Here is a 112,027-nt window from a genome sequence, read left to right as displayed (position 1 = left end):
GGCGGGCATGCCGGCCTGGTGCACGAGGCCGTCGCGCATCTCCTCCGGGGCGAGGTCGACGTACTGGATCCGCCGGCCGGTCAGCACCGTCAGCCGGGCGGCGAGGTCGGGGTGGGAGACGGCTTCCGGTCCGGTCAGCGTGTAGGTGCCGCCGGCGAGGTGGCGGCGGGTGAGGACGGCGGCCGCGACGTCACCGATGTCGCGGCAGTCGACGTAGTTGCAACGCGCGTCCCTCATCGCGCCGAGCACCACGCCCTGCGCCACGCTGGGCGCGAGGCGCAGCAGGTTCTGCATGAACGCGTAGGGGCGTAGGACGGTGCCGGTGAGACCGGAGGCGCGCAGGTGTTCCTCGACGGCATGGTGCCCGCGGGAGATCGCGACGGGCGAGTCGGGCTCGGCGGCGGGGGCGGAGACCTTGACGATGTGTCCGATGCCGCTGCGAGCGGCGATGTCGATGACCCGGGTTTCGAGTTCGACCTGCGCGGGGTTGTTGGCCATGGCGAGGAAGAGCTGGTCGGCGCCCTCGAAGGCGGTGCGCAGCGAGTCGGGGTCGGTGGCGTCGGCGTACTGGACCTCGACGGGCCGATCGTGCGGGCCGGCGGCGCCGGGGACCGGCCGCTGCGGGGCGCGGGTGAGCGCGCGGACGGGTACGTCGAGCGCCCGGAGGCTGTGGAGCAGGGCGGTTCCGGTGGTTCCGGTCGCTCCCATGACGACGATCATCGTGTGTCCTCAGTGCTTGGCGTCTTCCGGAGCGGCGGCTGCCGCCCGGTGGGTTCGGTCGGGCGTCCGGCACCCGTGGGGCCGGTGCTGGATCGGCTACGGCTGGTGCTTCGCGATGGTGCTGCGCCAGCGCAGGGTGACGATGGTGGTGGCGAGGACGGCGGAGACGGGCAGGTCGATGCGCAGCCGCAGCAGCCAGGGGGCCGCGTGCAGTGAGGTGTGGGCCGGCAGCCACTCGGCGGCGAACCATCCCACCCCCGCCGCCGCACCGGCGGCCGCGACGACGAGCAGCACGGTCAGGACGACGCGCGGCAGGGCGGTGGTCCAGCGTCGTGGCCGCCCACCGTGCCGCAGCCAGGCGCCGACCAGGAACGCCACCACGGCGGAGGTGCCGGCGATGGAGGTGCACGCCGCCCATGTCAGGTCCGCCTGACCGGTGATGACTCCTGCGCCGCCGGCCATCAGCGCGGGGGCGGCGTAGGCGGTCAGCACCTCGCGCCACAGCGTGAACGGCCGGGCGGCTGCCCGGCTCGGGGCGGTTCTGTCCTTCGTCGCGGGCATGTGGGCCTCTTCATCTCGTTCGAGTTCGGAAAGGCGAAAGGGGTCGGTTGGACGGCCGACGGGCCCGGTTCCAGGGCAATTGATTAGCCGCCTAATTACCGGTCCGTGAAAAGGGCTCCCATCCACGGGATGAGAGCCCGATGTGGCCTGCTGCGGTCGGATGTTGCCCGGCGCGGCCTGGGCGGCCTGGGCGGCCTGAGGTGGTCAGCTGGCGGTCAGTCGGGGTCAGTCAGCGGTCAGGGCCGAACTGCCGCGCACGACGCGGGCGAGCAGGTCCAGGAACACCGTGCGCTCCTCGACGGTGAGCCCTCCCACCATCGCCTCCAGCCGCCCGAAGTGTTCCGGCGCCATGTCGCGCAGGCGCTGCGCACCACGCGCGGTCAGGACCGCCACCGTGCCACGGCCGTCCTCGGTGGACGGGCGCCTGGCGATCAGGCCCTCGCGTTCGAGTCCGTCGAGCAGGCCGGTGACGGTGGCCCTGGAGACGTCGAGGTCGGCGGCCAGTTGGGAGGGGGACTTCTCTCCGCCGTGCCCCTCCAGGTCGGCGAGCAGCCGGTAGCGGCCCGTCGACAGCCCGAACCGGGCGAAGTGGGCCTCGGCCGCCCGGCCGACCCTCGCACCCGCGGAGATCAGTCGCACCGCGACCAGCACCGCCTGCGGATCCACCTCCAGGCCGTAGTGCCGTAGTTGCCAGCCGGCCTGCTCCAGTGTGGGCTGCTCGCCGTCGCCCCCGTCCCTCGCCATGCAGATAATATGGCAGCTAATCACTTGCGGCGTCAAGCGCCATCTGTCTATGCCATGAGGTCGTGCGATTCGGGCGGAGGCATGGCGAAGGTCCTAGACTCCGAAGCCGGTCGAACGTACGTCCGCGAGGAGGACCCGAAGCGCATGAGCGGCACCGTGGTGGCAGTCAGCAGCAATGCCGAGTACTCGTTCAGCAAGCCGAACCGGGAGGGCATCAGGCTGCTCGCCGGGCTCGGCGTGGAGGGCGACGTGCACGCCGGGGTGACGGTCAAGCACCGTTCACGTGTCGCCCAGGACCCGACCCGGCCCAACCTGCGTCAGGTGCACCTGATCCACCGGGAATTGCTCACCGAACTCGGCGAGTCCGGCTACGACGTGGCGCCCGGCGCGCTCGGCGAGAACATCACTACCGAGGGGGTGGACCTGCTCGGCCTGCCGGTCGGCGCGGTGCTGCGGATCGGCCCCGAGGCCCAGGTGGAGGTCACCGGCCTGCGCAACCCCTGCGCGCAGATCGACGCCTACCGCACGGGGCTGCTGAAGCAGGTCGTCGGGCGGGCGGCGGACGGGTCGGTCGTGCGCCGCGCCGGGATCATGGGCGTCGTCCGTACCGGCGGGCCGGTCCGGCCCGGCGACACCGTGACCGTCGAACTGCCGGAGGGGCCGCACCGGCCGCTGGACCGGGTCTGAGGGCCGGACCGGGCCTGGGGGCCGGATCGGACCTGAGGGCTGGATCGTCAGGTACACGGCATGGGTGCGGCGGTGAGGTGATATGACGGTCCGGCAGAACGCTTTCCCGTGCAGGCGAACGAAGGGTCGACTCCCATGTCAGGCAGCAGTGCCCTGATCGACAGCCGCTGGCTCCGCCGGTACCACCCCACGGAGGGCGCCGCGGCCCGCTTGGTCTGCTTCCCGCACGCCGGCGGCTCGGCCGGTTACTTCCACCCGGTGTCCGCCGCCGTCTCCTCGTACGCAGACGTGCTCTGCGTCCAGTACCCCGGCCGCCAGGACCGCCGCGCCGAACCCGGGATCACCTCGATCGCGGAGCTCGCCGACCGCCTCCACCAGGTGCTGCTGCCGTGCGCCGACCGGCCGTTGGTGTTCTTCGGGCACAGCATGGGCGCGGTGCTCGCCTTCGAGGTCGCGCGCCGCTTCGCCCGGGACGGTCTGGACGCCCCGAGCCACCTCTTCGTCTCCGGCCGCCGGGCGCCCTCGCTCCACCGCGACGAGCGGGTCCACCAGCTCTCCGACGAGGAACTGCTGGCCGAACTGCTGAAGCTCGGCGGCACCAGTGAAGAGCTGCTGGCGGACCGGGACTTGCAGGACATGATCCTGCCGCCGCTGCGCAGCGACTACACCGCGATCGAGACGTACCGCGGGGAGGCCGACGCCGTGCTCGACTGCCCGATCACCGCGCTGACCGGCGACGCCGACCCGCGGGTGACGGTCGAGGAGGTCCGCGCCTGGTCCCGCCACACCAGCGGACCGTTCGACCTGCGGGTGTTCCCCGGTGGGCACTTCTACCTGGCGGACCAGTCCCCGGCGGTGCTCGGCGTGATCACCGCCCAGCTCGTCGGAGCACCGACGGCGCGGTGACGGACACCGGTACCGGTACCGGTACCGGTACCGGCGCAGGACGCCTCCGGAGGGCTCGTGCCTCCGGAGGCGTCCTGCGCTGAGGGCCGGTGCCCGTTACGAGCGGACCGGACGGGTGACGGCTTCCCGGACGCAGCATGCGCGTTCGGGCCGCCGGCCGGTGGCTGGTGGCTTGGCGGCCGGTCAGCCGTCGAGGCGGCCGACCAGGTCGTAGCCGGCCTCATCGATGGCGGCGGCGACGTCCCCGTCGACGAGCGGCTTGGTGCTGTCGACGGTGACCCTGCCGGTGGTGAGGTCGACCGCGACCTCGGTGACGCCGTCGATCTTCTTCAGCTCGGCCGTCACCGAGGTGACGCAGTGGCCGCAGGTCATGCCCTGCACCTGGAAGGCCGCACGCTCGGTGGAGGCGGTGGTGGGGGTCTCGGCGGCGTCGGTGCCGCACGAGCCGCAGCAAGAGGAGGCCTCGGCAGCGGAGGACTCGACGGTGACGGTGGTCTCGCTCATGGTGTGCTCCTGTCGTCGGTGTGCGCGGCGCCTTTCCGGGTGGCCCGGCGGCTGCTTCGCTGAGAACATACCATACCCCCCTGGGGTAATGCGGAACTTTCCCAGTGACGCTCAAGTCCGGCATGTAGCACTGCTGTTGTACTCGACGTGCACGATGGCCGGCGCAGCCACCGCCCGCGTGCCCCTGGGCCGGCCGCCGTCCAGGACCGTCGCCCGCCCCCACCGCACGAGGTGAGCCCCCATGGCCCAGACCACCCGGAGCGGGCCGCGCGGCCCGCATGGCCCTCAGGGCCTGCGCGAACTCCTCGCGGCGGGCGAACGGACGTACTCCTTCGAGTTCTTCCCGGCCAAGGACGAGGCCGGCGAACGCGCCCTCTGGGCCGCGATCCGGCGGGTGGAGACGGTCGCGCCGACCGAGCTTGCTCATCGGCTCTGCCCGGGGGCCATCAACGCTGCGGGAAGAGGTCTTGGTGCCGGGGCGCCGGCGCGTTACGGTTCCGTGTATACCCCGGCCCCGTATAGGGTGGCACGCGCCGGGGACTGAGGAAGGCGGACCACCATGCACGCGATCCTGCACGCGCTGTCCATCACCGGATCGATGACCTGGGAAATCACCTGGGCCCTGATCCTGGGCTTCCTGCTCTCGGCCGTGGTGCAGGCGGTGGTCCGCAAGTCCACCGTGGTGCGGTTGCTCGGCGACGACCGCCCGCGCACCCTCGCCGTCGCCGCGGGTCTCGGCGCGGCGTCCTCCTCGTGCTCCTACGCGGCTGTCGCGTTGGCCCGCTCGCTGTTCCGAAAGGGCGCGGACTTCACCGCGGCGATGGCCTTCGAGATCGCTTCCACCAATCTGGTGGTCGAACTCGGCATCATCCTCGCCCTGTTGCTGGGCTGGCAGTTCACGGCCGCCGAGTTCGTCGGCGGACCGGTGATGATCCTGCTGCTCGCCCTGCTCTTCCGACGGTTGTTGGGCGACCGGTTGCTCCAGGAGGCGCGGGAGCAGGCGGAGTTCGGGCGGGCAGGCTCGATGGAGGGCCACGCGGCGATGGACATGTCGGTGGCGGGGGAGGGCTCCTTCGCCCGGCGCCTCGGGTCCGGCAGGGGCTTCACCTCGGTCTCGCACGTGTTCGTGATGGAGTGGGCGGCGATCCTGAAGGACCTGGTGATCGGCCTGCTCATCGCCGGCGCGATCGCGGCCTGGGTGCCCGATTCGTTCTGGCAGGCGTTCTTCTTCGCCGACCACCCGCTGGCGTCGAAGCTGTGGGGCCCCCTGGTCGGGCCGCTGGTGGCGATCGCATCGTTCGTCTGCTCGATCGGCAACGTGCCGCTGGCCGTGGTGTTGTGGAAGGGCGGCATCAGCTTCGGCGGTGTGGTCGCGTTCATCTTCGCGGACCTGCTGATCCTGCCGATCCTGAACATCTACCGGAAGTACTACGGCACCCGGATGGCGCTCTTCCTGCTGGGGACGTTCTACGCGGCGATGGTGCTGGCCGGGTACGCGGTGGAGTTCGTGTTCGGCGGCCTCGGCCTGATCCCCGAGCAGAGGGAGGCGGAGATCCCGATGGCCGGCGTGGAGTGGAACTACACGACGTGGCTCAACATCGTGTTCCTGCTGCTGGCGACGGCCCTGGTCGTCCGCTTCTTCCGTACGGACGGGGCCGCGATGCTGCGGATGATGGGCGGCAGCCCGGAATCCGGCGAGCACGCTGGCCACGTCCACCATTGAGCATCAAATGCGCTGCCCGCGTGGTCGGTTGGCGGTACCGGCCGCTGTTACTCCCGTAGGATCACCGGTCATGCCTGTCTATCCTCCGACCAGTCCGTACGACACTGGATTCTTCGACACCGGGGACGGCAACCGCATCTACTACGAACAGCTCGGCAGCCCCGAGGGAAAGCCTGCTCTGGGCGTCCACGGCGGCCCGGGAGCGGGCGCGCCGCAGCGGCCGTTACGGGCCTGGGATCCCGAGCGGTACCGCGTCATCCGCTTCGACCAGCGCAACTACGGTCGCAGCACCCCGCACGCCAGCGACCCGGCGGCGGACATGAGCCTGAACACCACGCAGCACCTGATCGACGACATGGAGCAGCTGCGCGAGCACCTCGGCATCGAGAAGTGGCTGCTGAACGGGGCCTCATGGGGTTCGACGCTCGCCCTGGCCTACGCACAGCAGCACCCGGAGCGGGTCACCGAGATCATCCTCCAGGCGGTGACGACGACCAACCGCTCCGAGATCGACTGGCTCTACCGGGGCGCCGGGCGGTTCCGCCCCGAGGCGTGGGACCGGTTCCGCGACGGTGCACCCGAGGACGAGCGGGACGGTGACCTGCTCGCGGCCTACGCGCGGCTGATGGAGGACCCCGACCGGGCGGTCCGGGAGAAGGCCGCGGCTGACTGGCTGGCGTGGGAGGACGCGGTCATCTCCAACGAGCCGCACACTCCGGCGGGTATGTACAGCGATCGGGAGGTCGACGCCCGGATCGCGTTCGTGCGGATCTGCGCCCACTACTTCAGTAACGGGGCCTGGCTGGAGGAGGACCAGTTGCTGCGCGACGCCCACAAGCTGGCCGGAATTCCGGGGGTGCTGGTCCACGGCCGGCACGACATGGGCTGCCCGCCGCAGACGGCGTGGGAGCTGGCGAAGGCCTGGCCGGGTGCGCGGCTCCACATTTCCGAGGACTCCGGCCACATCGGCAGCGAGAGCATGGTGCAGGTGGTGTGGAACGCCATCGAAGAGTTCAAGGACCGGTGAACCCGTGGGGGCAGGGCAGCTGAGTCGGGTTGGCTGACGGCGTGGGGGGGGGGGGGGGGGGGAGGCGCGAGGGGGGGGGGGAGGGGGGGGGGGGGGGGGGGGGGAGGGGGGGGGGGTGGGGCCCCCCCCCCCCCCCCCCCCCCCACGCAGGGGTGTTCAGGCGTTGGGGAGTTCGTCGGTTTTGATGGCGGTGATGAAGGCCGTCCAGGCGTCGGCGGGGAACGCGAGTGCCGGGCTGTGAGGGTCCTTCGAGTCGCGAACGGCCATGCCCCCAGTATTGGTGATGAGTCCGGTCTCTACACAGTCGTTCGCCTGTGCGCTGTAGCTGCTCTTGTACCAGCCACGAGCGGAGATCTCCGGCATGGTCATGTGCTCTCCCTCTTGTCTGATCTGTACTCACGATTCCGTTGCGATGGCGGTGATCATATCGAGCGACTGGGCCGGGTTCAGGGCCGAGGAGCGCAGGTAGTCGAAGACGAGCCCATAGCCAGCGAGTTCTGGTTCTTTCTCGAGGTAATGGCTACTCGTCAGAGTCTCTAGGAACACGGTCCCTGGAGTCGGCGAATCGGTGAACCCGAACATCACGAACGCACCGCATGCTCCGGCGAGAGCGCCGACGCTGAGTGGGATAACCTGCAAGGTGATGTTGGGTTGCTGCGCAGCCTCGACCAGGTAGTTCAGTTGGGCGCGCCGTACGTCGAGCCCGCCTACCGGGCAGCGGAGAGCTGGCTCCCAGATGATTGCCCAGAAGCGTGCGGCATCTGGCTTACCCAAGACGTCCTTGCGATCCATCCGCACCTTGACCAGTTGGTCGATACGTTCAGGGCGCACGGCGGCAGGATTCGCCCCAAGTAGAGCTCGGGCGTAGTCCTCCGTCTGCAAGAGGCCAGGCACGACCAAAGGTTGCCACGTCTGGATGTACCTGGCATGACCTTCCAGGTCGAGGAAGTCCGCATACTCAGGTGGAATCGTGTCACCGTAGTCGTGCCACCACCCGCGTTTCTTACTGTCTCGAGCGAGCGTTTCTAGGGTGTCCCTGTCGGACGGCTCCGTGACGCCGTAGAGGTCCAGCAGGACTCCGAGATCCAAGCGCCGGATCCCCACCGAGCCGGTCTCTATCCGGCTGATCTTTGCGCGGGAGCACCGGAGAGCGTCTGCGGCCTCTTCGGTGGTCTTGTCTGCCAGTTCTCGAAGCCTGCGAAGCTCCGAGCCCAACCGACGGCCGCGCACTGTCGGCCTTGGTCCGTCGCCCATGCTCGATCCTCTCTTGTCCTGCTCAGCATGCATTGTGACGGATCGTCGTGGCTACGGGCCGCGTTCTGCAAATTGCAGAGTTCACGTTGCGAGCAGCGTCAGCGTCAGTGCATGCTTACGAAGTGTGGTGAGCGTCACCACACAGCGTGATCCTGGCGGCTCATCGCTCGGGCACTCCTTTGCCCTCGACCGCCTCCGGATCGCGCCATTCCCACCACCCCGGAGGAGGCCCCGCCATGCCCGGAACGCTGGAGAAGCCGCCTGCCCCTGCGAGCGAGTACTCGTGGTGGCTGCCCAGGCACCACAAGTCCGCCGGGTTCGCCCGCCGGCTGCTCCGTACCTTCCTCGCCAAGCAGCCCGACGGCGAACGCTTCCTCTGCGCCGGCGAGTTGGTGCTCGGTGAGCTGGTCGCCAACGCCGTTCTCCATGCCAAGACCCCGCCGGGGCGGCTCATCCTCGTCCAGCTCTCTCTACACCCCGACGTGCTCCGCATCGAGGTGCATGACGCCGACGCCGAGCGGCCGGCCCTACCCCGCCCCGTCGCCCCGGACGACGAGTGCGGGCGCGGGCTCTGGCTCGTCTCGCAACTCGCCGCCGACTGGGGCTGCTGTCCGCGCGAGGGCGGCATCGGCAAGGTGATGTGGGCGCTGATCGGAGGGGGCGCGCGATGAGCACCGAACTCCCCTTCCCGGTGACCGTCGAGATCAAGGGCGTCACCAAGCGCGCCACCTTCTCGAAGCTCTCCGACGCCCTCGACGCCATCCGCGCCAGCCTCGCCCGACTGCCCTTGGACGACGACCAGGCCGGCTACCTCGCCGACCTCTTCTCCCAGGCCTCCGCCGCCCGGATCGCCCACCAGCTGGTCGAGTTCGGCGCGGTGCGCGCGATCGCCTTCATCGGCGTGGAGTCCGCCCACCCGATCCACCTGTGCGTGGCGGGGCCGGAGTGAACACCGAAGCCCTGCTCCGCTCGGTGCTCACCCGAGCCGCCCCGGCAGCCGCTCGGGTGAGCGGCGGTCGAGCAGGTGCCCCGGGCGATCCAGCGCGGATCGCCCGGCACTGCGCGGGGGCACCTCCCGAAGCCAGGTGAGCGGCACCTACACCCCGAGGCCCGAGGTGTGTGCCGCCGCCATATAAGCGGCACCCCGCCATCCGTAGCGTGTCGCGCAATGGACCCTCGGCGTAAGGGAGTGGGCGCGGTATGCGGAGAAGCGGACTCGGTAGGCGCAGAGGTCGGGGCATGCTGCTCACGGGCGTGCTACTGCTCATCGGCGTGGTCGTCCCATCAGTACCGGCGGCCGCAGCTGCGACGCCACCCAACCTGGCCCTGGAGGCGACCTACGGCAGCGTCGCCAACGGCTGGGACCACGTCGAGCGGTACCTCGACACCACCACCGGTTTCCACCAGGAGCAGTACCCGCCGGACGGCCGGGGCGACCAGGACGGTCAGCGGCTCACCTTCTTCGGCGGCGTCAAGCAGCCGTTCTCCGGCCGCTTCCTGCTCTACTCGGCCCCCGGCTGGAACTCCGGTGCACACCAGGTCCCGGTGCTGCTGGTGCACGGCGCGAACGACAATCCGGACCGGGCCTGGGCCGATCCCGGCGAGTCCGGCGGTTACGGCTGCGGCGCCGCCTCCTGCCCGAGCACCGGCCTGATGCAGTACCTGGCCGGCCGGGGCTACCGGGTCTTCGCGATCGGCTTCGCGCACAAGCAGGGCGACAACCTGATGCAGGCCCAGGAGGTCGGGGACGCCGTCGCGCTGATCCGGGCGAAGCTCGGCGTCCCGCAGGTGGACCTGGTGGGCTGGAGCAAGGGCGAGATGTCCACCCGGGCTTACGTCTCCTCCGTCAAGCCGGCCTGGGGCCGCCCGTACGCGGGCGACGTGCGCAAGTTGATCACCCTCGGCGGCCCGAACGGCGGCTACGACTACCCCTTCGCGCACGGCTGGGCGCACGACTTCTCGATCTGGCCCCAGTGCGGCGGCGCCGTCAACGCCCCCTCCCCCCACCTGCACATGACCTGCTACGGCACCTCCACCGCGCACCCGGAGTTCTCCTTCACCCCCACCGGCGGCTACGACGACTACCCCGGGCAGCGGCAGATGCTGGCCCGCTGGGACTCCGTCTTCGGCGTCGACCAGACCCAGCAGGACTGGTACACCACCTACTACGGCGGCCAGGGCTTCTACACCGACGGCGGCGGCATCCAGCCCGCGATCGACGCCGGCTCGTTGATCACCCCGCTGCACCGGGCCGGGGTGCCCGCCTCGGTCACGGCGTACCTCCTGGCCGGCGGCACCCCGAACATCGTCGGCATCTTCAACGAGGACCGTGGCCCCAGCGACGGCGTGGTGTTCGTGGCCAGCGCTCTGGACACCACCGGGTTCGCCACCGTGGGCGGCACCGCGCTGGTCGCCTCCGCCAACCACCTGGAACTCGGCTGGGACGGCGCGGCGAGCGCGCAGGTCGCCGGCTGGCTGAACTGAGGACGCGTCCGATGATCGTCGACCGGCTGATAGCCACCGACCGACTGACCGTGAACTGCGCCGAGATCGAGGGCCGCACCGGGGAGCCCGTGGTCCTGGTGCACGGCAACGTCTCCTCCGGCGTGTTCTGGCACTCGACCATGGCCGGACTCCCGACCCGCTACCGTCCGCTGGCGCCCGACCTGCGCGGCTTCGGCGGCACCGAGCCGCTGCCGGTGGACGCCACCCGGGGCCTGCGCGACCACACCGAGGACCTGCTCTCCTTCATCACGACGCTGGCCCTGGGCCCGGTGCACCTGGTCGGCTGGAGCATGGGCGGCGGGGTGGGTCTGCAACTGCTGCGGGACCGCCCCGAGTCGGTCCGCTCGCTGACTCTGGTCAACCCGGTCTCCCCGTACGGCTTCGGCGGCACTCACGGGGCCGACGGGCGGCTCAACTCGCCCGACGGGGCCGGCTCCGGCGCGGGCGGCGCGGCCGCCGAGTTCGTCCGGCTGCTGCGCGAGGGGGAGGTGGGCGCGGAGTCGCCGTTCGCGCCGCGCTCGGTGCTGGACAGCGCGTACGTCGGCGAACCGCTGCCCGAGCCGGACCGCTACCTGGCCGCGATGCTGACCACCCGGGTCGGGGACGACCACTACCCGGGCGACAGCCGGCCGAGCGATGCCTGGCCGGGCTTCGCGCCCGGCGGGCGGGGCGTGCTCAACTCGCTGGCGCCGAACCACTTCCGGATCGACGACCTCGACGTGGTCGAGCCGAAGCCGCCGGTCCTGTGGATCCGCGGGTCCGCCGACGTGATCGTTTCCGACACCTCGCTCTTCGACATGGCCCACCTGGGGGCCCTCGGCCTCGTCCCCGACTGGCCGGGAGCGGACGCGTGCCCGGCCCAGCCGATGGTGGCGCAGACCCGCGCCGTGCTGGACCGCTACGCCGCCGCGGGCGGGCGGGTGCGCGAGGTGGTGGTCGAAGGGGCCGGGCACAGCGTGCAGCTGGAGCGCCCGAAGGAGTTCCTGGCGGCGCTGGTGGAGGCGCTGGGCGGGGCGTGACCATAACGGGCGGTAGCCGCCCGCCCACGCGAAAGAGCCGGACGACCCCGGGGGATCGTCCGGCCCTTTCGCGTGGGCGCGTTCAGTGCTGGTGGCCGTCGGCCGGGCTGGTGGCGCTGCCGTCCTCCGTCGTGACGGTGAAGGCGGCGGTGTGCACGGTGCCCTGGTGCTGGAAGTCCAGGAAGAGGCGGTAGCCGCCCGGGCTGGGGGCGGTGGTGGTGAAGGCGATCTCCGGGCCCGGGGTGGTGGTGTCCGGGTGGACGTGGAGGTAGGCGAGGTCGCCGGCGCGGAGGGCGACGAGGTGGCCGTAGGCGCCCAGGTAGGGCTGGAGGTCGGTGACCGGCTTGCCGTCCTTTGCGACGGTGAGCGTGAGCCGGCCGCTGCGCCCGGGGGTGAGGCCGCCGCCGAGGGTGACGGTGTAGCCGTCGACGGTGACCGTCCGCCCGGTCTCGGGCAGTGGGGCGGGGTGTAGGTCTCCCGCGGCGTGGAGGTCGGCGCCGAGGGTGAGGCCCTCGGCGGCGCCGGCCGGGGTGAAGTCGGCGAAGACCCGGTACTCCCCGGCGGCGGGTACGGCGGTCGAGGCGCTCCAGGTGCCGTCGGCGGCCAGGGTCGGGTGCAGGTGCTGGAAGGTGGACAGGTCGCGCGGCGCGACGATCAGGTGGAGTTCCTTCTCGTGCTGCCGCTGGTAGGCGGTGACCGGCCGGCCGTCCGCGCCGAGTATGCGGAACCGCAGGTCGGTGGGGGAGCCGGCGGTGACGAAGGGGTTCTCGACGCTCAGGGTGTAGCCGCGTTCGGAGATCTGGAGGCCGCCGGGCACGGGGTCGGCGGCTCCGCCCCTCGTGTCGGGTGCGGGGTCGTGTCCGGCGTGCTGCTCGGGGGTCTGACCGGCGTCGTGCCCCGGGTGTCCGGCGCCGGCGGGGTTGGGCGAGGGCGCGGAGCCGGTGGCGTGGCCGACGCCGAGGGCGAGGCCGAAGACGGCGGCGAGCCCGGCGGTGAAGGCGGTGATGCGCACGGCGGTGTTCATGGCGGGGGCCCTCCTCAGGCGTTCGGACAGGAACGCAGTGAATACCGGGCGGGGGTATGTAGTCAAGCGAGTCGCGGACTTTTCACAATAGGGACCAGGGGTATCCGAAACGCTTGCGCGATGTACCCCCCGGGGGTATAACTGAGACATCACCGACGGCCGGTACGGCGACGGCGCGACGACTGCCACGAGGAGCAAGGATGACGACGCAGGCCCCCGCCTCCACGGAGGTGGAACTCTCGATCGGTGGAATGACGTGCGCCTCGTGCGCGGCCCGCATCGAGAAGAAGCTCAACCGGATGGACGGCGTCTCGGCCAGCGTCAACTACGCCACCGAGAAGGCCAAGATCACCTTCGAGAGCGGCGTCGAGGTGGCCGACCTGATCGCGACCGTCGAGGCCACCGGCTACACCGCCGCACCGCCCGAACCCCCGGTCACCGAGGGCGCCGAGGCCGGCCAGGGCGCCCGGCAGGCCGCGCCGGCCGACGAACTGGCCCCGCTGCGCCAGCGGCTGATCACCGCGCTGACCCTGGCCGTGCCGGTGATCGCGATGGCGATGGTCCCGGCGCTGCAGTTCGACGACTGGCAGTGGCTGTCCCTGACCCTCGCCGCGCCGGTCGTCACCTACGCCGCCTGGCCGTTCCACAAGGCCGCGTTCACCAACGCCCGGCACGGCGCCGCGACGATGGACACCCTGGTCTCGCTCGGTACCGGCGCCGCGTTCCTGTGGTCCCTGTGGGCGCTGTTCTTCGGCGACGCGGGCATGCCGGGCATGCGGCACGGCTTCGAGCTGACCATCGCCCGCAGCGACGGCGCGTCGGACATCTACCTGGAGGCCGCGGCCGGTGTCACCGCCTTCATCCTGGCCGGCCGCTATTTCGAGGCCCGCTCCAAGCGCACCGCGGGAGCCGCTCTCAAGGCGCTGCTGGAGCTGGGCGCCAAGGACGTGACGGTGCTGCGCGGCGGAGCCGAGGTGCGGATACCGATCGCCGAACTCGCCGTGGGCGACCGCTTCGTGGTGCGGCCCGGCGAGAAGATCGCCACCGACGGCACGGTGGTCGAGGGCGCCTCGGCGGTGGACGCGTCGATGCTGACCGGTGAGTCGGTGCCGGTCGAGGTCGGCGTCGGCGACGCCGTCACCGGCGCCACCGTCAACGCGGGCGGCCGGCTCGTCGTCGAGGCGACCAGGGTCGGCGCGGACACCCGGCTCGCCCGGATGGCCAAGCTGGTCGAGGAGGCCCAGAACGGCAAGGCCGCCGCCCAGCGGCTCGCGGACCGGATCTCCGCCGTCTTCGTCCCGATCGTGATCACCCTCGCGGTGGCCACCCTCGGCTACTGGCTGGGCACCGGCGAAGGCTGGACGGCCGCCTTCACCGCCGCCGTGGCCGTGCTGATCATCGCCTGCCCGTGCGCCCTGGGCCTGGCCACCCCGACCGCGCTGCTGGTCGGCACCGGCCGCGGCGCCCAGCTCGGTATCCTCATCAAGGGACCGGAGGTCCTGGAGTCCACCCGCAAGGTCGACACCATCGTCCTGGACAAGACCGGCACCGTCACCACCGGACAGATGACCCTGCTCGCCGTCCACACCGCCGACGGCGTCACCGAAGCCGAGGCACTGCGCCTGGCCGGCGCCCTGGAACACGCCTCCGAACACCCGATCGCCCGCGCGATCGCCACCGCCGCCGCCCAAGCCGGCGAACTGCCCGCCGTCGAGGGCTTCGCGAACGTGCCCGGCCTCGGCGTCCAGGGCACGGTGGACGGCCACGCGGTGGTGGCCGGGCGCGAGGCCCTGCTCGCCGACCGCGCGCAGTACCTGCCGGAGCGCCTGGCCGAGGCCAAGCGCACGGCGGAGTCCGCGGGCCGCACCGCGGTCGCGGTCGGCTGGGACGGCGCGGCCCGGGCCGTGCTGGAGGTCGCCGACGCGGTCAAGCCCACCAGTGCCGAGGCCATCGCCGCCCTGCGCGCCCTGGGCCTGACCCCGGTGCTGCTGACCGGCGACAACCGGGCGGTGGCCGACGCGGTCGCCGCCGAGGTCGGCATCGACCCGCAGCACGTGATCGCCGAGGTCCTGCCCGAGGACAAGGTGGCCACCGTCAAGCGGCTACAGGCCGAGGGCAAGGTCGTGGCGATGGTCGGCGACGGCGTCAACGACGCCGCCGCGCTCGCCCAGGCCGACCTGGGCCTGGCCATGGGCACCGGCACCGACGCCGCCATCGAGGCCGGCGACCTCACCCTCGTCCGCGGCGACCTCCGCTCGGCCGCCGACGCCATCCGGCTCTCCCGCAAGACGCTCCGAACCATCAAGAGCAACCTGTTCTGGGCCTTCGGCTACAACGTCGCCGCCCTGCCGCTGGCCGCCGCCGGGATGCTCAACCCGATGATCGCCGGGGCCGCGATGGCCTTCTCCTCGGTCTTCGTGGTGGGCAACAGCCTCCGGCTGCGCCGCTTCCGCTGACCAGCGCCGCCCCCGGACCGCCGGTCCGAGGCCCCGGAACCCGAACACCCAGGTTCCGGGGCCTCGGACGTGCAACGCCGTTGCTTCAGGCGGTCGCTGCGGTCGCCGTACTGCGGGCGGACTTCGGCTTCTTCGAGCCGTGCCGTCGACCGACCGCCCCCGCTACGTCCTACTTCTCCTCCGGCTCCCAGGCGCGGAGCAGGTCGAGCAGCCCGGCGTCCCCGTCCACGCGCAAGGACTCGGCCTGGATGCGGTCGTACAAGTAGAGGACCAACTCACTGGCCGTGCCATGGACGGAGGCGCCGGCTGCGTCCGAGGCCTCGCCGGTCGCTGCGGTGGGCGCGGGGATGCGGGTGGAGCGTGCGCCGTCGCCGTCGACCGTGAGGCGCCAGGAGCGGCCCTCGGCGGAGTGGAAGTCGAAGGCCGTGGGCTTGTGCGGCCAGGCACTCGGCGTTCCGCAGACGGTGAACAGGAACTCCTCCACACCGTCGAGTGCCACCTCGACCGGCAGCGGCTGCGCAGCGCCCCCGGCGAGCTGGGCGTCGTACGTGTGCACCGCGGTCTCCTGGGCCCGGTGCCGGGCGACACCGCCGGAGGTTTGCGGTGACTGCGACGCGGGCCACCACGTCCAGCAACCGCTCTCCGGGCCTGCCTCGCGCAGGGCGCTCAGCAGAAGCTGCGTCGACGCGGCCAGCCAGGCCAGCAGGACCTCACGCTCCCGCGGCACTTCCAGCGCCCCGCGCGCAGCGGTGGCCTCGGCCGGGGGAGCGTCGGCAGGCCCCGCGCCGACGATGGCGGCCCAGAAACGGTCTCCCCCACCCAGGTGCTTCACCAGATCGAACAGCGTCCACCCGGGGCAGGTCGGCACCTGTGCGTCGAGACTGGGCGCAGCGGCGACCGCGGCGCGGAAGGCGGTCGACCGTTCATCGATCAGTCGCAGCAGGTCAGGAAACTCAAGATTCTCTTCCACGCCGGATGTCTATCACCGTGCTCCGGTGATCGGACAGCGATTTTCACGGTGGCCGCCGGGACAGCCGGGGCAGCCGGACTGCCAGAACCGCCAGATCCGCCAGATCCGCCGGGGCCGTCAGGGTCGCAGGGTCGCCGCCGGGTTCACCGTCACCGCCCGTCCGGCAGTTCCACCGCCTGCCAGCGGTACGCCGCGTCCTCCTGCCACACCTGCAACTCGCCCTCCACCACTGCCGCCAGGCACAGCCGCCAGTCGTCCCCGACCGCCAGCGCGACCCGGGTGGCCGGGCGCAGCGTGGGCCGCCACCAGCGCGGACGCCGCGACGCACCGCCGGCCGGGAGCCGCAGCCGGACGCCGCCCGCGCCGGCCAGGGCGATGGTGGGCCCGCCGCGGTGGCCGGCCATGGCGATGCCGAGGGCGGGTTCGCCGTCGCCGACCTCCGTGCCCGCCCCGGGAGCGTCGACGGCGTGCAACTGCACCGAGCCGTCCGAGCGAAGGGTGGCGGCCTGCGGGCCGGCGGAGGTGCGGGCCAGCGCGCCGGCGCGCACGGCGCCGGGCGGGCCGAGCGGGACGGGCGGCCGGGTGGAGCCCGGCCGCCAGCCGAGCACGCGCTCGCGGTGTTCGATCAGCACCAGCCAGGCGCCGGGGCGTTCCTCCTCGGCGGCGAGCACCCGGTCGGCGGGGCAGCCGGTGTGCTCCTGGCCGGTGAGGGTGAGGCCGGGCGCCCAGCGGTAGGACCGCAGGGTGCCGCCGGCCGCCGTCCAGACCGTCAGCTCCCCGGTGGAGTTGACGGCTCCGGCGAGCCCGCTGACCCCGCGCGCCGCCTCCCACCAGCCGGTCGCGGTGCCGACCCAGAGGGTGCCGGTCCGGTCCTCGGCGCAGACCGTCAGCTCGCCCTGGCGACCGGCCCAGCCCGCCGCCAACTCCCGGACGACCCCGGGCCCCTGGCCGGAGGGCAGCCGAAGTCCGGTGCGGCCGGGGCCGGCCAGCGCGGTACCGTCGGCGCCGCCGGTGACCACCAGCGGCCGGCCGGCCCGGTCGGGGAGTACGGCCAGGCCCGCGGTGCGCGCCACCGGCCGGTGGGCGCGCAGCAGTTCGCGGCCGCGGGCCGCCCACGGGCCGAGCGGGGAGGGGCGGCGCTCGGGCTCGCGGGCGAGCGGTTCGCAGGCCCACCGGGCCAACTCCTCGCCGTAGCCGGCCGCGAGCAGCTCGGCGCGGGCCTGCTCGGCGGCGAGCCGGTGGTCGAGCCGGCCGTGGTCGGGCAGCAGCAGGGTGCGGGCCAGGGTGCCGACGGCGAACAGGTCCTTGGCGGTGGTGGGGAAGCCGCCGACCTGTTCGGCCTCGGGCGGGACGTGCCCGGGGGTGAAGACCGCGACGGTCAGGGTGTGGTCGAGCGGAGCGAGGAAGGTCAGATCGATCAGCTTGACCAGGCCCTGGCCGTCGACCAGGACGTTGGCGGGGGAGATGTCGCGGTGCACCCAGCGCTTGCGGTGCAGGTCGTCGACGATCCGGCAGAGCCGGGTCAGCACCTCGGCCACCGCCGGGTGCCCGCCGCGCTGGGCCCGGGCCCAGGTGTGCAGCGGCACGCCGTCGACCCAGGGCGATATCTGGTAGCCCAGCAGGCTGCCGGAGGGGGCCGTGCCCGGCCGGTGCGGGGAGGGCCCGAGCAGGAAGCTGGGCACCACCAGGTCGGTGATGCCGAGCCGGTGGGCGTTGTGTGACACGTCGTCCCAGCGTCCGAGCCAGCGGCGCACCTCGGAGGGGCCGCGCTCCAGCATGATCTTGGCGGCGACCAGCTCCTTGATCCCGTTGTGGCCGGTGCGCACGGCCCGCCACACCTCGGCCTCGCCGCCGCGGTGGTGGAACTCCAGTAGTTCGTACTGCTCGGGGTCGAACTCGGGCCCGAAGCGGAGCCCGGGCACCCAACGAGACTCGGACACTCGACCCCCGACGCTTGTCACCGCTGCTGATGCTGCTGATGCGCTGCCCAGGATAGTCCGGGTTCCTGTTCGTCCACCCTGAGGAGGGCCTATTCTGATGGGCGGCCGGAGCAACATCACGAAACAACGTCAAATCATGGTCGTACCGGGGAGGTTGATCATGACTCGGGCGTGTGTCGGACAACAGGGGGACGGTGCATGCTGCTGACCGCAGTGCTGCTGATCGTGGTGGCACTGGCCGCAGTGGCGGCCGTCGTACTGGGACGCAGGCGAACGGCCCTGGACGCCCCGGGCGTCGCCAAGGCCCTCGCCGCCGCCGCCGAGAAGCTCGCCGCCGGCCACGCCCCGCAGGCCCGCCGTCGCTACGCCCGGCTGGCCCGCCGACTCGCCACCGGGCCCGAGGAACTCCGCCCCCAGCGCGGCCTCGCCCTGCTCGGCCAGGCCGAGGCCACCATCCCCACCGGCGACCAACAGGCCACCCTCGCCCTCTACCGCGAGGCCTTCCCGCTGCTCGCCGACCCGGCCCGGCAGCTGCCCCGGTGGAGCCTGCGCCGCCTCGCCGACGAACGGATGCAGGCCCCCGACGGCGACCTCGGCCCGCTGCTCGCCCTCCTCCAGGCCACCGCCGCCGGCGCCGAGCCGGGGGAGGAGGCCGAAGCCGCCGCCCGCGCCCAGCACTGGCTGCAACAGCTGTGCCGGGAGGGCACCGCCGAACAGCGCGACCACGCCGCCGCCCGCGCCCTCGCCGCCCTGCCCGGCCGAGACTGGCCGGTGCTCGCCCGGGCCGCCCTGCTGCGCGCCACCGGCCGCGCCGCCGAGACCGAACCCCTGCTCGCCGCGGCCGCCCCCGGCGGCAGCGGCGAACTCTGGTTCCGCTGGGGAGCCCAGCTGTTCACCGAGCACCGCGACGAACCCGCCGTCGCCGCCTTCGACGAAGCGGTGGGGGGGGGGGGCGGGGGGGGGCTGGCCTTGGGGGGGGGGGGGGGGTGGGCGACCCAGCACAACCTCGTTTCTTGAACAGTCCCCAACAACCCCCTCCCCACACCCCCCCCCCCCCCCCCCCCCCCCCCCCCCCCCCCCCCCCCCCCCCCCCCCCCCCCCCCCCCCCCCCCCCCCCCCCCCCCCGCTGCGCACCGACAGCCTGCTGTTCCGCGGACTGGCCCGCCAACGACTCGGCGCCACCGATGCCGCCTGGGCCGACCTCGCGGCCGCCGCCGGGGAGACCCCGGGCGACCCGCGCCCGCGCTACGCCCTCGGCCGGCTCGCCCTGCTGCTCGGCGCCGACGACCAGGCCCGGGAACAGTTCACCGCCGCCCTGACCGTCCAACCCTCCTTCGCCCCCGCCCGGTTCGGCCTCGCCCTGATCCACGAACGGGCCGAGCGCCCGGCCGAGGCCGCCGCCGACTACCGGTCCGGCCTCGGCCAGGCCCCCGACTGGCGCCCCGCCCGCGTCCGACTCGGCGCCGCCCTGACCGCCGCCGGCCGGCCCGCCGAGGCCGAGCCCATCCTGCGCGCCGAGGCCGACACCGAACCCGGCTCCCGCTGGAGCCGGATCGCCGCCTTCCACCACGGTCTCGCCCTCGCCCGCACCGACGACCAGGCCGGCGCCCTCGCCCGCTGGGAGCCGTTGGACGACCCCGAACTGCACGGCCGCCAGGCCCTGGCCCGCGACCGGCTCGCCCGCACCCGACTGGCCGTCGACCCGGTCGCCGCCCGCGAACTCTGGCAGCGGGCCGCCGCCGAGCACCCCGCCGCCCCCGGCTACCGCGCCGCGCTGCGGGAGGCCGCCCTGCGAGAGGCCGCCCACCTGCTCGCCACCGGCCGGGACCAGCCCGAGACACGCGGGCGGGCCGCCGCCGCCCTCGCCCTCGCCGACACCCTGCCCGGCGCCCTCACCCGCCGGCAGTCCCGGCTGCGGGCCGCCCTCGCCCTCGCCGACGGCGCCCCCGAGCAGGTCACCGCGCTGCTCGACGCCACCGCCGGACAGCGCGACCGCTACCACCTGGCGGCGGTGGCGCTGCTCGCGGGCCGTCCCGTCCAGACCATCGCGCTGCTCGCCCCGCTCGACCCAGACCCGGCCGGGGACCCGGCACTCGCCCGGCTGCGCGCCCTGCTCGCCGAACGCGCCGGCAACTGGGCCACTGCCCTGGACTGGTACCGCCACTTCCTGACCTCGCCCGGTGCACCGCCGGCCCCGGCCGAACCCCTCGGTGACTGCGCCGTCTGCGCCCGCCCCGCCACCGGCGGTTGCGGCGGCTGCGGCCGCGAGGCCTGCACCGACCACCTGCACGCCCCCGCCGGTGTCGCCGCCCCCGCGCGCTGCGTCCGCTGCTCCGGCCCGGCCCTGCGCGCCGTCCTGGACTGCGCCCGCCGGGCCGGCACCCCCGAACAGGCCGAACCCGTCCTCGCCGCCTGGGCCGAGGCCCTCGGCGACAGCGCCGCCGCCGCGCCGCTGCGACTCGACCTCGCCCTGCTGCGCGCCGAACTCGGCCGCCTGGACGAGGCGTTGGCCGACCTCCCGGAGGACGCCGGCACCACCCGCTCCGCCGTCCTGGTCCGCCGGGCCGGCGCCGCCCTCGCCGCCGAACAGCCCGGACGCGCCGCCGCCGACCTGCGCCAGGCCCTCGCGCTCACGCCCGGCCACCCGCAGGCGGCCGGCGCGCTGGTGCTGCTCGGCGAACACGAGGCCCACCAGCACGCCGTCGAGGGCCGCCACCGCGAGGCCTACGGGGCGTACCGAGCCCTGCTGCTCAAGGACCCGGCCCACCCCCGGCTGCTGCACGCGCTCAGCCTCTGCGGCTACCGGCTCGCGGCCGGCGTCGGCAGCCCCGCCGCCGTCGACGGCCCTCCGGCCGGCAACCTCGGCGCAACCGCGGAGCCCGACGAGCAGGTCTGGGCCTGGACGCTCGGCTGCCTGGTCGCCGCCCTCCACCAGGAGGAGCTGTGGGCCGAGTCCGCGCGGATCACCGGCCGCCCGGTCGAACCGCAGCGGATGGCCACCGCCCGCACCGCGCTCACCGACCGCCTCCGGGAGGACCTGCGCGCCCTCGACCGTGCCGCCGGACGCAGCGGTGACGAGGTCACCGCCTGGACGCTGCGCCTCGGCATCGAAACCCACGCCGCCGACGCCCTCGCCCACGAGGACGTCCGGATCACCCTGCCCGGCCGACCCGCCCGCCGCCTCGCCGTCGGCCCCACCCTCGACCGGCTGCTCCGCGCCGAGCCCGAACTCGCCTCCTGGGGAGTCGCGTTCGACCAGGCCGTCCGGGCCTGGCGGCGCCCCGCCGGGCCCGACGCGCCCGCGCTCACCCGCGCCCTCGGCCTGTTCGGCGAGCTCGGCCCGCAGCGCTACCTGAACCTCCAGGGCCGTCAGGCCGCCGCCGTCGCCGCCCTGGACGCGGTGCCCGAGCACGAGCGCGGCGAGGGCTGGCAGGCGCTGCTCGGCGAGGCCCTGATCAGCCAGGCCCGCGAACACCACCGCCACCAGGACTGGCGCGAGGCCCTGGACTGCCTCACCCGCGCCCGGGCCGTCCCCGGCGCCGAACTGCCCGCCGACGCGGCCAGGATCGCCGCCGAGTCCGGCGTCCGGGCCGCCCGCGCCCTGCTCAAGAGCAGCGACGACGACCAGCCCGGAGCCGCCGCCCTGCTGGAGAGGGCCTACGCGCTGGCCCCGGACGACCGCGAGGTGCGCGGCGACCTCGGCGCCACCTACGCCCAGTGGGCCCGCAAGATCAACAACGAGGAGAAGGACTACGCGCGCGCCATCGACCTGCTGCAGAAGAGCCTCGACCTCGTCCCCGGCGACCCGACCGCCCGGCACTTCCTGAAGGCCGCCCTCGGCAACCGGGCCGGTGAACTCAGCCGGCCCGACGCCCCGGTCGCGGACCTGGAGGAGGCCGCCGGGATGTGGCGGCTGCTGATCGACCTCAGCGACGACCCGGACCACCGCCACGGCCTCGCCTTCGTGCAGCGCCGGCTGGCCCGCGCCGCCGCCTTCGCCGACGACCGCACCGGCGCCGTCGCCCACATGGCCGAGGCCCTGCGCGCCGACCCCGACTGGGACGGCGACGTCGCGGCCGAGGCCCCGCGCCGGGTCGCCGTGCTGCTCGCCAACCACGTCCTCGACAACATGGCGGACAGCCCGTTCACCGCCCAGGCCGCGATGCTGCAGAAGGCCAAGTCCTACGACGACTCGACCGACATCCGCCGACTGATGGTCAGCGTCTGGCGCGGCGAGGCGATCGGCCACTACGACGGGCGCCGCTACACCGAGGCGATCCGCCTGCTGGAGGAGGCGCTCGGACTCTCCCGCACCCCGGAGGACACCGCGAAGCTGCACGTCGAACTCGGCATCGTCTACAGCTCCTACGCCGTCGCCCGGGCCAACGCCCGCCAGTACCGGGACGCCCGGAACCTGGTCCGCCAGGCCGTCGAGCACAACCCGGGCGACGCCGAACTGCGTGCCCTCCAGGCGCGCATCAACATGCTGCGCTGATCGGCAACCGGGCAGCGGCCGGCGTCGTCGTAGTCCGTACGCCGGGCGGTCCTCGCCCGGCCGTCCGCCCCGTGAGCGGAGCCGAGTGAGTGGAACCGTGACCGCCCAGCCGTGACTGCCCAGCCGTGACCGCCCAGCCGCGACTGCCCGGCCGTGACTGCCGAGCCGTCAGCAGCCAGCCGTGAGTGTCCAGCCGTGAGGAGAGGGGCCGCCCGCCATGCCACTGCACGAACCGTCGCCGTACGAAGTCCTGGGCATCCCGCTCACGGCCGGGGTGCGCGAAATCAACCTCTCGGTCGGAAAGGCGCTGAAGGCGGGCCGGTTCACCCGTCAGCAGATCCAGGACGCCGCCGCGCTGCTGCGCAACCCGGACCGGCGGCTCGAAGTGGACCTCCAGCAGCCCCTCCCGCCGGAGCCCGTCGACCAGGCCGCCGAACTGCTCGCGCCCGCGCTCGCCGAACCCCTGCTGGTGATCGAGCGGCCGCCGCTGCCACCCGCCTCGGCCCTTCTCGCCCTGCACCGCGCCGAGTTGGCCGCCGACTTCGCCGAACCCCCGCCCGCCGGAACCGATCCCGAACCGCCCGTCCCCGCCCGCTACGCGGCCGACCTGTCCGTGCTGCCGCAGATCGAGGTCCCCGAATGACCGACGCACCGACCGCATCCCTGCTCGACGGCCACCAGCGGCTGGAAGTCCCGCCGGGCGTCGAGTCCGTCGACCTGGAGGCCAAGTTCGGCCAACTGCTCTTCCGTGCCTCACTGCTGGGCAGCAAACTGACGGAGCAGAAGCAGGCCGCCCGGGCCGAGCAGCGTGAACTGCTGGGCGTGCTGGTCGAGGTGGACGACGCACTCGCCGCGCTCGGCCTGGACCGCGAACTCGTGGCGCTCGGGCGCGGCGCGGGCATCGAGGCCACCCGCCGGCGGCTGCTCGGCCGGCTCGCCAAGGCCGGGGTGCGGCCGATGCGGCTGGAGGGCCTGGCGGCGGACCCGGCGCTGACCGAGATCGTCGGCACCGAGGTACGGCCCGGGGTCGCGCCGGAGACGGTGGTGCAGACGGTGGTGACCGGGTTCTTCTGGGAGCAGGAGGTGCTGCGGCGGGCCCAAGTGGTGGTCGCCGCACCGGAGTCGGCGCTGCCGACGGTCGAGGATCCCCGGCTCACGGCGCCCGCACCCGTGGAGCCCGAGCGGGAGGAGCCGACGGACGAAGGCCCGTCGAGCGAGGAGCCGTCGCGCGAGGAGCCGTCGCCGGACGAGCGGCCGGCCGAGGAGCCGCAGGCCGGGGAGCCCCAGCCCCTCGGAACCGCGGCCCGGCCGGTCCCGCCCCGGGTCCGTCGGCAGGCCAAGGCCGCGGGCAGGCAGGGCAAGCGCGGCAAGCACAAGAAGTAGCCAGGACCACGAGGGGCAAGAGGGGAACGACATGTACCGCACACTCGGCATCGACCTGGGCACCACCAACTCGGTGGTGGCCCACCTGCGCCGGGGCGAGCCGGAGATCATCTTCAACCGGCAGAACCAGGAGGCCACGCCCTCCGTGGTCGGCAGCGGCCGCAAGGGCGAGCTGCTGGTGGGCTCCACCGCGCGCAGCCGCACCGCCATCGACGGCGCCAACGTGATCCGCTCGGTCAAGCGCTTCATGGGCCGCAAGTTCAAGGACCCGCAGGTGCAGGCGGCCCTCAAGGAGGTCGACTACAAGGTCACCGCGGGCACCGACGGCGACGTCAACGTCTGGTTCAACGGCCGCTCCTACACCCCGATCGAGATCTCCGCGATCATCCTGCACCGGCTCAAGGAGGACGCCGAGCAGCGCCTCGGCGAACCGTTCCACCGGGCCGTCATCACCGTCCCCGCGTACTTCGGCGAGCGGCAGGTCGCGGCGACCCAGGAAGCGGGCCGAATGGCCGGCCTGCACGTCCTGCGGATCATCAACGAGCCGACCGCCGCCGCGCTCGCGTACGGGCTGGCCGGGGACGCGAGCGAGGAGGGCCGGACCGTCCTGGTCTACGACCTCGGCGGCGGCACCTTCGACATCTCCATCCTGCTGCTGGTGCCCGGCTCGGTCTCGGTGCTCGGCATCGAGGGCGACAACCTGCTCGGCGGCGACGACTTCGACCGCGCGATCGCCACCGCGCTGCTGGAGGACATCCGCGAGGAGTACGGCTCGGACTACCAGCCCGACCTGCGCGACCGCCCGAAGATCGCCTCCACCGCCGAGACCGTCAAGATCGAGCTGTCCAACCAGCAGTCCTCCGAGGTCATCCTGCCGGGCCTGGGCGCCGGACAGCTGGTGCTGGAGACGGAGTTCGAGCGCAGCCGCTTCGAGGAGCTGATCGAGGCCCAGATCGAGCGGACCATCGAGCTGACCCACAAGGCCATCATGCAAGCCAACCTGACCGTCGGGGACATCGACGAGGTCGTGCTGGTCGGCGGCTCGACGTCGATCCCGCTGGTCGCCCGGCGGCTCGGCGAGGTGTTCGGCAACCACCGGATCAAGCGCGGCGTCAACCCGATGCAGTGCGTGGCGCTCGGTGCGGCCGTGCAGTCCGCGCTGGTCGGCGAGGTCGAGTGCCCGGAATGCCGGGCCCCCGGGGACCTCTCCGCCTCCAACTGCGCCAACTGCGCCACCTCCCTGCTCGGCGGCGACCGGGTGTCCTGCCCGACCTGCCACATCCCGGTGGACGCCGCGGCCGCCGACTGCCCCAAGTGCGGTCAGGACACGGCCGGTTCGGCCACGTCGGGCGGTACGGCCATCCCGAGGCAGTCGCAGGCCGCCACCGTGGTGCGCAGCGACAACTGCCCGCGCTGCGGCACCCCCGCCGCCCCCGGCGTCACCGCCTGCGAACTGTGCGGCGAGGCGCTCAACTCGGCCGCCCCCGGGCAGACCAAGGTGGCCTCCACCGCCGCCGAGGACGTCGGTCTGCGCTGCGCCGCCTGCGCGACGGTCAACGCACCAGGCAGTGAAGTCTGCACGAACTGCGGTGAGTTGATGCAGGTCACCAACCCCTTCGACATCACCCCGAAGAACCTCGGCATCGAGCTGAACGACGGCCGGCTCGCCGTCATCATCCCCAAGAACACCAGCTACCCGACCAGTTCGCCGGTCAGTCGGGAGTTCGTGGTCTCCGGCAGCGGCCGCCAGCGGCTGGAGGTCGCGGTCTACGAGGGCGAGCACGAGATCGCCCAGCAGAACGAGCTGATCGGCCACCTCACCCTGCGGCTGCCCGAGGGGCTCGGCGGCCGTACGCCGGTGGAGGTGTCCTTCGGCCTGGACCGGGACCGCACCATCACCCTGTCGGTGCGGATCCAGGGTGGCGGGGAGAAGACCGTCAAGCTGGAGCGGGTCACCCTCGACCCCGAGCTGAAGGTGCAGGTCGAGGAGCAGCAGCGGCAGATCGAGTCCTTCACCGACCGCTGGGGCGGCGAGCTCACCGAGGCCGAGATGCGCGAGGCGCAGCGGCTGATGGACGCCCTGGACGACCTGGCGGCCGGGCAGACCCGCGGCCAGTCGGTGGACGAGGCGCTCGAGCGGGCGCAGCGCCAGCTGAAGGCCCAGCGCTGGGTGCGCGGCTCGGAGGCGTACCTGAGCCTGTTCATCCACTACTGCGAGAAGCACCTGGACCCGAGCGACCTCGACCGGCTGCGCTCGGTGGCCGCCGAGCTGCGGCTGCGCCGGGAGGCGGCGGACTGGGAGGGCGCGATGCGCGCGGCCCAGAAGGCGGACGAGCTGTGCGACTCGCTCGGCCACACCTTCCGGATGCTCACCATGTGCAACGTCTACGTCAACCAGAGCATGGTCTCGCCGGCGCTGGCCCAGCGGATCATGGCGGAGCTGCGGGGGCTGGACGAGGCGGTGGAGGCGCCCAACATGGAGGCGGTCAACACCCACATGTCGAACCTGCTGGCCCTGTACGCGCAGGCGCAGCGGGAGCTCGGCAGTGAGCCGGCCGCCGAGTCGCTCGGCCCGGTGCGCCCGGAGGAGGCCGGTCCGCGATGAGCCTCGTGACCCCCCTCGACGTGCTGTGCCCGCTGTGCAAGGTTCCGGCGGACCGGCAGGCGCTGGGCTGCCCGTCCTGCCGGGAGGACCTGTCCGCGCTGTTCCGCCTGCGTTACTCCGGTCGGATCGATTACAACCGGGCGCTGGACGCCCTGGCGGCCGGGGACAGTGCCCTCGCGCTCGGGTTGCTGCACCGTGCGGTGGCGGCCGAACCCGGGCTCGAACCCGCCCGGGAGCTGCTGGAATCACTGAGCGTAGTCGGAGCCGCCGGGCCCGCGCCGGACGCCGAGTGACGCGACACGCCCTCTGAGTGACCAATTCGGGCGCTCCCGGACTGCCGTCCAGTTCGATCGGTGCGAGTGTGATCGTCACACCGACTGTTCGCCACCCTCACAAGGAGTGACGCAATGCGTATTCGCACCACCCTCGCCGCCACCGCACTCGCCGCGGTGACGGTACTCGCCGGCGCCGGGACCGCCGCGGCCGGCGACGCCACCGCCAACGGCATCGCCGCCAACTCGCCGGGCATCCTGTCCGGCAACCTGATCCAGGTCCCGATCAACCTCGAGGCCAACGTCTGCGGCAACTCGATCGACGTGATCGGGCTCATCAACCCGGCCTTCGGCAACATCTGCATCAACGGGTGACAGCAGCACCGGGGCCGTCCGTCGCAGCCGGCGGACGGCCCCGGTGCCGTGTCCGTACCCCCGTTCGGGGGTGGCGGCGCGGGGCCGGGACCGCGACCATGGTCCCTGTCCCGCACCGCCGCACCCAGGAGCCAGCCCGTGCCGACCACCCCCGCCCCGCGCAGCTACGCCTCCGGCACCACGGACGTCCCGCTGCTCGGCGACACCATCGGGGAGAACCTCGACCGCGCGGTGCGCGCCTTCCCCGACCGCGACGCCCTGGTCGACCGCCCCACCGCCCGCCGCTGGACGTACGCCCAACTAGCCGCCGACGTGGACGCGCTGGCGATCGGCCTGCTGGAACTCGGCATCGCCAAGGGCGACCGGGTCGGCATCTGGGCACCCAACTGCGCCGAGTGGACGCTCACCCAGTACGCCACCGCCAAGCTCGGCGCGATCCTGGTCACCGTCAACCCGGCTTATCGGGCTCACGAGTTGGCGTACGTGCTGAACCAGGCCGGGATCCGGCTGCTGGTCGCGGCGGAACGCTTCAAGACCTCCGAGTACGCCGCAATGATCGCGGAAGTACGGCCCAACTGCCGGGAGTTGGAGCGGGTGGTGCTGCTCGGCAGCCCCGCGTGGGACGCCCTGCTGGCCGCCGGGCGGGCGGCCGACCCGGCCCTCCAAGCCCGGTTCGCCGAACGCCGGGGCGAGCTGTCCCCCGACGACCCGATCAACATCCAGTACACCTCGGGCACCACCGGCTTCCCCAAGGGCGCGACCCTCTCGCACCACAACATCCTCAACAACGGCTACTTCGTCGGCGAGCTGCTCGACTACACCGAACAGGACCGGATCTGCATCCCGGTGCCCTTCTACCACTGCTTCGGCATGGTGATGGGCAACCTCGCCGCCACCTCGCACGGCGCCTGCATGGTCATCCCCGCCCCCTCCTTCGAACCCGGCGCCACCCTGGCCGCCGTCGCCGCCGAACGCTGCACCTCGCTGTACGGCGTGCCGACCATGTTCATCGCCGAACTCGCCGACCCGGACTTCGCCCGCCACGACCTCAGCAGCCTGCGCACCGGCATCATGGCCGGCTCGCCCTGCCCCAGCGAGGTCATGAAGGAGGTCATCGACCGGATGGGCATGGCCGAGGTGTCCATCTGCTACGGCATGACCGAGACCTCGCCGGTCTCCGCCCAGACCCGCACCGACGATCCGGTCGAACGCCGGGTCGCCACGGTCGGCCGGGTCGGCCCGCACCTGGAGCTCAAGGTGGTCGACCCGGCCACCGGCCGCACCGTCCCGCGCGGCGAGCCCGGCGAGCTCTGCACCCGCGGCTACTCCGTCATGCTCGGCTACTGGAACGAGCCCGAGCGCACCGCCGAGGCCGTCGACGCCGCCCGCTGGATGCACACCGGGGACCTCGCGGTGATGGACGAGGACGGCTACCTGGCCATCACCGGGCGGATCAAGGACATGGTGATCCGCGGCGGGGAGAACCTCTACCCGCGCGAGATCGAGGAGTTCCTCCACACCCACCCGGACATCCTCGACGTCCAGGTGATCGGCGTCCCCGACCCCAAGTACGGCGAGGAGCTGATGGCCTGGATCCGCATGCGGGAGGGCGCCGAGGCGCTCACCGCCGAGGCCGTCCGCGCCTACTGCACCGGGCGGCTCGCCCACGTCAAGATCCCGCGCTACGTGCACGTGGTCGACGAGTTCCCGATGACCGTGACCGGCAAGATCCGCAAGGTCGAGATGCGCGAGATGGCCGTCGGCATCCTCGGCCTGTGACCGGCTGACGGCCGGCGGGGGGGGCGCCCCGCCGGCCGCCGGTGTTCAGTGAACTACCGCCCGCCCCAGGGCTGGTCGGTGGAGATGATCTCGCGGCCGAGCGGCGTCAGCGAGATCGGGATCATCTTGAGGTTGGCCCACCCGAACGGGATGCCGATGATCGACAGGAACAGCGGAATGCTGGTCACCAGGTGCGCGAGGGCCAGCCACCACCCCGCGAACACCAGCCAGATCACATTGCCGACACACGACGCGGCCCCGGCGTCCCGCCGCTCCACGGTCGTCCGCCCGAACGGCCACAGGATGAAGCCAGCAATTCGAAACGAGGCAATGCCAAATGGAATCGCGTTCGGGCGCTCAGCATGCCACAGTTTCGCCCTTCCGCTTCCGGCTGACGCTGCCACAGGCCTGACCAGCACCAACATGGGTGACCGACGAGGACTACTGCTCTCGTCGGCCACCCATGTTGGTGGCGGCTCAGTACCGCGCGCCCCACTCACGGTCGGTAGAGACCCGCTTGAATGACCCCACCCCGCGGTATCCCCACCTCCCGCCGCAGTCGAGCCAACGGCACCGTCTACCAGCGCAAGGGCGGCCGCTGGGAAGCCGCAGGCTACCTCCTCACCCCCGGCGACGCCTGCAAGCGAGTCCGCGTCTACGGCATGACCCGCAAGGAAGTACTCGCCAAGCTCACCAAGAAGACTGCCACCAACAAACCGCAGCGTTTCCGTGGTCTTTACACAGGGCAGTGTTGCCGTCTGCCTGACGTGCTGGCCGGAGAACGTCGCAGTTCACCAGCTCCGCTCGAACACGGACCATTCCAGGACGGCACCGATGTCGGCGGCCCGGCGAGAGCGCTGGCTACGCTGCTGGCCGGGGTAGTTCCGTCGGCCAGCAGGTGTGGGCCGGCTGCTGGGTCCGGGCAGACAATCCAGGTCGAACAGCGACAGCAGCAGCTCTTCGATCTCCCGGACGCTGTAGCTGGGCGGGACGGCCGGGACGTCGTCCGGGTTCGAGACGACCATCGAGACCGTCATGGCGTCCGCTGGCAGGAGAACGAGTAGTCAGGAGATCGTGTCCGCCTACACGGTGGGCGCCCAGGGGTGAAGGATCAGCTGGCCGCCCTTGAAGCGGCCGCACTGCCGCACGCCGCCGTCGACCTCCACGTCGAAGCCGACGTAGTCCTTGTCACTCACCAAGGCATGCTTGAGCCAGGACTCCATGCTGGGGAAGCGGCCGTAGAGGTGTTCCTAGGCTTCTTCCGGAGTGAGGGCGAAGGTGGTGCCGGGGGCGGCATCGAGGCAGCTGGACCACCCGGCTTGAATGTGCAGGGCGGGGCTCCGGAATGCTCGAAGCCCCGCCATGCGGGAGTCGCGTCAGTTTCCCCTTCGGGGCGGCTGACCGGTCACGGGGTTCGTTCGGCTTGGAGGGTCCAGCGGCTGTTGTCGAAGAGGCCGGGGCAGTCCCAGACGTCGAGGCGGGTGCCCTGTTCGGTGCGGGAGTTGTTCAGCTCGATGCAGCGGCCGGTGTTGGGGTCGCCACCGGTGATGGTGGTCTGGTTGATGATGCGGCCGTCCGGTCGTGCGGACCACTTCTGGGTGGGCCTTCCATCGCAAGTGGCGAGGGTGAGCTGGGTGCCGTTGGTGTTGGCGTCGGCGACGGTGGAGACGCAGTAGGAGCCGGCCCGGATGGTGCCGTCAGTGCTGAGGTTGAACCGCTGGTTTACGGTGTTCCAGCAGCTGCCGATGGCCAGTGGCGCACCGTCCCGGGGGCCTCCCCAGGCGTCCATGCATTGCCAGGAGACCAGGTTCGGGTGCAGTGAAACACTGGCGTCGGAGTAGCCGAGGAACTGCCAGTCGCTGAAGCCGTCGACCTTGTTCGTCGTGTTGGTGCTGCTCTTGGCCGGGAAGACGGTGATGGCATTGCTGGTGTTGATGGCCCAGAGGTCGGGGGAGCCGTCGTTGTTGAGGTCGGCGGCGCCGACCAGCGGCTGGGCCGCACTGGTCCAGTTGGCATCGGTCAGGATCGGTGTGCCGGCGTCCGGCTTGGTGAGGGCGGAGTAGTCGACGGTGCCGTCGGCGTTCCAGCCGAGGGCGTAGGCGTAGATATTGCCGTTGACGCGGTTGCGTGCCCAGAGCGTCGCCTGGTTCTTGGCAGTTTTGGTGACGGGATTGGTCGTGGGCCCGTTGGCCGCACCCGGGTTGATGAGTTCGAGGTCATTCCAGCTGCCTGAGGCGGTGGGGATGAGTGTTGCGCTGCCGAAGGCGTTTCCGGCGGGGTTGAAGACGTAGAGCTTGTCGTTCTCCAGGGTCATGACGGAGGTCTGGGTGGTGAAGACGGTCTTCGTCGGGTCGCCTGCCCTGGGTCCGACGGCTTCGCCCTTTGGGGTGCCGAAGGCGATCGCCTGGGAGACGTTGCTCCAGTCCTGGGCGTTGTAGTCGGTGCCGCAGGACGCATCGGTGCCGTAGGTCGTGCAAGCGGGTCGGTCAGGCGTCAAAGGGGGGAATGTGTCGAAGCGCCCGGTGCCGTCATTGGTCACCACGAACAGTGTGCGCTTCAGCGCGGGCACGGTGTCCTTGTTGTAGTGGACGATGAGCTGGTCGACCGGCTGGCCGACCGTGAGGGCGCCGTGGTGGCTGATCTGGAAATCTGCCCACGTCGTGCCGTATTCGCGGTTGCCGGGCGCGGCTGAGGCAGGAGCAGCCAGGGAACTCGTCGGGTCGGTGTTGCCGCCGATGATCCGCAGGTCGCCGTTCTTGTCGGCGAGGAGGATGTCCGGCTGCTGGTCGTTGGTGACGTCTCCGAACAGCGGCTGGGTGCCAGGCTTCCACGGAACGTAGAAGTTGTAGATGGCGGCCTGGCTGTAGTTGCCGGCGTTGTCCATGGCCCAGGCGTAGAGGGTGTTGGTGCCCCACCGGCGTGGCTGGTAGGTGTACGGCGTGCCCGGCGCCTGTGTGCCGTCCTGGCCGCACTTCCAGCCGACGACCGGGGTCGGGTCGGTGCTCACCCGCACGCAGGCAACACCGGAGGCCTGAAGGCCCGGACCGGGAGCGGGGTCATCGGCGTTGATGGTGAAGGTGCCCTGGTCGTTCATGTACTTGGCCGAGCTGGGGTTGGGGGTTCCCGACGGCGGGAAGTCGGTCGAACTGATGCTGACGCGAGGGTTGGTCTTGTCGACTCGGAAGTAGCACCACCCGGTCATGGGTGAAGTGAGGGTGTTGTCGGTGGCGCGGGCGGTCCAGCCGTACTGGTGGCCGTCCGACAGCGATCCCACGCTCACGGTCGGGCCGGGGTCGTTGTAGCTCCCGCCCCATGCTCCTGGAACCGCGCTGAAGTTGGGGTCGTTGTCGTCCCACATGTGGTAGCCGGTGTAGAGCGGCTGTCCGGCGGGGGAGTAGCTGTTGGCCGTGAGGTAGATCTCCTGGTTGTTGCCGACCCAGCCGGGGTTGTCCCAGGGGTGGGCGCCGCCGCTGGTGCACGCGGCCGTGGTGTTGTTGCCCGCGAACCCCGGGGTGGGCGTGGTGCGAGCCCACCAGACGGTCGGGGTGATGTCGTAGGTGGTGGTGATGTACGGGTTGTTGGCGATCTGGTGGCGGTACGTCTTGTCCCATTCGTTGCCCTGTGGGGCGATGGCGGCGGTCCACCAGGGCCACTGGCCGGCGATTGCCTGCTTCATGATGTCGGTCACGTCGATGGCCAGCGGGCCGGTGCCGGTGATCCACTGGCCGTTGACCGACGGGCAGTTCTCCATGACGATGCTGCCGTTGGTGCCGCAGGGCTGGTCGTTCCAGCTGGTGTGCTCGTAGATGGGCTTGGGAGCCGAGTACACCACCAGCGGAGTGTTCGTCCCCGGGCTGGACGCGCCGGTGACCTGGGCGTTGAGGGTGGAGCTGAAGATGGTCGGCGGGCTCTCGGCGCCACTGGGCTTGGTGTAGAGCGCCGGGTTGATGCCGAACTGGAAGTAGGCGCGCTGGCGGCCCTCACTGCCGCAGTCGAGGTTGGGGTCGCTGCTGTGGTAGCCGCAGTAGCCGGTGGCCAGATTGTTCTTCTTGTTGAAGTTCTCCGCCGTCTTGTAGTTCTCCTGGACCTCCACCGAGCCCTGGGTCGAGCTGGTGGCGGCGACCAGGGACGGGTCGAGGTACCACGGGCCGGTTCCGGAGCCGAGGGCTTGGGGATCGGGCGTCAGCTCGATCGCCCCTGCCGTGATGTTGCTGCCGATCCTGGCGACGTTCGCGCCGTCCCCGGGTGCCTCGGCTGTTGACGGGCTACCAGTCGCAGCTGGCGAGGGAGTTGTGTCGGAGGCCGGTGCCGCCGCAGAGAAGGACGCCGCCTTGGCGGAGGCGGGGGCGCTGGCCGGAGATGTTGAGGGGTTGGAGGAGTCCCACTGGAGTGGGGCGGGCGATCGGAAGCGCAGGCTGCCCTTGTCGTCCTTGACGTTGATACTGCCGTTGGCGTCGGAGGAGACGGTCAGCCCCTGGGAGGTGATCGGGAAGCGCAGGGTCTTCAGCGCCGGGTTGGCTGCCGCTTTCGCTGTCCGTACGACGATCACGTCGCGCCACCCGCCGACTGGCAGGGCGGTGACCTGGAGGTCGACGTCGGGCAGCACGTTCGTGTACGTGGCCGTGTCGCCGTTCAGAGCCGGCTTGGACAGTGAGAACGGGGCGCCGACGGACAGCTGCTTGCCATCGGTGGTCGCGAGGGTGGCCATCGGGCCGTTTCCGCCGCCGGACAGCGTCAGCGCCGTGCTTGCGACGGCGGGGCTGACGCTGCCGTCGGGGTTCTGGCGGAGAGTGGGGTCGAGGTCGGCCCAGCCGCTGTCCCGCTTCACGCGGACGGGCTGGGCGTTGGTCGTGGTCGTCAGCGTGCCGTCTGGGTTGGCGACGGTCTTGGTCGCCACGTCGGTAAGGGCGTCGATGACGACCGGCTTGCCTGTGGACTTCGCCTTGGCGATCGCGTCCAGCATTGCCTGCTGCAGGGGCGTGTGGGCCGGGGCGGGTGCGGACGGAACCAGTGGAGCAACTCCGCCGACCGGCCCGTGACTGGGTGCGGCCGGGGAATCGGCAGCCACTGCTGAAGGCGCGGCGAGCAGGCCCAGGCTCACCAGACAGCCCGTTCCGAGCGCGGTCATGCGGGTGACGCGCTTGCGTATCGATGGTGGCGGCGGCATGTTCGCAATTGTCTGTGTTGTGGTGGACATGGATCTTGTGTGCTCCCTCCCGGTCGGCAGACACTGCCGCGTATCTGCGTTCGGATGGGAACGATGTGGCCTGACCTGTAGATCGGTCAAACCCGTTACCGCCTTGCGTGGACATGTCCGTATACGCGCCAGATCTCAACATCAAGACTTAATAAACATCTCACACGCGGCGATCGAACGCTCTGGCGACGTGTCCGACCCTTCACTTATCGTCACATCAATCATGGCGCAGACGCGCCTATTTGACGTTCTGTCGATAACTCATGAGGAGGCGTGACGATGGTTTGGCCTGCCCGTAAGCGGGCTGGGAGACCAGCAGGAGGCCGATGGCGGTCGCCTGCCGTGGCGGCGATGGTCGCCCTGACGATGACCGGGGTGAGCGTGCCGCCGGCGATGGCGGTGACCTTCCCCGCCCAGAAGGGGAAGGTTTGGACTCCTCCGAACACACCGCTTGGTGACGGGACCACCTCGGTCAAGGGACACGACGTTCAGCCGGCGCCTCTCCCGGCGGCCAAGACCCCCGCCTGGACGCCCGAACCGGCGGCGCCGTTGACGACGGGCACAGCGACGGTGACCGTCGGGGCCGACAGCGCCGAGGCCGAGGCCGAGGCCGCGCGCAAGGCGACCGGAGGAGCATCGCCGGTGTCCGGCGGTGCAACCGGCACCAAGGCTGGAGCACTCGCCGTCCGCGTTGCACCCGGCGCCGGCAAGGCAGAAAGCGCGCACACGGTCACGCTTCAGGTGACCGGGCAGGACAAGGGCAAGGCCGCCGGAGTCACCGGCCCGCTCATCGCCCTGACCGATGCTGAGGCACCCGCCAGCAGCGGGGGACGCGCGGCGAGCGTCACCCTGGACCTGAAGGCGCTGCAGGCGGCGGGATGGTCCGACCGAGCCTCCCTTGTCGCTCTGCCGTCTTGTGCACTGACCACACCGGACCTGCCGGAGTGCCGGACCCAGACCCCTATGGCGGCGAAGGTCGACGGGCACGGGGAGATCACAGCGGATGTCACCCTGCCGCCCGCGGCAACTCCCCGACAGGGGCAGACGGGTGCCGTGAAGGCCTCCTTCACCACGACAGCAGCGCCCGCACAGACCGTGACCACCGCCAGTACCAGCAGCAGCACGGGATCACTCGTGCTCTCCGCGGCGCCCTCACCTTCCGGCGCACTGGGCACCTACACCGCTTCTCCCATGTCCCCGTCGTCGGCCTGGACCTCGGGCTCCAACGCTGGCAACTTCACCTACAGCTACCCGATCCAGGTGCCGCCCGCCCTCGGCAACGCGGCACCCGCTGTGGCGCTGAGCTACAACTCCGCGGACGTGGACGGCAAGACGTCCGCCACGAACGCGCAGCCCTCGTGGATCGGTGACGGCTGGGGCTACGAGCCTGGCTTCATCGAACGCTCCTACCGCGGCTGCGACAAGGCCGGCATCACCGGCTCCGCAGACCAGTGCTGGGGCGGACAGAACGCCACTCTCTCCCTCGCAGGCCACTCCGGCACGATCGTGCGCGATGACGCGACCGGGACCTGGCACCTCTCTAGCGACGACGGCACCAAGGTCGAGCAGCTCACCGGCGCCCCGAAGGCCGCGGGTGACATCGACTACCAGGGCATGGAGTACTGGCGGATCACCACGCCTGATGGCATCCAGTACTACTTCGGCCTCAACCACCTGCCGGGCGGCGACGGCAGCGACCCGGCCGCGAACTCGGTCCTGACCGTGCCGGTGTACTCGCCCAACAGCGGCGACCCCTGCTACAACGCCGGCAGCGGAAACAGCTCGTGGTGCCAGATGGCCTGGCGCTGGCAGCTCGACTACGTCGTCGACCCGCACGGCAACCTGACCACCTACAAGTACGCTGCCGAAGGCAACAAGTACAAGCGCGGCAACGCCCAGAGCAACGGCAACGGCGCCCTCACCGACTATCAGCGCTCTGGCTACCTCAAGGAGATCGCTTACGGCCAGCGCCTGGATGACCAGAAGGCGGCCAAGGGCGGCGCGAACCCGGCGGCCAGGGTCCTCTTCACCGTCGCCGAACGCTGCATACCTGACGCGTCCAACGACTGCTCCGAGGCCAAGCGAGCCGGTACCCCGAACGCGTGGCCGGATACGCCGGTTGACCAGATCTGCACCGACAGCACCTGCACCGTCTCCGCACCGACGTTCTTCACCACCAAGCGCCTGACCACGATCAGCACCCAGGCCCTGGTCAACAACGCCTACCGCACCGTTGACACCTGGAACCTCAACCAGGAGCTCGCCGACCCGGGCGATGGCACCAAGCGCCTCCTGCAGCTCGACTCCGTCCAGCACGTTCCGAGCAACGGCCAGGCGGAGATCAAGGATCTGCCCCCGGTGCAGTTCCAGTACAAGATGCGGGCCAACCGCATCGACGGCCTCGTCCCGGCATCGCCGATGTTCATGCGCCCGCGCATCCAGAGCATCACGACCGAGATGGGCGGCCGGATCAATGTCATCTACGCCGACCCCGAGTGTTCCCGGGTCAACAACCACATGCCGGCCTCCGAGGACGGCAACACGATGGCCTGCATGCCCGTCAAGTGGTACCTACCAGACCAGTCCTCCAAGGACCCGGTCAACGACTGGTTCGACAAGCCCCTCGTCAAGACCGTCGTCGAGCAGGACCTCGTCAGCACCCCTGCCATCTCCAAGATCACCGAGTACACCTACAACGGCGGGGCTGCCTGGCACCGAAACGACGCTGAGTTCACCGACCCCAAGACCCGCACCTGGGATGACTTCCGCGGCTACCAGTCGGTGACCACCACCACCGGCAACGCCGACCCCGGCGAAGCCCCCAAGACCCAGCAGAAGGTCACCTACCTGCGCGGCATGGACGGCGACTACCTCGCCGACGGCACGACCAAGCGCAGCGTCCAAGTTCCAAGCCCTCTCGGCGGCACCGTCATCGACAGCAACCAACTGAACGGCCGCGTCGTCGCCACCGAGACCTTCGACCAGGCCAGCGGCACAGTCACGGCGACATCCGGCAGTACTTACAACGGGCAGCAGAAGTCCGCGACCCACGCCCAGAGCGCCGGTGCGTCGCAGATCTTCGCTTGGTACGCGGACTCCGAAACCACCGCGATCACCAAGGCCAAGCTCGCCGACGGAACATGGCGGACGACCACGGGGGTCACGACCACTGAACCGGCCAACGGCAACCGTGTCATCAAGGTCGACGACAAGGGCGACGGCACCGCCGCAACCCCCGAGATCTGCACCACGACCAGCTACGCGGCCAGCGATAATCCGCAGCTGCTCACGCTCGTCTCGCAGAAGACCACCTTCCAGGGGGCATGCTCTGGCACTGCCATATCCACCAGCACGCTGTCCGCAGGCCGGACGATCTACGACGGCCGGTCCTTCGGCCACGCGGGCGTGACCGGCGAGCCGACCAGTTCCCAGACACTTGATCACTTCGACCAGTCCGGCAATCCCGTCTACGTGCAGATCGGTAGCGCGACCTTCGACGCCTACGGCCGAAGCCTGACGACGGCGACCACCGACGGCTCCATGTACGACGCCGCCGGCAAGCAGGTCAGCGGCCCGTCGGTCACGCCCGCAGTGACCAAGATCGCTTTCACGCCCACTTCCGGTGCGCTCCCGACCCAGGTGCAAACCACCGGGCCCAAGGGAGCGGGCTGGACCACGACGACCACGCAGGACCCGGCTCGCGGATCCGTGCTGACCAGCACCGACGTCAACGGCCGCGTCACCACCTCCCAGTACGACGCCCTCGGCCGCCTCACCGCCGTGTGGGCACCAGATCGCCCGACCACAGACCTGGCGAGCAAGAAGTTCACCTACGCCCTCAGAGGCACCGCAGGGCCGTCCACCGTCAAGACCGAATCCCTCAATGACGGAGCGAACACCTACTCGGCGAACATCGACCTCTACGACGGCCTGGGCCGCCCCAGGCAAACCCAGCGAACCAGCGACGCCCGCCCCAACGGGCGACTGATCACCGACACCGTCTACGACACACACGGCTGGGTCATCAAGACCTCCGCCCCGTACTACGAGAAGAGCTCGTTCCCCACCAACTCGATCTTCATGCCCGTGGCCGACGGACAGGTTCCGGGCCAAACCTGGAACACCTACGACGGCAACGGACGTGTCGTGCGTTCGGAGTTCCGCTCGAACGGCAACATCCAGTGGGCCACCACTACCGCCTACCCGGGGGCGGACCGCACCGATGTGACCCCACCCAACGGCGCAACGCCCACCTCAACCGTGACCGACGCCCGGGGCCGCACAACGGCCCGCTGGCAGTACCGCACGCCGACCGCCACGGGCAATATCGCCGACGCGGACGTCACCACGTACGCGTACACGCCCGCCGGTCAGACCGCCGGTCGCACCGACAGCAGCGGCAACACCTGGAACTACACCTACGACCTGCGCGGCCGACAGGTCTCCGTGTCCGACCCGGACACCGGCGTGACCCAGACCTCCTACGACGTCAACTCACGCATCGACCACACCACCGACGCCAAGGGCAGCACCCTCGCCTACACATACGACCTGCTCGGCCGAAAGACCGGCACGTACAACGGCAGCATCGCACCCGCGAACCAGCTTGCGTCCTGGACCTACGACACCCTCGTCAAGGGCCAACCCACATCCTCCACCCGATACGTCGGCGGCGCGAACGGCGCGGCCTACACCAAGGCCGTCACCGGCTACGACACCGCGTACCGGCCTCTCGGTACCTCCATCACGATTCCGTCCCAGGAGGGCGCCCTCGCCGGCACCTACACCACAACCAATTCCTACAGCTCGGTTCTCGGTGCTCTGACGAAGACCAACATCCCGGCCGCCGGCGGGCTTCCTGCCGAGTCGGTCACTTACGCCAACAGCAACACCGGACTCCTGTTCTCCGCTGCCAGCCTCGACCAGACCGTGGTCATGCAGGTCGACTACGACGCGCTCGCGCGCCCCATCCGCACGACGGCAGGTGACTACGGCACGCAGGTCGTCTCGACCCAGCAGTACGACTGGGCCACTGGGCGGGTCATCAACTCGTTCATCGACCGCCAGGTCGGAACCACTGCGGTCGACCAGACCAGCTACACCTACACCCCGTCCGGCCGCATCACGTCGGTCACCAACATCCAGGACGCCTCGGCAACCGACACCCAGTGCTTCACCTATGACCACCTCAACCGGCTGACGGGAGCCTGGACCGACACCGGCCCCGCCACCACGGTCGCCGACTGGACCGATTCCTCCGGCACCGTCCACGGAACCGGCAGCTCGACCAGCGTGCCCGGCATCGGCGGCTGCACCAACAAGGACGCCCCGGCAACCGTAAGCCCCAGCGGGCGCACCGTCGGCGGCCCCGAACCCTACTGGAACACTTACACCTACGACGCCACCGGCAACCGCATCGGATACGTCCAGCACGACATCACCGGCAACAGCCTCAACGACACCACTGCCACCCAGACCTTCGGAGCCGCCAAGACCACCAACACCCCCACCACCGCCCCCAACACCGGCGGAGGCACCGGCGGACCCCACGCCCTGCTCACCTCCACCACCACAGGCCGGGCAGGCACCAAGGCCGTCACCTATCAGTACGACGCCAAGGGCCGCACCACCTCCATCACCGACACCAGCGGCACCACCACCCTGACCTGGAACGGCGAGGACAAGCTCGATTCCCTCACCAAGACCGGCCAGTCCAGCGCCACCACCTACCTCTACGACGCCGACGGCAACCAGCTCATCCGGCGCAACCCCGGAAAGACCACGCTCAACCTGCCCACCGACGAGCTCACCCTCGACACCTCGGTTCCCAACGGCTCGCTGAGCAACGTCCGATCCATCGCCGCCCCCGGCGGCCTGACCTTCACCCGCGTCACCGCCGCCATCGGCGGAGGCACCGTCCTGATCCAGGCCGCCGACCCACATGGCACCAACGGCGTCCAGATCAACACCAACCTCAACCAGACCGTCACCCGCCGCCCCACCGACCCCTTCGGCAACCCCCGCGGCACCCAGCCCGACGCCTCCGCCTGGGCCGGCACCAAGGGCTTCGTCGGCGGCAGCAAGGACGACACCACCGGCCTCACCAACCTCGGCGCCCGCCAATACGACCCCGCCCGCGGACGCTTCATCAGCCCCGACCCCCTCCTCGACGAAGCCGACCCCCAACAGTGGAACGGCTACGCCTACAGCAACAACAACCCTGTCAACCTCAGCGACCCCAGCGGCCTTCGCCCCGACGGCGTCTGCGGAGGATTCGGAACCTGCGCCGACGACAAGGGCAACGTCACCAACGAAACGTTCAAACTCGAACGCGACGGATCCTGGACCGAGGCCTACTGGAACCACTGGAGCGGTACGAAGGACCACCCCAACTACGTCAGCAACCACATCTTCATCATCTACCGCGGCGGAACAGTCAAGGACAGCGTTCACGAGCTCTTTGACACGCTCCAGTACATCCCAGCGGTGAGCGCCGTCGGCGCTGTCGGGTCCGGCGTCATGGACGCCTATGACGGCAACTACCTGAGCGCCGCCCAGAACCTCGCCGGCCTCATCCCCGGCGAGCGCGTAGCCGCAAAGGCAGCAGGCCTCGCAGGAAAGGCAGAAAAGGCCACCAACGCAGCCGAGAAGGTCGAACAAGAAGCGAGCGCCACATCTAACGTGGCGTGTGATATCACCAGTCTTCTGGCAGGCGCCGCACACAGCTTCCCGCCGGGTACTCACGTCCTCCTGGCAGATGGCACATCTCAAGCCATCGAGACCATTCAGGCCGGCGACCGGGTCCAGGCGACGGACCCGATAACGGGGAAGACCGAGCCCAAACCCGTCACCCGCACGATCCGCACTCCGGACGACGAGCACTTCACCGACCTGACCCTGCAGACCGCCGACTCCACCAGCGCACCCGGAAAGTCGGAGAACCTCACCAGCACCCAGCATCACCCCTTCTGGGACGAAACCACCAAGCGCTGGACCAATGCCTCGGAACTCCACGCCGGGGATGAAGTCCGCACCGCAGACGGCCGAACCCTCACCGTCTTGATAGTGCGGAACTACGACACCAGCTCTCGGACCGCATACGACCTCACTGTCGCCGACCTCCACACGTACTATGTGCTCGCAGGGGCCACGCCGGTCCTCGTTCACAACGACAACTGTGGTGAGACCGTTGACTTCGCGCATGGGACAACCATTGAGTCAGCTCGCAACATTGCAGCAAGGGGCCTCGACTCGGGTGCCAATGTCGCGAATTCTGTCTATTCGAAGGCCCCTGGAAGTTTCTATGCCATTCGAGTTGACCAGGCAGATCGCGCGGCTGCAGTTGAAACGGCCGCCTATTGGGGAAGTCGACATGCGGCGAAAGGTGACGTGTGCGTGCTGATTTGCCGACTTCCAAAGTCTGTCGTACAAGACCTGGAAAGTAGGGGTCACTTGGTTAATCTAGAGAAGCCGACGCAGTCGATATTCTCGCCCGAGGCATTTGAGGCCATTAATCAACATGCCACCTGGCCGCACATTATTCCAGTGGGATAGATTGGATCGGCCAAATGAAGGAAGAAGGATACCCTGAAAGGGTTTCGACTAGTCGGATCCCCGACCCGCTCAAGGTGGGTGATTGGTTCTCCTTTAGCTGGGATGTGTCACTGTCCGAGTCTGTTGACCTCTCTAGGATGGGTCTCCCCGCCCCCGGTGCCGGATTTTCTGGAATCGCCGCCCTGGTGGGGGTCACCCCGGGAAATATTCGCCTTTCAGTTTTTGATAGGCAGCCCGTCATCTCACCAGGGGCTCTCATCTATGCATCCCAGATTGTCAACTGCCTGCGAGAAAATCTATCCTCGCCGGTGATGGTTGATGGCGAGCTGGATAACAGTCTTTTCCGGGTTTCGATGTGAGATCGACAACCAAATTTCCCTCGCGGGGAACCCTCTGGGACTGTGGTCGGAGAGTGGTTCGAACTCGAGCCCTGTCGGATATCGGAAGTTTCCCAGGGGTTGTTGCAGCGCAGGGCTAATTGATCAAGCTTTGACCGGTTATGCAGGCGCTCGGCTGGGGTTTCCCAGCCGAGCGTTTTGCGTGGGCGATGGTTGAGCTCGGCGGCGAAGTCATCGTGACAGGCCCCCGCCGGCGCTGTCGGGTCCGGCGTCATGGATCGATTCTACTCGCCTGGCGATAACCTCTCCGGTATCTAAAATCAGACTAGCGAAGAGGTTCAACTGCTCGAGGAGATCGAGCGTGTTCAATCATCTCTCGAGTGGATTGCTGATAGAATTGTCGATGAGTGAATTTCTCGGGAGATCCAGGGTTGGCTTAGCTTGCGATCCGAGCTCGAGATCTAAAGGATTGATTGAATAGGGGACAAAAGCGTTTCCCTGGCAGTCGGAAGCCTTCGCCAGAGCGAATCTGGCGAGGGCTTCCGGGTGTCTTGTCGGCAACGCTGACGGCAACGTCAGCGGACGGGTTCTGTACTTGGCAGGTTGCCGGTGCTCTCTGGGCCCCGGAGTGCGTTGCCGAGGGTGTCGATGGCTTGGCGCTGGAGAAAGTTCGTGAAAACGTTTCATGTTCGCGTCCGCGACTACTTTATGTACGCCAGCGTGATTGTCGTATCGCCCGTTACGGGCCTTGTGGTCGTTGTTCAGGATGACGGTTACATCGCCAAGGTGCGTGGTAGTGCTGTTATGGTGATGCAGACAGCCAGCGGCTGAAAATGCAGAAAGTATCATTGTCAAGACGCTTCCGCAGGCCTGACCAGCACGAACGCGGATGGCTGATGAGGAACTTAGCCTTCGTCGGCCATCCGCGTTGGTGGCGGCTCAGTACCGTGCGCCCCACTCGCGGTCGGTGGAGACGATCTCGCGGCCGAGCGGCATCAGCGAGATCGGGATCATCTTGAGGTTGGCCCAGCCAAACGGGATCCCGATGATCGACAGGAACAGCGGGATGCTGGTGATCAGGTGCCCGATCGCCAGCCACCACCCGGCGAAGACGAACCAGATCACGTTCCCGACGCAGGACGCCGTCCCGGCGTCCCGGCGCTCGACGGTGGTCCGCCCGAACGGCCACAGGATGAAGCCGGCGATCCTAAATGAGGCAACGCCAAAGGGGATGGTCACGATCAGTACGCAGCAGATGATTCCGGCGACCACGTAGCCAATTGCCATCCAAATTCCGCAGAACACCAGCCAGATGACATTGAGCACGAAATCGATGACCTTCATGGGCGGTACCTTCTCACGCGCGTCGGCTTCGGAGCTACGACCCCATGCCCGCCACCAGCCGTGTCCACCCCCCTAAGGGTAGTTCTTCAGGGGCCGCTCAGGGCTTCCCGGAGGATTCGGTGGTCGGGCCGCCGTGGGTGGACGGGGTTCAGGGGCGGGGGAGGTAGGCGAGGCCGTGGGCGCCGGGTTCGGCGAGTTTGGGGAGGGTGAGGCGGGAGACGGGGGTGAGGGTGTCGAGGTCGATGATGTCGACGGTGGAGGAGACGACGCTGGAGACGTAGGCGAGGCGGCCGTCGGGGGAGGAGGTGATGGTGAGGGGGAAGAGGCCGGTGTCGACGGAGCCCAGGTGTTGGTGGGTGTCGGCGGAGAAGACGGTGAGGCGGCCGGGGGCCTGCCCGCCGAGCGGGGACGCGGGGCCGGGGACGGAGCGGGTCTCGCCGGCCAGGAGCTTGCCGGTGGCGGTCAGGTGGACGGGGATCACCGCGTTCTCGGTGGGCAGGGTGGCGGTGACCGAGGTCGAGCGGGCGTCGATCACGCGGATGCCGGGTTCCGCGTCGGGCTTGGCGGCGAAGCCGAGGTAGGGGGCGGCCACGTAGGCGTGGATGTTGTCGGGGGAGACGGCCAGGCCCTCGCTGCCGGGGACCTCCACCTTGGCGGTCAGCACGCCGCGCTCCAGGTCCACGACGGAGACGAACGGCGCCTCCTTGTTGGTGGCGAAGCCGGTGCGGCCGTCCGGGGTGACGGCGAACCAGTGCGGGCCGGGGGCGTCGGTGTCGATCCGGCCGATCGGGCGGCGGGTCGCGGTGTCGATGACCACGACCCCGCCCGGGCGGTCCGCCGAGGCCTCGACGCTCACGTAGAGACGGCGGCGGGCGGTGTCCAGGGCCAGGCCGTGCGGGCCGTGCTCGGGCGCGAGGTCGATCACCTCGACGATCCGGCGGGTGTCGGCGTCGATGACGGTCAGTTCGGTGCGGTGGCCGCTGTGGGCGTTGTAGTAGCCGGAGCGGTACGCGGTGGTGCACCAGAGCAGGCGCTCGGTCGGGTCGAAGCACAACTCGTGCGGCTCGGCGGGGACTTCGAGGGTGTCGAGGAGTCGGTCGGTGGCGGCGTCGAAGAAGGAGACGGTCGCTCCGCTCTGGCTGACGGCGGCGAGGACGTCGCCGGCGAGGTGGGAACGGGGGTCGTTCGGCACGGGATGCTCCCTGGGTGCGGATTTCCTGGTGGACGGGTTCCACTCTCGGCGGCCCGGCTCGGCGGAACAATGCAAGGATGGGCACGGGATAGTTGCCGCATACGCAAAACTGCAGTTCAGGAGCCTTGGATGGACCTCAACCTGCTGCGGGTCCTGGACGCCCTGCTCCAGGAGAACAGCGTCACCCGCGCCGCCGAGCGGCTCGGCAGCTCGCCGGCGGCGGTGAGCCGGACGCTGGCCCGGCTGCGCCGCGCCGTCGGCGACCCGCTGCTGGTGCGGGCCGGGCAGGGCCTGGTGCCGACCCCGCGGGCGGTCGAACTGCGGGATGAGGTGGGCGCGTTGCTGCGCGGCGCCGAGAACGTGCTGCGGCCCGGGGCCGGATTCGACCCCGTCCACCTGGACCGGACCTTCACGGTGCAGACCAGTGACCTGGTGCTGGTCCGGGTGGCGGCCCCGCTGTCGGAGCGGGTCCGGGCGGAGGCGCCGGACGTCGACGTGGTGTTCCTGCCGGAGTCGCTGGAGGGCGGACCGGCGCTGCGCGAGGGACTGGTCGACGTCGAGGTGGGCGTGCTCGGGCAGTTGGACCCGGAGGTCCGTACCCGGGCGCTGGTGAGCGCGCCGGTGGTGGGCGTGGCACGCGAGGGCCATCCGCTGTTCGAGGGGCGGATCACCGCCCGGCGCTTCGCGGCCGCCGACCACATCGGGGTCTCCCGGCGGGGCAAGCGGCTCGGCCCGATCGACACCGCGCTGGCCGAGCGCGGGCTGCGGCGCCGGGTGGCGGTGGTGGTGCCCAGCCACACCAGCGGGTTGCTGCTGGCCCGGGACAGCGACCTGATCTCGCTCTGCCTCGCGGACTGGCTGCCGGACACCCTCGCGGTGCTCGGGCTGCGCACCTTCCCGGTCCCGCTCGGACTCGCCCCCCTGGAGCTGGGAATGGCCTGGCACCCGCGCCACTCGGCGGATCCGGGCCACCGGTGGTTCCGCGAGCACCTGGCGGCGGCCGTCCGGCAGGCGCGGCGGCCGGCCAGCACCCGGTGACCGGCACCATGACCGTTCCCGGGCGCCGGGCGTCACGCCGTTCCACCTCTTGAGACGCCGGGTGCGGGGAATCTCACCCCGCCCCGGCGCCGGGCCCGTCGTCCCGGGCCACCGGCTCCGACCTGCGGTTCCATGACGTTTTCTTAACGCGGGCCGGTGACGCGTCCTTAACGGCGGTCGCATAGCCTGGCGCACTGCCGTCGCCCGACGGCGCTTTTACGGGGTCTTCAAACAAGAGGTGCAAGGTGACTTCGTCGGGTTCGACGGACACGGCGACGGAGGATCCGTCGTCGGCGCGAATACGGCTCCGCAGCTGGCTGCTCGAGGACATGTCCCCGGAGAAGGCAGCCGGGAAGGCCGCCGAGAAGGCAGCCGGGAAGGCCGACGCCGCGCAGGTGCAGCAGGACGGTGTCGAGCCGGGGGACCCCGCCGGGCACGCCGAGCACGGCGCTCACGCGGGCCAGCGCTGGTGGCGCGTGATGTGCCTGACCGGCCTGGACTACTTCTCCACGCTCGGTTACCAGCCGGGCATCGCCGCCCTGGCCGCGGGCGTGCTGTCGCCGATCGCGACGATCGTGCTGGTCGTGGTCACCCTGCTGGGCGCGCTGCCGGTCTACCGGCGGGTCGCCCAGGAGAGCCCCCACGGTGAGGGCTCGATCGCGATGCTGGAGCGACTGCTGTCGTTCTGGAAGGGCAAGCTGTTCGTCCTCGCGCTGCTCGGCTTCGCGGCGACGGACTTCCTGATCACCATCACGCTGTCCGCCGCGGACGCGAGCGCGCACCTGGTGGAGAACCCGCACCTGACCAGCGTGCTCGGCGGCAAGCAGGTGCTGATCACGCTGATCCTGGTCGCGCTGCTCGGCGCGGTCTTCCTCAAGGGCTTCAGCGAGGCGATCGGCCTGGCCGTCGTCCTGGTCGGCGTGTACCTGACGCTCAACGTGGTCGTGGTGGCCGTCGGCCTGTGGAAGATCATCGAGGCGCCGCACGTGGTCACCGACTGGACGGACGCGCTGACCGCCCAGCACGGCAACCCGATCCTCATGGTCGGCGTGGCCCTGGTGACCTTCCCCAAGCTCGCGCTCGGCCTGTCCGGCTTCGAGACCGGCGTCGCCGTGATGCCGCACATCGAGGGCCGGTCCGGCGACACCGATGCCGCCCCGGCCGGCCGGATCCGCGGCGCCCGCAAGCTGCTCACCACCTCCGCCGTGATCATGAGCTGCTTCCTGATCGCCACCAGCTTCATCACCACGCTGCTCATCCCGGCCGACCAGTTCAAGCCCGGCGGCGACGCCAACGGCCGCGCGCTGGCCTACCTGGCGCACCAGTACCTGGGCGGCGCCTTCGGCAGCGTCTACGACCTCTCCACCATCGCGATCCTGTGGTTCGCCGGCGCCTCCGCCATGGCGGGCATGCTCAACCTGCTGCCCCGCTACCTGCCGAGGTACGGCATGGCCCCGCACTGGGCACGCGCCGTGCGGCCGATGGTGATGGTGCTGACCCTGATCGGCTTCCTGGTCACCTGGCTGTTCGACGCCGACGTCGACGCCCAGGGCGGCGCGTACGCGACCGGGGTGCTGGTGCTGATCAGCTCGGCGGCCATCGCGGTGACCATCGCGGCGTACAAGAAGCGCGAGCGCGGCTGGACCATCGGCTTCGCCGCGATCGCGGCGATCTTCCTCTACACCACCGTGCTGAACTGCATGGAGCGCCCGGACGGTCTGAAGATCGGCGCCTGCTTCATCGCCGGCATCATCCTGGTCTCGCTGCTCTCCCGCCTGCGCCGCGCCTTCGAGCTGCGCGTCACCAGCGTGGCGCTGGACGACGTGGCGGAACGTTTCATCCGCGACTACGCCCACCGCCCGCTGCGGCTGATCGCCAACGAGCCGAGCCACCGCGACGTCGCCGAGTACCGCGACAAGATCCGCCAGATCCGCGCCGACAACGACATCCCCGGCGAGGACGACCTGGTCTTCGTCGAGGTCACCGTCCGCGACGCCTCCGACTTCGAGGCCGAGCTGACCGTGCGCGGCGAGGTGCTGCACGGCCGCTACCGGGTGCTCACCCTGGAGAGCTCCAGCATCCCCAACGCGATCGCCGCACTGGCGCTCACCGTCCGGGACCGCACCGGGCAGCAGCCGCACCTCTACTTCGAGTGGACCGAGGGCAACCCCTTCGCCCAGTTCCTGCGGTTCTTCCTGTTCGGCCAGGGCGAGGTCGCGCCCGTCACCCGCGAGGTGCTGCGCGAGGCGGAGCCGGACCGCAGCCGGCGCCCGCGCGTCCACGTCGGCTGACGGCGCGGCTGATCACGTCGGCCTTGACCCCGCCGACGGCACCGCCACGGCCCGTCCGGTCCTCCACGACCGGGCGGGCCGTCGCCGTGCCCGTAGGCCCGCCTGGAGTTCCGGGTGATCGACGGCACGCCGGACACCGCGAGAAAGGGCCGAGCCCGCCCGCTGACCGGCACCGACCGCTTCCTGCCGGTGCGCTCCAGCGCGGACCGGATCATGACCTGCTTCCTGGAGTCCGTGGACGAGGACACCGTGCTGGTGCACGACCTGATCCACACCCGCGGCGGGGACGGCTGGACCCAGCAGGTCAGCAGCTACCCCAAGCTCCGGCTGGCCGTCCAGTGGGTGGAGGAGCAGGTGCGCGCGGCAGGGCTGGAGGTCGCCCACAGCGAGACCGGCCCGCGGGGACTGCACGTGCTGGCGGCGGTCCGGCCGTAGGACCGCGAGGCACGTGGCGCCGCCCACGCCGGGAGGGGAGGCGTGGGCGGCGGGTCGGTGCGGCAGGGCAGCTGCCGCGGCGCGGTCAGGACGGCAGCTGCAGCGCCAGGCCGGGCTGGATGAGGTCCGGGTCCTCGCCGACCGCGGAGCGGTTGAGCGCGTAGAGGGCGGGCCAGCCGCCCGGGACGCGCAGCGCGGCGGCCAGCCCGTCCAGGGTGTCGCCGTCCCGGACGGTCACCCGGCCGTCCCCGGTGAGGGCCGGCGCGGCGGCCGAGGCGGCGGGCGGCGGCAGGACGGCGTCGCGCCCGTGGCCGCGGGTGGTCTCGCGGCCACGGCCGGCGTCGTGGTCACGACCGGCCTCGTGGCCGTGGCCGCCGAGGGCGCGCGCGCCGCAGACCGGCCAGGGGGCGAGGCCGCGCCGGTCGGCCAGGTGCTGGGCGACGGCGATCTGGTCCTCACGACTGGCGAGGTCGGCGCGCGGCGCGCGGGCGAGGCCGCCGTTCTCGCGCCAGGTGGGCTGGTCGAACTGGAGGCCGCCGTAGTAGCCGTTGCCGGTGTTGACGTGCCAGTCGCCGCTGCTCTCGCAGGACGCCACGCGGTCCCAGTCGTACGTCGCGCCCTTCGCGCCGTCCGACCTCCCGCCGGGATCGGTCCCGGTGTCGGCGCCCGGCGGAGCGGCGTGGGCCGCGGGGGCGGCGACGGCCACGGCGAGGGCGCAGAGCGCGGTGGGGACGAGGCGGCGAAGACGGGCGGTGGAAGGCATGGGCGGCTCTCAAGTCCGGGGACAGGGCTTGCGCCGTCCGGAGACGGCGCTCTTCCACCGACCCACACCGGACGGGGCGCTCCGCCGCCGACACGACCGGGAGGTCACCCGACCGGCCGCCCGGTACCACCCTGCCGGCCCGCGGCCATCCGGCCGTACCCCCTGCCCGGGGCCGCCCCTACAGTGGCCGGAACACCTCTCGAAGAAGGGCACGAAGAACGATGGCGATCGATCAGGGCACTGCGCGTGCGGAGTTGGGCGTGATCGGCGGCTCGGGGCTGTACGCGCTGCTGGACGAGGTCACCGAGGTGCGGGTCGACACGCCGTACGGGCCGCCCAGCGACGCGCTGTTCCTGGGCGAGGTGGCCGGGCGGCGGGTCGCCTTCCTGCCCCGGCACGGCCGCGGCCACCGGCTGCCCCCGCACCGGATCAACTACCGGGCCAACCTGTGGGCGCTGCACTCGCTCGGCGTGCGGCAGGTGCTCGGGCCGTGCGCGGTGGGCGGCCTGCGGCCGGAGTACGGGCCCGGGACGCTGCTCGTGCCGGACCAGTTCCTGGACCGCACCTCGGGCCGGGCTCAGACCTACTACGACGGGCAGCCGCTGCCCGACGGCACGGTGCCCGAGGTGGTGCACGTGTCGATGGCCGACCCGTACTGCCCGGCCGGCCGGCGGTCCGCTCTCGAGGCCGCGCGCGAGGCGGCCTGGGAGCCGGTGGACGGCGGCACGCTGGTGGTGATCGAGGGCCCGCGCTTCTCCACCCGCGCCGAGTCCCGCTGGTTCGCCGCCAACGGCTGGTCGGTGGTCGGCATGACCGGCCACCCGGAGGCCGTCCTCGCCCGTGAACTCGGGCTGTGCTACAGCTCCTTGGCGCTGGTCACCGACCACGACGCCGGGGTGGAGAGCGGGGACGGGGTGACCCACGCGGAGGTGCTGGAGGTCTTCGCGGACAACGTGGACCGGCTGCGCACCGTGCTGTTCAAGGCACTGGAGCGGATGCCCGCCGAACGGGACTGCGTCTGCTCCCACGCCCTGGACGGCCTCGCCACCGGGCTGCCGGGCGTCCCCGGGAGCTGACGGCCCTTCCCTCACCGATGTCGGACCGGTGGACAACTGCCGTGCGCCGCAGGCGCGCAGGAAGTCGGCAGGAGCGACTTCCTGCGCACCGGCAGGACGTGCTCGCGCCGGTCGCGGACCGGCGGTCCGGCGCTCTGCCGGTGGCGGATCTGCGGCGGGCAGAGACGGCGCATCCGGGGCCCGTCCGGGGGTGAGAGTGGAGTCGACGGCATCTTCGCCTCGACGAGGAGAACCAGATGATTCCATTCGACGCGCCCCGCGCGGAGCAGGGCGACACCCCGGCCAGCGCCTTCGACGACCACCTCGCGGCCCAGCTGCTCGCGCAGCGGATCGTGCTGTTGGGGACGCAGGTCGACGACGTGTCGGCGAACCGGGTGTGCGCGCAGCTGCTGCTGCTGTCGGCCGAGGACCCGCGCAGCGACATCAGCCTGTACATCAACAGCCCCGGCGGGTCGGTCACGGCCGGTCTCGCCATCTACGACACGATGCGGCTCATCCCGAACGACGTCTCGACCCTGGCCATGGGGTTCGCGGCGAGCATGGGCCAGTTCCTCCTCACCGTGGGGGCACCCGGCAAGCGGTTCGCGCTGCCGAACGCGCGGATCATGATGCACCAGCCCTCGGCGGGCATCGGCGGCACCGCCGCGGACATCGAGATCCAGGCGGAGAACCTGCAGTTCACCAAGCGGGCCATCGAACGGATCACCGCCGAGCACACCGGGCAGAGCGAGGAGACGATCGCGCGGGACGGCGACCGGGACCGCTGGTTCACGGCCGAACAGGCCAGGGAGTACGGGATGGTGGACCGGGTGGTGGAGTCGGTCGCCGACATCCGCCCGGCCTCCTCGCGCCGACGGATGGGGCTGTGACATGGGGTCGTACACGGTTCCGTACGTCGTCGAGCGGACGGCCAAGGGCGAGCGGTCCTACGACGTCTTCAGCCGGCTGCTGAACGAGCGGATCGTCTTCCTCGGCACCGAGATCGATGACGGGGTCGCCAACGTGGTCATCGCCCAGCTCCTGCACCTGGAGTCGGAGAGCCCGGAGCGGGAGATCTCGATCTACCTCAACTCACCCGGTGGGTCGTTCACTTCGCTGATGGCCATCTACGACACGATGACCTTCGTGCAGTCGCCGATCTCGACGTTCTGCGTCGGCCAGGCGGCGTCCACGGCGGCGGTGCTGCTGGCCGGCGGTGATCCCGGGCGGCGGTTCGTGCTCGAGCACGCGCGGGTGCTGCTCGGCCAGCCGGCCAGCGGCGGCCGGCGGGGGACGGTCTCGGACCTCAGCCTCGCGGCCAAGGAGATGGTCCGCATCCGCTCCCAGGTCGAGGAGGTGCTGTCCCGGCACACCCAGCGCGACGTGGCGACGCTGCGCGCGGACATGGACCGGGACAAGGTGCTCACCGCCGAGGAGGCCGTCGCCTACGGGCTGGCCGACGAGGTGCTGAGCCGGCGCGCCGCGTTCGGCTGACCGAGCCGGTGGGCCGGTACGACGGGGGTGTACCGGCCCACCCACCCGCTTGCTCGGCGGGCCCGTTCAGGCGGCCAGGCAGAGCCCGTTGGACTGCGCCGACGGCGCCGTACGGCCGTGCGCCGGGCGGCGGCGGGTGTGCCGGACCAACTCGTCGTGGGCGAGCGAGAGCAGGTCGCCGAGGCCGAACCCGAGGGCCTTGGCGGCGGCCGCGAGCACCTCGGAGGACGCCTCCTTGCGCCCGCGCTCCAGCTCCGACAGGTACGGCATCGAGATCCGCGCGACCTCCGCGACGTCCTTCAACGTGCGTTCCTGGGCGAGCCGTTCGCGCCGCAGCACATCGCCGACGAGGTCACGCCACAGGGGTTCCTTCGGCGCGGGTGGCTCGGGGGTCGCGGACGGTCGCTGCCGGGTGCCGTTCGCCCCGCCGGAGGCGGGCGGCGAGGTCTGCGGGCGCAGCGGGATGACGCGGGCTTCGTTCGACGCAGGTGTGTTCACCCCTTCAGCCTAGGGATCCGGGGCGCCGGGGGAAGGGAACGGCGTTCTGCCCTGGGTGAAGCCGGTCGGGAGAAGGGGCAGCGGCCGTTCTCCCGACCGGTCAGGCCGGGAGGGTCGGCTGGTCCGGCTTGTCAGGCCCGGCCGGTGTGGCCGGTGAGGCCGGCGGTGCCGGCGGGGTGGGCGGGCCCGGGGCGCAGTGGTGGAGCGTCACGCCCCTGCGCCACCGCACGCCGCCCGGCAGATCGAACTGCCCCTGACGGCTCGCCACCGGGATCTTCTCCACGGCCAGTGTCGCCTTGGCCTTGCAGTAGCCCGCCCGCACCGCCACCACCCGGCCCCCGCGTACGACGGCCACGATCCCGTCGAGGTCGAACACCACCTCGATGTCCACCGCGAGGGTGCCCACCGAAACACCGTCGACCAGCACGTTCACCGTGGGGTGGTGGACCGACTTGACCCGGTGCTCCAGCAGTGCGACGACCTCCTCGCTGCCCGGGGCCGCGCAGGTTTCCCGAGCGGCCGCCGCGAGTCCCGCGTGAGTGCGCCAGCCGCCGGCCACCAGGTCGATCATGTCCAGCCCCAGGAACCCGTGGACGACACTCGCCGCCTGCTGCAGCGCGGTCCGGTAGAGGGCCTTGTTCAGGCCGCTCAGGGCGGTGATCGCGTCCTGTCGGCGGAGCGCGTTGGCGAGCGGTTCCACAGCGCCCAGGAACGTCCCCAGGCTGTACGGGTCATCCGTCGCGACCATCGTCATCGCGCACCTCCTCGATGCTCTGCTCGCCCTTGTCCGGGCGCGGCTCCAGCCGGACGCTGCGCCCGGGCTCGGCGGGGTCTCCCCGCTCGGTCAGTTCCACCCGGGCCGGGCCCCACGAGCCGGCTTCGGCCGTCACGGTTCCCGACCTGGCCGCGACCTTGCCCGGCTTGGCCGCCGCCGGGCCCTGCTCGGCCGTCACCGCACCCGACGCGTCGCCCGTCCGCAGGACGCGGCGCAGTCCGAGCGTCGCCAGTGCGACCGCCAGGAGCGCGCCGAGGATGATCCAGGGCAGGCTGTTCGGCTTCGACGGGAGCTGTCGGGCGACCACGACCGGGACCGTCTCGGCCACCGTGTGGGTGTCCGCGCACTCCACGGTGACCCGGTGGGGGCCCGTGGGCGCGTTCGGCGGGACGGTGGCGGTCGCCTGGAACGCCCCTGACGCGTCGATGTCGAGCGGGCGCGTCCTGGGCCCGTCGTCCCAGGAGAGCACCACCTGGCGCGGCCCCCCGGTCGTCGGGCAGGAGTCCGGTCGGCCGGAGATGCGCAGGCCGGTGCCGGGCGTCGCGGTCATGGTGTGGACCGGTGACGGCGGGATCGGCGTCGGGGTGGGGGTGGTCGGCCGGGGAGCGGCCTTGACGCGGAGGCGGGTGTCGGCCGTGACCCGCGGTTCCGACGCGCAGGACGCCCGGACGACGTGGTCACCGTCGGTCGCGTTCGGGGGCACGGTGAGGCGGATGGTGACGTACCCGTCGGCGTCGGGCTTGCTCCGGTCGGGAAGTGGGGTCGCGTCCCACGTGAGGGCGACGCTGTCGTTCGGGGGGCAGGCGAAGCCGGTTCCGGACAGGCTCGCGGCGGACCCGGCAGCCACCGGGGACGGATCCGCCGTCAGAGTGGCCGGCGTGACGGTGAACGTGGCCTCCGCAACGGCGGGGCTGGGGCCCGTGCACGTCGCCCGGACGGTGTGCGGGCCGTTTCCGGCCCCGTCAGGGACCGCGAAGGTGACGGTCGTCGGCTGGTCGCCGTCGGGCTGGACGGTCGCGAGGTCCGTGGCCGGGTCGTCCCAGGTCAGCTGGACCGAGGCGGGGACGGGGAGCTTGCCGGCCGTCCGGCAGCCGCCGAAGCCGGACAGCGTCGCCTGGACCGTCCCGTCCCGAGGCCCGTAGGCCGGTTTCAGGGAGACGGCGGGTTCCGCTGCGGCGCTCCCCGTCGGCGAGGAAGGCGAGGAAGGCGTGGACGAGGGCGACGGCGAGGGCGGCGGCGTGACGGTCGGCGAGGGGCTCGCGGCCGTGGCGAGCGCGCCCGTGCTGAGGACGGTGAGTGCGGCGAGGAGTGTGGCAAGGCCACCCGGTAATGCCCTCACCAGCGACTCCGTTCTTTGGGCGCCTTGCTCGGGCCCATTCTGGCCACCGACCAGTTCGTGTGCATCCCGTGGCGGCGCAGGCCCGGGGGCGGGAGAGGCCGGGGGCGGGAGAGGCCGGGTGCGGGGAGGCGGCGTCCGACGAGGGGAGCGGTGTTCAGGCCGCCGCGGGCAGTGCCGTCGCCGCTCGGGCCTGGTCGTAGCGGTGGAGGACCAGGCGGGCGACGGCCGGGTGGGGGGCGAGGGGAGGGGTGGTCCAGGTCGCGGGGGTGGTGGCCGCACGGCGGGCGAAGAAGCCGGGGGAGAGGAGGTAGCCGGCGAGGGCGACCCGGGGGTGGCCGGCGGCTCGGAGGGCGGTGACCGCCTGGTGGGGGGTGGGGCCGGCGGCGGACAGGTGGGCGGGGGTGACCGGGCGGTCGAGGCGGGTGGCCAGGAGTCGGGCCATCCGGGCGGTGTCGGCTACGGCGGTGGGGTCGGAGGAGCCGGCGCCGGCCAGGACCACGGGCGCGTCCACCGGGGCGCCGGACTCGGTGAGGCGGTCGGCGAGGGCTTCGGCGAGCAGCGGGTGGGGGCCGAGGGCGGGGGCGAGGTGGGTGGTCGGGAGGCCGGCGGTGGCCAGGGCCCGGGGCAGGTCGACCCGGAGGTGGTAGCCGGTGCCGAGGAGGAGCGGGACCACGACCGGCCGCCGACCGGGGAGTCGGGCGAGTCGGGCGAGGGCCTGATCGAGCGAAGGCCGCGCGAGGTCCAGGAAGCAGCACCGGACGGTCAGTTCGGGCCGCAGGGCGCGAACGACCCCGAGCAGCGCGCGGATCGAGGCGGCGGCCGCCCGGTCGCGGCTGCCGTGGGCGACGGCGAGCAGCGTCGGCGGCATCAGCCGGCCGCCAGCCGGTAGCCGCGCTTGGGGACGGTGCGGATCAGCGCCGCGTGCGGCCCGAGTGCCACCCGCAGCCGTCCGACCGCGGCCTCCACCGCGTGCTCGTCGGCCGTGGCGTCCGGCCAGGCGGCGCGCAGCAGGTCGGCCCGGCTGAGCACCCGGCCGGGCCGTTCGGCGAGGGCCCGGAGCACCGCGGCGCCGCGCGGGCTGAGCCAGTGACTCTCGCCGTCGACCAGCGCGGCGTTCCCCTGCAGCGTCAACAGGCCGCCGGGGAGCAGGACGACGCGGCGGGCGCGTTCGGGCAGGGTGTCCGCGAGCAGCCGGACGAGCGCGCCGAGCCGGCCGCGGTCGGGGTGGACGGCGGGCAGGCCGAGGTCGGTGAGCGGCCGGGCGCAGAGAGTGCCGACGCAGACCGGCAGGACGTCCGCGCGCAGCGCGTCGAGCAGCGCCTCGTACCGGCCTTCGGCCTCCGCCGCGGCGAGCAGTGCGGTGATGGCGGGCGCGCTGGTGAAGGTGAGGGCGTGCACCTGGCGGCGGACGGTCTGGTCGAGGAGCCGGCGCACCGCGCCCGGGTCCTCCGGGGGTGCCCAGCGGTAGACCGGTACCGAGATCACCTCGGCGCCGCGTTCGCGCAGCGCCGCCGCGAAGGCGTCCAGGCGGACGCCGTGCTCCTGGACGGCGATCCGGCGCCCGGCCAGCGGGCGGGCGAGCAGCCAGGTGAGCAGTTCGTCGGTGGCCTCGGTGTCGGGGGAGTAGCCCTCGTCCAGGCCGCTGGCCCGGACGGCGCCGGTGGCCTTGGGGCCGCGGCTGAGCACCACGGCGCCCCGGCAGGCCTCGGCGAGCGCGACGCCGCGGCCCCAGCCCTCGGCCGCGCTCATCCAGCCGCGCCAGCCGACCCCGGTGGTGGCCACCACGTAGTCGAGCGGGGCGGCCAGGCAGCGGTCGGTGGCCTCGCGCAGGGCGAGGTCGTCGGCGAGCGGCAGGATGCGCAGCACCGGGGCCTCGACCACGTGCGCGCCGCGCCGGGTGAGCAGGGCGGTGAGCTCCTCGCGGCGGCGCGCGGCGGTGACCCCGACGGTGAAGCCGGTGAGGGGCCCCGGCTGGGGGAGGGTTGCCATGCCGGTCAGCCTGCGGTGCGCGTGTTACGGGGCCATTGCCCGCCCGTCACCCGCCGGTAAGCGAAAGTGCCGCTGCGGTTACGGCGGATGTCCGGGCGCGCACCCCGGTGGCCGTGGGCCGTGAGCGAGGCGTACCGCGGCCGCAACACCGGTGACCCGGCGCCGAAACAGCGAGCGGCGACCTTTCTGGACATGACGCTGACCAGCCCCGAGGCCACCACGGCCACCGAGGCCACCGAGGCCGCCACGGCCACCGCGGCCGCCACCGACACCCACTGCCCGTACTGCTCGCTGCAGTGCGGCATGCGGCTGTCCACGGGCGCCGGGCGGCCGGCCGAGGTGCTGGAGCGCCCGGACTTCCCGGTGAACCGGGGTGCGCTGTGCGGCAAGGGCCGCTCGGCGACGGCACTGCTGGACCGGGCCGCCCGGCTGACCGGCCCGCTGCTGCGCGACCGGCCGGGCGCCCCGCTGCGCTCCGCGAGCTGGCCGGAGGCGCTGGACCGGGTGGCCGCGGGGCTGGCCGGGACGCGCGCCGAGCACGGGCCGGACGCGGTGGGCGTGTTCGGCGGCGGCGGGCTGACCAACGAGAAGGCGTACCTACTGGGCAAGTTCGCCCGGGTGGTGCTGGGCACCGCCAACATCGACTACAACGGCCGGTTCTGCATGTCCTCGGCGGCGGCCGCGCACCGCAGGGCGTTCGGCCTGGACCGCGGGCTGCCGTTCCCGCTCGAGGACATCCCGCACACCGGCTGTCTGATCCTGGTCGGCGGCAACCCGGCCGAGACGATGCCGCCGGCCCTGCGCTACTTCCGCGAACTGCGGGAGAACGGCGGCCGGCTGATCGTGGTCGACCCGCGCCGCACCCGCACCGCCGAACTGGCCGATCTGCACCTGCGGGTCCGCCCCGGCGGTGACCTCGCGCTCGCCCTCGGCCTGCTCCACCTGGTGATCGCGGACGGCCTGCTGGACCGCGCGTTCATCGACCGGCGCACCAGCGGCTTCGAGCGGGCCCGCGCGTCGGCGATGGCCCACTGGCCCGACCGGGTGGAGCGGATCACCGGCGTGCCCGCCCACCGGCTCCGCGAGGCGGCCCGGATGTTCGGCGAGGCCCCCACCGGCATGGTGCTCACCGCCCGCGGGCCCGAGCAGCAGAGCAAGGGCACGGACACCGTCGGCGCCTGGATCAACCTCTGCCTGGCCACCGGCAACGCGGGCCGCCCGTACAGCGGTTACGGCTGCCTGACCGGCCAGGGCAACGGCCAGGGCGGGCGAGAGCACGGCCAGAAGGCCGACCAGCTGCCCGGCTACCGCTCGATCGAGGACCCGGCGGCCCGGGAGCACGTCGCCGCCGTCTGGGGCGTCGACCCGGCCGGGCTGCCCGGCCCCGGCACCTCCGCGTACGAGCTGCTGGACGGCCTCGGCCGGCCGGGCGGCGTCCGGGCGCTGCTGCTGGCCGGCTCCAACCCGGCGGTGTCCGCGCCGAATGCCGGGCACGTCACCGAGCGGCTGCGCGCACTGGACCTGCTGGTCGTCGCCGACGTGGTGCTCTCCGAGACGGCCCGGCTCGCCGACGTCGTCCTGCCGGTCACCCAGTGGGCCGAGGAGGACGGCACCACCACCAACCTGGAGGGCCGGGTGATCCTGCGCCGCCGCGCCCTGGACCCGCCCGAGGGGGTGCGCAGCGAGCTGTGGCTGCTGCGCGAACTCGCCGCCCGGCTGGGCGTCGCGGACGGCTTCCCGGTCGAGGCCGAGCAGGCCTTCGCCGAGCTGCGGCGCGCCTCGGCCGGCGGCGACGCCGACTACGCGGGCATCAGCTACCAGCGGATCGCCGCCGAGGACGGGGTGTTCTGGCCCTGCCCAGCGCCGGACCACCCGGGCACCCCGCGGCTGTTCCTGGACCGCTTCGCCACCCCGGACGGCCGGGCCCGCTTCGCCGAGGTCACCCACCGCCCGGCCGGCGAGGAGCCGTGCGCGGAGTACCCGCTGTACCTGACCACCGGCCGGGTGCTCGCCCAGTACCAGAGCGGCGCGCAGACCCGCCGGGTCGCCGAGCTCAACGCGGCCGCCCCCGGCCCGTTCGTCGAACTGCACCCGCGGCTGGCCGAGCGGCTGGGGATCACGGACGGCGAGCCGGTCGCGGTCACCAGCCGGCGCGGCCGGGCCGTCGCCCCGGCGCGGGTCACCGACGCGATCCGGCCGGACACCGTCTTCATGCCCTTCCACTGGGCGGGCGCCGGCCGGGCCAACAGCCTCACCAACCCGGCGCTCGACCCGGTCTCCCGGATGCCGGAGTTCAAGCTCTGCGCGGTGCGGGTCGAACGCGTGGGCCCGGAGGCCGCCGGATGAACCCGAGGATCGCCGTGGTCGGCGGCGGCATGGCGGCCGCCCGCTTCGCCGAGCGCTACGGCGCGCTCGGCGGGCCCGGCACCGTCACCGTGTACGGCGCCGAGCCGCGCGCCCCGTACAACCGGGTGCTGCTCGCCGACGTGCTGACCGGGCGCTACGACGCCGAGTCGATCGCGCTGCCGCTCGGCGGGGCGCTGGCCCGGCCGGGCTGCGAGGTGGTGGCGCTCGACACCGTCGGACGCACCCTGCGGCTGGCCGACGGCACCGTGGAGCCCTGGGACGAGCTGGTGCTGGCCACCGGCGCCAACCCGGTGCTGCCGCCGGTGCGCGGGCTGCGCCGCGCCGACGGGTACGGCCTGGCCGAGGGCGTCCACACCCTGCGCACCCTGGAGGACTGCGCCCGGCTGGCCGAGGACGCCGTCGGCGCGAAGCGGGCCGTGGTGATCGGCGGCGGGGTGCTCGGGGTGAGCGCCGCTCGGGCGCTGGCCGCGCTCGGCGTGCGCACCGAGATCGTGCACCAGGCGCCGCATCTGATCGAGCGTCAACTCGACGCGGAGGCGGCTGCGGTGCTGCGGGAGCGGCTGCGGATTCTCGGTGTGGAGTGCTACACCGGCAACCGCGCCCGGGCCGTGCACGGCGGCGAGCAGGTCGGCGCGGTGGAGCTGGCCGGCGGCTACCGGCTGGACTGCGACCTGGTGGTCCTCGCCTGCGGCACCCGCCCGCGCACCGCGCTCGCCCACACCGCCGGACTGCCGGTCCACACCGGCATCCCGGTGGACGACCGGCTGGCCGTGGCCCCGCACGTCTCCGCGATCGGTGACTGCGCCGAACACCGCGGCACCGTCCACGGCCTGGCCGGCCCCGCCTGGGAACAGGCCGACGTCCTGGCCCGCCGCCTCTCCGGCGCCGAGCCCGACGCCCGCTACCCCGGCACCGGCCCGCGCGCCCGGCTCAGCACCGGCGACCTGGAGTACGCGGCCTTCGGCACCGTTGACGAGACCCTCGACCCGGGGCTCGACGTGCTCCGGCTCACCGACGCCACCCGCGGCAGCTACAAGAAGCTCGTCCTGCGCGGCGACCGCCTGGTCGGCGCGATCCTGCTCGGCGACCTGGCCACCGTGGACGCGCTGGCCGGCGCCTTCGCCGACGGCGGCGCGCTCGCCGGCCACCCCCTGTACCTGATCACCGGAGGACCTGCCATGACTGGAGAAGCGCGATGACCCTTGACGACCGCACTGTCCGGGGCGACGGCGGGGGCCCCGGCACCGCCCGTGACCTCGTCCTGGTCGGCCACGGCATGGTCGGCCAGCGCTTCCTGGAGGCCTGGACCGAGCAGCCCGCCGCCCGCGGCCGGCGGGTCACCGTGCTCGCCGAGGAGCCCCGGCCCGCCTATGACCGGGTCCACCTCAGCTCGCTCTTCGACGGCCGCACCCCGGATGACCTCGCGCTCTGCCGGCCCGGCTTCCTCGCCGAGCACGGCATCGACCTGCGCCTGGGCGACCCGGCCACCGCGATCGACCGGGCCGCTCGGACCGTCACCACCCGCTCCGGCGCCGAAGTCCGCTACGACGTCCTGGTGCTGGCCACCGGCTCGGTGCCCTTCGTGCCGCCCGTACCCGGCACGGACGCGCCCGGCTGCCACGTCTACCGCACCATCGAGGACGTCGACGCCATCCGCGCCGGAGCCGCCGGCGCCGCCACCGGTGTGGTGGTCGGCGGCGGACTGCTCGGCCTGGAGGCGGCCGGCGCCCTGCGGGCCGGCGGTCTGGCCACCCACGTGGTGGAGTTCGCACCCCGGCTGATGGCCGTCCAGGTGGACGAGGGCGGCGGCGCCGCGCTGCGCCGCAGGATCGAGGACCTGGGCGTCACCGTCCACACCGGCGTCGGCGCCGCCGGCGTGCTCACCGGCCCGGACGGCCGGGTCCGCGGCCTCGCCCTCTCCGACGGCCGGGAGCTGGCCGCCGACCTGGTGGTCTTCTCCGCCGGGGTGCGGGCCCGCGACCAGCTGGCCCGGGACTGCGGACTGCCGGTCGGCCCGCGCGGCGGCGTTGTGGTCGACGCGCACTGCCGCACCGAGGACCCGGCCGTCCTCGCCATCGGCGAGTGCGCTCAGGCCGTCGACGGCCGGGTCTACGGCCTGGTCGCCCCCGGCTACCAGATGGCCGAGACGGCGGCCCGCGCCATCGCGGAGCGCGCGGGGCAGGCCGCCGGCCCCGTAGGCGAGGGCTTCACCGGCGCCGACACCTCCACCAAGCTCAAGCTGCTCGGCGTCGACGTCGCCAGCTTCGGTGACCCGCACGGCAGCACCGAGGGCGCGCTCGACGTGCTGTACAGCGACAGCCGCAGCAGCGTCCACCGCAAGCTGGTGATCGGCCCCGACGGCGCGCTGCTCGGCGGCGTCCTGGTCGGCGACACCGAGGGCTACGGCGCCCTGCGGGCCCTCGCCGTGGCCGGCAAGCCGCTCACCGTCGCCCCCGAACAGCTGGTGCTGCCCGCCGGGTTCGGCTCCGCCGGGCCGGTCGCGCTGCCCGACGACGCGGTGCTCTGCTCCTGCCACAACGTCACCCAGGGCGCCGTCCGGGCCGCCGTCCGCGAGCAGGGCGCCGACAGCGTCGCCGCCGTCAAGAAGTGCACCCGGGCCGGCACCGGCTGCGGCAGCTGCCTCAAGCAGCTGGGCACCGTCGTCACCGAGGAGCTGGCGGCCGCCGGGGTCGCCACCGGCCAGGGCCTGTGCGAGCACTTCGCCCACACCCGCGCCGAGTTGTACGAGATCGTCCGGGTGGCCGGGCTGACCAGCTTCTCCGAACTGCTCGCCGGACACGGCAGCGGCGAGGGCTGCGAGATCTGCAAGCCGACCGTCGCCTCGATCCTGGCCAGCCTCGGCAACGGCCACATCCTGGACGGCGAACAGGCCGCCCTCCAGGACTCCAACGACCACTTCCTGGCCAACCTCCAGCGCAACGGCTCCTACTCGGTCGTCCCCCGGGTGCCCGGCGGCGAGATCACCCCCGAGGGCCTGATCGCGATCGGCGAGATCGCCCGCGACCACGGCCTCTACACCAAGATCACCGGCGGCCAGCGGATCGACATGTTCGGCGCCACCGTCGACCAACTCCCGGTCATCTGGCGCAAACTGGTCGACGCCGGCTTCGAGTCCGGGCACGCCTACGGCAAGTCGCTGCGCACCGTGAAGTCCTGCGTCGGCGAGACCTGGTGCCGTTACGGCGTCCAGGACTCCACCGCCCTGGCCATCGAACTGGAGCTGCGCTACCGGGGGTTGCGCTCCCCGCACAAACTCAAGGCCGCCGTCTCCGGCTGCGCCCGCGAGTGCGCGGAGGCCCGGGGCAAGGACTTCGGCATCATCGCCACCTCGGCCGGCTGGAGCCTCTACGTCGGCGGCAACGGCGGCACGGCCCCCCGGCACGCCGACCTGCTCGCCGCCGACCTCGACCGCGAGACGCTGATCCGCACCATCGACCGCTACCTGATGTTCTACATCCGCACTGCCGACCGGCTGGAGCGCACCTCGGTCTGGCTGGAGCGACTGGAGGGCGGCCTCGACCACCTGCGCGCCGTGGTGCTCGACGACTCGCTCGGCATCGCCGCCGAGTTGGACGACCTGATGGCACGCCACATCACCGGCTACCGCGACGAGTGGGCCGAGACCCTGGCCGACCCCGAGCGGCTGCGGCGCTTCTCCTCCTTCGTCAACGCCCCCGGAACCCCCGACCCCGCCGTGACCTTCGTCCCCGAACGCGGCCAGATCCGCCCCGCCCGCCCCGGCGAGGCCGGCCGCCCCCTCAACGCCCCGGTGCTGGTCGCCGGGGCCCGACTGGAGGTGCTCACCCCGTGACCGTACAGATCCACGACGGGACCCGCTGGCGGACCGTCTGCTCCCTGGCCGACCTCCAACCCGGCCGCGGCGTCGCGGTGCTGCTGCCCGACGCCGGACAGGTCGCCCTCTTCCGCGACCGCGCCGGGGAGCTGTACGCCGTCGACAACCTCGACCCGTTCAGCGGCGCCCCCGTCCTCTCCCGCGGCCTGATCGGCAGCCACGGCGAGCGGCCGACCCTCATCTCGCCGATGTACAAGCAGGTGTACGACCTCACCGACGGACGCTGCCTGGACGAGGACACCGCCCCCGACGGCGCCCCCGCCGTGCTGCGGCGCTGGCCGGTGCGGGCCCTCGACGGGGAGGTGGCGGCATGAGCGTCGCCGTCGAGGCCGGACCGCCCGCCCGACTGGCCGATTGGGACCCGGAGGACGAGGGGTTCTGGGCCCGCACCGGCGCCCGGATCGCCCGGCGCAACCTGGCCTTCTCCGTCCTCTCCGAACACATCGGCTTCTCGGTGTGGAGCCTGTGGTCGGTGCTGGTGCTCTTCCTCGGGCCCGAGTACCACCTCGACCCCGCGGGGAAGTTCACCCTCACCGCCCTGCCGACCGCGCTCGGCGCGCTGCTGCGGCTGCCGTACACCTTCGCGGTGGCCCGCTTCGGCGGCCGCAACTGGACGGTGATCAGCGCGCTGCTGCTGCTGGTGCCCACCGCGCTGGCGGCCGTGGTGCTGGAGCCCGGGGTCCCGTACGGGACGCTGCTCGCGGTGGCCTGCGTGGCCGGGGTCGGCGGCGGCAACTTCGCCTCCTCGATGGCGAACATCAACGCCTTCTACCCGCACCGGCTCAAGGGCTGGGCGCTCGGCGTCAACGCGGGCGGCGGCAACCTCGGCGTCCCGGCCGTCCAACTGCTCGGACTGCTGGTGCTGGCCACCGCCGGTGCCGCCCACCCCCGGCTGCTGCCGCTGCTCTACCTGCCGCTGATCGTGCTGGCGGCGGCCGGGGCCTGGTGGAGGATGGACAACCTGCCGGTGTCCACCGCGCGTTCGGGCCAGGGGCGGGCGCTGCGCGAGGTGGCACGTGACCCGTACGGCTGGGCGGTCTCCACCCTCTACATCGGGACGTTCGGCTCCTTCATCGGCTTCGGCTTCGCGTTCGGGCAGGTGCTGCAGGTGCAGTTCCACGAGCGCTTCGACACCCCGGCCAAGGCCGCCGCGCTCACCTTCCTCGGGCCGCTGCTCGGCTCGCTGCTGCGGCCGGTCGGCGGCCGGCTCGCCGACCGGTACGGCGGCGCGCGGGTGACGCTGGCGACCTTCACGGCCATGGCGGCCGGCACGGCGGTGGTGCTGGCGGCCTCCCGGGCGGGCTCGCTGCCGCTGTTCCTGGCCGGGTTCATCGCGCTGTTCGTGCTCAGCGGGCTCGGCAACGGCTCGACGTACAAGATGATCCCGGCCCACTACCAGGCGGTCGCCCGTGCGGCCGTCGCGGCCGGAGCCGACCCGGCGGCCGCCGAGGCCGACTCCCGGCGGCGGGCCGGGGCCCTGATCGGGCTCGCCGGGGCGGTCGGCGCCTTCGGCGGGGTGCTGGTGAACCTGGCGTTCCGGCAGTCCTTCCAGGCCAGCCACAACGGCGACGCCGCGTACCTGGGGTTCCTCGTGGCGTACCTGTTCTGCTCGGTGCTGACCTGGGCGGTGTGGCTCCGGCGGCGGTGAGCGGCCCTGGGGGCTCAGGGTGTGGGGCGGCGTCGGCGCCGGGGCCCGGGTCGGCGAACGTTGACCGCCTCCGCCCGGTCCCGGCGGGGCCCGACGCGGCGCCCGGTCAGTGGTGCTGGTCGAGGCCCGGTGTGCGGGCGGCGTCGACCAGGAGATGGACGGCGTCGAGCGGGATGTCGAGCCGGCGGGCGATCCACGGAGCCGGGCGGCCGGCCTTGGCGAGCGTCCAGGCCGAGTACAACTGATTGAGCTGGGGCGCGTGTTCGGCGAGCAGCAGGGGGCGGACGGCCTCCATCGGGAAGCCCGCCAGCGCCCGGGCGCTGTACTCGCGCCCGTTGGGGCCGAGCGGCGGCAGCGGCAGTGGCCGGCGGGCGTCGAGCCAGCGGCCCAGCAGCACCGCGCCGACCAGCAGCAGGCCGGAGCAGGAGGCACCGATCAGGATGCCGCCGATCACCGGGCGGTCGTCCTCCTCCGCCATGCCGAGGGTCACCTCCTCCAGGACGAGCAATCCGAGGACGGAGAGCAGTACCGCCGCCTCGCGCGGGCGCGGGAAGAGCCGGGACGTCGTCATGGAGAACCTCTTCCTCGGCCGGCGGGCCGGGGGTCGGGGGCGGGCGCGGCGACTCACCTTCCGTACAACGGCGGCGGGGGGCCCGGGGTACGCCTGGACGACCGGGCGGTGGATGACCGGCTACTGAGTTGACGAGGCGTCAGGAGACCCCACCAGGATAGCCGGGTCATGCCAAGTTCGACAGGCTTGTCGAAGTGAGCGCTCGGCCTGGCCCCTCGGGGGGCGTCAGGGAGCCGTCAAAGTCGGCGGCCGGGGCGTACGGCCCGTGTCAAGGGCGGGGTCGGTCAGCGGGCGGAGGGCTTCCACTGGAGGTGACCGGGCCGCGCGGCCCGCCGCCCCGAAGGGATCCTCACGATGAACGACTCCGCCCCCGCCGTCGAACCGCCGCTACGCCGGGTGGTCCGGCTGCTCGACCGTCCGACCGAGCGGCCAGGCCCGCCGGCCCGGCCGTCGGAGCCCGTACCGGCCCACGACCGCGGCCGCCCGGCGCACTGCCGCATCGCGATGCAGTTCGAAGACTGAGCAGACCGACCCGAGGAGTCGCCACCATGAGCCAGCTCGCCGCCTCACCCGTCCCCGCCGCTGGGCACGCCGCTGGGCACGCCGCTGTGCCGACTGCCGTGCCCGCCGCTGTGTCCACTGCCGTGGCCGCCGTGGTGCCCGCCGCCCCCGACGAGGCGCTCGGCGGCCCCTGGCCGGCCTCGGCGCGGCCCGGCCCGGGCGGTGAGGTGCTGGTCGGCGGGGTCGGACTGGCGGAGGCCGCCGAGCGGTTCGGCACCCCGCTGTACGTGCTGGACGAGGGCGAGGTGCGCGCCCGGGCCCGGGCCTACCGGCGGGCGCTGCCGCACGCCGAGGTGCTCTACGCGGCCAAGGCCTTCCTGTGCAGCGCGATCGCCGAATGGGTCGAGGAGGAGGGCCTGGGCCTGGACGTGTGCTCGGCGGGCGAACTGCGGCTGGCGGTCTCGGCGGGCTTCCCGGCGCAGCGAATTCTGCTGCACGGCAACGCCAAGTCCCCGGAGGAACTGCGGCTGGCGCGGCGGCTGCGGGTCGGGCGGATCGTGATCGACGGGCCGGCCGAGATCGCCCGGCTGGCCGCGCTGGTGGCCGCCGACACCCCCCAGAAGGTGCTGGTCCGGGTGGTGCCCGGGATCGCGGCCGGGCACCACCCGGCGGTGCGGACCGGCGTCGGCGGCCAGAAGTTCGGCTTCCCCGTCGAGGGCGGTGACGCGGCCGACGCGATCGCCCGGGTGCTGGGCCAGCCGGGGCTGGAACTGTCCGGGCTGCACTGCCACCTGGGCTCGCAGATCACCGGGGTCGAGCCGTACCTGCGAGCGGTGGACGCCCTGGTGCGGCTGCTCGCGGAGGTGCGGGAGCGGCACGGCGCGCAACTGCCAGAACTGGACCTCGGCGGTGGGCACGGCATCCGCCAGGTGCCCGGGGACGCCGAGTTGGACGTCGCCGACTTCGCGGTACGGGTGACGGACCGCCTGGCGGTTCGCTGCGCCGAGGCCGGCTTGGAGGTGCCCCGACTGCTGGTCGAACCGGGCCGGGCGGTGGTCGGCCCGGCCGCCGTGGCGGTCTACCGGGTGCTGTCGGTGAAACACACCGCCGACGGCCGCTGCTTCGCGGCGGTCGACGGCGGGATGAGCGACAATCCGCGCCCGGCGCTCTACGGATCGCCGTACAGCGTGCGGCTGGTGGGCCGCCGCTCGGGCGCGGCCGAGGCCCGGGTGGACGTGGTCGGCCGGCACTGCGAGGCGGGCGACGTCCTGGTCCGCGACGCGCTGCTGCCCGCCGACCTGCGCCCGGGCGACGTGCTGGCGGTGCCGGCCGCCGGGGCCTACCAGCTGTCCATGGCCTCCGGCTACAACCTCGTCGGCCGCCCGCCCGTGGCGGCGGTGAAGGGCGGCCGTGCCCGCCTGCTGATCCGGCGGGAGACGGTGGAGGACTTCCGCCTGCGCGAGGTCGGGCGGTGAGGGCGGCTCGCCGGTACGGCGGGGCTCAGTCGACGCAGAACTCGTTGCCCTCGATGTCCTGCATCGGGATGCACGAATCGTGGCCGTCGTACAGCACCTGCACTTGCACCGCGCCGAGTGCGACCAGGCGGGCGCTCTCGGCCTGGAGGGCGGCGAGGCGCTCCTCGCCCACCAGCCCGGTGCCGACCCGGACGTCGAGGTGCACCCGGTTCTTGACGACCTTGCCTTCGGGAACGCGCTGGAAGTACAGCCGCGGACCCACCCCCGTGGGGTCGCTGCAGGCGAACCAGGAACCGCGCTCCTCGGCCGGCCGGGAGTTTTCGTACTCCTCCCACGTGGCGAACCCCTTCGGCGGCGAGGTCGGGACGTACCCCAGCACCTCGCACCAGAAGCGGCCGACGCGCTCGGGGTCCGCGCAGTCGAAGGTGACCTGGAACTGTTTGACCGATGACATGGGAGGCACCCTAGCAAAGGGCGATCTTGTTCATCTTCCCATTTTCCGACGGATGTTGACGGGAAAACGGTCCGGCACACGGCTCCGCTCCGCCGGGCCGTGGCCCGACGGAGCGGAGCGGGGTGTGCGTCGGCCTCAGCCGGTGTGGGCGGCGGTGACCAGATCGGGCAGCAGCTTCGCCGCGTTGGGCGTGCCGAGCCCGGTGATCGGGTCCCAGCCGGTGGTGGCGGGGTAGCCCGGCACCGTCGGGTCGGCGGTGTTGTTGCCGAGGGTCACGTCGTTGAAGTCGGCCGCGTACGTCGCCGGGTCGGCGCCCAGCTTGTACAGGGCCGGGTTGATCTGGCCGAGGCCGCCGCCGTTGATCTGGTCCGCGATCGAGACCAGGCCGGCCCACTGCGGGCAGGAGAGCGAGGTGCCGCCGATGTCGTACCAGCCGGTGCTGCACGGAGTGGCACCGCACTTGAGGCCGCCGGAGCCGTCCGGCGGCAGTGACAGGTAGACCAGCGCACCGGTGCCGGAGGCGGCCTGGAGGGAGATGTCCGGCACACCGCGCTTGGCGCCAATGGGCGTGGAGCCGGCCGGCAGCGCCGACTGGTAGGCGGGCTTGTCGAAGACCTGGCTGAACCCGCCGCCGGCGAAGGTCCAACCGACCTCGGCGGCCCCCGGGTTGGCCCGGCAGGCGGCCGGGCTGTCGGTGCTGTCCACGGTCCGGCCACCGGTCGCGTTGGGGTCGGTGCACAGGTTCGTGCCGCCGACGCCGGTCACCAGCGGGTCGGAGGCCGGCCACTCGACCGACGGGTCCGGGAGGGTGGAGCCGCCCTGCTTCACCGGCGTCTTCTTCGACCCGGTCGAGCCGTCGTCGCCGGACGAGCCGAGCACCGTGACGCCGTTCAGGGCCGCCGACTTGAAGGCGTGCCGCAGGGGCTCGATCGACTGGGCGCTGCCGAACGCGCCCTCGGCGGAGGCGAAGGACTGCGAGATGACGTTCGCCAGGTGGTGGTCGACCACGTACTGCTCGGCGTCCATCATCGCCGGGAAGCCCTGGACGCCGAGGGTCTCCGCGGTGGGGGTGCTGACCAGCAGGATGTTGGCCCCGGGGGCCATCGCGTGCGCGGTCTCCACGTCGAGCGCGACCTCGAGCGCCCAGGCGGCCTTGTCCTCCTGGCCGGTGCCCTTGCTGTCGGGCGGCGGCGCGGTGGTGCCCGGGGAGCCCTGGACGTGCAGCTCGCTGAAGGTCGGCATGCCCGGCTGGCAGGTCACGGCCTCCTCGCCGCACATCGCGGTGATGCCGAAGGCCTGGTCGAAGACGTGTAGGTCGTGCGCCATGGTGTCGCTGCCGTAGGAGTCGACGATGGCGATCGTCTGGCCCCGGCCGTCGTAGCCGCCGGCGTACAGCGGGCCGAGGTTGTAGGCGGCCCGGATCGCCTGCGGGCTGAAGCAGCGACGGCCCGCCGTCGCGCACTGCGCCTGGGTGGGGGGAGTGGTGCCGGTCGAGACCTGGGCGTAGTCGGCCACCGCGGGGTGCACGGCCGGGTAGACGGCGGCCACGGCGGTGCCCACCGTCGGGACGGCGAGCGCACCGGAGGCCGCGAGCGCCAGGCTGCTCACCCCTGCCAGGAGCATCCGGCGTATGGTTGGTGCCTTCAAGTCGTCCTCCATGAGGGTTGGTTGGGGGACATCGGCTGATGGACCCGGGTCGGATCGTGCGACACCGGGCCGGTGGGGTCTCCGGGACACGTGGTCACGGACGGGCGCGAGTGTAGGGGCGCGGGAGGCCCGGCCTCAATGCCTTCTCCCGAATCGGATCGACATCCGTGCCGCGCGCCGGACGTCCGTCCACCGACGGTCGGTACACGCTCCCGTCAGGGCGGTCGCCGGCACCGGGGGGATGGGCGCCGAACCGCCCGCCGGGCAGCGGAAAGCCGGCCCTCCCGGTGCGGGGAGGGCCGGCCGATTCGGTGCAGGGCACTCGGGCCCTTCGGTGCTCAGGCCTTGTGGGCCGCCGGGCGCTCGGGGGAGGCCTCGGCCAGGGCCCGGGTGACGGCCTCGACGCCGGCGCGCAGGCCGTACACCGGGGTGCCGGGCTGCTGGCGCCACGAGTCGTCGATCCCGCCGGCGTCCACCGTGTCGAAGCCCAACTCGTCGATCAGGGCCCGCACCACGCGCTTGGCGGCCTCGTCGTCGGAGGCGACGGGTACGGCGATCCGCTCCGGGTCGCCCGCCGGGCGGGGGCGCTCCAGCAGGTCCTGCGCGAAGGTGCCGTTGAACGCCTTCACCACCCGGTGGCCGAGGTGCTGCTCCGTCCAGCGGCTCTCGGTCAGCCCGTCGTCCTCGATCGCGTCGATCCGGCCGTCGCGCTGCTGCGGGTAGTAGTTGCCGGTGTCGATCACCGCCACGCTCTCGGCCGCGCCGTCCAGCAGGCCGGCGGGCAGGTCCGGCACGTTCTTCAGCGGGACGGTCACCACCACGACCTGCGCGCCGTTCGCCGCCTCGGCGGCCGTCACCGCCTTCGCGCCGGTCTCCTCGACCAGGGCCTTGAGCGACTCCGGACCGCGCGAGTTGGCCACCGAGACCTCGTGGCCGAGCGCGGTGAGCCGCCGGGTCAGGTTGCCGCCGATGTTGCCCGCGCCGATGATGCCGATCTTCATGGGAAAGCCTTTCGTTCCGGGGGTGTCGGTCCGGTCGTTCCAGCCGCTCCGGGTCGTTCCAGCCGTTCAGTCGTTCCAGGCGTTCCGGCAGGTCCTACCGCTCCGGTCGCCGGACTGCCGTGAGCTCGTCGACCTGCCCAACCCCGCGGTGATCGGTTCTGTTCCCGGGCAGGGTGGCTCGGGCCGGCGCCCTGCGGCTCGCCCCCGACGAGTCCGGGCACCTCCACCGCCTGGCCCGCCCGGCCGGCCGCACACCGCGCAGCCGCCCCACCGCCCGCCAGCGGCCCCGCCCCTCGAGGAGTTCCGGCAGTTCTGGGCCGAGCACCCGATCGCCGACAAGACGTCCGGGCGCAAGCGCTTCCACCACCCCCTGGTCGGCTCCCTCGACCTCGCCTACGACACCCTCCGCCCCGCCGACGACCCCGGTCAGGCCCTCATCACCTACACGGCCGACCCCGGCACCCCGTCCGACGACGCCCTGCGCCTGCTGTTGTCCTGGGCCGCGTCCCCCTGACGCCCGGCGGCCCGGCGCCCGCCGACGGCGCCCCCGCCGTCACTCGAAGCGTGCGGTGTCGCCGGCGCCGCGACGGACGATCTGCGCCTCACCGTCCGAGAAGTCGACGACGGTCGTCGGTTCCGTGCCGCAGTCCCCCGAGTCGACCACGGCGTCCAGCACGTGGTCGAGCCGCTCCTTGATCTCCCAGCCCTGGGTCATCGGCTCGTCATCACCGGGGAGGAGCAGGGTGCTGGAGACCAGCGGTTCACCGAGTTCGGCGAGCAGCGCCCTGGTGACGGTGTGGTCGGGGATCCTGACTCCCACCGTCTTCTTCTTCGGGTGCATCAGGCGGCGCGGCACCTCCTTGGTGGCGGGGAGGATGAAGGTGTAGCTGCCGGGCGTCGCGGCCTTGATCGCACGGAAGACGTTGTTGTCGATGTGGACGAACTGCCCCAGCTGGGCGAAGTCCTCGCACATCAGCGTGAAGTGGTGGCGTTCGTCGAGACGCCGGATCGACCGGATGCGCTCCAGCCCGTCGCGGTTGTCCAGCTGACAGCCGAGGGCGAAACAGGAGTCGGTCGGGTACGCGATGAGGGCCCCGGACCGGAGACTGGCGGCCACGGTGCCGATGGTGCGCGGCTGCGGGGATTCTGGGTGCACGTCGAAGTACTTCGCCATTGGACGACCCTACGGGATTCCGGTGATCCACGGGCGCAGCCACGTCCCGGCGCGCTCCGCACGCCGGTGGGCCGCGGCTGGCTGCCGCGGCCCACCGGGTGAGGGGGGATCAGGAGGTGGTGAGGGCGGTGTCGTCGATGACGAAGCTGGTCTGGAGCGAGGAGTCCTCGACGCCGGTGAACTTGACGGTCACCGTCTGGCCGGCGAAGGCGCTGAGGTCGTAGCTGCGCAGGGTGTAGCCGGCGGCCGCGTTGGCGTTGCTGAAGGTGGCCAGGGTGGTCGAGCCGGCCTGGACGGTGAGCTTGTCGTAGGCGGTGGAGCCGGTCTCGGCGGTGTCGATGTGCAGGTAGAAGCTGAGGGTGGCCTTGCAGCCGGCGGGGACGGTCACCGTCTGGGCGAGGGTGTCGGTGTGGCTGGAGCCGTAGCCGTCGAGCCAGGCCTTCCAGCTGCCGCCGTGGGCGGCCTCACCGGTGGAGTTGTCGACGACGCCGGAGGTCGCCGTCCAGGGTGCGGCGCTGCCGGTCTCGAAACCGGGGTTGCCGAGCAGCTGGGTGCCGGTGCAGCCGCCGCCGCTGCCGGTGACGGTCCAGCTGAAGCTGGTGGAGCCGCTGGCGCCGGTGGTGTCGGTGGCGGTCACCGTCGTGGTGGAGGTGCCGGCCGTGCTCGCGGTGCCGGTGATCAGGCCGGTGGCGGAGTTGATGGACAGTCCGGCCGGCAGGCCGCTCGCGGCGTACGTGAGGGTCTGGCCGGAGGCGGAGTCGCTGGCGTGGATCTGCAGGCTGACCGAACCGCCCTGGGCGGTGGTCTGGTTGCCCGGGCTGGTGACGGAGACGGTGTTGCCGCCGGTGCTGCCGGAGGTGAAGGCGGCGGTGCCGTTGGGGGTGCCGAGGCCGGTCGGGCCGTCGTAGCCGGCGGCGGCGGCGCACAGGTACGACGGGGAGCAGCTGCCGTTGGCGCCGCTGGTCACGTCGTTGAGCGAGGAGGTGTGGGCGTACGGGTAGGACGCCGGGGTGGTGCCGGCGGCCGGGGTGCCGGCGAGGGCGTAGACCGCGGCGATGATCGGGGAGGAGGCGCTGGTGCCGCCGTAGACGTTCCAGCCGCTGCCGCCGTAGGTCTGGTAGACGGCGACGCCGGTGGCCGGGTCGGCGACGGCGGAGACGTCGGCGACGGTGCGCTTGGCGCAGCCGGTGTCCTTCTGCCAGCTCGGCTTGGCGTCGTAGGCGGAGCAGCCGGAGCCGGCGCCGTTGCCGCCGGAGGTGCTGCCCCAGACCGTCTCGCTCCACCCGCGGGCGTTGGAGGCGCGGCTGAGGCTGGTGCCGCCGACCGCGGTGACGTACTGGGAGGCCGCCGGGTACTCGACGCCGTAGCCGGAGTCACCGGAGGAGACGGTGATGGCGACGCCGGGGTGGTTGAAGTAGCTGGCGTCGGAGCTCGGGTCGGTGGAGTCCTCGGAGCCGCCGTAGCTGTTGGAGACGTACTTGGCGCCCATCGAGACGGCGGTGTTGACGGCGGCGCCCAGGTTCGCCATGTTCGCGTCGTCGGACTCGACGAGCAGGATGTGGCAGTTGGGGCAGACCGCGCTGACCATGTCGACGTCGAGCGAGATCTCGCCGGCCCAGCCGCTGTCGGCCGTCGGGTAGTTGGTGCCGCCGCGCTGGTCGACCTTCTTGAAGCAGCCGTTGGCGGTGGTGCACGCGGGCAGCCCGTACTGGGAGCGGTAGGTGGCGAGGTCGGACTCGGCGTTGGGGTCGTCCTGGGCGTCGACGATGGCGACGGTGGCGCCGGAGCCGGCCGAGGCGGGCAGGTTGTACGCGGAGGTGAGGTCGCTGGGGCCGTAGCCGGAGGGCAGGAGGTTCGGTGCCAGGGTGCCCTGTTGGACGACGTCGGTGCGGGCGAGCGCGAGGCAGGCCATCTCGCCGGGGTGGCTGGGGGCGGCGCACAGCCGTTTGGTGGCGGCGGAGTGCGCGGCACTGTCGTCCGCGGTGGCGGTCGGGGTCGCGGTGGCCGTGGGGGCGGTGACCGCGAGCAGGCCGGTGGCGGCCATGGCGAGGGCGGGCAGGACGGCGAGCAGTCCGCGTGCCCGTGGCGGGCGCGGGCTGGTGGGGGGTTGGGAGCGCAAGAGTCGACCCTCCGTGGGGGTGAGGGCGCGGCCGGTGCCGGCATGGGGGTGCGCGCCGGTACGGGCTCGGGCCCGTGCTGACGGATCACGGCATGTGCTGGCCGGCCCCGGTTGGTGGCCGCGGACCGGCTTGGTGCTTGCGCTGAACTGGGAGGCGGGGGACGTCCCGGGCTGGAAGCGGAGGGACACCTCCGCGTTGATGACAGGGCCATGACATGCAGCGGGGCGCATCAAGGGCCGTACCGCTCAAGGCCGTTGTCCTGGCGGTGCGGCCATGACGTTACTGACGGGTCGTCGGCCCCCTCAAGGAGCCGTGCGCAGCTTTTACCCGGGCTTGCCCATCAATTGTCCGGGGGATGAGACGGGCTCTGCCGGGCGCGGTTCCTCGCGTGCCGTGAGGGGCCTCCTCCCGATCGGTCGGGACTCTACCAAAATGAAATCCATGTTCATGTAGAGTCTCCTCCATCGACCCCGACAGAACGGAGCCCCCGATGTCCGCCCACTGCCAACTGACCGGCCGCAAGCCGGGCTTCGGTAATGCGATCTCGCACTCGCACCGCCGCACCCCGCGCCGCTTCGACCCGAACATCCAGCGCAAGCGCTACTGGTTGCCCAGCGAGGGCCGCTACGTCCGCCTCACGCTCAGCGCCAAGGGTCTGAAGACCATCGACACCATCGGGATCGAGGCGGCCGTCGCCCGGATCCGCACCCGGGGGGAGAAGGTCTGATGGCCAAGCAGAGCAAGATCGCCAAGAACGAGCAGCGCCGTGCCGTGGTGGCCCGCTACGCCGAGCGCCGTGCCGAGCTGAAGAAGATCATCGCGCGGCCCACCAGCACCCCCGAGGAGCGCGTCGCCGCCCAGCGCGAGCTGGCCGACCAGCCCCGGGACGCCAGCGCCACCCGGATCCGCAACCGCGACGCCGTGGACGGCCGTCCGCGCGGCTACCAGCGCGCCTTCGGCCTGTCCCGGATCAACCTGCGCACCATGGCCCACGCCGGACAGCTGCCGGGCGTGCGCAAGTCGAGCTGGTGAGCACCGTGCCCGCACACCTCAGGCTCCCCGTCGTCGTGGTGTCCGGCCTGCACCGCGCAGAACGCCGCCGCGCCGTCCAGGAGTTGCTGGACGGCGGCGTCAACGGCGTGGTCCTCCACCACGACCTGCGCGACGCCGACCGGGGCACCGTCCACCGCGAACTGCGCGACGCCGACGGGGTGTACGACACCGCCGAACTGCCGCTGACCAACGACTGCCCCTGCTGCGCCCTGCGCGAGGACCTGCTGCCGCTGCTCTCCGGCATCGCCGAGGCCGGTGAGCACGGGCTGGCGATCGTCGAGCTGTGGGGCGGCAGCGACCCGCACCCGGCGGTCGAGGCGATCGCCGGCGGCGAGGTGGACGGCCGTCCGATGGGGGAGGTGATCGAGCTCGCCGGGGTGGTCACCGCCGTCGACCCGGACCGGCTGCTCGGCGAACTCTCCGTCTCCGACGAGCTGTCCGAGCACGGCGAGCACACCTGCCCGGACGACGTCCGCACCCGCGCGGAGGCGCTCGCCCACCAGATCGAGTACGCCACCACGATCGCCGTCGCCCGCGGCGGCGAGACCGGTCTGTCCATGCTGCGCCAGCTGCACCCGACCGCGCGCCGGGTGCTGCTCGGCACCGGCGAGCTGCTGCGCGCGGCGCTCGGCGGCTTCGACGTGCCGGCCGCCCGCGACCGGGTCAACCCGGCGCTGGCCCTGCTGCCGCAGGAGCACGACGAGGCGGGCGTGGCCACCCTGGTGTGGGAGCGCCGCCGCCCGCTGCACCCGGTACGGCTGCACGCCGCGCTGGAGCTGCTCGTCCCGGCCGCCCAGCGCAGCCGCGGCCGGTTCTGGCTGGCCAACCGTCCGGAGCTGATGCTGGCCTGGGACGCGGCCGGGGCCAACCTCGCGGTCGAGGAGTGCGGGCCCTGGCTGGCCTCGCTCCCGGACGCCGCCTGGGAGCTCTACCCGCCCGCCCGGCGGGCCGCCGCCGCCCTCGACTGGCACCCCGCCCACGGCGACCGCGTCCAGCAACTCGCCTTCACCGCCGAGGGGCTGGACGTCGACGGGATCGTCGACCTGCTCGACTCGTGCCTGCTCACCGACGCCGAGCTGATGGCGGGGGAAGAGGGCTGGAAGTCCCTCCCCGACGCCTTCGCCGATCTGCTCGAACCCGTTTCCTGATCGGGCGGGCTCCGGCGGACTCCGGGCGGAGAGCCCCCGAGCGCACAACCCCAGCGAACAAACCCCGGCACGAGGCGGGCGTCACCGCCCGCCGCGCCCCAACCCACCCACGGGAGACCTGACATGGCCGTTCCGAAGCGCAAGATGTCCCGCAGCAACACCCGCCACCGCCGTTCGCAGTGGAAGGCCACCGCCCCGCAGCTCGTGCCGATCACCGTCGAAGGCCGTGAGCACCTGGTCCCGCGCAACCTGGTGAAGGCCTACGAGCGGGGCCTGCTCGTGCCGTAAGGCGGTGGCAGCACGGCGAGGGGTCGCAGCCCGTGGGGGGCTGCGACCCCTCGCCGTTTCAGGAGGCGTCGCCCAGAAGGGTTGCTTCATAAGGCGTTGCGCTAGGAGACGTTCTCCGGGAGGCCGGCCGCCGGCAGGTGCCAGTGGCGGGCGGCCAGTTGGGCGGTCCACATCCGGGCGTAGCGGCCCGCCGGGTCGGCGAGCAACTCGGTGTGGGTGCCGCGCTGGGTGATCCGGCCGCCGTCGACCACCACGATCTGGTCCGCCCCGACGACGGTGGACAGGCGGTGGGCGATGACGACGACGGTCTTTCCGGCGACCAGGTTGTCGATGGCCTGCTGCACCACCACCTCGGACTCGGTGTCCAGGGCGGCCGTGGGTTCGTCCAGCAGCACGATCGGGGCGTCCTTGAGGATGGCCCGGGCGATGGAGATCCGCTGCCGCTCGCCGCCGGAGAGGGCGGAGCCGATCTCGCCGACCCTGGTGTCGTAGCCGTGCGGCAGCCGGGAGACGAACTCGTGGACGTTGGCCGCGCGGGCCGCCGCCTCGATCTGGGCGTCGGTGGCGTCGGGGCGGGCCAGGGCGAGGTTGGCGCGGACGGTGTCGTCGAAGAGGTAGACGTCCTGGAAGACGACGGCGAGGTGGCGCAGGGTCGGTTCGTCCTGGCCGTCGTAGGTGAAGGTGACGTTCTCGAAGCGGAGTTCGAAGTCCTTCGGCTCCGCCCCGCCGGGCGCGACGGGCAGCGGTTCCACCCGCAGGACCTCGTCGACCCTGCTCAGCGCGGCCTCGGACATCTCGAAGAGCTTGGTCATCACGGCGGCCATGCTCAGCGGCTCGGCGAACCGCGCGGCCGTCACCACGACGGCGACCATAGGCTATTGGTAGCCGTTTTCATTAAGGTGGGATGGGATGCGGTGGTCCACCGCCCCGCAGGGGGGCTTGAAGACGGGCCCTACGGCACCCGCGCGGCGAAGAGCCGGCGTCCCAGCAGGGCCAGCGGATGGTCCTCCTCGGGCAGCGCGAGGACCGTGCCCGTCCCCGCGGCGGCGAGCGCCGCGCGCAGCCGGTCGGGCGGCGGCGTGCCGGCCGGATCCAGTCGGGCGTCGTGCGGGGAGGTCCACGGCAGGAAGGCCCGGGATATCAGGAACTCCGGCTGCTCGCAGGTCGGTTCGGTGAGCAGCAGCCAGCCGCCGGGAGCGAGCAGCCCGGCCAGGCCGTGGGCGGCGGCCTCCGGGTCGCGCGCCGCGGCCAGCACCTCCGAGCCGATCACCACGTCGAAGGAGCGCGGGGGCAGCTCCGGGCGGGGTGGTGCGCCGTGGACGTCCAGACGCGCGCACCGCACCCGCGCGTTCCCGCGGAACCGCGCCTTCGCGGCGTTGACGAGGAGGTCGGAGCCCTCGGTGCAGAGGTACTCCACGGGCCGGTGCTCGGCCCGGAGTGCCGTGGTGATCGCCTCGGCGGCCACTCCCGTCCCGGCTCCGACCTCCAGGACGCGCAGCGGACCGGGCCCGGGGCGGCTCGCCGCGATGCGGGTCACCGCCCCGGCGAGCGCGGCGGCGAGGTACCGGCCGGCCGCCGTCCCGCGCTCCAGCGCCTCGGCGACCCGGATGCCTCCGGGGAACAGCAGCGAGGTGGCCTGCTGGTCGCCCGTCAGCAGTGCGGGCAGCCGCTCGGCGCTCCGTCGCAGGTAGTCGATGGCCGTGGCGGATCCGAGATCCCCCGTCCACGCCTCGCTCGCGTGCTTCCAGGCCTGGCCGACGTCCTCCCCGGACCGCGCGGGGCCGGTCCGGAAGAGGGCGCCATCGCGGTTGACGAAGCCACGGTCGGCCAGCAGGTACAACCACCGTACGGCGAGCGGTCGGTGTCGCTCGGTGACCCGGGCGGCGGCGAGGACGTCGGCGGCCGGGCGGCCCGGCCCGGGCTCGTCCAGCGCGCCGCCGGTTCGCAGCGCGAGCAGCATCGAGGAGAGCACGGCCTCGTCGAGGCGGTCGCGGAACAGCCGGGCGTGCCCGCCCGTGACGCCCAGGGTCTGCTTCCAGGCCGCGCCCGTGGCGGCCGCGACCACCTCGCGCAGGGCGCGGTCGGCGGCCTCGACGCCGCTGCTCGGCTCGCGGACGTGCGCGAGGACGGCGCCCAGCGCGTCCACGGCGGTGAACACGTCCTCCTGGCGCGGTTCCGGCCCGATGTGGAGCACCTGGCGCAGTGCGGCGAGGTCGTGCCCGGGCAGGCCGGGTGTCCGGCTGAGCCGCCAGAGCCGCTGCGACGGCAGGCTCAGATGGGTCGTGCGCGAGCGGGCCAGGTCGGCGAGGAGCGCGGACGGGTGCCGTTGCGGGTCGCCGTGGACGACCGTGCCGCCGGTGACCAGGGTGGCGAGCGCCAGGTCGACGGCCAGTTCGGAGACCGGGTACAGCAGCAGGTGCCGGACCGGCGGGGCGCCGAGGACGCCCGCCCAGTGCCGCAGCCGCGCCGCGTAGGGCTCGTTCCCCCCATCCGGGGCGGCCGCGTGGGCCGCGACCCGTGCGGCCATCGCCGCCGCCAGGCCGCCCGGCGGCACCTCGCCCGCCAGCAGCTCGACCCCGCTGACCGGGCGTCCGTCGGCGACCAGCACCGGCCGGCCTCCGGCGGCGTGCAGCACGTGGACGAGCGGGGAGCTGGAAGCCACGGCGGTCACTCCCGGATCGGTTGTCTGAAGCTGGACAACTGAACCACGAAACCGGTGCAGTGACAATGGTTTTCATAACTGGCAATGTTCCGCCGGGCGTTCCCCGGTCCGGCGGTGCGGGCCACCCCCGGCGGTGCCTCGCCCGGGAGCGCCTGCCAGGTCAGCGCCTCGTGCGGGCCCCGGCAGCCTCAGCGGCCCCGGCGCCGGCGGCCCCGGCCGGGCGCGAGCACGGGCACCGGCGCGGGGTGGTCGGCCGAGGCGATCAGCGCGGCCAGCACGGTGGTGACCGGGACGGAGGCGACCAGACCGATGCTGCCGACCAGGGTGCGGGCGATCTCCTCCGCCACCACCTCACTGGTGGCCACGGACACCACGTCCCGGTGCGCGATCGAGAACAGCAGCAGCAGCGGGAGCGCCGCGCCGGCGTACGCCAGGACCAGGGTGTTCACGGTGGACGCGATGTGGTCGCGGCCGATTCGGATCCCCGCCCGGTGCAGCTCACGGGCACTCATCGTCGGGTCCGCCTGGCGCAGTTCCCAGACCGCGGACGTCTGGGTGACCGTCACGTCGTCCAGCACGCCGAGCGAGCCGATGATGAAGCCCGCCAGCAGCAGGCCGCGGATCTCGATGCCCGGGTACAGGTCGTGGACCAGGCCGGTCTCCTCCGAGGTGTTGCCCGTCAGACGGGCCCACGAGGTGAAGACGGAGCTTCATGCACCAGTCCAACCTGACGGACGACAGGCTGGCGCTGCAGACCCTCAGCGGTATCCTGTCCGCCTACCGCGGCTGGTTCACCGCGGACACCCCGGTGGTCGACCAGACCCTCACCGACTCCGGGGCGGCCCTGAAGCAGCAGGCGGCCTGGCAGCAGACCCAGAACGCGGGCTCGGTCACCGGTTACGTCCAGGGCGGTGCGGTCACCCTCCAGGGGCCCGCCGGCACCGCCGTGCCGGTCACCGCGCCCGCCGGCACCACCGTCACCGGCGGCGCCGCCTTCGACGCGGCCTACGGCGGCGAGCAGTCCGGCTACCCGACGTTCGGCGCGGCGGCCACTGTGCTGACCCTGCCCACGAGCGCCTTCGGCACGGTCGCCGACTCCTCCCCTAGCGGACCCCGCGCGGAGCTCGCGTCCTACGCCAAGGGTTCCCCGCACGACGTGCGCCGCACCGGTGACGCCATCGTGATCACCGACCCGACCGGCACCCACGTCCTGCCGAAGCTGGCCGGCAAGCCGGAGGAGGAACTGCACATCGGCGCCCATCACCACAACCCGTACAACGCTGTCCCGAACGGACCGGCCAAGAAGTAGCCCGCCCCCCGTGCCGCAGCGGCCCGTGCGACGGCGAGCGTCCCTGGGCATCGAGGGCATCGTCGTGGGCGTGTCGGTGCCGCGCTCGGTGTGCTGGGCCTGCGCCGCCGTCCGGGCACCGGGGCTGACAGCTGGACCGGTCCGGCCGTGAAGGCGCCGCTCGTCTCCGGACGGGCGGCGCCTGCACGCATCCGGCTCCGCCGGAGCCGGCAGCCAGTCAAAGTTTGGCAATGATTTCCATCTCCGGGTCGATCGAGCTAGTTATGAAAACCGTTTCCATCTACTGTGAGGGCGTCCACCGGAGCTGAACCCCGCCGCGCACGGCTGGGTCAGCAGGTTCCTAGGAGTAGCCCCGTCATGAGCGCCGCCCTGTCCAGCAAGACCCGTCGCAGCACCGTGAGAGCCGTGCTCGGCGCCACCGCCGTCGCCGCCCTCGCCGCCACGAGCGCGTGCTCGACCTCCTCGGCCAAGAGCACGTCCCCGGCCGCGGGAGCGAGCGGCGGCGGGAGCTCGAAGGTGATCCAGGTGGTGGCGGCGGAGAACTTCTGGGGCTCGATCGCCGGCCAACTCGGCGGTGACCACGTGAAGGTGACCAGCATCATCGACAACCCGGACACCGATCCGCACGACTACGAGCCGACCGCCGCCGACGGCCGCACCGTGGCGGGTGCGGACTACGCGATCACCAACGGCATCGGCTACGACGCGTGGTCGGACAAGCTGCTGGCCGCCAACCCGGCGAGCACCAGGACCGCGCTCAAGGTCGGTGACCTGCTGGGGAAGAAGGAGGGCGACAACCCGCACCAGTGGTACTCGCCGGAGAGCGTCAACACGGTCATCGACCGGATCACGGCCGACTACAAGAAGATCGACCCGGCCGACGCCGCCTACTTCGACACCCGCAAGCAGACCTTCGAGACCCAGGCGCTGGCCAAGTACAACCAGCTGATATCCGACATCAAGGCGAAGTACGCGGGCACCCCGATCGGCGCGTCCGAGTCGATCGTGACGCCGCTCGCCGAGGGCCTGGGCCTGAAGATGCTCACCCCCGAGACGTTCCTGGACGCGATGAGCGAGGGCACCGACCCGACCGCCGCCGACAAGGCCGCCATCGACCAGCAGATCAGCGGCAAGCAGATCAAGGTCTACGTGTTCAACTCCCAGAACTCCACCCCCGACGTCGCCGCGCAGGTGGCCGCCGCGAAGGCACAGGGCATCCCGGTCGCCACCGTCACCGAGACCCTGACCCCGGCGAACGCCACCTTCCAGGACTGGCAGAGCGGGCAGCTGCAGGGCATCGAGGACGCGCTGAAGGCGGCGACCGGCAAGTGAGCGAGCGGAGCGGGCTCACCATCGAGAGGTGCGCATGGGCGAATGCCCCTGGCGAGCGGAGCGGGACGAGCGCATGAGCATCCACCCGACCGAAGCGGTCCACGGCCAGGCGCCCCGTGCGCGGGCGGGGCGGAACGAGCCGGTGCTGTCGCTGCGCGGCGCTGCCGTGCGGGTGGGCGGCCGGACCCTGTGGTCGGGTGTCGATCTGACCGTGGAGGCCGGGGAGTTCGCCGCCGTCCTCGGCCCCAACGGGGTCGGCAAGTCCACCCTGGTCAAGGTGCTGCTCGGGCTGCTGCCGGCCGCCGCCGGCGAGGTCCGGGTGCTCGGCGAACGGCCCGGAGGGCGATGGGGGTCCTCCCGGCCGAAAGCCGGGGCGGCGGCGGTGGGTTACCTGCCGCAGCGGCGCAACTTCGACGCGAGCGTGCGCATTCGCGGGACGGACGTGGTGCGGCTCGGCCTGGACGGGGATTCGTGGGGGATCCCGGTGCCGGGCTGGGGCCGCGCCAAGCGTCGGGCGGCGCGCGAACGCGTCGACGAGGTGGTCGAGTTGGTCGGCGCCTCGGCGTACGCGCACCGGCCGATAGGGCAGTGCTCGGGCGGCGAGCAGCAGCGGCTGTTGATCGCCCAGGCGCTGGTCCGGCGCCCGCGGCTGCTGTTGCTGGACGAGCCGCTGGACAGCCTCGACCTGCCCAACCAGAGCGCCGTCGCGGCGCTGCTGGGCCGGATCTGCCATCAGGAGGGAGTGTCGGTGGTGATGGTCGCGCACGACGTGAACCCGATACTCCACCACCTGGACCGGGTGGTGTACATCGCCGAGGGCGGTGCCGTCTCCGGCACGCCGGCCGAGGTGATCACCTCCGAGACGCTGACCCGGCTGTACCGCACGCCCGTCGAGGTGCTCCGCACCTCCGACGGCCGGCTGGTGGTGGTCGGCCAGCCCGAGGCGCCGGCGCTGCACAGCGACCGGCACCCCGGCCGAGGGAACGGGGGCGGTCATGCCGCTGGCAGCTGACGCCACGTCACCCGCCTTCTCCTGGAACCTGCTCGCGGACCTCCAGGACATGTGGTCCTACCTGTCCATGGTGAACGCCTTCCGGGCCGGCCTGGTGGTGTCCGTGGTCTGCGCGGTGGTCGGCTGGTTCATGGTGCTGCGCCGGCAGACCTTCGCCGGGCACACGCTGTCGGCTGTCGCGTTCCCCGGCGCGGCGCTGGCCGCGCTGGCGGGCTTCAGCCTCTCGCTCGGCTACTTCGGCTCCTGCGTCGCGGCGGCCCTGGTGATCGCCGCGCTCGGGCGCGGGGGCCGGGAGAGCGGCTCGGAGGAGTCCGCCGTCACCGGCACTGTCCAGGCGTTCGTGCTGGCCTGCGGCTTCCTGTTCGTCAGCCTCTACAAGGGCCTGCTGGAGGGGCCCACCGCGCTGCTGTTCGGCGACTTCCTGGGCATCACCACCGGCCAGGTGGTGGTGCTGGCGGTGGTCGGGGCGCTGACGCTGGCGGTGCTCGCGGCGATCGGACGTCCGCTGCTGTTCGCCTCCGTCGACCCGGAGGTCGCCGCCGGGCGCGGCGTGCCGGTGCGGGCCCTCTCCACGGTGTTCCTCGTCCTGCTCGGCGCGGCGACCGCCGAGGCCAGCCAGATCACCGGCACCCTGCTGGTCTTCGCGCTCATGGTGATCCCGGCCGCCACCGCCCAGCAGCTCACCGCCCGCCCCGCCGCGAGCCTGCTGCTGGCCGTCCTGTTCGGCCTCACGGCCTGCTGGGCCGGGCTGATCGCCGCGTACTACCAGCCCTACCCGCTGGGCTTCTTCGTCACCGGCTTCGCCTTCGCCGGCTACGTGCTGGCGCACCTGGTGCGGATGGCGCGCGAGACCCTCGGCCGCCGGGAGCGCGCTCCCCTCGCGATCGGAGGCGCGGCGTGAACGCGCTCCTCTCCCAGCCGTTCTTCCAGCACGCCCTGCTGGCCGGCACGTTCATCGCGCTGGCCTGCGGGCTGGTCGGCTACTTCCTGGTGCTGCGCGCGCAGATCTTCACCGGCGACGCGCTCAGCCACGTCGCGTTCACGGGGGCGATGGCGGCGCTGGCCGGTGGCTACGACCTGCGGCTGGGCCTGTTCGCCGCGACCATCGGGGTGGGGCTGCTGCTCGGCGGCCTCGGCCGCAAGGGGCGCCCCGACGACGTGGTCATCGGCAGCGTCTTCGCCTGGATCCTCGGCCTCGGCGCGTTCTTCCTCACCATCTACACCACCTCCCGCAGCGCGGCCCGCGGCGGAGCGGGCACCACCGTGCTGTTCGGCTCCGTCTTCGGGCTGAGCGGCAGCCAGACCACGCTCGCCGTGGCCATCGCCGCCGCCATCTGCCTGGTCGTCCTGCTCATCGCCCGACCGCTGCTCTTCGCCACCCTCGACGAGGCGGTCGCCGCCGCGCGCGCCGTCCCGGTGCGGCTGCTCGGCTTCGCGTTCCTGGCGCTGGTCGGCGCCTGCGCGGGGGAGGCGACCCAGGCGGTCGGCTCGCTGCTGCTCCTCGGCCTGCTCTCCGCCCCGGCGGGCGCGGCGATCCGCCTCATCGACCGCCCGTTCCGCGCGCTCGCCCTCTCCGGCGCGCTCGCGGTCGCCGAGATGTGGGGCGGGCTGCTGCTGAGCGCCGAAGTGCCCGAGCTGCCGCCGAGTTTCGCGATCATGGCGACCGCGACCGCCGTCTACGCCGCCACCTTCCTCATCCGCCCGACCCGCGCCGCCGGACCGGCGCCGGCCTGAGTCCGACCGAACGACGGGGGCAGAGAGCAGTGACCGACTCGAAGTCCATCGCGCTGACGGCGGCCTTCCGCCGCGCCGCCGACCGCCGCCGGGACCCGGCCGAACACTGGCCCGAGGGCGGCTCGCTGGGCCGGCTGACACCGCAGCGGGCCGAGGTCCTCCAGGCCCTCGCGGGCTGCGAGTACTTCGTCAGCGCCCAGCTCCTGCACGCCGGCCTGCTCGCCACCGGCTCCCGGGTGGGCCTGAGCACCGTCTACCGCACCCTGACGGCGCTGGCCGCCGTGGGCCGCGCGGACGTCGTGCGCGACGCCAACGGCGAGCGCCTGTTCCGCTACCGGCCCGGCGCCGATCACCGGCACTACCTGATCTGCCGGCAGTGCGGCCTGAGCCTGCCGGTGGACTCCGCGCCGGTCGAGGCGTGGACCGAGCGCGTCGCCGAGACCTCCGGCTTCGCCGACGTGCAGCACACCGTCGAACTGACCGGCACCTGCGCCACCTGCCTCGCAGCCGCCGGTTGACGCCCGTACCGCCGGTGACGCCCGTACCGCCGGTGACGCCCGCGCCACCGGTTGACGCCCGCGCACCCACCACGACCCACCGCACCGCCGACGAGGACCCCCGCCATGCCCGAACCGGCCTCACCCCGCCACATCGCCCAGCTGACCGCACTGAGGAGCCACACCCGTCGACTCCTCGCGCTGGCCGAGGAGGACATCGTCCTGATCCGGCAACTCGACTGCACCGAACCGGGATGCCCCCCGGTCGAGACCGTCGTCGCCGTCCTCCCGCCCGCCGGCCCGGCCAGGCGCTGGACGCTCCACCACCCGCTGGCGGAGATCACCACCGACCAGCTCACCCAGGCCCTGGCCCAGCCGCCCGCAACCCCCGAAGGAGAATGACCGTGACCAGCAATGCCGACACCGCCCGCGACGAGGCCGCCGGGCCCGAGGACACCCGGGTCCCCGTCACCGTCCTGACCGGCTTCCTCGGCTCCGGCAAGACCACCCTGCTCAACCGCATCCTCACCGAGCAGCACGGGCTCCGGATCGCCGTCATCGAGAACGAGTTCGGCGAGGTCGGCGTCGACGACGCCCTCGTCCTCGACGCCGAAGAAGAGATCTTCGAGATGAACAACGGCTGCATCTGCTGCACCGTCCGAGGGGACCTGATCCGCATCCTCGGCGCCCTGATGCGCCGCCGCGAGAAGTTCGACCGGATCGTCATCGAGACCACCGGCCTGGCCGACCCCGCCCCCGTCGCCCAGACCTTCTTCATGGACGACGAGATCTCCTCCCAGCTGCGCCTGGACGCCATCGTCACCCTGGTCGACGCCGCCCACATCCTCGAACACCTCACCGAGGTCAAGCCCGAAGGCGTGGAGAACGAGGCGGTCGAGCAGGTCGCGTTCGCCGACCGGATCGTCCTCAACAAGACCGACCTGGCCACCCCCGAGCAGGCCGCCGAGGTCACCGCGCACATCCGCGCCATCAACGCCCCGGTGGAGATCATCCCCGCCCAGCAGGCCAAGGTCGACCTCGCCCGGATCCTCGACGTCCACGCCTTCGACCTGGACAGGGTCCTGGAGGACGACCCGACCTTCCTCACCGACACCGAGCACCAGCACGACTCCACGGTCACCTCCGTCGGCATCGACCTGCCCGGCGAACTCGACGAGAAGCGCCTCAACGCCTGGCTCGGCACCCTGCTGCGCACCCGGGGCGCCGACATCTTCCGCTCCAAGGGCATCCTGGCCATCGCCGGTGACGAGCGGCAGTACGTCTTCCAGGGCGTCCACATGCTGCTGGAGGGCGAGAACGGCCGGGCCTGGCGCGACGGCGAGACCCGCCGCAACCGCCTGGTCTTCATCGGCCGCAACCTCGACCGCGCCGCCCTCAACGAGGGCTTCGCCGCCTGCCTCGCCGGGGTGCGCGCATGACCGCCACCGAGGTCGCCACCGCCTGGACCGCCGCCGTCGACGACGCCCCGGTCGCCGTCGCCACCGCCGCGGGCCTGGTGGCGATCGGCGGCGCGGGCGGCAGCGCGTGGATCCTCGACCTCGCCTCCGGGGCCCCCGTCGGCACCGTCACCCTGCCCGGCGGCGTCCTCGCCCTGGAGTTCTCACCGGACGCCGCCCACCTCGCCGTGGCCGGGCCCACCGGCCACGGCCTGTGGCGGCGTTCGGACGGACGCTTCCTCAGCCGGGACACCGGATCGTGGTCGGCCGCCGTACGGTGGGCCTCGCCGGACCGGGTCGCCGTGGCCTCCGGCCGCCGCGTCCTGGTGCTGGACACCGACGGCGTCCAGCAGTGGCGCACCGACCCCGCCCCGAGCACCGTCACGGACCTCGCCTGGCTGCGCGAGGGCCGACGTCTCGTCAGCTCCGCCTACGGAGGCGTGCGCTGCCACGAACGCCACACCGAGAAGCCGGTCACCGAGTACAAGTACCTCGGCTCCCACCTCGCCATCGCCCTCAGCCCCGACGGACGCTGGATCTGCAGCGGCAACCAGGACGCCAGCATCCACATCTGGCGCACCAGGGACGGCGACGACCTCACCATGCAGGGCTACCCCGACAAGATCGCCCGGCTCGCCTTCGACGGCTCCGGCCGCTGGCTCGCCTCCGACGGCGCCCCGGACATCACCGTCTGGGACTTCTCCGGCAAGGGCCCCGCCGGCACCAAGCCGCGCTCCCTGCGCACCCACGAGACCATCACCGCACTCGCCTGGCGGCCGGGCGGCGCGGCGGTCCTGGCCAGCGCCGGCGCCGAGGGCGCCCTCGCGCTGTGGCGCGCCGGTTCCGGACGGGCCGGCGCGCTGGTCGCACCGGCCGTCCGACGCGAGCTGCCGGAGCCGGTCACCGCGCTCGCCTGGGCCGGGCCGGGGCTGCTGGTGCACGCCGACTACGAGGGGCGGGTGGAGGCATGGCCACTGCCGGACGAACTGGCCCGCTGACCGTACGGGCCGGGCACCGGCCCTGCACGCTGGTCGTCTGCCGGGGCTGCTGCTGCGGGAACAGCGGCAAGCACCCCGGCACCGACCACGAGGGCCAGGTGGCCGCGCTCCGGAAGGCCGCCGACGCCTCCGACGGCGCCTTCGTGGTCCGCACCTCCGACTGCCTGGACGCCTGCGCGCAGTCGAACGTCATCGTGGTCCAGCCCTCCACCCGGGGCCGGACCCGCGGTGGCCGGCCGGTCTGGCTCGGCTGGGCGCTCGACGACGACGGCCTCGGGTTGATCATCCGGTACGTCCTGGACGGCGGGCCCGGCATCGCCCGGCTGCCCGCCGCCCTGGACCTCCAGCGGATCAGCCCGCCGGGCACCCCCGCCACGGGCCGCGGTCGGGCCGCGGTCAGCCCGCGCAGGTCGGGCAGAGCCCGCGGTAGGTGACCTCGGCCCCGGAGACGGCGAAACCGAAGCGCTGGTCGGCCGGGAGGTCGGCCAGCGGGTCGCCGAAGGGGTGGACGTCGCGGATGGCGCCGCAGCCGGTGCAGACCAGGTGCTGGTGCGGGTGGTGGGCGTTGGGGTCGTAGCGCTTGGCCCGTCCGTCGGTGGAGACCTCGACGATCTCACCGAGGGTGACCAGTTCGCCGAGGGTGTTGTAGACCGTCGCCCTGGAGATCTCCGGGAGGCGCTCGGCGGCGCGCACGTGCACCTCGTCCGCGGTCAGGTGCACGTGGTCGCCGTCCAGGACCTCGGCGACGACGCGCCGCTGGGAGGTGAGGCGCCAGCCGCGCCCGCGCAGCCGCTCCAGCAGGTCACTCATATCGGTTCACCTATTCAGGTCACGGGGAGACCGGAGTTTACCAATACACATCCACTGGTGTCCGGTTCGCGATCGGATCTGGCTTTGGTGTCTTTCTTGACTTGGATTGAGTCCACCGTAGGATCGGCTCCGGCGCTAGCCTGGGTAGCAACAGATCGCAGCAGTACACACCGCTACCCCGAAACAGCGGCCGTACACAGCGGTAGCAGCACTTGGTGCCGTAGGTAGCAGATGGACACCGTGATCCGCCTTGTAGGGAAGGATTCCCATGTCTGAGAACCACGACGCAACCGGTCTTGAGGCGAGCGCGGGCGGCTGCCCGGTCAACCACGGGCGCGCGCTTCACCCCACCCAGGGCGGCGGGAACCGCCAGTGGTGGCCGGAACGGCTGAACCTGAAGGTCCTCGCCAAGAACCCCGCCGTGGCGAACCCGCTCGGTGAGGACTTCGACTACGCCGAGGCCTTCAAGTCCCTCGACCTCCCGGCCGTCAAGCGCGACATCGAGGAGGTGCTGACCTCGTCGCAGGACTGGTGGCCCGCCGACTTCGGCAACTACGGCCCCTTCATGATCCGGATGGCCTGGCACAGCGCCGGCACCTACCGGATCAGCGACGGCCGCGGCGGCGCCGGCGGCGGCCAGCAGCGCTTCGCCCCGCTCAACAGCTGGCCGGACAACGCCAGCCTGGACAAGGCCCGCCGCCTGCTCTGGCCGGTGAAGAAGAAGTACGGCCGCAGCCTGTCCTGGGCCGACCTCATGGTGCTGGCGGGCAACGTCGCCCTGGAGAGCATGGGCCTCACGACCTTCGGCTTCGGCGGCGGCCGCGTCGACGAGTGGGAGCCCGACGAGGACGTCTACTGGGGCCCGGAGACCACCTGGCTGGACGACCAGCGCTACACCGGCGACCGCGAGCTGGAGAGCCCGCTCGCCGCCGTCCAGATGGGCCTGATCTACGTCAACCCCGAGGGCCCCAACGGCAACCCGGACCCGATCGCCGCCGCCCGCGACATCCGCGAGACCTTCTACCGGATGGCGATGAACGACGAGGAGACCGTCGCGCTGATCGCCGGCGGCCACACCTTCGGCAAGACCCACGGCGCCGGCCCGGCGGACAACGTCGGCCCGGACCCGGAGGCCGCGCCGATGGAGCAGCAGGGCCTCGGCTGGAAGAGCCGCTACGGCACCGGCGTCGGCCGCGACGCCATCACCAGCGGCCTTGAGGGCACCTGGACGGCCACCCCGACCACCTGGGACAACAGCTTCTTCGAGACGCTGTTCGGCTACGAGTGGGAGCTCACCAAGAGCCCGGCCGGCGCCCACCAGTGGAAGCCGAAGGACGGCGCCGGCGAGGGCACCGTCCCGGACGCCCACGACCCGAACAAGCGGCACGTCCCGATCATGCTCACCACGGACCTCTCGCTGCGCTTCGACCCGGTGTACGGGCCGATCTCCCGGCGCTTCCTGGAGAACCCGGAGCAGTTCGCCGACGCCTTCGCCCGCGCCTGGTACAAGCTGACCCACCGCGACATGGGCCCGCTCGTGCGCTACCTCGGCCCGGAGGTCCCGAGCGAGCAGCTGATCTGGCAGGACCCGCTGCCGACCGTCACCTACCAGCAGATCGACGCCGCCGACGTCGCCGACCTCAAGCGTCGGATCGCCGCCACCGGCCTGTCCGTCTCGGAGCTGGTCTCCACGGCCTGGGCCGCGGCCTCCTCCTACCGAAACAGCGACAAGCGCGGCGGCGCCAACGGCGGCCGGATCCGGCTGCAGCCGCAGGCCGGCTGGGAGGTCAACGAGCCGGACCGGCTGGCCACCGTGCTGCGCGCCCTGGAGGGCGTGCAGGCGGAGTTCAACGCGCAGGCCGGCGACAAGCAGGTCTCCATCGCCGACCTGGTGGTGCTGGCCGGCGGCGTCGGCGTCGAGCAGGCGGCCAAGGCGGCCGGCCTCGCGGTCGAGGTGCCGTTCGCGCCCGGCCGGGTGGACGCCCCGCAGGAGCTGACCGACACCGAGTCCTTCGCCGCGCTGGAGCCGAAGGCCGACGGCTTCCGCAACTGGCTCGGCAAGGGCAACCGCCTGCCGGCCGAGTTCCTGCTGCTCGACAAGGCGAACCTGCTGGGCCTGAGCGCGCCCGAACTGACCGTCCTCGTCGGCGGCCTGCGCGTGCTCGGCGCCAACCACCAGCAGTCCTCGCACGGCGTCTTCACCGAGACCCCGGGCGTGCTGACGAACGACTTCTTCGTCAACCTGCTGGACCTCGGCACCACGTGGAAGTCCACCTCGGAGGACGCCCACACCTTCGAGGGCCGGGACGCCTCCGGCCAGGTCAAGTGGACCGGTACCCGCGCCGACCTGGTCTTCGGCTCGAACTCCGAACTGCGCGCCGTCGCCGAGGTGTACGCGAGCGACGACGCCAAGGAGAAGTTCGTGTCGGACTTCGTCGCCGCCTGGGTCAAGGTCATGAATGCGGACCGCTTCGACCTGGTCTGAGCAGCTGACGTCGACCGGCCTGACCGGCTGACCGGCTGAGCGATGACGGCGGGAGTCCGGGGGCGGCAACCCCCGGGCTCCCGCCGCGCGTTGATGCGTGCCGTGCCGTGCCGGCTCGGCACGGGCAGGCGCTCAGGCCTCCTCGGCCTTCCGCTCGGCCGCCCGCTGCTCCTCGGCCTTCCGCTCCGCCGCCCGGACCTGCTCGGTGAAGGCGTGCTCGTCGATCCGCTCGACCGCCGCCCCGTGCTCGGCCGCCAGCTCGTCGGCCGGTTCGGGCGACGCCTCCCGGATCTCCAGGGCGACCAGCGCGCCGCCGTCCGGCACCCGGGGCGAGAGCACGATCAGCGCGGCGCCGGCCTCCGTCGCGGAGTGCTCCTCGGCCGCGTTGCCGAGCGCCGCACCCGCCGCGAAGCCGAGCAGCACTCCGACCGGCCCGCCCAGCAGGCCCACCAGGCCGCCGAGCAGCCCCGAGCCCACGGTGGCCACGCCGGCGCCCCGGGTGAAGGTGTCCTTCACCTCCAGCACCCCGTCGGCGTCGCGCTCCAGGGCCGCCACCATCCGCAGGCCCGGCAGGTGTTGCGCGTCGGCGAAGGCCGGCTGCCAGGCGGTGGCGTCGGGAAAGGTCAGCAGGACGAGGTTGTGCTGCTCGCTCATCGGACTCCGATCGGGCTGGGCGGTGCCGGGTCTTCATGGTGACCGTCGGTGCGCGTCCCGGCCACAGGAACGGGCACCACGGCCCCGGGCGGACCGCCTTCCCCGTACGCCGCGAACCACACGTGCCCGGGAGCGGGTCCGCACCGGCGGACCGCTCTTCGCCGAGCGCTCACCGGCAGCGCTGCCGACCCGCCACGCCCGCCCGGGGGTGACCCGCCGGCCACCCGTCCGGTGGGGGGGCGGGAAGCGGGCCGCCGTAGGGGACCATGACGGCATGGAGCTGAGGATCGAGGCCACCGACCTGCCGGGCCGTGAGTGCGGTGTCGGGCCCGGGTTCCCGGGGTACCGGGACATCCACGTCGCCGTCCAACGCCGGGGCCGCCCGGCCGAGTTGCTCGACCCGTACCCCGGGGACGCGCCGCACGCGCGCTGGTCGCTGGAGTGCGAGGCGCGCCGGCTGCCGGACGGCGCGGTGGACATCACCGGGCGGTACGTCCAGGGCGGCCCGGGCGGCCGGTTCGTCTACCTGAACTGGGTCACCGGGGCCCCCGGCGCCTGGTCGCTGTTCCGGCGCGCCAAGCTGCTGCTGGCGGCGGTCGATCCGGCCACCGCCGACGCGGCGGTGGCGGGCGGGCTGCTGGTGGCCCGCCTCGGGCTGACGGACGCCAAGGGACACCCGCTGTGCGCCGCCGTCCGGCCGCCGCTGGTCACCTGGACGGCACCGGGCTGAACGCCGCGCGCTCCAGCGACGCCGACGGGGACCGCTGCTCGGCGAGCGCCCGCGCCCGGGAGTCGGCCGCCATGCCCGACGTGATGTGACGAACAAGTAGGAGCCCATGCTGTGTTCCTGCAACCGATGCGCAATAGTGTTGTCCCGGCACGATCGTCACGACCAACCCGCCGAAAGGGGCCGTGTCCTGATGGGCACCTACACGCTTCCCGACCTGCCGTACGACTACTCCGCGCTGGAGCGGGCGATGTCGGCCGAGATCCTGGAGCTGCACCACTCCAAGCACCACGCCGCGTACGTGAAGGGTGCCAACGACACCCTGGAGCAGCTGGCCGAGGCCCGTGACAAGGAGCAGTTCGGCGGCCTGGTCGGCCTGCAGAAGACCTTCGCCTTCCACCTGTCCGGGCACGTGCTGCACTCGCTGTTCTGGCAGAACCTCTCCCCGGAGGGCGGCGACCGCCCCGAGGGCGAGCTGGCCGACGCCATCACCGAGCACTTCGGCGGCTTCGAGGCCTTCAAGAAGCAGCTCACCAACGCCACCACCGGGGTCCAGGGCTCGGGTTGGGGCATCCTCTCCTGGGAGCCGCTCGGGCAGCGCCTGATCGTGGAGCAGGTCTACGACCACCACGGCAACGTCGGCCAGAACACCACCCCGCTGCTCGCCTTCGACGCCTGGGAGCACGCCTACTACCTGCAGTACCGCAACGTCCGCCCGGACTACGTCACCCGTCTGTGGGACGTCGTCAACTGGCAGGACGTCCAGGCCCGCTTCGCGGCCGTCAAGAGCGCCTGACCCGTTTCAGGTGACGGATGGGCCCCGGTCCGGTCGGGCGGCCCGGGGCCCATCCCCCTGGTCAGGGCGGGTGCGCGGGGGAGGACCCGGGGCCGCCGGGCACGCCCGGCGCACCGAACGGAAGACTCACCGCCACCCGCCGTTCTCCCGGTGGCAGCGTCCGGTCGCTAGGCTCGGCCCACCGCCCTGACCGGCGGTCGGCGGCCGAACGGCCCGCCCGCTCCCGAGCGAAAGGCCTTCCATGGCGCCGCGCCTCTCCGTCGTCGTCCCGGTCTACAACGTCGAGCGCTACCTCGCGGAGTGCCTCGACTCGATCGCGGCGCAGACCTTCGAGGACTTCGAGTGCGTCATGGTCGACGACGGCTCGACGGACGACGGCCCCGTCATCGCCAAGGCGTACGCCGCCAAGGACCGGCGCTTCCGGCTGGTCCGGCAGGCGAACAAGGGCCTCGGCGCGGCCCGCAACACCGGCTGGCGCCACCTCACCCCGGGCACCGAGTACCTGACCTTCGTCGACAGCGATGACACCCTGCCGCCGCACGCCTACCAGCTGATGATCCGCACCCTGGACGACACCGGGTCCGACTTCGTCGCGGGCAACGCGATGCGGCTGCGCACCACCGGCCTGACCCCCTCGCACGCCCACCGCCGTCCCTTCCGCGAGACCCGGCTGCGCACCCATGTCAGCGAACTGCCCGCCCTGGTCACCGACCGCACCGCCTGGAACAAGGTCTACCGGCGCTCCTTCTTCGACGCCGCGGGCATCCTCTACCCCGAGGGCATGCTGTACGAGGACGCCCCGGTCAGCGTGCCGCACCACTTCCTCGCCGAGCGGGTCGACGTGCTCGCCGACCCGATCTACCACTGGCGGGTGCGCGAGGACGGCGCGCTGTCCATCACCCAGAAGAAGACCGACCCGCGGGGCCTGATCGACCGCGTCCGCTCGATGGAACTCGTCCGGGAGTGGCTGCAGGCCCGCCCCGAGCCCGAGTTCGCCGAGTACCTGCGCGCCTACGACCTGAACTGCCTGGTCGAGGAGATCCCGATGTTCTTCTGGTCCGTCCCGGACGGCGACCGCCCGTACTGGGAGGTCTACCAGCGGCACGTCAGCCGGCTCCTGCACGCCATCGGTCCGGAGCGGTTGACCGGTCTCAACGCCCAACTCCGGCTCAAGTACCGCCTCACCCTGGCCGACGCGATGAACCGCTTCGTGGCCGTCCAGCGGGTGCACCTGCTCGTCCGCCGCACCCGCCAGGCCGCCGCCCGGCGGTCCGCCGCCGTTCGCCGGGGCTGAGGCCCGGCGAACGGTCCCGGCCTGGTCCCGGCCTGGTCCCGGCCTGGTCCCGGCCTGGTCCCGGCCTGGTCCCGGCCTGGTCCCGGCCCGGTTCAGGCCCGGTTCAGGAGGTGCCGAAGAAGGCGTCCAGGATCCGCTGGGCGGCCAGCCCCGCGGGCAGGGTGCCGGCGCGGACATCGGCTTCCAGCGACGGCGCGAGGCGCCGCACCTCGGGGTGCTCGTGCAGCCGGGCGTAGAGCTGGTCGTGCACCATGGACCAGGTCCACTCGACCTGCTGGTCGCGGCGCTTGGCCGTCAGCGCGCCCGTCGCGTCGAGGACCTTGCGGTGCTGCTGGAGGCGTTCCCACAGCACGTCCAGCCCGGCGCCGTCGCGGCCGCTGCAGGTCAGGACCGGCGGCGTCCACGCCGCGTCGGGGGCCTGCAACAGGCGGAGCGCGCCCGCCAGTTCGCGGGCGGCCGCCTTGGCGTCGCGCTCGTGCGGGCCGTCGGCCTTGTTGACGGCGATGACGTCCGCCAGCTCCAGGACGCCCTTCTTGATGCCCTGGAGCTGGTCGCCGGTGCGGGCCAGGCTGAGGAGGAGGAAGGTGTCGACCATCCCGGCCACGGCCGTCTCGGACTGGCCCACGCCGACGGTTTCGATCAGCACGACGTCGTAGCCCGCCGCCTCCATCACCACCATCGACTCCCGGGTGGCCTTGGCGACCCCGCCGAGCGTCCCCGAGGTCGGCGACGGCCGGACGAAGGCGTCCGGGTCGACGGCGAGGCGCTCCATCCGGGTCTTGTCGCCCAGGATGGAGCCGCCCGTCCGGCTCGACGTCGGGTCGACGGCGAGCACCGCGACCCGGTGGCCGAGGCCGGTGAGCATCGTTCCGAAGGAGTCGATGAAGGTCGACTTGCCGACCCCGGGCACGCCCGTGATGCCCACCCGGACCGCCCCGCCCGCGTGCGGCAGCAGCCGCTGGAGCAGCTGCTGCGCGAGCGTGCGGTGGTCGGGCCGGCTGGACTCGACGAGGGTGACGGCGCGCGCGATCCAGGCGCGCGAGCCGTCCAGGACGCCCGTCACGTAGCTGTCGAGGTCGATCGTCCGCGGAGGCATCCGGCTCAGACCGTCACAGCTCGTGGCCGAGGTCGGCGGCCAGCGTCTTCAGCAGGTCGTAGGCGGCGTCCGGGATCACCGTGCCGGGCGGGAAGACCGCCGCCGCGCCCGCCTCGTGGAGGGCGTCGAAGTCCTGCGGGGGGATCACCCCGCCGACCACGATGGTGATGTCCTCCCGGCCCGCCGCGGCGAGTTCGGCGCGCAGCGCGGGCACCAGGGTGAGGTGACCGGCGGCCAGCGAGGAGACGCCGACGATGTGCACGTCCGCCTCGACGGCCTGCCGGGCGACCTCGGCCGGGGTCTGGAACAGCGGGCCGACGTCCACCGTGAAACCGAGGTCGGCGAAGGCGGTGGCGATCACCTTCTGGCCGCGGTCGTGGCCGTCCTGGCCCATCTTGGCGACCAGGATGCGCGGGCGGCGGCCCTCGGCCCGCTCGAACCGCTCGACCAGGTCCCGGGTGCGCTGGAGGGGGGCCGACGGGCCGGCTTCGTCTCGGTACACACCGGAGATGGTACGGACCTGGCCGGAGTGGCGGCCGTACACCTTCTCCAGGGCGTCCGAGATCTCGCCGACGGTCGCCTTGGCCCGGGCCGCATCGACCGCCAGGTGCAGCAGGTTGCCGTCCAGGGAGCCGTCGCGCCCGGGGCCGGCCTCGGCGGCGCGGGTCAGCGCGTGCAGCGCGTCCTGGCAGGCGCTCTCGTCCCGCTCCTCGCGCAGCCGGCGCAGCTTCTCGATCTGCCGGGCGCGGACCGCCGAGTTGTCGACCTTGAGCACGTCGATCTGCTCGTCGCTCTCGACCCGGTACTTGTTCACGCCGATCACCGGCTGGCGGCCGGAGTCGATGCGCGCCTGGGTGCGGGCGGCGGCCTCCTCGACGCGCATCTTGGGGATGCCCGCGTCGATGGCCTTGGCCATGCCGCCGGCCGCCTCGACCTCCTGGATGTGCTGCCAGGCGCGGGCCGCCAGGTCGTGGGTGAGCTTCTCGACGTAGGCCGAGCCGCCCCAGGGGTCGATCACCCGGCAGGTGCCCGACTCCTGCTGCAGCAGCAACTGGGTGTTGCGGGCGATGCGGGCGGAGAAGTCGGTGGGCAGCGCCAGCGCCTCGTCCAGGGCGTTGGTGTGCAGCGACTGGGTGTGGCCCTGGGTGGCGGCCATCGCCTCCACGCAGGTGCGGGTCACGTTGTTGAACACGTCCTGGGCGGTGAGCGACCAGCCCGAGGTCTGCGAATGGGTGCGCAGCGACAGGGACTTGGGGTTCTTCGGGTCGAACTGCTTGACCAGCTTGGCCCACAGCAGCCGGGCCGCGCGCAGCTTGGCGACCTCCATGAAGAAGTTCATGCCGATCGCCCAGAAGAAGGACAGCCGCGGCGCGAAGGCGTCCACGTCCAGCCCCACGTCCAGGCCCGCGCGCAGGTACTCCACCCCGTCGGCCAGGGTGTAGGCCAGCTCCAGGTCGGCGGTGGCCCCGGCCTCCTGGATGTGGTAGCCGGAGATGGAGATCGAGTTGTACCGCGGCATCTTCTGCGAGGTGTACGCGAAGATGTCCGAGATGATCCGCATCGACGGCTGCGGCGGGTAGATGTAGGTGTTGCGGACCATGAACTCCTTGAGGATGTCGTTCTGGATGGTCCCCGCGAGCTTCTCGGGCGGCACGCCCTGCTCCTCGGCCGCGACGATGTACAGCGCCAGCACGGGCAGCACCGCGCCGTTCATGGTCATCGACACGGACATCCGGTCCAGCGGGATGCCGTCGAACAGCTGGCGCATGTCGTAGATCGAGTCGATGGCGACGCCCGCCATGCCGACGTCGCCGGTGACGCGCGGGTGGTCGCTGTCGTAGCCGCGGTGGGTCGGCAGGTCGAAGGCGACCGACAGGCCCTTCTGGCCGGCCGCCAGGTTGCGGCGGTAGAAGGCGTTGGACTCCTCGGCGGTGGAGAAGCCGGCGTACTGGCGGACGGTCCAGGGCTGGTTGACGTACATGGTCGGGTACGGCCCGCGCAGGTACGGGGCGATGCCCGGGTAGGTGTCGAGGAAGTCCAGGCCGGCGAGGTCGGCGGCGGTGTACAGCGGCTTGACGCCGATGCCCTCGGGGGTGTCCCAGACCTGCTCGTCGACGTCCTTGCCGGTGGAGCGGCGCCAGGCGGCCCGCCACTGGGCCTCGGTGACGTCGGTGGCGTCGGCGGTGCCGGTTTCGCCGCTGCGGGGAGTCGCCTCGGCGGCGGTGTCGGCGTCGCCGTCCAGCCCGATTCCGGTGAAGTCGGGGATCATCGCGCCACCTTGTCCTCGTCGGTGCTGCGCGCACCGGTGATCTGGTCCAGCAGGGAGGTCAGGACGGCGACGGCGTCCCCGCCCGCGTGGATGAACTCGTCGACGCCGGTGGGCACTTCGGCGAGCCGCCCGGCCAGCAGCACCCGCCGGGCGCCGACCGCCCGGAGCGCGGCGGCGACCGCCTCGGCGTGCTCGGCGTACAGGGCGTCGCTGGAGCACAGGCAGGCGACGGTCGCGCCGGAGGCGGTGAACGCCTCGGCGAACGCCGCCGGGTCCACTCCCTCGGCCGAGGCGGTCGCGATGCCGCCGGCCTGGAACAGGTTGGCGGCGAAGGTGGTGCGCCCGGTGTGGGCGGCGGCGGTGCCGATCGAGGCCAGGAACAGCGTCGGCCGCTCGCCGGTGGCGGCGAGCACCGCGTCCGAGCGGTCGCGCAGCGCCTCGTACGCCTCGGCGCGGCGCACCCGGGGCAGACCGCCCGTGGGACCGGCCGGGGCCGGCTCGCGGACCAGCGGCTGCTCGCCCAGGTGCGGGAACTCGCTGACGCCGGTGACCGGTTCGCGCCGCTTGGCGAGCCTTCCGGAGCGCTCGGCCCAGGTCGCGGCGATCCGGTCGCCGACCAGGCCGGACGCCAGGGGGGCCCGCTGGCCGCCGGCCCGCTCGATCTCCTGGAACCAGGCCCAGGCGGCCCCGGCCAGCTCCTCGCCCAGCTGCTCCACGTACCAGGACCCGCCGGCCGGGTCGATCACCCGGGCCAGGTGGGACTCCTCCAGCAGGATCGACTGGGTGTTGCGGGCGATCCGGCGGGCGAAGGCGTCCGGCAGGCCGAGCGCGCTGTCGAAGGGCAGCACGGTGACGGCGTCCGCGCCGCCGACCCCGGCCGCGAGGCAGGCGACGGTGGTGCGCAGCATGTTCACCCACGGGTCGCGGGTGGTCATCATCACCCGGGAGGTGACGGCGTGCTGGCGCTGCGCCGAGGCCTCGGCGGACGCCCCGGACACCTCGGCGACGCGGGCCCAGAGGCGGCGCGCAGCCCGGAATTTGGCGATGGTGAGGAACTGGTCGGCGTCCGCGGCGTAGCGGAACTCCAGCTGCCCGAGCGCGGCGTCCACCGACAACCCGGCGGCGGTCAGCGCGCGCAGGTAGGCGACACCGGTGGCCAGCGAGCAGCCCAGCTCCTGGGCGGGGGAGGCGCCGGCCTCGTGGTACGGAAGGCCGTCGACGGTCACGGCCCGGACGTTCGGGTAGTCGGCGGCGCAGCGGGCGGCCAGCGCGGTGGCCGAGGCGAGCAGCGCGTCGGTCCGGGTGGCGTCGCCGGTGCGGGCCTGGAGGCCCAGCGGGTCGGCGCCGAGGTTGCCGGCCGCGGCGGCGGGGGAGACCTCGCGCTCCTCGTACAGCTTGAACAACTGCTCGGCGGCGTCGGCGAATTCGGGCCCGGCGTCGAGCGCCACGGCGGCCAGGTCCAGGTACACCCCGGTGAGCGCCTCCGGCAGGGCCGACACCGGCAGACCGGCACCGCCGAGCTCCAGCCAGAGCGAGCCGACGCCGTTCTCCAGGTCCGCGAGGACCGCCTCGTTGGTGCGCCGCCGGTCCGGGTCGGCGTGCCGCTGGCGGACGTCCCACCCGGCGACGGCGGAACCGTGCGGCCGCCCGCCGCGGACGAACGGGGGGAAGCCGGGGTAGCCGGCCTCGACCGGGCTGTCCTCGGCGGTGTACAGGGGGAGGGCGCGCAGGCCGTCCTGGAGGGGGGTGCTGAGCGCCCGCTCGGCGGCGGCGGCGTCCTCGGGCTGGGCACCGGACTTGCGCAGCACGCCCTCGACGAGCTGCTGCCACTGCTCACGGTGCGCGGCCGGGAATTCGGCGGCGAGGGGGAGCCCTTCGGGCGGGACCTTCATGTCCGCAGGTTAGCGCCCGTTCGCAGGACGACAGGAGGGGCGTCGTGTGTGACCTTGTTCTCGATTTGGTGGACTCCTAGCACTCCGCAGGTCAGGGAGTGTCCCGAGGGCGTGCACTCGGCCCGTCGGGGAGTGTCCCGGGGCTCGCGCGCCGACCCTCGGCGGGCATTCCGGCGGCGCCGCCGCGATGCGTGGTCGATCGTCCAGGAAGCGCCCGGATCAGGGGGATTGCGGAACCTCCCCGGCCATCTATTAAGTTACTTAGAAGAAGGGCGCGGGCGGTGTCCCCCGTCCGTCCGCGCCCTCCTCCGCCGCGCCCATGCGTCCCCCGCGTACCCGGAGCAACCCGCGACCACCCCTCGAACGTTCTACCGATGTCACCCGCTCCCCGAGCCCGTCCCCGAGCCCGTCCCCGAGCCCGTCCCCGAGAGCCCTCGCCCGTCCCCCGAAGGAGAGCCCACCCGATGGGAAATCGCCGCAAGCCCAGCCCCCCGAGCCGGGCCCGCCTGGCGGTCCTCACCACGGCCATGGCCGGCGGCGCGGTGCTCGCCTCCGGCACCGCCCACGCCGAGCCGACCCCGAACCTCGCCACCGTCAAGGAGCAGGTTGACCAGCTCAACGAGGACGCCGAGCAGGCCGTCGAGCAGTACAACGGCTTCCAGGCCAAGCAGCAGAAGCTCCAGGGCGACGCCAACCGGATCCAGGAAAAGGTCGCCCGCGGCCAGGAGACGATGAACGAACTGCGCACCCAGCTCGGCGGCGTGGCCGCCGACCAGTACCGCGGCAACGGCATCGACCCGTCCGTCCAGTTGATGCTCGACTCGGATCCGGCCGCCTACCTGGAGCGCGCCTCGGTGCAGAACCAGATCGCCGACAGTCAGACGGCCCTGCTCAAGAAGGCCCGCGAGGAACAGCGCAAACTCGACCAGGACCGCGCCGAGGCCACCGCCACCCTCGCCCAGCTCGACTCCGTCGGCACCGAGCTGGCGGAGCGGAAGAAGCAGATCCAGGCCAAACTGACCCAGGCCCAGGCCGTGCTCAACAAGCTCAGCGCCGAGGACCGGGCCAAGGTCAACGCCCAGCAGTCGGCCGAGAAGGCCAAGGCCGAGGCCCAGAAGGCGGCCGCCGCCGACCGCGCCTCCCGCTCCGCGCAGCGCCCGGACCTCAACGCCCCCGCCCCGCCCGCCGGCGGCCGCGCCGCGGCCATCGTCCAGTTCGCCTACGCCCAGCTCGGCAAGCCCTACCGGTGGAGCGCCACCGGCCCCGACAGCTTCGACTGCTCCGGCCTCACCGGCGCCGCCTACCGCGCGGCGGGCGTCAAGCTCTCCCGGATCTCCCAGGACCAGTGGAACGACGGCCCGCGCGTCGCCCGCGCCGACCTCCAGCCCGGCGACCTGGTCTTCTTCTACGGCGACATCCACCACGTCGGCCTCTACATCGGCGACGGCAAGATGATCCACGCACCCCGCACCGGCAAGAACGTCGAGGTCCTGCCGATCGACGCCATGCCCTACGTCGGCGCCGTCCGCCCGTAGCCGGCCTCGACCGGGGGGCTTCACCGGACTTCACCGCCTTGCCCCCGGCTCCTCGGACGGGGTGTCACCGCCCGCTTGCCGGCGACACCCCGTCCGAGGTTTCACGCTGCGACTGCGGCTCTGACCTGCGGCTCTGACCTGCCGGGGACAGCGCGGGCCGGCAGTACGGGCCCGGGCTACGGGTGCGGCGCGCAGGCCAGCAGGTACGGCAGCACCGGCAGGACGGGCAGCGCCGACGCCCCCAACCAGCCGGCCAGTCGGCGCCGTCGACCGCCGCCGGACCGGGCCAGTCGGCGCACCCGGGCCGTCACCCCTGCGGAGGCCACCCCCAGCGACCCGTCCGGAGCGTCCGGAGCCAGGCCGGAGACGGCCAACGCGCAGAGCGCCGAGGCCAGTTCACCCCGCGACACCGTCGCCAGCGCCGCGTCGTCCGCCGCCATCTCCAGCAGCAGCGCCACCTCCGAGCGCCCCAGCCGGGCCAGCGGAAGCGGCCCGAGCAGCAGCGCGAAGGTGTCGGCGGGCAGCCGGAACAGGTGGTGGCGGCCGCGGATGTGCCCGTTTTCGTGCGCGACGGCCGCGGTGAGCTGCCGCTCGTCCAGCAGCCGCAGCGCACCGCGCGACAGCACGACCCGGGAGCGGCGCCCGGGCACGCAGTAGACGGTCGGCTGGGCGTGCTCCAGCACCAGTGCGCCCCAGCGCCGGTCCGGTACGGCGACCACGTCCAGCACCGCGTGGTGCCGCCGCCGGGCCCGCCCCGCCGCCGCGCCGACGGCCGCCGGCGCGACGGCGAGCACCGCCGCCACGGTGGCCGGGAGCCGCCAGCCGTGAGTGTGCGGCACGGCCGGACCGGAGGGTTCGAGGTGGGGGAGCAGGCCGAGCAGGCCGGCCGGCTCGTGCGCGGCGGGCGCCAGCACGTGGTGCACGGTGAGGACCAGGGCGACGGTGAAGGAGCCCATCAGCGCGACCCACAGGGCCGCGCCCAGGGCCGGGCGGGCCTGGAGCCGGGCGGAGCCGGCCAGCCGGCGGGGCAGCAGCACACCGGTCACGGCCAGGTGGAGGCCGAGCAGGGCGAGCGTCACTCGGTGTTCCGGGCCTTGACCTCTTCGAGGGCGGCGAGCAGGGCCGAGGCCTCGTCCCCGCTGATCCGGTCGACGAAGCGCAGCAGGGCGCCGGTCCGGTCCGGGGTGGTCTCCAGGGCCTGGTGCATCAGCTCGGCGGTGTACGCCTCGCGCGTGCAGGTGGGTTCGTACACCCAGGCGCGGCCGACCTTGTCCCGGCGCAGCCAGCCCTTGGTGTGCAGGATGTCCGCGACCGTGGTGACGGTGGTGTACGCGACCGGCCGCTGCCGTTGGAGGTCGTCGACCACCTCGCGCACCGTGGCCGGCCGGCCCCAGGACCACAGCCGGTCCATGATCTCGGCCTCCAGATCGCCGAACCCCCGTAGCACCGCCCTGCTCTCCCTCGTCGCACCGGCCGCCGGCGCCGTCCGCCCGCTGGAACGCGGCCCATCGTACGGCGCGCCGGGCGCCCGCCCCGGGTGACGGAGACGGGCGCCCGTGGCGGCGGGGTGCTACCCGCTCGTACCCGAGCCGGTGCCCGGCGGAGTTCAGCCCGTGCTGAGGCCCGTACTCAAGCCCGTACTCAAGCCCGTACTCAAGCCCGTACTCAAGCCCGTACTCAAAGCCGTACGCAGGCCCGCGCTCACGACAGCCGCCGGGCGAACGGCACCCGGGAGCGGGTGAACAGCGCCGCGAGCAGCCCGGTCACCACCGGCAGCACCAGCACGACCAGCAGCAGCTCCCCCCAGGGCGCGGTGATCAGCGCCGACTGCGAACCGGACCCGCTCGCCCGGGACTTCAGCAGCCCCGCCGCCGGGACGAACCCGTTGGCCGCCCCGAGCACCGCCCCCAACAGCGCGATCAGCGCGCACTGCAGCCCCGCCATGGTCCGCCGGATCCGCGGCGGTGCGCCGATGGCGGCCAGCGTCGCCTGGTCCTGCCGGGAGTCGGCGGCCGCGAGCCCGGTGGCGATCCCGGCGGCGCCGAGCACCACCAGCCCGGCGAAGCCGGTGAGCGCCAGGGTGAGCGCGTCGCCCTTCGGCTGGTAGCCGCGTTCGACGTCGAGCTGGGCGAACCGGTCCAGCCGGATCGCGGCGGCCTCGGCGCGCTGCTGCGCCTTGCGGTCCGGCGGGGTGGCCGGCCGCCAGACCGCTCCGGCCGGCTGGGCCGCGAGCCCGAGCGGGGCCAGCGCGGTGGTCGGCATCAGCCCCTGGGCGAAGCGGGCGGCGTCCGGGGCGTCGACCAGGACCGCGTCCACCGGTACCTCCTGGAGGTCGGGCTTGGGGATCTGCCCCGGCTGCACGGGGCCGCCGCCTCCGCGCAGCAGCAGCACGGCCTTGCCGTCGGCGCCGATCAGCGACCGGTCGAAGACCACCAACCTGCCAGCGGCGAGCGCCTGTTCGGCCGTCTGGTCGCGGACGTCGAACAGGTTGTGCAGCAGTGCGGCGTCCCCGGTGGCGACGTGCGGCTGGTCCGCCAGCCGACGCCGGTCGACCGGGCCCTTGAGCTGGACGTCGCTGGAGCAGGTGGCGCAGAACTCGTAGACCAGCCGGCCGATGTCGGCGCGCGGCCCCAGCCCGGTCAGCTGCTTCTCCAGCTCGGCGCGCAGCTGCCCGGCCGACGGCCCGTCCCGGTGGCTGGTCAGCTGGACGGCGCCGTACGGGGCCTGCGGCCGGTAGTCGCGCCGGTCCTCGGCGTCGGTGCCGGCGCTGTACACCCCGATGGCGACCGCTCCGGCGACGGCGGCCATCACCGCCGCGACGGCGGGTGCGGTGCGCGAGCGGTGCCGGGCGGAGTCCCGCAGGGCGAGCCGGGGTCCGAGCGGGAGCCGCTTGGCGGCCCGGCCGATCAGCGCGATCAGGGCCGGGGTGCAGGCGAGCAGGCCGACTTCGGCGGTGATCGAGCCGCCGAGCACGGTCAGCGTGCGCTCGTCGTAGGTGCTCACCACCGGCATGCCGTGCTGGACGGCGCCCGCGCCGTACACCGCGATCGCGCCGCCGCCGAGGACCAGTGCCACGCCGAGCAGGGTGACCGCCCGGCTGGGCGCCCGGACGGTGTCCCGCCCGGTGAGTCCGGCGGTGACGCTGCGGCGGGCGGCCTGCCAGGCGGGCAGCGCGGCCGCGAGCAGCGCGGTGAGCAGGCCGATCCCGGCGATCGCGAGGAGGTCCAGCGGGGGCAGCGCGAAGTGCCCGAAGCGGGCTCCGCCGACCTGTTCGACGAGCGGGCGCAGGGCGGCGACCAGCCCGGTGCCGAGCGCCACGCCGAGCACCCCGCCGGCCGCGCCGAGCACCAGGCCGCCGCTGAGGACCACCGCGCCGACGTGGGCGCGGCTGCCGCCGGCCGCGCCGAGCAGGGCGAGCTGGCGGCGCGAGCGGCGGGCGCCGACCGCGAAGGCGGGCCCGGCGAGCAGGGCGACCTCCAGCAGCGCCATCCCGGTGACGGTGGCGACCACGACCCTGGTGTTGTCGCCCGTGGCCGGGTCGCTGGAGCGGGTGGAGTCGCGGTAGTACGGGACGGCCCCGTAGGGCGGCGGGTCGAGCGCGACCGAGCGTGCGGTGAGGGTGTAGCCGTGGGCGTTGAACCGCTGTACGGCGGCCCAGTCCAGGGCGGCTCCGCTCGGCAGGCGCACCAGCCAGGCGTGGTGCGGGTCCGGGGCGCGCTCGGCGGCGGGCCGGCCGGGCTCCCCGGCGGCGGCCAGCGGGTCGAGCAACTCGCCGGGCCGGGTGACGAGTTCGACGCGGCCGAGCTCGTCCGGGTGCTCGACCACGGCGGTGATGGTGAAGGTGGTCCGCTCCAGCCCCTGGACGGTGGTGGTGCCGCCGAGCGTGAGCCCGGCGTGGTCCAGGAAGGCCCGGGTGGCGGCCGCCTCGTGCGGGGCGGCGGGTGGGCGGCCCTCGACGACGTTCAGCCGGCCGTGCCAGACCGGGTCACTGAGGTCGGCCTCGGCGGTGAGGGTACGGACGAGGCCCTCGGGCGAGGTCGCGCCGGTCTCCGGCCCGGTGCGGGCGGGGGTGAGCCGGCTGCCGGGCGGCAGCAGCGAGCCGACCAGCTCGGCCGGGTCGCCGCTGGCGGCCCGCTGCTGCTCGGCCGTCGGCTGCTGCCCCGGCTTGGGGTCGACGGCGAAGGCGCCGTCCTCGGCGATCGGGGCCTGCTCGACGGTCCGGCCCGGGCTGAGCCCGGTGACCAGGGCGTCCGCTCCGCCGACCACCCGCTCGACCCGCTCGGCCGGGGTGAGCTGCCCGCTGCGGTGGACCACGTCGGCGCCGGTGACCCCGAGGACGGGCAGCGCGACCATGGCCAGGACCAGGGCGCTGCGGCCCTTGGCCCGCAGCGCGTCACGGCGGGCGACGCGCAGTGCGACCTTCCATGCTCCGAGCTTCAACGCGCCACCTCCCCGAGCGGGTTGGGCCGGTGGACGGCTGCCGGGCAGCCGCCGGAGCGGCGGCCGGCGCTCTCCGAGGCGATCGCGCCGTCCCGCAGGTGCACCACCCGGTCCGCCCAACTGGCGTGCGAGGCCTCATGGGTGACCATCACGGCCGCCGCCCCGGCGTCGCAGCGGGCGCGCAGGACGGCGAGCACCGCGTCGCCGGTGGCCGAGTCCAGTGCGCCGGTCGGTTCGTCGGCGAGCACCAGCCGGCGTTCGCCGATCAGCGCCCGGGCGATGGCGACGCGTTGCTGCTGTCCGCCGGACATGTCGTCGGGGAAGCGGTCGGCGAGCTCGCCGATGCCCAGTTCCTCCAGGGCGGCCAGCGCCTCCCGGCGGGCGGTGCGGCCCGGGACTCCGTCGAGTTCGCGGGGCAGGGCGATGTTCTCGGCGGCGGTGAGCGCCGGAATCAGGTTGTAGTCCTGGAAGACGTACCCGACGGAGCGTCGCCGCAGGTCGGCGAGCCGGCCGCGGCTGAGGCCGCCGAGCGTGACGCCCTCGACCAGCACCTCGCCCCGGGTGGGCAGCTCCAGTCCGCCGGCCAGGGTCAGCAGGGTCGACTTGCCGGAGCCGGACGGCCCCATCACGGCGACGAACTCGCCGGCGTGGACGGTCAGATCGATTCCGCGCAGGGCGTGCACCTCGGCGGCGCCGCGTCCGTGCACCCGGGACACCCCGGTCAGGCGCAGGACGGGTTCGGACCGGGTCGGATCGGTGTCGGACACACTTCCCCCTTGTGAGCTGTTCAGCTGCATATGCCGGTGAACTATATATGCCGACGGGGGGAAGCGCAGCCCGCGCGGCTCGGTCACGGTTCTACAAAGGTGTCGAAGTTCGGCCGAAAGGATTGAGGGCTCGCTCCCGGGTCGGGCTATGCTGTGTGAGGTTTCACGAGGCACCTCGTTCGGTGAGGCGTCTTCACGGACACAGGCCACTGACCCGACGACGTCGAGAGACGCCCAGGTTCAGGACAGGTCTTCCCGACCTAAGGGTTGACCCCAAGTGGCTTCCGGCCGGACCGGCTGGACACGCCGTGGAGTGCCAAAGCTCTGACGAGTTGGGGTGTACCGGTCCGCCGCGACCGGTGTGCTCCTTGCCGTGTCGCGACGCGGCGCACAGACGGTGCGCCCCCGGCCGGGAGGAGGCGAGAACATGGACTGCAGTAGTCCGGGTCACAGTCGCCCCTACCCCCGCATGCTCTCGAACACCTCCGGCACGCGGTAACAACCTCCCTGAGCGCCCGCCCGGCGCTTCATCCGCGCTCAACCATGTGCGGGCGCAGGGCGCATGACGGATCGTCACGTCAGGTCACGTCCCGTTCATGCGCATGGACGCTCCGCCATGTCCGCACGTCCGCACGGCCGCCGCCGCTCAGCGCCGCCGTGCGGAGGCGGCGGCGTGCGCCCGCGGGGAGGAACACTGCCGCGTGCCCCCTGACGCCCCTCGACGAGGGGCAGGGAGGCAGGCCCTGCCATGACCAATGCGATGCTGGACCCGAAGTTCCCCGCGGTTCCCGCCGCTTCCACCACATCCGCCGCCGCATCCGCCAAACCCGCCGCCGGCCAGGCCGTCCTGGACGACGCCCACCTCGGCGACATCAAGGGCGCGCTCGGCACCGTCCGGCTCGACGACACCGCCCCGCGCCACGGCCTCTCCGCCCGGCTCAAGACCCTGCTGGCGATCATCGGCCCCGGCCTGATCGTCATGGTCGGTGACAACGACGCCGGCGCCTTCTCCACCTACGGCCAGGCCGGGCAGAACTACGGCACCCAGCTGCTGTGGACCCTGCTGATGCTCATCCCCGTGCTGTACGTCAACCAGGAGATGGTGCTGCGCCTCGGCGCCGTCACCGGCGTCGGCCACGCCCGGCTGATCCTGGAGCGCTTCGGCCGCTTCTGGGGCGCGTTCAGCGTGATCGACCTGTTCCTGCTGAACGCGTTGACCCTGGTGACGGAGTTCATCGGCGTCACACTGGCCGCCGGCTACCTGGGCCTGCCCAAGGCGGCCTCGGTGGTCCTGGCGGCCGCGATCATCATCGCCTCGGCCTTCACCGGCTCCTTCCGGCGGTTCGAACGGGTCGCCATCACCCTGTGCGCGGGCTCGCTGCTGCTGGTGCCGGTCTACTTCCTGGTCCACCCGGAGACCTCGCAGCTGGCCCACGACTTCGTGACGCCCGCCCTGCCCGGCGGCTCCGGCGGGCTCGCGGCCGTCATGATGGTCATCATCTCGATCGTCGGGACCACCGTCGCCCCCTGGCAGCTGTTCTTCCAGCAGTCGTACGTCATCGACAAGCGGATCACCCCGCGTTTCATGACGTACGAGAAGGTCGACCTGTGGATCGGGATCGTCGTGGTCATCGTCGGCGCGGCCGCGCTGATCGGTCTCACGGCGGCGGCCTTCGCGGGTACCGACGGCTTCGGACGGTTCTCCGACGCGGCCGCCCTCGCCCAGGGCGTCGAGGCCAAGGCCGGCCGGCTGGCCGGCGTGCTGTTCGCGATCGCCCTGCTGGACGCTTCCATCATCGGCGCCTTCGCCGTCTCGCTCTCCACCGCCTACGCGATCGGCGACGTCTTCGGCATCAGGCACTCGCTGCACCGCGGGGTCAAGGGCGCCAAGGGCTTCTACGGCGTCTACGCCGGCCTGGTCGTCGTGGCCGCCGTCATCACCCTGCTGTCCGACGGCTACCTCCAGGGCCTGATGACCCAGTTCGTCCAGGTGCTCGCCGGGGTCCTGCTGCCCTCCGCCACCGTGTTCCTGCTGCTGCTCTGCAACGACCGCGCCGTGCTCGGCCCGTGGGTCAACGGCCCCAGGACCAACGCCTTCACCTCGGCCGTGGTCGGCGTCCTGGTGACGCTCTCGCTCGTCCTGACCGCTGCCGTGGTCTGGCCCGGCATCAGCTCCGACGCGATCCTGTGGATCATGGCCGGCTGCGGCGTCGCGGGCGTCCTCGTCGCCGGGTACTCCTTCACCTTCGGCCGCACGGCCACCAAGGAGGACCCCGTCGACCGCACCGGCCGCGAGAACTGGCGGATGCCTCCGCTGGACACCCTCGGCAAGCCGGTGATGTCCACCGCCCGCAAGGCCGGCATGGGCGCCCTGCGCGCCTACCTGCTGATCGCGACGGCCATGGTCATCATCAAGGTCGTCGAGACCGCGCTCGACCACTGAGCCGCCGGCCACGGCCGGTACGCCGTGGGGCGGGGGGGGGGGGGGGGGCCCCCCCCCCCCCCCCCCCCCCCCCCCCCCCCCCCCCCCCCCCCACCCCCACCCACCCCTCCCCCCCCCCCCCCCCCCCCCCCCCCCCCCCCCCCGCCCCCGCCCTTTCCCGCCCTTCCCATGGAGGAGGTGCCGTCGTGCACACCCTGACCACCGTCGAGTTCCTGGTCCGGCTCGCCACCGGCGTCGCCTGCGGCGCGTTGATCGGCGTCGAGCGCCAGTGGCGGGCCCGCATGGCCGGCCTGCGCACCAACGCCCTGGTCGCCGCCGGCGCCACCCTGTTCGTGCTCTACAGCGAGGCGGTCGGCGACGCCGGCAGCCCCACCCGGGTCGCCTCGTACGTCGTCTCCGGCATCGGCTTCCTCGGCGGTGGTGTCATCCTGCGCGACGGCGCCGGGGTGCGCGGCCTCAACACGGCCGCCACGCTCTGGTGTTCGGCTGCCGTCGGGGTCCTGGCCGCGTCGGGCAAGCTGGAACTCGCCGTCCTCGGCACGGCCGCCGTGCTGGCCGTCCACCTGGTGCTGCGCCCGGCCGGCCGGTTGCTCGACCGGGCCCCGCAGTCCGGCAGCGACCCGGACTCCACCAGCCGGGCCGTCGTCCACCTGGAGTGCGACCGCAAGTCCGAGACCCACATCCGAGCCCTGCTGCTCCAGGCCCTCGCCGCGTCCGGGCTCGCCCCGACCGGCCTGCGCGCCCGCCGTACCGAGCAGGGCGACGCCACCAGCCTGCGCGCCACCGTGTCGACCACCGGGCAGGTGACCCCGGCCCTGGAACAGGTCGTCACCCGGCTGTCGCTGGAGCCCGGCGTCCGGGACCTGCACTGGCACCTGGACGAGGACGGGGAGGAACCCGGCGGCCCGGCGCTGGCCTGAGGGGGAGTAGAACGGAAAGGCCGTCACTCGAGACACTGGAGGCCCGATGCTGAAGCCCGACCCCGAGCACGGCCCGCTGGTGCCGATGCTGCTGGTGCTGACCCTGGTCACCGGGGTGGTGGACGCCGTCAGCTACCTCGAACTCGGGCACGTGTTCGTCGCCAACATGACCGGCAACGTGGTCTTCCTCGGCTTCGCCCTCGCTGGCGCGGCGAACCTCTCCGCGACCGCCTCACTGGCCGCCCTCGCCGCGTTCCTGCTCGGGGCCCTGGCCGGCGGCCACCTCTCCCGGCGCCTGCCCGGGCACCGCGGCCGGCTGCTGGTCGCCGCGCTCGCCGTGCAGGCGGTGCTGGTGGCGGTCGGCACCGTGCTCGCGGCCGTCGTCGGCCACGGCTCCGCACCCGCCCGCTACCCGCTGATCGGCCTGCTCGCCCTCGCCATGGGCGGTCAGAACGCGGTGGTCCGCTCCCTCAAGGTCCCCGACCTCACCACCACCGTGCTGACCATGACCATCACGGCTCTCGCCGCCGACCTCACCGGCTCCCGCCGCCTGGCGTCGGCCGCCTGGATGTTCGCCGGAGCGCTGCTCGGCGCCCTGCTGGTCCTCCACGTGGACGTTCCCGCCGCGCTCGCCCTGGCGCTGGTCCTGCTCGTCGCCGTGGCCGTCGTGACCCACCACGCCGGCAGATCCACCCCGGCGCCGGCCTGGACGGAGCGCCGCTGACATCACACGCCCCTTGCCGGACGCCCCCGGGAGGAGCGGCGGCCGTGCGGGCCCGGGCGTTCCGTCACTCCTCGCGCCGGTGACCGGCCCGGCCGCTCCAGAGCGGCTCCAACCGGGCCCAGTCGGCGGCCCAGGCGGCGTCGGCCCGGCGGTCGAGGGTGTGCAGGCGCAGCCGCAGGGCCAGGGTGAGCATCCCGAGCAGGGCGAGGAGGCCACCGGTGCCGGTGCAGGCCGCCGAGACGGCGAGGGCGGCCCGGTCGACCGGGGGAGCGGCCGCGTTGCCCTGGGGGTCGACCCAGACGGGGATGACGGTGCCGGCGACCGCCGTGCGCGGCGCCTCGACGGTGCCGGTGTGCGGGGTGCCCGCGGGGTAGCTCCAGGCGGCCTCGACATCGACCCGGTTGCTGTAACCGCCCGCGAAGCGGCTGCCCGTCACGGCACCGCGGTCGGGGATGACGGCGACCACGGCGTCGACCCGGTGCAGCCGGATCCGGTCGGCGGCGGCCCGCGACGCCGTCGACCGGTAGAGCAGCAGGGCGCCCGTCACGGAGACGGCGACCGCCAGCAGTGCGCCGACGAGCGCGAGCAGCCAGGCCCGGGCGCGGGAGCGATCGAGCGGCCGGGCCAGTGGTTCGTGCCGAGCGCCGAAGGCCCGCCGCAGCTGACGGCCCGTTCGCCGCGGGAGCGACGCGGGCCGGGCGGGGCGGGGTGTGCTGGGCACGGTGAGGACTCCTCAGGGCGGCGGATGCGTACGGGCGTTGCCCACCCAATTTCCACCCGGCGGCCCCTGGCGCACAAGAGTGGTGCGCGTCCGTAGGACCGCCGACCCCACCGCCCGGGACGTTCGGCCCTCGGCAGGCGCCGCCCGGCGGGGCAGCCTGGAGTCCGGCCGCGCTCCCCGTGCCCGGGCGCGGTGCCGGCCCGCTCGGACCGTGGGGGTTCCGGGCCGTGCTGCGGAGCGGGGGTGGTCGTGCGGCCGCCTCCGCTCCGCGTTCCGCCGGTGAGGCGCGCGAGTACGTCAGCGGCGGGCGACGGGGTAGCCGCGCGTCCCGTCCCGCAGGGCGTCCTCGAGTCCGGGCAGCCAGCTGCCGAGCACCAGTGCGGACGGGTAGAACATCGGCTCCGGCAGCTCGTCCACCGCGAAGCGCTCCCAGCCGGCACAGGCGTGCGGCTCGGTGACCACCGCCTCGGCCACGCTCGGCGGCGCCAGCACGGCGGCGGTCAGCCGGGGCCGGCCGAGCTCGTGGTCCAGGTGGACGGCGAGCACCCGCATCTGCGCCGCGGGCAGCACGATGCCGGTCTCCTCGGCGAGTTCGCGGGCCGCGGTCTGCTCGAAGGACTCGCCGAGGTCGACCTTGCCGCCGGGCAGGCTCCAGGTGGGCGGCTCGCCGGCCGTGGTGCGGCGGCCGAGCAGCACCCGGCCGTCCCCGGTGGGCACGATGATCCCGGCGCCGAGCAGCGGTGCGATCGGAACGGTGCTCAACTCGCCATCTCCTTCAGGTGGTTACCAGTTGGCGCGCTCGTAGTCCTTGAGGAAGCAGCCGTACAGGTCCTCACCGGCCTCGCCGCGCACGATCGGGTCGTACACCCGGGCCGCGCCGTCGACCAGGTCGAGCGGGGCGTGGAACCCGGCGTCGGCCAGCCGCATCTTGTCGGGGTGGGGCCGCTCGTCGGTGATCCACCCGGTGTCGACGGCGGTCATCAGGATGCCGTCGGTCTGGAACATCTCCTGCGCGCTGGTGCGGGTCAGCATGTTGAGCGCGGCCTTGGCCATGTTGGTGTGCGGGTGGCCGGCGCCCTTGTAGCCGCGGGAGAAGACGCCCTCCATCGCCGAGACGTTGACCACGTACTTGCGACGGGACCTGGACGCGGCCATCGCCGGGCGCAGCCGGCTGATCAGGATGAACGGCGCGGTGGAGTTGCAGAGCTGGACCTCCAGCAGCTCGACCGGGCCCACCTCCTCGACGGTCTGCACCCAGCTGTTGGTGTCGGCGAGGTCGGGCACCAGGCCGCCGGCGTCGATCGCGGTGCCGGCCTGGATCCGGGCCGGGGTGGCGGAGCCGGTGACCAGCGCGAGCGAGGTGACGTCCTCGGCGGCGAGCCGCTGCTCGCTGCCGGTCGCCTGGTGGGGGAGGGCGGGCAGGTCGACGCTGCCGCTGCCGAAGCGCCCGATGGTGGTGGCCTGCGGCAGTTCGCCGGCCGGCAGCGGGGCGGACTCGGCGTTGACCAGCTCGCGGTAGGACTCCGGCGGGCGGCGGACGGTCTGCGCGGCGTTGTTGATCAGGATGTCCAGCGGGCCGTCGGCGGCGACCTCGTCGGCCAGCGCCATCACCTGGGCCGGGTCGCGCAGGTCGATACCGATGATCTTGAGGCGGTGGATCCACTCGGCGCTGTCCGGCATCGCCGTGAAGCGGCGGATCGCGTCGTTGGGGAAGCGCGTGGTGATGGTGGTGTGGGCGCCGTCGCGCAGCAGCATCAGCGCGATGTACATCCCGATCTTGGCCCGGCCGCCGGTCAGCAGCGCGCGCTTGCCGGTGAGGTCCGCCCGGGCGTCCCGGCGGGCCCGGTTCAGGGCGGCGCACCGCTGGCACAGGTTGTGGTA

The 112,027-nt window shown here is 72.7% G+C and carries 96 protein-coding genes, 3 pseudogenes and 1 riboswitch (2 of these 100 cut by a window edge); of the genes and pseudogenes, 58 read left to right on the top strand and 41 right to left on the bottom strand.

What is annotated here, in order from left to right; genetic code table 11:
- From ACZ4WV_RS09970 to ACZ4WV_RS09960, 3 genes are all read right to left on the bottom strand, one after another.
- Positions 1–708 carry the 5' portion of an NmrA family NAD(P)-binding protein gene (locus ACZ4WV_RS09970; protein ID WP_465744663.1) on the bottom strand. Its footprint begins 147 nt before the window's first position, so 708 of the gene's 855 nt are visible here — the first part of the coding sequence; it begins with the start codon at positions 706–708; its stop codon lies beyond the left edge, outside the window.
- Positions 709–816: 108 nt separating this feature from the next.
- Complete coding sequence (locus ACZ4WV_RS09965; RefSeq protein ID WP_465744661.1) at positions 817–1,281, bottom strand: hypothetical protein; 465 nt, start codon at positions 1,279–1,281, stop codon at positions 817–819.
- 225 nt (positions 1,282–1,506) lie between these two features.
- Entirely contained in the window at positions 1,507–2,025 is a 519-nt protein-coding gene (locus ACZ4WV_RS09960; RefSeq protein ID WP_465744659.1) for a MarR family winged helix-turn-helix transcriptional regulator, read from the bottom strand.
- Between the two features lie 144 nt (positions 2,026–2,169).
- Between ACZ4WV_RS09960 and ACZ4WV_RS09955 the strand changes: the two genes are divergently transcribed.
- Together ACZ4WV_RS09955 and ACZ4WV_RS09950 are read left to right on the top strand one after the other, a co-directional pair.
- On the top strand, positions 2,170–2,712 hold the full coding sequence (locus ACZ4WV_RS09955; RefSeq protein ID WP_465744755.1) for an MOSC domain-containing protein: 543 nt from the start codon (positions 2,170–2,172) through the stop codon (positions 2,710–2,712).
- 135 nt (positions 2,713–2,847) lie between these two features.
- Positions 2,848–3,618, top strand: a complete 771-nt coding sequence (locus ACZ4WV_RS09950; protein ID WP_465744657.1) for a thioesterase II family protein — start codon at positions 2,848–2,850, stop codon at positions 3,616–3,618.
- A gap of 183 nt (positions 3,619–3,801) precedes the next feature.
- Here the strand turns inward: ACZ4WV_RS09950 and ACZ4WV_RS09945 are convergent, their stop codons facing one another.
- Positions 3,802–4,122 (bottom strand): heavy-metal-associated domain-containing protein, encoded by a 321-nt coding sequence (locus tag ACZ4WV_RS09945; RefSeq protein WP_465744655.1) that lies wholly within the window; start codon positions 4,120–4,122, stop codon positions 3,802–3,804.
- A gap of 241 nt (positions 4,123–4,363) precedes the next feature.
- Between ACZ4WV_RS09945 and ACZ4WV_RS09940 the strand changes: the two genes are divergently transcribed.
- The 3 genes from ACZ4WV_RS09940 (at position 4,364) to pip (ending at position 6,872) form a co-directional block, all read left to right on the top strand.
- Positions 4,364–4,666: a methylenetetrahydrofolate reductase gene (locus ACZ4WV_RS09940; RefSeq protein ID WP_465744653.1), complete on the top strand. Its 303-nt coding sequence runs from the start codon at positions 4,364–4,366 to the stop codon at positions 4,664–4,666.
- A 15-nt stretch (positions 4,667–4,681) separates the two neighbouring features.
- The gene (locus ACZ4WV_RS09935) at positions 4,682–5,845 is read left to right on the top strand and encodes a permease (protein ID WP_465744651.1); all 1,164 of its coding nucleotides are present in this window, start codon (positions 4,682–4,684) and stop codon (positions 5,843–5,845) included.
- Between the two features lie 70 nt (positions 5,846–5,915).
- Complete coding sequence (gene pip, locus ACZ4WV_RS09930) at positions 5,916–6,872, top strand: prolyl aminopeptidase (RefSeq protein ID WP_465744649.1); 957 nt, start codon at positions 5,916–5,918, stop codon at positions 6,870–6,872.
- A gap of 156 nt (positions 6,873–7,028) precedes the next feature.
- Here the strand turns inward: pip and ACZ4WV_RS09925 are convergent, their stop codons facing one another.
- Positions 7,029–7,241 (bottom strand): DUF397 domain-containing protein, encoded by a 213-nt coding sequence (locus ACZ4WV_RS09925; protein ID WP_465744647.1) that lies wholly within the window; start codon positions 7,239–7,241, stop codon positions 7,029–7,031.
- Between the two features lie 27 nt (positions 7,242–7,268).
- Positions 7,269–8,126 (bottom strand): helix-turn-helix domain-containing protein, encoded by an 858-nt coding sequence (locus ACZ4WV_RS09920; RefSeq protein WP_465744645.1) that lies wholly within the window; start codon positions 8,124–8,126, stop codon positions 7,269–7,271.
- A gap of 236 nt (positions 8,127–8,362) precedes the next feature.
- Here ACZ4WV_RS09920 and ACZ4WV_RS09915 point away from each other — a divergent pair, with 236 nt between their 5' ends.
- The 4 genes from ACZ4WV_RS09915 to ACZ4WV_RS09900 all read left to right on the top strand — a co-directional run bounded on the left by ACZ4WV_RS09915 (position 8,363) and on the right by ACZ4WV_RS09900 (position 11,650).
- Positions 8,363–8,797 carry an ATP-binding protein gene (locus tag ACZ4WV_RS09915; RefSeq protein WP_465744643.1) on the top strand — a complete coding sequence of 145 codons (435 nt, stop codon included), beginning with the start codon at positions 8,363–8,365 and terminating at the stop codon, positions 8,795–8,797.
- Positions 8,794–9,075, top strand: coding sequence for a hypothetical protein (locus ACZ4WV_RS09910; protein WP_465744641.1), 282 nt, complete (start codon positions 8,794–8,796; stop codon positions 9,073–9,075). The genes ACZ4WV_RS09915 and ACZ4WV_RS09910 overlap by 4 nt, the downstream gene beginning before the upstream one ends.
- A 290-nt stretch (positions 9,076–9,365) precedes the next feature.
- A complete protein-coding gene (locus ACZ4WV_RS09905) occupies positions 9,366–10,610 on the top strand; it encodes an esterase/lipase family protein (protein ID WP_465744639.1) in 1,245 nt (414 codons plus the stop codon).
- 11 nt (positions 10,611–10,621) lie between these two features.
- Complete coding sequence (locus ACZ4WV_RS09900; RefSeq protein WP_465744637.1) at positions 10,622–11,650, top strand: alpha/beta fold hydrolase; 1,029 nt, start codon at positions 10,622–10,624, stop codon at positions 11,648–11,650.
- Between the two features lie 82 nt (positions 11,651–11,732).
- On the opposite strand, the gene ACZ4WV_RS09895 is transcribed toward ACZ4WV_RS09900, so the two are convergent.
- Complete coding sequence (locus ACZ4WV_RS09895; protein ID WP_465744635.1) at positions 11,733–12,674, bottom strand: hypothetical protein; 942 nt, start codon at positions 12,672–12,674, stop codon at positions 11,733–11,735.
- A 200-nt stretch (positions 12,675–12,874) separates the two neighbouring features.
- Between ACZ4WV_RS09895 and ACZ4WV_RS09890 the strand changes: the two genes are divergently transcribed.
- Positions 12,875–15,130 (top strand): heavy metal translocating P-type ATPase, encoded by a 2,256-nt coding sequence (locus ACZ4WV_RS09890; protein ID WP_465744633.1) that lies wholly within the window; start codon positions 12,875–12,877, stop codon positions 15,128–15,130.
- 169 nt (positions 15,131–15,299) lie between these two features.
- Here the strand turns inward: ACZ4WV_RS09890 and ACZ4WV_RS09885 are convergent, their stop codons facing one another.
- Complete coding sequence (locus tag ACZ4WV_RS09885) at positions 15,300–16,100, bottom strand: maleylpyruvate isomerase family mycothiol-dependent enzyme (protein ID WP_465744631.1); 801 nt, start codon at positions 16,098–16,100, stop codon at positions 15,300–15,302.
- Between the two features lie 149 nt (positions 16,101–16,249).
- Entirely contained in the window at positions 16,250–18,022 is a 1,773-nt protein-coding gene (locus ACZ4WV_RS09880) for a protein kinase domain-containing protein (RefSeq protein WP_465744630.1), read from the bottom strand.
- Between the two features lie 216 nt (positions 18,023–18,238).
- Here ACZ4WV_RS09880 and ACZ4WV_RS09875 point away from each other — a divergent pair, with 216 nt between their 5' ends.
- The 8 genes from ACZ4WV_RS09875 to ACZ4WV_RS09840 all read left to right on the top strand — a co-directional run bounded on the left by ACZ4WV_RS09875 (position 18,239) and on the right by ACZ4WV_RS09840 (position 28,949).
- Positions 18,239–19,057, top strand: coding sequence for a hypothetical protein (locus ACZ4WV_RS09875; protein WP_465744628.1), 819 nt, complete (start codon positions 18,239–18,241; stop codon positions 19,055–19,057).
- A gap of 610 nt (positions 19,058–19,667) precedes the next feature.
- On the top strand, positions 19,668–22,535 hold the full coding sequence (locus tag ACZ4WV_RS09870; protein ID WP_465744627.1) for a hypothetical protein: 2,868 nt from the start codon (positions 19,668–19,670) through the stop codon (positions 22,533–22,535).
- Between the two features lie 217 nt (positions 22,536–22,752).
- The gene (locus ACZ4WV_RS09865; protein WP_465744625.1) at positions 22,753–23,178 is read left to right on the top strand and encodes a hypothetical protein; all 426 of its coding nucleotides are present in this window, start codon (positions 22,753–22,755) and stop codon (positions 23,176–23,178) included.
- The gene (locus tag ACZ4WV_RS09860) at positions 23,175–23,918 is read left to right on the top strand and encodes a nucleotide exchange factor GrpE (protein WP_465744623.1); all 744 of its coding nucleotides are present in this window, start codon (positions 23,175–23,177) and stop codon (positions 23,916–23,918) included. Before ACZ4WV_RS09865 ends, ACZ4WV_RS09860 begins: the two co-directional genes overlap by 4 nt.
- A 31-nt stretch (positions 23,919–23,949) precedes the next feature.
- Positions 23,950–26,523, top strand: coding sequence for an Hsp70 family protein (locus ACZ4WV_RS09855; RefSeq protein ID WP_465744621.1), 2,574 nt, complete (start codon positions 23,950–23,952; stop codon positions 26,521–26,523).
- Complete coding sequence (locus ACZ4WV_RS09850) at positions 26,520–26,816, top strand: hypothetical protein (protein ID WP_465744619.1); 297 nt, start codon at positions 26,520–26,522, stop codon at positions 26,814–26,816. Before ACZ4WV_RS09855 ends, ACZ4WV_RS09850 begins: the two co-directional genes overlap by 4 nt.
- 114 nt (positions 26,817–26,930) lie before the next feature.
- A complete protein-coding gene (locus ACZ4WV_RS09845; protein WP_465744618.1) occupies positions 26,931–27,170 on the top strand; it encodes a chaplin in 240 nt (79 codons plus the stop codon).
- Between the two features lie 138 nt (positions 27,171–27,308).
- Positions 27,309–28,949, top strand: a complete 1,641-nt coding sequence (locus tag ACZ4WV_RS09840; RefSeq protein ID WP_465744616.1) for an AMP-binding protein — start codon at positions 27,309–27,311, stop codon at positions 28,947–28,949.
- Between the two features lie 53 nt (positions 28,950–29,002).
- Here the strand turns inward: ACZ4WV_RS09840 and ACZ4WV_RS09835 are convergent, their stop codons facing one another.
- Positions 29,003–29,374 (bottom strand): YccF domain-containing protein, encoded by a 372-nt coding sequence (locus tag ACZ4WV_RS09835; RefSeq protein ID WP_465744614.1) that lies wholly within the window; start codon positions 29,372–29,374, stop codon positions 29,003–29,005.
- 96 nt (positions 29,375–29,470) lie between these two features.
- Here ACZ4WV_RS09835 and ACZ4WV_RS09830 point away from each other — a divergent pair.
- Positions 29,471–29,780 (top strand): annotated as a pseudogene (locus ACZ4WV_RS09830) (site-specific integrase); the annotation flags it as partial.
- On the opposite strand, the gene ACZ4WV_RS09825 reads toward ACZ4WV_RS09830, so the two are convergent.
- Positions 29,741–29,974 carry a hypothetical protein gene (locus ACZ4WV_RS09825; RefSeq protein ID WP_465744761.1) on the bottom strand — a complete coding sequence of 78 codons (234 nt, stop codon included), beginning with the start codon at positions 29,972–29,974 and terminating at the stop codon, positions 29,741–29,743. The pseudogene ACZ4WV_RS09830 and the gene ACZ4WV_RS09825 sit on opposite strands and share 40 nt — an antisense overlap.
- Before the next feature lie 380 nt (positions 29,975–30,354).
- On the bottom strand, positions 30,355–33,912 hold the full coding sequence (locus ACZ4WV_RS09820; protein ID WP_465744612.1) for a ricin-type beta-trefoil lectin domain protein: 3,558 nt from the start codon (positions 33,910–33,912) through the stop codon (positions 30,355–30,357).
- Positions 33,913–34,497: 585 nt separating this feature from the next.
- Between ACZ4WV_RS09820 and ACZ4WV_RS09815 the strand changes: the two genes are divergently transcribed.
- From ACZ4WV_RS09815 to ACZ4WV_RS09805, 3 genes are all read left to right on the top strand, one after another.
- Complete coding sequence (locus ACZ4WV_RS09815) at positions 34,498–41,700, top strand: polymorphic toxin-type HINT domain-containing protein (protein WP_465744610.1); 7,203 nt, start codon at positions 34,498–34,500, stop codon at positions 41,698–41,700.
- 14 nt (positions 41,701–41,714) lie between these two features.
- Positions 41,715–42,059: a hypothetical protein gene (locus tag ACZ4WV_RS09810; RefSeq protein WP_465744759.1), complete on the top strand. Its 345-nt coding sequence runs from the start codon at positions 41,715–41,717 to the stop codon at positions 42,057–42,059.
- 651 nt (positions 42,060–42,710) lie between these two features.
- Positions 42,711–42,869, top strand: coding sequence for a hypothetical protein (locus ACZ4WV_RS09805; RefSeq protein WP_465744608.1), 159 nt, complete (start codon positions 42,711–42,713; stop codon positions 42,867–42,869).
- 108 nt (positions 42,870–42,977) lie between these two features.
- Here the strand turns inward: ACZ4WV_RS09805 and ACZ4WV_RS09800 are convergent, their stop codons facing one another.
- Complete coding sequence (locus ACZ4WV_RS09800; RefSeq protein ID WP_465744607.1) at positions 42,978–43,382, bottom strand: YccF domain-containing protein; 405 nt, start codon at positions 43,380–43,382, stop codon at positions 42,978–42,980.
- Positions 43,383–43,530: 148 nt separating this feature from the next.
- Positions 43,531–44,574 (bottom strand): YncE family protein, encoded by a 1,044-nt coding sequence (locus tag ACZ4WV_RS09795; protein WP_465744605.1) that lies wholly within the window; start codon positions 44,572–44,574, stop codon positions 43,531–43,533.
- A 129-nt stretch (positions 44,575–44,703) separates the two neighbouring features.
- Between ACZ4WV_RS09795 and ACZ4WV_RS09790 the strand changes: the two genes are divergently transcribed.
- The 3 genes from ACZ4WV_RS09790 (at position 44,704) to ACZ4WV_RS09780 (ending at position 48,338) form a co-directional block, all read left to right on the top strand.
- Entirely contained in the window at positions 44,704–45,612 is a 909-nt protein-coding gene (locus ACZ4WV_RS09790; protein WP_465744603.1) for a LysR family transcriptional regulator, read from the top strand.
- A 329-nt stretch (positions 45,613–45,941) separates the two neighbouring features.
- The gene (locus ACZ4WV_RS09785) at positions 45,942–47,903 is read left to right on the top strand and encodes an APC family permease (protein WP_465744601.1); all 1,962 of its coding nucleotides are present in this window, start codon (positions 45,942–45,944) and stop codon (positions 47,901–47,903) included.
- 114 nt (positions 47,904–48,017) lie between these two features.
- A complete protein-coding gene (locus tag ACZ4WV_RS09780) occupies positions 48,018–48,338 on the top strand; it encodes a hypothetical protein (protein ID WP_465744599.1) in 321 nt (106 codons plus the stop codon).
- An 85-nt stretch (positions 48,339–48,423) separates the two neighbouring features.
- Here ACZ4WV_RS09780 and ACZ4WV_RS09775 read toward each other — a convergent pair whose 3' ends face one another.
- Positions 48,424–49,101 (bottom strand): transglycosylase family protein, encoded by a 678-nt coding sequence (locus ACZ4WV_RS09775; RefSeq protein WP_465744597.1) that lies wholly within the window; start codon positions 49,099–49,101, stop codon positions 48,424–48,426.
- A 221-nt stretch (positions 49,102–49,322) separates the two neighbouring features.
- On the opposite strand from ACZ4WV_RS09775, the gene ACZ4WV_RS09770 reads away from it, so the two are divergent.
- From ACZ4WV_RS09770 to ACZ4WV_RS09760, 3 genes are all read left to right on the top strand, one after another.
- Complete coding sequence (locus ACZ4WV_RS09770) at positions 49,323–50,177, top strand: S-methyl-5'-thioadenosine phosphorylase (protein ID WP_465744596.1); 855 nt, start codon at positions 49,323–49,325, stop codon at positions 50,175–50,177.
- A gap of 236 nt (positions 50,178–50,413) precedes the next feature.
- Entirely contained in the window at positions 50,414–51,046 is a 633-nt protein-coding gene (locus ACZ4WV_RS09765; RefSeq protein ID WP_465744594.1) for an ATP-dependent Clp protease proteolytic subunit, read from the top strand.
- A gap of 1 nt (position 51,047) precedes the next feature.
- On the top strand, positions 51,048–51,650 hold the full coding sequence (locus ACZ4WV_RS09760) for a ClpP family protease (RefSeq protein ID WP_465744592.1): 603 nt from the start codon (positions 51,048–51,050) through the stop codon (positions 51,648–51,650).
- A 66-nt stretch (positions 51,651–51,716) separates the two neighbouring features.
- On the opposite strand, the gene ACZ4WV_RS09755 is transcribed toward ACZ4WV_RS09760, so the two are convergent.
- The 5 genes from ACZ4WV_RS09755 to ACZ4WV_RS09735 form a co-directional block, all read right to left on the bottom strand.
- Positions 51,717–52,148 carry a helix-turn-helix domain-containing protein gene (locus ACZ4WV_RS09755; protein ID WP_465744590.1) on the bottom strand — a complete coding sequence of 144 codons (432 nt, stop codon included), beginning with the start codon at positions 52,146–52,148 and terminating at the stop codon, positions 51,717–51,719.
- A gap of 100 nt (positions 52,149–52,248) precedes the next feature.
- Positions 52,249–52,902 carry a hypothetical protein gene (locus ACZ4WV_RS09750; RefSeq protein WP_465744588.1) on the bottom strand — a complete coding sequence of 218 codons (654 nt, stop codon included), beginning with the start codon at positions 52,900–52,902 and terminating at the stop codon, positions 52,249–52,251.
- Positions 52,880–54,262 (bottom strand): hypothetical protein, encoded by a 1,383-nt coding sequence (locus ACZ4WV_RS09745; RefSeq protein ID WP_465744586.1) that lies wholly within the window; start codon positions 54,260–54,262, stop codon positions 52,880–52,882. The genes ACZ4WV_RS09750 and ACZ4WV_RS09745 overlap by 23 nt, the downstream gene beginning before the upstream one ends.
- Positions 54,263–54,416: 154 nt before the next feature.
- Entirely contained in the window at positions 54,417–55,130 is a 714-nt protein-coding gene (locus ACZ4WV_RS09740) for a sirohydrochlorin chelatase (protein WP_465744584.1), read from the bottom strand.
- Entirely contained in the window at positions 55,130–56,251 is a 1,122-nt protein-coding gene (locus ACZ4WV_RS09735) for a uroporphyrinogen-III synthase (RefSeq protein ID WP_465744582.1), read from the bottom strand. Before ACZ4WV_RS09735 ends, ACZ4WV_RS09740 begins: the two co-directional genes overlap by 1 nt.
- A 303-nt stretch (positions 56,252–56,554) precedes the next feature.
- Here ACZ4WV_RS09735 and ACZ4WV_RS09730 point away from each other — a divergent pair, with 303 nt between their 5' ends.
- Genes ACZ4WV_RS09730 through ACZ4WV_RS09710 form a run of 5 tightly spaced genes read left to right on the top strand, consistent with a single transcriptional unit; the run spans position 56,555 to position 64,140 of the window.
- Positions 56,555–58,597: a molybdopterin oxidoreductase family protein gene (locus tag ACZ4WV_RS09730; RefSeq protein ID WP_465744753.1), complete on the top strand. Its 2,043-nt coding sequence runs from the start codon at positions 56,555–56,557 to the stop codon at positions 58,595–58,597.
- Positions 58,594–59,817 carry an NAD(P)/FAD-dependent oxidoreductase gene (locus tag ACZ4WV_RS09725; RefSeq protein WP_465744580.1) on the top strand — a complete coding sequence of 408 codons (1,224 nt, stop codon included), beginning with the start codon at positions 58,594–58,596 and terminating at the stop codon, positions 59,815–59,817. Before ACZ4WV_RS09730 ends, ACZ4WV_RS09725 begins: the two co-directional genes overlap by 4 nt.
- The gene (gene nirB, locus ACZ4WV_RS09720) at positions 59,814–62,450 is read left to right on the top strand and encodes a nitrite reductase large subunit NirB (protein WP_465744578.1); all 2,637 of its coding nucleotides are present in this window, start codon (positions 59,814–59,816) and stop codon (positions 62,448–62,450) included. The genes ACZ4WV_RS09725 and nirB overlap by 4 nt, the downstream gene beginning before the upstream one ends.
- A complete protein-coding gene (gene nirD / locus ACZ4WV_RS09715; protein WP_465744576.1) occupies positions 62,447–62,806 on the top strand; it encodes a nitrite reductase small subunit NirD in 360 nt (119 codons plus the stop codon). The genes nirB and nirD overlap by 4 nt, the downstream gene beginning before the upstream one ends.
- Positions 62,803–64,140, top strand: a complete 1,338-nt coding sequence (locus tag ACZ4WV_RS09710) for a nitrate/nitrite transporter (protein WP_465744574.1) — start codon at positions 62,803–62,805, stop codon at positions 64,138–64,140. The genes nirD and ACZ4WV_RS09710 overlap by 4 nt, the downstream gene beginning before the upstream one ends.
- Positions 64,141–64,246: 106 nt before the next feature.
- On the opposite strand, the gene ACZ4WV_RS09705 is transcribed toward ACZ4WV_RS09710, so the two are convergent.
- Positions 64,247–64,711: a hypothetical protein gene (locus ACZ4WV_RS09705; RefSeq protein ID WP_465744572.1), complete on the bottom strand. Its 465-nt coding sequence runs from the start codon at positions 64,709–64,711 to the stop codon at positions 64,247–64,249.
- Positions 64,712–65,065: 354 nt separating this feature from the next.
- Between ACZ4WV_RS09705 and ACZ4WV_RS09700 the strand changes: the two genes are divergently transcribed.
- Together ACZ4WV_RS09700 and lysA are read left to right on the top strand one after the other, a co-directional pair.
- Entirely contained in the window at positions 65,066–65,233 is a 168-nt protein-coding gene (locus tag ACZ4WV_RS09700; protein WP_465744570.1) for a hypothetical protein, read from the top strand.
- Positions 65,234–65,259: 26 nt separating this feature from the next.
- A complete protein-coding gene (lysA, locus tag ACZ4WV_RS09695) occupies positions 65,260–66,687 on the top strand; it encodes a diaminopimelate decarboxylase (protein WP_465744568.1) in 1,428 nt (475 codons plus the stop codon).
- Between the two features lie 25 nt (positions 66,688–66,712).
- Here the strand turns inward: lysA and ACZ4WV_RS09690 are convergent, their stop codons facing one another.
- From ACZ4WV_RS09690 to ACZ4WV_RS09680, 3 genes and pseudogenes are all read right to left on the bottom strand, one after another.
- Entirely contained in the window at positions 66,713–67,141 is a 429-nt protein-coding gene (locus ACZ4WV_RS09690) for a VOC family protein (protein WP_465744566.1), read from the bottom strand.
- Positions 67,142–67,276: 135 nt separating this feature from the next.
- On the bottom strand, positions 67,277–68,764 hold the full coding sequence (locus tag ACZ4WV_RS09685; protein ID WP_465744564.1) for a S53 family peptidase: 1,488 nt from the start codon (positions 68,762–68,764) through the stop codon (positions 67,277–67,279).
- A gap of 362 nt (positions 68,765–69,126) precedes the next feature.
- Positions 69,127–69,828, bottom strand: a pseudogene (locus tag ACZ4WV_RS09680) (NADPH-dependent F420 reductase); the annotation flags it as partial.
- Between the two features lie 109 nt (positions 69,829–69,937).
- Between ACZ4WV_RS09680 and ACZ4WV_RS09675 the strand changes: the two are divergent.
- On the top strand, positions 69,938–70,303 hold the full coding sequence (locus tag ACZ4WV_RS09675) for an MmyB family transcriptional regulator (protein WP_465744562.1): 366 nt from the start codon (positions 69,938–69,940) through the stop codon (positions 70,301–70,303).
- A gap of 39 nt (positions 70,304–70,342) precedes the next feature.
- Here ACZ4WV_RS09675 and ACZ4WV_RS09670 read toward each other — a convergent pair whose 3' ends face one another.
- Together ACZ4WV_RS09670 and ACZ4WV_RS09665 are read right to left on the bottom strand one after the other, a co-directional pair.
- Positions 70,343–70,963: an L-threonylcarbamoyladenylate synthase gene (locus ACZ4WV_RS09670; RefSeq protein WP_465744560.1), complete on the bottom strand. Its 621-nt coding sequence runs from the start codon at positions 70,961–70,963 to the stop codon at positions 70,343–70,345.
- A gap of 109 nt (positions 70,964–71,072) precedes the next feature.
- On the bottom strand, positions 71,073–73,082 hold the full coding sequence (locus tag ACZ4WV_RS09665) for a putative Ig domain-containing protein (protein WP_465744558.1): 2,010 nt from the start codon (positions 73,080–73,082) through the stop codon (positions 71,073–71,075).
- A 491-nt stretch (positions 73,083–73,573) separates the two neighbouring features.
- Between ACZ4WV_RS09665 and rpmB the strand changes: the two genes are divergently transcribed.
- The 4 genes from rpmB to rpmF all read left to right on the top strand — a co-directional run bounded on the left by rpmB (position 73,574) and on the right by rpmF (position 75,572).
- Positions 73,574–73,810 carry a 50S ribosomal protein L28 gene (gene rpmB, locus ACZ4WV_RS09660; protein WP_465744556.1) on the top strand — a complete coding sequence of 79 codons (237 nt, stop codon included), beginning with the start codon at positions 73,574–73,576 and terminating at the stop codon, positions 73,808–73,810.
- Positions 73,810–74,115: a 30S ribosomal protein S14 gene (gene rpsN / locus ACZ4WV_RS09655; RefSeq protein ID WP_465744554.1), complete on the top strand. Its 306-nt coding sequence runs from the start codon at positions 73,810–73,812 to the stop codon at positions 74,113–74,115. The genes rpmB and rpsN overlap by 1 nt, the downstream gene beginning before the upstream one ends.
- 5 nt (positions 74,116–74,120) lie before the next feature.
- On the top strand, positions 74,121–75,284 hold the full coding sequence (locus ACZ4WV_RS09650; protein ID WP_465744552.1) for a CobW family GTP-binding protein: 1,164 nt from the start codon (positions 74,121–74,123) through the stop codon (positions 75,282–75,284).
- Positions 75,285–75,407: 123 nt separating this feature from the next.
- Positions 75,408–75,572 carry a 50S ribosomal protein L32 gene (gene rpmF / locus ACZ4WV_RS09645; RefSeq protein WP_465744550.1) on the top strand — a complete coding sequence of 55 codons (165 nt, stop codon included), beginning with the start codon at positions 75,408–75,410 and terminating at the stop codon, positions 75,570–75,572.
- Between the two features lie 101 nt (positions 75,573–75,673).
- Here the strand turns inward: rpmF and ACZ4WV_RS09640 are convergent, their stop codons facing one another.
- From ACZ4WV_RS09640 to ACZ4WV_RS09630, 3 genes and pseudogenes are all read right to left on the bottom strand, one after another.
- Positions 75,674–76,444 (bottom strand): ABC transporter ATP-binding protein, encoded by a 771-nt coding sequence (locus ACZ4WV_RS09640; RefSeq protein ID WP_465744548.1) that lies wholly within the window; start codon positions 76,442–76,444, stop codon positions 75,674–75,676.
- Positions 76,445–76,524: 80 nt separating this feature from the next.
- A complete protein-coding gene (locus ACZ4WV_RS09635; RefSeq protein ID WP_465744546.1) occupies positions 76,525–78,234 on the bottom strand; it encodes a class I SAM-dependent methyltransferase in 1,710 nt (569 codons plus the stop codon).
- Positions 78,235–78,422: 188 nt separating this feature from the next.
- A pseudogene (locus ACZ4WV_RS09630) lies at positions 78,423–78,941 on the bottom strand (YibE/F family protein); the annotation flags it as partial.
- Positions 78,942–78,946: 5 nt separating this feature from the next.
- Here ACZ4WV_RS09630 and ACZ4WV_RS09625 point away from each other — a divergent pair.
- The 10 genes from ACZ4WV_RS09625 (at position 78,947) to ACZ4WV_RS09580 (ending at position 87,007) form a co-directional block, all read left to right on the top strand.
- Positions 78,947–79,543, top strand: a complete 597-nt coding sequence (locus tag ACZ4WV_RS09625; protein ID WP_465744544.1) for a hypothetical protein — start codon at positions 78,947–78,949, stop codon at positions 79,541–79,543.
- Between the two features lie 357 nt (positions 79,544–79,900).
- Positions 79,901–80,875 carry a metal ABC transporter solute-binding protein, Zn/Mn family gene (locus tag ACZ4WV_RS09620; protein WP_465744542.1) on the top strand — a complete coding sequence of 325 codons (975 nt, stop codon included), beginning with the start codon at positions 79,901–79,903 and terminating at the stop codon, positions 80,873–80,875.
- Positions 80,876–80,948: 73 nt separating this feature from the next.
- Positions 80,949–81,887 (top strand): metal ABC transporter ATP-binding protein, encoded by a 939-nt coding sequence (locus ACZ4WV_RS09615; RefSeq protein ID WP_465744540.1) that lies wholly within the window; start codon positions 80,949–80,951, stop codon positions 81,885–81,887.
- Entirely contained in the window at positions 81,871–82,788 is a 918-nt protein-coding gene (locus ACZ4WV_RS09610; RefSeq protein ID WP_465744538.1) for a metal ABC transporter permease, read from the top strand. Before ACZ4WV_RS09615 ends, ACZ4WV_RS09610 begins: the two co-directional genes overlap by 17 nt.
- Complete coding sequence (locus ACZ4WV_RS09605) at positions 82,785–83,621, top strand: metal ABC transporter permease (RefSeq protein ID WP_465744536.1); 837 nt, start codon at positions 82,785–82,787, stop codon at positions 83,619–83,621. The genes ACZ4WV_RS09610 and ACZ4WV_RS09605 overlap by 4 nt, the downstream gene beginning before the upstream one ends.
- Before the next feature lie 29 nt (positions 83,622–83,650).
- A complete protein-coding gene (locus tag ACZ4WV_RS09600) occupies positions 83,651–84,139 on the top strand; it encodes a Fur family transcriptional regulator (RefSeq protein ID WP_465744534.1) in 489 nt (162 codons plus the stop codon).
- A 105-nt stretch (positions 84,140–84,244) separates the two neighbouring features.
- Entirely contained in the window at positions 84,245–84,520 is a 276-nt protein-coding gene (locus ACZ4WV_RS09595; protein WP_465744532.1) for a hypothetical protein, read from the top strand.
- Positions 84,521–84,522: 2 nt separating this feature from the next.
- A complete protein-coding gene (locus tag ACZ4WV_RS09590; protein ID WP_465744530.1) occupies positions 84,523–85,557 on the top strand; it encodes a CobW family GTP-binding protein in 1,035 nt (344 codons plus the stop codon).
- Complete coding sequence (locus ACZ4WV_RS09585) at positions 85,554–86,573, top strand: WD40 repeat domain-containing protein (protein WP_465744528.1); 1,020 nt, start codon at positions 85,554–85,556, stop codon at positions 86,571–86,573. The genes ACZ4WV_RS09590 and ACZ4WV_RS09585 overlap by 4 nt, the downstream gene beginning before the upstream one ends.
- Entirely contained in the window at positions 86,543–87,007 is a 465-nt protein-coding gene (locus ACZ4WV_RS09580; RefSeq protein WP_465744526.1) for a (2Fe-2S) ferredoxin domain-containing protein, read from the top strand. The genes ACZ4WV_RS09585 and ACZ4WV_RS09580 overlap by 31 nt, the downstream gene beginning before the upstream one ends.
- Here the strand turns inward: ACZ4WV_RS09580 and ACZ4WV_RS09575 are convergent.
- The gene (locus ACZ4WV_RS09575; protein WP_465744524.1) at positions 86,970–87,383 is read right to left on the bottom strand and encodes a Fur family transcriptional regulator; all 414 of its coding nucleotides are present in this window, start codon (positions 87,381–87,383) and stop codon (positions 86,970–86,972) included. The genes ACZ4WV_RS09580 and ACZ4WV_RS09575 overlap by 38 nt on opposite strands.
- Positions 87,384–87,651: 268 nt before the next feature.
- Between ACZ4WV_RS09575 and katG the strand changes: the two genes are divergently transcribed.
- Positions 87,652–89,868 carry a catalase/peroxidase HPI gene (katG, locus tag ACZ4WV_RS09570; RefSeq protein ID WP_465744522.1) on the top strand — a complete coding sequence of 739 codons (2,217 nt, stop codon included), beginning with the start codon at positions 87,652–87,654 and terminating at the stop codon, positions 89,866–89,868.
- Positions 89,869–90,000: 132 nt separating this feature from the next.
- Here the strand turns inward: katG and ACZ4WV_RS09565 are convergent, their stop codons facing one another.
- Positions 90,001–90,522 carry a hypothetical protein gene (locus tag ACZ4WV_RS09565; protein WP_465744520.1) on the bottom strand — a complete coding sequence of 174 codons (522 nt, stop codon included), beginning with the start codon at positions 90,520–90,522 and terminating at the stop codon, positions 90,001–90,003.
- A 274-nt stretch (positions 90,523–90,796) separates the two neighbouring features.
- On the opposite strand from ACZ4WV_RS09565, the gene ACZ4WV_RS09560 reads away from it, so the two are divergent.
- From ACZ4WV_RS09560 to ACZ4WV_RS09550, 3 genes are all read left to right on the top strand, one after another.
- Entirely contained in the window at positions 90,797–91,252 is a 456-nt protein-coding gene (locus tag ACZ4WV_RS09560) for a DUF5990 family protein (protein WP_465744518.1), read from the top strand.
- A 190-nt stretch (positions 91,253–91,442) separates the two neighbouring features.
- Positions 91,443–92,045, top strand: a complete 603-nt coding sequence (locus ACZ4WV_RS09555; RefSeq protein WP_465744516.1) for a superoxide dismutase — start codon at positions 91,443–91,445, stop codon at positions 92,043–92,045.
- A 241-nt stretch (positions 92,046–92,286) separates the two neighbouring features.
- Positions 92,287–93,339 carry a glycosyltransferase family 2 protein gene (locus tag ACZ4WV_RS09550; protein ID WP_465744514.1) on the top strand — a complete coding sequence of 351 codons (1,053 nt, stop codon included), beginning with the start codon at positions 92,287–92,289 and terminating at the stop codon, positions 93,337–93,339.
- Positions 93,340–93,442: 103 nt separating this feature from the next.
- On the opposite strand, the gene meaB is transcribed toward ACZ4WV_RS09550, so the two are convergent.
- Genes meaB through ACZ4WV_RS09535 form a run of 3 tightly spaced genes read right to left on the bottom strand, consistent with a single transcriptional unit; the run spans position 93,443 to position 98,596 of the window.
- Positions 93,443–94,435, bottom strand: coding sequence for a methylmalonyl Co-A mutase-associated GTPase MeaB (gene meaB / locus ACZ4WV_RS09545; protein ID WP_465744512.1), 993 nt, complete (start codon positions 94,433–94,435; stop codon positions 93,443–93,445).
- 13 nt (positions 94,436–94,448) lie between these two features.
- The gene (gene scpA / locus ACZ4WV_RS09540) at positions 94,449–96,704 is read right to left on the bottom strand and encodes a methylmalonyl-CoA mutase (protein WP_465744510.1); all 2,256 of its coding nucleotides are present in this window, start codon (positions 96,702–96,704) and stop codon (positions 94,449–94,451) included.
- A complete protein-coding gene (locus ACZ4WV_RS09535) occupies positions 96,701–98,596 on the bottom strand; it encodes a methylmalonyl-CoA mutase family protein (protein ID WP_465744508.1) in 1,896 nt (631 codons plus the stop codon). Before ACZ4WV_RS09535 ends, scpA begins: the two co-directional genes overlap by 4 nt.
- Before the next feature lie 464 nt (positions 98,597–99,060).
- Here ACZ4WV_RS09535 and ACZ4WV_RS09530 point away from each other — a divergent pair, with 464 nt between their 5' ends.
- Positions 99,061–100,131 (top strand): C40 family peptidase, encoded by a 1,071-nt coding sequence (locus ACZ4WV_RS09530; protein ID WP_465744506.1) that lies wholly within the window; start codon positions 99,061–99,063, stop codon positions 100,129–100,131.
- A 176-nt stretch (positions 100,132–100,307) separates the two neighbouring features.
- Here the strand turns inward: ACZ4WV_RS09530 and ACZ4WV_RS09525 are convergent, their stop codons facing one another.
- The 4 genes from ACZ4WV_RS09525 to ACZ4WV_RS09510 form a co-directional block, all read right to left on the bottom strand.
- A complete protein-coding gene (locus ACZ4WV_RS09525) occupies positions 100,308–101,210 on the bottom strand; it encodes a M56 family metallopeptidase (RefSeq protein WP_465744504.1) in 903 nt (300 codons plus the stop codon).
- The gene (locus ACZ4WV_RS09520) at positions 101,207–101,578 is read right to left on the bottom strand and encodes a BlaI/MecI/CopY family transcriptional regulator (RefSeq protein WP_465744502.1); all 372 of its coding nucleotides are present in this window, start codon (positions 101,576–101,578) and stop codon (positions 101,207–101,209) included. The genes ACZ4WV_RS09525 and ACZ4WV_RS09520 overlap by 4 nt, the downstream gene beginning before the upstream one ends.
- Positions 101,579–101,832: 254 nt before the next feature.
- Positions 101,833–104,571 (bottom strand): FtsX-like permease family protein, encoded by a 2,739-nt coding sequence (locus ACZ4WV_RS09515; RefSeq protein ID WP_465744500.1) that lies wholly within the window; start codon positions 104,569–104,571, stop codon positions 101,833–101,835.
- Complete coding sequence (locus ACZ4WV_RS09510; protein ID WP_465744498.1) at positions 104,568–105,368, bottom strand: ABC transporter ATP-binding protein; 801 nt, start codon at positions 105,366–105,368, stop codon at positions 104,568–104,570. The genes ACZ4WV_RS09515 and ACZ4WV_RS09510 overlap by 4 nt, the downstream gene beginning before the upstream one ends.
- A gap of 137 nt (positions 105,369–105,505) precedes the next feature.
- A riboswitch (M-box (ykoK) riboswitch) is annotated at positions 105,506–105,682 on the top strand.
- A 404-nt stretch (positions 105,683–106,086) separates the two neighbouring features.
- On the opposite strand from ACZ4WV_RS09510, the gene ACZ4WV_RS09505 reads away from it, so the two are divergent.
- The 3 genes from ACZ4WV_RS09505 to ACZ4WV_RS09495 all read left to right on the top strand — a co-directional run bounded on the left by ACZ4WV_RS09505 (position 106,087) and on the right by ACZ4WV_RS09495 (position 109,425).
- Complete coding sequence (locus ACZ4WV_RS09505) at positions 106,087–107,781, top strand: NRAMP family divalent metal transporter (RefSeq protein WP_465744496.1); 1,695 nt, start codon at positions 106,087–106,089, stop codon at positions 107,779–107,781.
- A 185-nt stretch (positions 107,782–107,966) separates the two neighbouring features.
- Positions 107,967–108,701 (top strand): MgtC/SapB family protein, encoded by a 735-nt coding sequence (locus ACZ4WV_RS09500; RefSeq protein ID WP_465744494.1) that lies wholly within the window; start codon positions 107,967–107,969, stop codon positions 108,699–108,701.
- Between the two features lie 46 nt (positions 108,702–108,747).
- A complete protein-coding gene (locus ACZ4WV_RS09495; protein ID WP_465744493.1) occupies positions 108,748–109,425 on the top strand; it encodes a YoaK family protein in 678 nt (225 codons plus the stop codon).
- Between the two features lie 64 nt (positions 109,426–109,489).
- On the opposite strand, the gene ACZ4WV_RS09490 is transcribed toward ACZ4WV_RS09495, so the two are convergent.
- The 3 genes from ACZ4WV_RS09490 to ACZ4WV_RS09480 all read right to left on the bottom strand — a co-directional run.
- Positions 109,490–110,146 carry an Rv1733c family protein gene (locus ACZ4WV_RS09490; RefSeq protein ID WP_465744491.1) on the bottom strand — a complete coding sequence of 219 codons (657 nt, stop codon included), beginning with the start codon at positions 110,144–110,146 and terminating at the stop codon, positions 109,490–109,492.
- Positions 110,147–110,443: 297 nt separating this feature from the next.
- The gene (locus ACZ4WV_RS09485) at positions 110,444–110,908 is read right to left on the bottom strand and encodes a nucleotide triphosphate diphosphatase NUDT15 (RefSeq protein ID WP_465744490.1); all 465 of its coding nucleotides are present in this window, start codon (positions 110,906–110,908) and stop codon (positions 110,444–110,446) included.
- A gap of 21 nt (positions 110,909–110,929) precedes the next feature.
- A protein-coding gene (locus ACZ4WV_RS09480; protein WP_465744751.1) for an SDR family NAD(P)-dependent oxidoreductase crosses the window boundary here: on the bottom strand, positions 110,930–112,027 show its 3' portion. The gene runs 378 nt beyond the window's last position; 1,098 of the gene's 1,476 nt are visible here — the last part of the coding sequence; its start codon lies off the right edge, out of view — the gene reads right to left on this strand; its stop codon occupies positions 110,930–110,932.

Source organism: Kitasatospora sp. NPDC029312 (assembly GCF_055569215.1).
Note: the sequence above shows the minus strand (reverse complement) of the source record. Positions and strands in the feature narration are given on the sequence as shown.

Coding starts and splice junctions, on each gene's coding strand:
- ACZ4WV_RS09965 (WP_465744661.1), bottom strand. CDS start 1,281: ATGCCCGCGACGAAGGACAGAACCGCCCCGAGCCGGGCAGCCGCCCGG.
- ACZ4WV_RS09960 (WP_465744659.1), bottom strand. CDS start 2,025: ATGGCGAGGGACGGGGGCGACGGCGAGCAGCCCACACTGGAGCAGGCC.
- ACZ4WV_RS09955 (WP_465744755.1), top strand. CDS start 2,170: ATGAGCGGCACCGTGGTGGCAGTCAGCAGCAATGCCGAGTACTCGTTC.
- ACZ4WV_RS09950 (WP_465744657.1), top strand. CDS start 2,848: ATGTCAGGCAGCAGTGCCCTGATCGACAGCCGCTGGCTCCGCCGGTAC.
- ACZ4WV_RS09945 (WP_465744655.1), bottom strand. CDS start 4,122: ATGAGCGAGACCACCGTCACCGTCGAGTCCTCCGCTGCCGAGGCCTCC.
- ACZ4WV_RS09940 (WP_465744653.1), top strand. CDS start 4,364: ATGGCCCAGACCACCCGGAGCGGGCCGCGCGGCCCGCATGGCCCTCAG.
- ACZ4WV_RS09935 (WP_465744651.1), top strand. CDS start 4,682: ATGCACGCGATCCTGCACGCGCTGTCCATCACCGGATCGATGACCTGG.
- pip (WP_465744649.1), top strand. CDS start 5,916: ATGCCTGTCTATCCTCCGACCAGTCCGTACGACACTGGATTCTTCGAC.
- ACZ4WV_RS09925 (WP_465744647.1), bottom strand. CDS start 7,241: ATGACCATGCCGGAGATCTCCGCTCGTGGCTGGTACAAGAGCAGCTAC.
- ACZ4WV_RS09920 (WP_465744645.1), bottom strand. CDS start 8,126: ATGGGCGACGGACCAAGGCCGACAGTGCGCGGCCGTCGGTTGGGCTCG.
- ACZ4WV_RS09915 (WP_465744643.1), top strand. CDS start 8,363: ATGCCCGGAACGCTGGAGAAGCCGCCTGCCCCTGCGAGCGAGTACTCG.
- ACZ4WV_RS09910 (WP_465744641.1), top strand. CDS start 8,794: ATGAGCACCGAACTCCCCTTCCCGGTGACCGTCGAGATCAAGGGCGTC.
- ACZ4WV_RS09905 (WP_465744639.1), top strand. CDS start 9,366: ATGCTGCTCACGGGCGTGCTACTGCTCATCGGCGTGGTCGTCCCATCA.
- ACZ4WV_RS09900 (WP_465744637.1), top strand. CDS start 10,622: ATGATCGTCGACCGGCTGATAGCCACCGACCGACTGACCGTGAACTGC.
- ACZ4WV_RS09895 (WP_465744635.1), bottom strand. CDS start 12,674: ATGAACACCGCCGTGCGCATCACCGCCTTCACCGCCGGGCTCGCCGCC.
- ACZ4WV_RS09890 (WP_465744633.1), top strand. CDS start 12,875: ATGACGACGCAGGCCCCCGCCTCCACGGAGGTGGAACTCTCGATCGGT.
- ACZ4WV_RS09875 (WP_465744628.1), top strand. CDS start 18,239: ATGCTGCTGACCGCAGTGCTGCTGATCGTGGTGGCACTGGCCGCAGTG.
- ACZ4WV_RS09865 (WP_465744625.1), top strand. CDS start 22,753: ATGCCACTGCACGAACCGTCGCCGTACGAAGTCCTGGGCATCCCGCTC.
- ACZ4WV_RS09860 (WP_465744623.1), top strand. CDS start 23,175: ATGACCGACGCACCGACCGCATCCCTGCTCGACGGCCACCAGCGGCTG.
- ACZ4WV_RS09855 (WP_465744621.1), top strand. CDS start 23,950: ATGTACCGCACACTCGGCATCGACCTGGGCACCACCAACTCGGTGGTG.
- ACZ4WV_RS09850 (WP_465744619.1), top strand. CDS start 26,520: ATGAGCCTCGTGACCCCCCTCGACGTGCTGTGCCCGCTGTGCAAGGTT.
- ACZ4WV_RS09845 (WP_465744618.1), top strand. CDS start 26,931: ATGCGTATTCGCACCACCCTCGCCGCCACCGCACTCGCCGCGGTGACG.
- ACZ4WV_RS09835 (WP_465744614.1), bottom strand. CDS start 29,374: ATGTTGGTGCTGGTCAGGCCTGTGGCAGCGTCAGCCGGAAGCGGAAGG.
- ACZ4WV_RS09825 (WP_465744761.1), bottom strand. CDS start 29,974: ATGGTCGTCTCGAACCCGGACGACGTCCCGGCCGTCCCGCCCAGCTAC.
- ACZ4WV_RS09820 (WP_465744612.1), bottom strand. CDS start 33,912: ATGCTGGACGCGATCGCCAAGGCGAAGTCCACAGGCAAGCCGGTCGTC.
- ACZ4WV_RS09815 (WP_465744610.1), top strand. CDS start 34,498: ATGGTCGCCCTGACGATGACCGGGGTGAGCGTGCCGCCGGCGATGGCG.
- ACZ4WV_RS09810 (WP_465744759.1), top strand. CDS start 41,715: ATGAAGGAAGAAGGATACCCTGAAAGGGTTTCGACTAGTCGGATCCCC.
- ACZ4WV_RS09800 (WP_465744607.1), bottom strand. CDS start 43,382: ATGAAGGTCATCGATTTCGTGCTCAATGTCATCTGGCTGGTGTTCTGC.
- ACZ4WV_RS09790 (WP_465744603.1), top strand. CDS start 44,704: ATGGACCTCAACCTGCTGCGGGTCCTGGACGCCCTGCTCCAGGAGAAC.
- ACZ4WV_RS09785 (WP_465744601.1), top strand. CDS start 45,942: ATGTCCCCGGAGAAGGCAGCCGGGAAGGCCGCCGAGAAGGCAGCCGGG.
- ACZ4WV_RS09775 (WP_465744597.1), bottom strand. CDS start 49,101: ATGCCTTCCACCGCCCGTCTTCGCCGCCTCGTCCCCACCGCGCTCTGC.
- ACZ4WV_RS09770 (WP_465744596.1), top strand. CDS start 49,323: ATGGCGATCGATCAGGGCACTGCGCGTGCGGAGTTGGGCGTGATCGGC.
- ACZ4WV_RS09765 (WP_465744594.1), top strand. CDS start 50,414: ATGATTCCATTCGACGCGCCCCGCGCGGAGCAGGGCGACACCCCGGCC.
- ACZ4WV_RS09760 (WP_465744592.1), top strand. CDS start 51,048: ATGGGGTCGTACACGGTTCCGTACGTCGTCGAGCGGACGGCCAAGGGC.
- ACZ4WV_RS09750 (WP_465744588.1), bottom strand. CDS start 52,902: ATGACGATGGTCGCGACGGATGACCCGTACAGCCTGGGGACGTTCCTG.
- ACZ4WV_RS09740 (WP_465744584.1), bottom strand. CDS start 55,130: ATGCCGCCGACGCTGCTCGCCGTCGCCCACGGCAGCCGCGACCGGGCG.
- ACZ4WV_RS09735 (WP_465744582.1), bottom strand. CDS start 56,251: ATGGCAACCCTCCCCCAGCCGGGGCCCCTCACCGGCTTCACCGTCGGG.
- ACZ4WV_RS09730 (WP_465744753.1), top strand. CDS start 56,555: ATGCGGCTGTCCACGGGCGCCGGGCGGCCGGCCGAGGTGCTGGAGCGC.
- ACZ4WV_RS09725 (WP_465744580.1), top strand. CDS start 58,594: ATGAACCCGAGGATCGCCGTGGTCGGCGGCGGCATGGCGGCCGCCCGC.
- nirB (WP_465744578.1), top strand. CDS start 59,814: ATGACCCTTGACGACCGCACTGTCCGGGGCGACGGCGGGGGCCCCGGC.
- ACZ4WV_RS09710 (WP_465744574.1), top strand. CDS start 62,803: ATGAGCGTCGCCGTCGAGGCCGGACCGCCCGCCCGACTGGCCGATTGG.
- ACZ4WV_RS09705 (WP_465744572.1), bottom strand. CDS start 64,711: ATGACGACGTCCCGGCTCTTCCCGCGCCCGCGCGAGGCGGCGGTACTG.
- ACZ4WV_RS09700 (WP_465744570.1), top strand. CDS start 65,066: ATGAACGACTCCGCCCCCGCCGTCGAACCGCCGCTACGCCGGGTGGTC.
- lysA (WP_465744568.1), top strand. CDS start 65,260: ATGAGCCAGCTCGCCGCCTCACCCGTCCCCGCCGCTGGGCACGCCGCT.
- ACZ4WV_RS09690 (WP_465744566.1), bottom strand. CDS start 67,141: ATGTCATCGGTCAAACAGTTCCAGGTCACCTTCGACTGCGCGGACCCC.
- ACZ4WV_RS09685 (WP_465744564.1), bottom strand. CDS start 68,764: ATGCTCCTGGCAGGGGTGAGCAGCCTGGCGCTCGCGGCCTCCGGTGCG.
- ACZ4WV_RS09670 (WP_465744560.1), bottom strand. CDS start 70,963: ATGGCGAAGTACTTCGACGTGCACCCAGAATCCCCGCAGCCGCGCACC.
- rpmB (WP_465744556.1), top strand. CDS start 73,574: ATGTCCGCCCACTGCCAACTGACCGGCCGCAAGCCGGGCTTCGGTAAT.
- rpsN (WP_465744554.1), top strand. CDS start 73,810: ATGGCCAAGCAGAGCAAGATCGCCAAGAACGAGCAGCGCCGTGCCGTG.
- rpmF (WP_465744550.1), top strand. CDS start 75,408: ATGGCCGTTCCGAAGCGCAAGATGTCCCGCAGCAACACCCGCCACCGC.
- ACZ4WV_RS09640 (WP_465744548.1), bottom strand. CDS start 76,444: ATGGTCGCCGTCGTGGTGACGGCCGCGCGGTTCGCCGAGCCGCTGAGC.
- ACZ4WV_RS09625 (WP_465744544.1), top strand. CDS start 78,947: ATGCACCAGTCCAACCTGACGGACGACAGGCTGGCGCTGCAGACCCTC.
- ACZ4WV_RS09620 (WP_465744542.1), top strand. CDS start 79,901: ATGAGCGCCGCCCTGTCCAGCAAGACCCGTCGCAGCACCGTGAGAGCC.
- ACZ4WV_RS09615 (WP_465744540.1), top strand. CDS start 80,949: ATGAGCATCCACCCGACCGAAGCGGTCCACGGCCAGGCGCCCCGTGCG.
- ACZ4WV_RS09610 (WP_465744538.1), top strand. CDS start 81,871: ATGCCGCTGGCAGCTGACGCCACGTCACCCGCCTTCTCCTGGAACCTG.
- ACZ4WV_RS09595 (WP_465744532.1), top strand. CDS start 84,245: ATGCCCGAACCGGCCTCACCCCGCCACATCGCCCAGCTGACCGCACTG.
- ACZ4WV_RS09585 (WP_465744528.1), top strand. CDS start 85,554: ATGACCGCCACCGAGGTCGCCACCGCCTGGACCGCCGCCGTCGACGAC.
- ACZ4WV_RS09580 (WP_465744526.1), top strand. CDS start 86,543: ATGGCCACTGCCGGACGAACTGGCCCGCTGACCGTACGGGCCGGGCAC.
- ACZ4WV_RS09575 (WP_465744524.1), bottom strand. CDS start 87,383: ATGAGTGACCTGCTGGAGCGGCTGCGCGGGCGCGGCTGGCGCCTCACC.
- katG (WP_465744522.1), top strand. CDS start 87,652: ATGTCTGAGAACCACGACGCAACCGGTCTTGAGGCGAGCGCGGGCGGC.
- ACZ4WV_RS09565 (WP_465744520.1), bottom strand. CDS start 90,522: ATGAGCGAGCAGCACAACCTCGTCCTGCTGACCTTTCCCGACGCCACC.
- ACZ4WV_RS09560 (WP_465744518.1), top strand. CDS start 90,797: ATGGAGCTGAGGATCGAGGCCACCGACCTGCCGGGCCGTGAGTGCGGT.
- ACZ4WV_RS09555 (WP_465744516.1), top strand. CDS start 91,443: ATGGGCACCTACACGCTTCCCGACCTGCCGTACGACTACTCCGCGCTG.
- ACZ4WV_RS09550 (WP_465744514.1), top strand. CDS start 92,287: ATGGCGCCGCGCCTCTCCGTCGTCGTCCCGGTCTACAACGTCGAGCGC.
- meaB (WP_465744512.1), bottom strand. CDS start 94,435: ATGCCTCCGCGGACGATCGACCTCGACAGCTACGTGACGGGCGTCCTG.
- scpA (WP_465744510.1), bottom strand. CDS start 96,704: ATGATCCCCGACTTCACCGGAATCGGGCTGGACGGCGACGCCGACACC.
- ACZ4WV_RS09535 (WP_465744508.1), bottom strand. CDS start 98,596: ATGAAGGTCCCGCCCGAAGGGCTCCCCCTCGCCGCCGAATTCCCGGCC.
- ACZ4WV_RS09530 (WP_465744506.1), top strand. CDS start 99,061: ATGGGAAATCGCCGCAAGCCCAGCCCCCCGAGCCGGGCCCGCCTGGCG.
- ACZ4WV_RS09510 (WP_465744498.1), bottom strand. CDS start 105,368: ATGCAGCTGAACAGCTCACAAGGGGGAAGTGTGTCCGACACCGATCCG.
- ACZ4WV_RS09505 (WP_465744496.1), top strand. CDS start 106,087: ATGACCAATGCGATGCTGGACCCGAAGTTCCCCGCGGTTCCCGCCGCT.
- ACZ4WV_RS09495 (WP_465744493.1), top strand. CDS start 108,748: ATGCTGAAGCCCGACCCCGAGCACGGCCCGCTGGTGCCGATGCTGCTG.